This is a genomic window from Streptomyces sp. NPDC005722 (genome assembly GCF_040630935.1).
GTDB lineage: Bacteria > Actinomycetota > Actinomycetes > Streptomycetales > Streptomycetaceae > Actinacidiphila.
Map to the genome: position 1 here is coordinate 57,672 of NZ_JBEXYN010000019.1, position 107,038 is coordinate 164,709.

Annotated in this window: 59 protein-coding genes (1 of these 59 running past the window's edge); 30 read left to right on the top strand and 29 right to left on the bottom strand. The window is 73.0% G+C overall.

The window, feature by feature from the left end; translation table 11 throughout:
- Together ABZ479_RS22175 and ABZ479_RS22180 are read left to right on the top strand one after the other, a co-directional pair.
- Window positions 1-7,610, top strand: the end of a protein-coding gene (locus tag ABZ479_RS22175) for an SDR family NAD(P)-dependent oxidoreductase (protein WP_500463243.1). The gene continues 19,915 nt to the left of window position 1, outside the view; 7,610 of the gene's 27,525 nt are visible here — the last part of the coding sequence; its start codon lies off the left edge, out of view; the stop codon is at window positions 7,608-7,610.
- Between the two features lie 65 nt (window positions 7,611-7,675).
- Window positions 7,676-24,610 carry an SDR family NAD(P)-dependent oxidoreductase gene (locus ABZ479_RS22180; RefSeq protein ID WP_500463188.1) on the top strand — a complete coding sequence of 5,645 codons (16,935 nt, stop codon included), beginning with the start codon at window positions 7,676-7,678 and terminating at the stop codon, window positions 24,608-24,610.
- An 88-nt stretch (window positions 24,611-24,698) separates the two neighbouring features.
- On the opposite strand, the gene ABZ479_RS22185 is transcribed toward ABZ479_RS22180, so the two are convergent.
- From ABZ479_RS22185 to ABZ479_RS22195, 3 genes are all read right to left on the bottom strand, one after another.
- Window positions 24,699-25,718, bottom strand: a complete 1,020-nt coding sequence (locus ABZ479_RS22185; protein ID WP_500463189.1) for an ACP S-malonyltransferase — start codon at window positions 25,716-25,718, stop codon at window positions 24,699-24,701.
- A gap of 185 nt (window positions 25,719-25,903) precedes the next feature.
- Window positions 25,904-26,752: an ABC transporter permease gene (locus ABZ479_RS22190; RefSeq protein ID WP_500463190.1), complete on the bottom strand. Its 849-nt coding sequence runs from the start codon at window positions 26,750-26,752 to the stop codon at window positions 25,904-25,906.
- A complete protein-coding gene (locus tag ABZ479_RS22195; RefSeq protein ID WP_500463191.1) occupies window positions 26,749-27,756 on the bottom strand; it encodes an ABC transporter ATP-binding protein in 1,008 nt (335 codons plus the stop codon). Before ABZ479_RS22195 ends, ABZ479_RS22190 begins: the two co-directional genes overlap by 4 nt.
- A 452-nt stretch (window positions 27,757-28,208) precedes the next feature.
- Between ABZ479_RS22195 and ABZ479_RS22200 the strand changes: the two genes are divergently transcribed.
- The 4 genes from ABZ479_RS22200 to ABZ479_RS22215 all read left to right on the top strand — a co-directional run bounded on the left by ABZ479_RS22200 (window position 28,209) and on the right by ABZ479_RS22215 (window position 32,271).
- A complete protein-coding gene (locus tag ABZ479_RS22200; protein ID WP_500463192.1) occupies window positions 28,209-28,856 on the top strand; it encodes a sugar phosphate nucleotidyltransferase in 648 nt (215 codons plus the stop codon).
- Complete coding sequence (locus ABZ479_RS22205; protein ID WP_499601217.1) at window positions 28,853-29,536, top strand: thioesterase II family protein; 684 nt, start codon at window positions 28,853-28,855, stop codon at window positions 29,534-29,536. The genes ABZ479_RS22200 and ABZ479_RS22205 overlap by 4 nt, the downstream gene beginning before the upstream one ends.
- 217 nt (window positions 29,537-29,753) lie before the next feature.
- A complete protein-coding gene (locus ABZ479_RS22210; protein ID WP_500463193.1) occupies window positions 29,754-31,157 on the top strand; it encodes a class I adenylate-forming enzyme family protein in 1,404 nt (467 codons plus the stop codon).
- A gap of 58 nt (window positions 31,158-31,215) precedes the next feature.
- Window positions 31,216-32,271 carry a sulfotransferase gene (locus ABZ479_RS22215; RefSeq protein WP_500463194.1) on the top strand — a complete coding sequence of 352 codons (1,056 nt, stop codon included), beginning with the start codon at window positions 31,216-31,218 and terminating at the stop codon, window positions 32,269-32,271.
- Between the two features lie 39 nt (window positions 32,272-32,310).
- Here the strand turns inward: ABZ479_RS22215 and ABZ479_RS22220 are convergent, their stop codons facing one another.
- The 5 genes from ABZ479_RS22220 to ABZ479_RS22240 form a co-directional block, all read right to left on the bottom strand.
- Complete coding sequence (locus tag ABZ479_RS22220) at window positions 32,311-33,972, bottom strand: flavin monoamine oxidase family protein (protein WP_500463195.1); 1,662 nt, start codon at window positions 33,970-33,972, stop codon at window positions 32,311-32,313.
- 177 nt (window positions 33,973-34,149) lie between these two features.
- Window positions 34,150-34,872, bottom strand: a complete 723-nt coding sequence (locus ABZ479_RS22225; RefSeq protein WP_500463196.1) for a 4'-phosphopantetheinyl transferase family protein — start codon at window positions 34,870-34,872, stop codon at window positions 34,150-34,152.
- Window positions 34,869-35,819 carry a metallophosphoesterase family protein gene (locus tag ABZ479_RS22230; RefSeq protein WP_500463197.1) on the bottom strand — a complete coding sequence of 317 codons (951 nt, stop codon included), beginning with the start codon at window positions 35,817-35,819 and terminating at the stop codon, window positions 34,869-34,871. The genes ABZ479_RS22225 and ABZ479_RS22230 overlap by 4 nt, the downstream gene beginning before the upstream one ends.
- Window positions 35,800-38,694, bottom strand: coding sequence for a helix-turn-helix transcriptional regulator (locus ABZ479_RS22235; protein ID WP_500463198.1), 2,895 nt, complete (start codon window positions 38,692-38,694; stop codon window positions 35,800-35,802). The genes ABZ479_RS22230 and ABZ479_RS22235 overlap by 20 nt, the downstream gene beginning before the upstream one ends.
- Window positions 38,695-39,380: 686 nt before the next feature.
- Window positions 39,381-40,634, bottom strand: coding sequence for an MFS transporter (locus ABZ479_RS22240; RefSeq protein ID WP_500463199.1), 1,254 nt, complete (start codon window positions 40,632-40,634; stop codon window positions 39,381-39,383).
- Between the two features lie 562 nt (window positions 40,635-41,196).
- Here ABZ479_RS22240 and ABZ479_RS22245 point away from each other — a divergent pair.
- Complete coding sequence (locus tag ABZ479_RS22245; protein ID WP_500463200.1) at window positions 41,197-43,335, top strand: acyltransferase family protein; 2,139 nt, start codon at window positions 41,197-41,199, stop codon at window positions 43,333-43,335.
- A gap of 64 nt (window positions 43,336-43,399) precedes the next feature.
- Here ABZ479_RS22245 and pdxR read toward each other — a convergent pair whose 3' ends face one another.
- Window positions 43,400-44,833, bottom strand: coding sequence for a MocR-like pyridoxine biosynthesis transcription factor PdxR (pdxR, locus tag ABZ479_RS22250; RefSeq protein ID WP_500463201.1), 1,434 nt, complete (start codon window positions 44,831-44,833; stop codon window positions 43,400-43,402).
- Between the two features lie 47 nt (window positions 44,834-44,880).
- Between pdxR and ABZ479_RS22255 the strand changes: the two genes are divergently transcribed.
- The 3 genes from ABZ479_RS22255 (at window position 44,881) to ABZ479_RS22265 (ending at window position 49,764) form a co-directional block, all read left to right on the top strand.
- Window positions 44,881-46,110, top strand: a complete 1,230-nt coding sequence (locus ABZ479_RS22255) for an MFS transporter (RefSeq protein WP_500463202.1) — start codon at window positions 44,881-44,883, stop codon at window positions 46,108-46,110.
- A 543-nt stretch (window positions 46,111-46,653) separates the two neighbouring features.
- Window positions 46,654-48,606 carry a LamG-like jellyroll fold domain-containing protein gene (locus tag ABZ479_RS22260; RefSeq protein ID WP_500463203.1) on the top strand — a complete coding sequence of 651 codons (1,953 nt, stop codon included), beginning with the start codon at window positions 46,654-46,656 and terminating at the stop codon, window positions 48,604-48,606.
- 159 nt (window positions 48,607-48,765) lie between these two features.
- Window positions 48,766-49,764 (top strand): hypothetical protein, encoded by a 999-nt coding sequence (locus tag ABZ479_RS22265; protein WP_500463204.1) that lies wholly within the window; start codon window positions 48,766-48,768, stop codon window positions 49,762-49,764.
- A gap of 179 nt (window positions 49,765-49,943) precedes the next feature.
- On the opposite strand, the gene ABZ479_RS22270 is transcribed toward ABZ479_RS22265, so the two are convergent.
- Window positions 49,944-50,606, bottom strand: coding sequence for a DUF4097 family beta strand repeat-containing protein (locus tag ABZ479_RS22270; RefSeq protein ID WP_500463205.1), 663 nt, complete (start codon window positions 50,604-50,606; stop codon window positions 49,944-49,946).
- Window positions 50,607-50,843: 237 nt separating this feature from the next.
- Here ABZ479_RS22270 and ABZ479_RS22275 point away from each other — a divergent pair, with 237 nt between their 5' ends.
- On the top strand, window positions 50,844-51,596 hold the full coding sequence (locus ABZ479_RS22275) for a helix-turn-helix domain-containing protein (RefSeq protein ID WP_500463206.1): 753 nt from the start codon (window positions 50,844-50,846) through the stop codon (window positions 51,594-51,596).
- A gap of 66 nt (window positions 51,597-51,662) precedes the next feature.
- Here the strand turns inward: ABZ479_RS22275 and ABZ479_RS22280 are convergent, their stop codons facing one another.
- From ABZ479_RS22280 to ABZ479_RS22300, 5 genes are all read right to left on the bottom strand, one after another.
- On the bottom strand, window positions 51,663-51,995 hold the full coding sequence (locus ABZ479_RS22280) for a hypothetical protein (protein WP_500463207.1): 333 nt from the start codon (window positions 51,993-51,995) through the stop codon (window positions 51,663-51,665).
- A gap of 126 nt (window positions 51,996-52,121) precedes the next feature.
- Window positions 52,122-52,613 (bottom strand): FBP domain-containing protein, encoded by a 492-nt coding sequence (locus ABZ479_RS22285; RefSeq protein ID WP_500463208.1) that lies wholly within the window; start codon window positions 52,611-52,613, stop codon window positions 52,122-52,124.
- A gap of 139 nt (window positions 52,614-52,752) precedes the next feature.
- Entirely contained in the window at window positions 52,753-53,307 is a 555-nt protein-coding gene (locus ABZ479_RS22290) for a hypothetical protein (RefSeq protein ID WP_500463209.1), read from the bottom strand.
- A gap of 63 nt (window positions 53,308-53,370) precedes the next feature.
- Window positions 53,371-53,838 carry a GNAT family N-acetyltransferase gene (locus tag ABZ479_RS22295; protein ID WP_499601235.1) on the bottom strand — a complete coding sequence of 156 codons (468 nt, stop codon included), beginning with the start codon at window positions 53,836-53,838 and terminating at the stop codon, window positions 53,371-53,373.
- Between the two features lie 88 nt (window positions 53,839-53,926).
- Complete coding sequence (locus ABZ479_RS22300) at window positions 53,927-54,526, bottom strand: PadR family transcriptional regulator (protein ID WP_500463210.1); 600 nt, start codon at window positions 54,524-54,526, stop codon at window positions 53,927-53,929.
- 90 nt (window positions 54,527-54,616) lie between these two features.
- Here ABZ479_RS22300 and ABZ479_RS22305 point away from each other — a divergent pair, with 90 nt between their 5' ends.
- Both ABZ479_RS22305 and ABZ479_RS22310 read left to right on the top strand, forming a co-directional pair.
- Window positions 54,617-55,294 (top strand): ABC transporter ATP-binding protein, encoded by a 678-nt coding sequence (locus ABZ479_RS22305; protein WP_500463211.1) that lies wholly within the window; start codon window positions 54,617-54,619, stop codon window positions 55,292-55,294.
- Window positions 55,295-55,299: 5 nt separating this feature from the next.
- Complete coding sequence (locus tag ABZ479_RS22310; RefSeq protein ID WP_500463212.1) at window positions 55,300-58,095, top strand: ABC transporter permease; 2,796 nt, start codon at window positions 55,300-55,302, stop codon at window positions 58,093-58,095.
- 64 nt (window positions 58,096-58,159) lie between these two features.
- On the opposite strand, the gene ABZ479_RS22315 is transcribed toward ABZ479_RS22310, so the two are convergent.
- Window positions 58,160-62,368 (bottom strand): carboxypeptidase regulatory-like domain-containing protein, encoded by a 4,209-nt coding sequence (locus tag ABZ479_RS22315; protein WP_500463213.1) that lies wholly within the window; start codon window positions 62,366-62,368, stop codon window positions 58,160-58,162.
- 272 nt (window positions 62,369-62,640) lie between these two features.
- Between ABZ479_RS22315 and ABZ479_RS22320 the strand changes: the two genes are divergently transcribed.
- Window positions 62,641-62,982 (top strand): DUF5713 family protein, encoded by a 342-nt coding sequence (locus tag ABZ479_RS22320; RefSeq protein WP_500463214.1) that lies wholly within the window; start codon window positions 62,641-62,643, stop codon window positions 62,980-62,982.
- Between the two features lie 63 nt (window positions 62,983-63,045).
- Here the strand turns inward: ABZ479_RS22320 and ABZ479_RS22325 are convergent, their stop codons facing one another.
- Window positions 63,046-63,738 (bottom strand): class I SAM-dependent methyltransferase, encoded by a 693-nt coding sequence (locus ABZ479_RS22325; RefSeq protein WP_500463215.1) that lies wholly within the window; start codon window positions 63,736-63,738, stop codon window positions 63,046-63,048.
- A gap of 172 nt (window positions 63,739-63,910) precedes the next feature.
- Between ABZ479_RS22325 and ABZ479_RS22330 the strand changes: the two genes are divergently transcribed.
- The gene (locus ABZ479_RS22330) at window positions 63,911-64,528 is read left to right on the top strand and encodes a hypothetical protein (RefSeq protein WP_500463216.1); all 618 of its coding nucleotides are present in this window, start codon (window positions 63,911-63,913) and stop codon (window positions 64,526-64,528) included.
- Window positions 64,529-64,852: 324 nt separating this feature from the next.
- Complete coding sequence (locus ABZ479_RS22335; protein WP_500463217.1) at window positions 64,853-71,860, top strand: glycoside hydrolase domain-containing protein; 7,008 nt, start codon at window positions 64,853-64,855, stop codon at window positions 71,858-71,860.
- A 482-nt stretch (window positions 71,861-72,342) separates the two neighbouring features.
- Here the strand turns inward: ABZ479_RS22335 and ABZ479_RS22340 are convergent, their stop codons facing one another.
- Window positions 72,343-76,491 (bottom strand): Kelch repeat-containing protein, encoded by a 4,149-nt coding sequence (locus ABZ479_RS22340; RefSeq protein WP_500463244.1) that lies wholly within the window; start codon window positions 76,489-76,491, stop codon window positions 72,343-72,345.
- 741 nt (window positions 76,492-77,232) lie between these two features.
- Here ABZ479_RS22340 and ABZ479_RS22345 point away from each other — a divergent pair.
- Window positions 77,233-81,351: a carboxypeptidase regulatory-like domain-containing protein gene (locus ABZ479_RS22345; RefSeq protein ID WP_500463218.1), complete on the top strand. Its 4,119-nt coding sequence runs from the start codon at window positions 77,233-77,235 to the stop codon at window positions 81,349-81,351.
- 89 nt (window positions 81,352-81,440) lie between these two features.
- Here the strand turns inward: ABZ479_RS22345 and ABZ479_RS22350 are convergent, their stop codons facing one another.
- Window positions 81,441-82,655: an FAD-dependent oxidoreductase gene (locus ABZ479_RS22350; RefSeq protein WP_500463219.1), complete on the bottom strand. Its 1,215-nt coding sequence runs from the start codon at window positions 82,653-82,655 to the stop codon at window positions 81,441-81,443.
- Window positions 82,656-82,719: 64 nt separating this feature from the next.
- Between ABZ479_RS22350 and ABZ479_RS22355 the strand changes: the two genes are divergently transcribed.
- The gene (locus tag ABZ479_RS22355) at window positions 82,720-83,325 is read left to right on the top strand and encodes a PadR family transcriptional regulator (RefSeq protein WP_500463220.1); all 606 of its coding nucleotides are present in this window, start codon (window positions 82,720-82,722) and stop codon (window positions 83,323-83,325) included.
- Between the two features lie 36 nt (window positions 83,326-83,361).
- On the opposite strand, the gene ABZ479_RS22360 is transcribed toward ABZ479_RS22355, so the two are convergent.
- Complete coding sequence (locus ABZ479_RS22360; RefSeq protein ID WP_500463221.1) at window positions 83,362-84,006, bottom strand: dihydrofolate reductase family protein; 645 nt, start codon at window positions 84,004-84,006, stop codon at window positions 83,362-83,364.
- Window positions 84,007-84,349: 343 nt separating this feature from the next.
- On the opposite strand from ABZ479_RS22360, the gene ABZ479_RS22365 reads away from it, so the two are divergent.
- From ABZ479_RS22365 to ABZ479_RS22375, 3 genes are all read left to right on the top strand, one after another.
- Window positions 84,350-85,177, top strand: a complete 828-nt coding sequence (locus tag ABZ479_RS22365; RefSeq protein WP_500463222.1) for a universal stress protein — start codon at window positions 84,350-84,352, stop codon at window positions 85,175-85,177.
- A gap of 71 nt (window positions 85,178-85,248) precedes the next feature.
- Window positions 85,249-86,058 carry a universal stress protein gene (locus ABZ479_RS22370; protein WP_500463223.1) on the top strand — a complete coding sequence of 270 codons (810 nt, stop codon included), beginning with the start codon at window positions 85,249-85,251 and terminating at the stop codon, window positions 86,056-86,058.
- A 124-nt stretch (window positions 86,059-86,182) separates the two neighbouring features.
- The gene (locus ABZ479_RS22375) at window positions 86,183-86,416 is read left to right on the top strand and encodes a hypothetical protein (protein ID WP_500463224.1); all 234 of its coding nucleotides are present in this window, start codon (window positions 86,183-86,185) and stop codon (window positions 86,414-86,416) included.
- A 100-nt stretch (window positions 86,417-86,516) separates the two neighbouring features.
- On the opposite strand, the gene ABZ479_RS22380 is transcribed toward ABZ479_RS22375, so the two are convergent.
- From ABZ479_RS22380 to ABZ479_RS22395, 4 genes are all read right to left on the bottom strand, one after another.
- Complete coding sequence (locus ABZ479_RS22380; protein ID WP_500463225.1) at window positions 86,517-87,287, bottom strand: NUDIX hydrolase; 771 nt, start codon at window positions 87,285-87,287, stop codon at window positions 86,517-86,519.
- Window positions 87,288-87,358: 71 nt separating this feature from the next.
- Entirely contained in the window at window positions 87,359-90,028 is a 2,670-nt protein-coding gene (locus tag ABZ479_RS22385) for a CHAT domain-containing protein (protein ID WP_500463226.1), read from the bottom strand.
- A 72-nt stretch (window positions 90,029-90,100) separates the two neighbouring features.
- Window positions 90,101-91,651, bottom strand: a complete 1,551-nt coding sequence (locus ABZ479_RS22390; protein ID WP_500463227.1) for a CATRA conflict system CASPASE/TPR repeat-associated protein — start codon at window positions 91,649-91,651, stop codon at window positions 90,101-90,103.
- A gap of 34 nt (window positions 91,652-91,685) precedes the next feature.
- The gene (locus ABZ479_RS22395; protein WP_500463228.1) at window positions 91,686-92,033 is read right to left on the bottom strand and encodes a CATRA system-associated protein; all 348 of its coding nucleotides are present in this window, start codon (window positions 92,031-92,033) and stop codon (window positions 91,686-91,688) included.
- 264 nt (window positions 92,034-92,297) lie between these two features.
- On the opposite strand from ABZ479_RS22395, the gene ABZ479_RS22400 reads away from it, so the two are divergent.
- Both ABZ479_RS22400 and ABZ479_RS22405 read left to right on the top strand, forming a co-directional pair.
- A complete protein-coding gene (locus ABZ479_RS22400; RefSeq protein ID WP_500463229.1) occupies window positions 92,298-92,543 on the top strand; it encodes a plasmid mobilization protein in 246 nt (81 codons plus the stop codon).
- On the top strand, window positions 92,540-92,914 hold the full coding sequence (locus ABZ479_RS22405) for a fic family toxin-antitoxin system, toxin component (RefSeq protein ID WP_500463230.1): 375 nt from the start codon (window positions 92,540-92,542) through the stop codon (window positions 92,912-92,914). Before ABZ479_RS22400 ends, ABZ479_RS22405 begins: the two co-directional genes overlap by 4 nt.
- Before the next feature lie 123 nt (window positions 92,915-93,037).
- On the opposite strand, the gene ABZ479_RS22410 is transcribed toward ABZ479_RS22405, so the two are convergent.
- Both ABZ479_RS22410 and ABZ479_RS22415 read right to left on the bottom strand, forming a co-directional pair.
- A complete protein-coding gene (locus ABZ479_RS22410; protein ID WP_500463231.1) occupies window positions 93,038-94,141 on the bottom strand; it encodes a glycosyltransferase in 1,104 nt (367 codons plus the stop codon).
- A gap of 1 nt (window position 94,142) precedes the next feature.
- Window positions 94,143-94,745, bottom strand: coding sequence for a TetR/AcrR family transcriptional regulator (locus tag ABZ479_RS22415; protein ID WP_500463232.1), 603 nt, complete (start codon window positions 94,743-94,745; stop codon window positions 94,143-94,145).
- A gap of 249 nt (window positions 94,746-94,994) precedes the next feature.
- Here ABZ479_RS22415 and ABZ479_RS22420 point away from each other — a divergent pair, with 249 nt between their 5' ends.
- Both ABZ479_RS22420 and ABZ479_RS22425 read left to right on the top strand, forming a co-directional pair.
- Complete coding sequence (locus tag ABZ479_RS22420; RefSeq protein WP_499601262.1) at window positions 94,995-95,228, top strand: hypothetical protein; 234 nt, start codon at window positions 94,995-94,997, stop codon at window positions 95,226-95,228.
- A 92-nt stretch (window positions 95,229-95,320) separates the two neighbouring features.
- Window positions 95,321-95,806, top strand: a complete 486-nt coding sequence (locus ABZ479_RS22425; RefSeq protein WP_500463233.1) for a hypothetical protein — start codon at window positions 95,321-95,323, stop codon at window positions 95,804-95,806.
- Window positions 95,807-95,880: 74 nt separating this feature from the next.
- On the opposite strand, the gene ABZ479_RS22430 is transcribed toward ABZ479_RS22425, so the two are convergent.
- Entirely contained in the window at window positions 95,881-96,948 is a 1,068-nt protein-coding gene (locus ABZ479_RS22430) for a ferritin-like domain-containing protein (RefSeq protein WP_500463234.1), read from the bottom strand.
- A gap of 178 nt (window positions 96,949-97,126) precedes the next feature.
- On the bottom strand, window positions 97,127-97,996 hold the full coding sequence (locus ABZ479_RS22435; protein WP_500463235.1) for an LLM class F420-dependent oxidoreductase: 870 nt from the start codon (window positions 97,994-97,996) through the stop codon (window positions 97,127-97,129).
- A 174-nt stretch (window positions 97,997-98,170) separates the two neighbouring features.
- On the opposite strand from ABZ479_RS22435, the gene ABZ479_RS22440 reads away from it, so the two are divergent.
- The 4 genes from ABZ479_RS22440 to ABZ479_RS22455 all read left to right on the top strand — a co-directional run bounded on the left by ABZ479_RS22440 (window position 98,171) and on the right by ABZ479_RS22455 (window position 101,192).
- Complete coding sequence (locus tag ABZ479_RS22440) at window positions 98,171-98,704, top strand: GNAT family N-acetyltransferase (protein ID WP_500463236.1); 534 nt, start codon at window positions 98,171-98,173, stop codon at window positions 98,702-98,704.
- 141 nt (window positions 98,705-98,845) lie between these two features.
- Window positions 98,846-99,118 carry a DUF3253 domain-containing protein gene (locus ABZ479_RS22445; protein WP_499601268.1) on the top strand — a complete coding sequence of 91 codons (273 nt, stop codon included), beginning with the start codon at window positions 98,846-98,848 and terminating at the stop codon, window positions 99,116-99,118.
- Between the two features lie 120 nt (window positions 99,119-99,238).
- Entirely contained in the window at window positions 99,239-99,592 is a 354-nt protein-coding gene (locus tag ABZ479_RS22450; protein ID WP_500463237.1) for an antibiotic biosynthesis monooxygenase family protein, read from the top strand.
- A 127-nt stretch (window positions 99,593-99,719) separates the two neighbouring features.
- The gene (locus ABZ479_RS22455; protein WP_500463238.1) at window positions 99,720-101,192 is read left to right on the top strand and encodes a hypothetical protein; all 1,473 of its coding nucleotides are present in this window, start codon (window positions 99,720-99,722) and stop codon (window positions 101,190-101,192) included.
- A gap of 51 nt (window positions 101,193-101,243) precedes the next feature.
- On the opposite strand, the gene ABZ479_RS22460 is transcribed toward ABZ479_RS22455, so the two are convergent.
- On the bottom strand, window positions 101,244-101,774 hold the full coding sequence (locus tag ABZ479_RS22460) for a hypothetical protein (RefSeq protein WP_500463239.1): 531 nt from the start codon (window positions 101,772-101,774) through the stop codon (window positions 101,244-101,246).
- A 425-nt stretch (window positions 101,775-102,199) separates the two neighbouring features.
- Here ABZ479_RS22460 and ABZ479_RS22465 point away from each other — a divergent pair, with 425 nt between their 5' ends.
- Window positions 102,200-106,840 carry a family 78 glycoside hydrolase catalytic domain gene (locus ABZ479_RS22465; protein ID WP_500463240.1) on the top strand — a complete coding sequence of 1,547 codons (4,641 nt, stop codon included), beginning with the start codon at window positions 102,200-102,202 and terminating at the stop codon, window positions 106,838-106,840.
- Window positions 106,841-107,038 lie beyond the last annotated feature (198 nt).

Consider the following 107,038-nt stretch of genomic DNA (forward strand, 5'->3'; position numbering starts at 1 on the left):
AGGACGGGCCGTGGATGCGGCACGCAGCTGGTGTGCTGGCAGAGCGAGGCGCGGTGCCGGGCTTCGATCTGGCGGTGTGGCCGCCGGTCGGGGCTGAGCCGGTCGCGATTGACGGGCTGTACGAGGGCATGGCGGATGCCGGCTTCGGTTACGGGCCGGTGTTCCGCGGTCTGCGGTCGGTGTGGCGTCTCGGCGAGGACGTGTTCGCCGAGGTACGCCTCCCGGAGTCGGTGGAGGCCGAGGCGGCTGCCTTCGGGCTGCATCCGGCGCTGCTGGACGCGGCGCTTCACGCACTGGGCGTGAGCGGCACCGACAGCGCGGACGGTGAGGCGAAGCTGCCGTTCTCCTGGCAGGGCGTGACCGTGCACGCCGTCGGCGCGTCCGAGGTACGGGTGCGGTTGGCGAGTACGGGCCGTGATGTCGTCGCGCTGGAGCTGGCGGACGCCGAGGGCGCGCCGGTGGCGTCCGTGGCCGGTCTCGTGCTGCGGGCGTTCTCGCCGGAGCAGTTCGCCGGGCCGGGTGCCGGTCAGGGTGACGCGCTGTTCCGCGTCGAGTGGTCGCCGGTGCCGACCGGCGGTTCGGTCGAAGACTGGACGCTGGCGAGTGCCGGACTCCAGACCTTCGAGGCTGAGGGCGGCGCGGCTCCGGCGGTGCTGGTCGTGCCGTGTGTGGCCGACGAGCCGGTGCCGGACGTGGCCGGTGCGGTGCATGCGGAGACCGGCCGGGTGCTCGCGCTGGTGCAGGAGTGGCTGGGCGACGAGCGGTTCGCCGAGTCGCGTCTGGTGTTCCTGACCCGGGGCGCGGTGGCTGCTGCACCCGGCGACGAGGTCGCGGATCTGGTGCACGCCCCGGTGTGGGGCCTGATCCGTTCGGCGCAGTCGGAGAACCCGGGCCGGTTCGGCCTGATCGACCTCGACGGTGAGATCACCCCCGAGGTCGTCGCGGCGGCGTTGGCGACCGGTGAGCCGGAGATCGCCGTCCGGGACGGGGCGTTCCTGGCGCCTCGCCTGGCGCGGGCCGTCGCGGGACCCGACGTCGAACTCCCGGTGCTCGATGGCACGGTGCTGGTGACGGGTGCCAGTGGTGCGCTGGGCGGCTTGTTTGCGCGGCACCTGGTGTCCGAGTACGGGGTGCGGGATCTGCTGCTGGTGAGCCGCCGGGGTGAGGACGCTCCGGGTGCTGCGGAGCTGACGGCGGAGCTCACGGATCTGGGTGCGTCGGTGGCGTGGGCGGCGTGCGATGTGGCCGACCGGGACGCCCTGGCTGGGCTACTGGCGGAGCGTCCGTTGTCTGCGGTAGTCCACACCGCCGGTGTCCTCGACGACGGTGTCATCGCGTCCCTGGACCAGGAGCGCCTGTCTGCGGTCCTGCGTCCGAAGGTGGACGCGGCGTGGAACCTCCACCAGCTCACGCAGGACATGGACCTGTCGGCGTTCGTGCTGTTCTCCTCCGCCGCCGGTGTCTTCGGCGGCGCGGGCCAGGCGAACTACGCGGCGGCGAACGTCTTCCTGGACGCACTCGCAGCGCACCGCAGGTCGCAGGGCCTGGCCGCGACATCGCTGGCCTGGGGTCTGTGGGACGGCGGCATGGCCGGCGAGGTGGCGCGTTCCGGTCGGGGCGGCGTGGACGCCCTGACGGAGGACGAGGGCCTCGCCCTCTTCGACACCGCCAACGCCGCCCAGGCCCCGGTCCTCGTGCCCATGAAGCTCGACCTGGCCGCGCTCCGCGCCCAGGCGGGCAGCGGGATGCTGCCGCCGCTGCTGAGCGGACTGGTCCGCGTCCCCACTCGCCGCGCCGCGAAGGCCGGTTCGGCCGCGGCGGGCAAGCTCGCCCGGCGGCTCGCGGCACTGCCCCAGGACGAGCGGGCCGAGGCCGTACTCGATGTGGTGCGGGGTGAGGTGGCGGGTGTTCTGGGTCATGGTTCGGTCGACCAGGTGCCTGCGGATCGTGCCTTCAAGGAGTTGGGCTTCGATTCGCTGACCGCGGTGGAGTTGCGGAACCGGTTGGGTTCGGTGGCGGGTGTGCGGCTGCCGGCGACGCTGGTCTTCGACTACCCGACGGCCGGGGCCCTCGCGGAGTTCTTGCTGGGTGAGGTTCTGGGTCTGGTCGAGCCGGCCGGTGCCGCGTTGGTGCCGGTACGGGCCGGGGTGCTGGACGACGAGCCGATCGCGATCGTGGGCATGAGCTGCCGGTATCCGGGCGGGGTGGAGACCCCCGAGGATCTGTGGCGGCTGGTGCTGGGTGGCGGCGATGCCATCTCGCCGTTCCCGCAGGGTCGTGGCTGGGATCTGGACGCGCTGTTCGACCCGGACCCGGACGGCCGGGGCACCACCTACACCCAGTCGGGCGGCTTCCTGCACGACGCCGGCCGCTTCGACCCCGCGTTCTTCGGGATCTCGCCGCGTGAGGCCGTGGCGATGGACCCGCAGCAGCGGCTGCTGCTGGAGACCTCGTGGGAGGCGTTCGAGCGCGCGGGTATCGACCCGGCCGCCATGCGCGGCAGTCACACCGGTGTCTTCGCCGGTGTGATGTACCACGACTACTCGAGTCGTCTGACGGCTGTTCCCGAGGGCGTCGAGGGATATCTCGGCACCGGCAATTCCGGAAGCATCGCGTCGGGTCGTGTGTCGTACGCGTTCGGGCTCGAGGGCCCGGCGGTCACGGTCGACACGGCGTGCTCCTCCTCGCTGGTGGCGCTGCACTGGGCGATCCAGGCGCTGCGCAACGGTGAGTGCACGATGGCGCTCGCCGGTGGTGTGACGGTCATGGCGTCGCCCGGCACCTTCACCGAGTTCAGCCGTCAGCGCGGCCTGGCCCCCGACGGCCGCATCAAGTCCTTCGCTGCCGCGGCCGACGGCACCAGTTGGGCCGAGGGCGCGGGCATGCTGCTCGTGGAGCGGCTGTCGGACGCCCGCCGCAACGGCCACCCGGTCCTGGCGGTGGTCCGCGGTTCCGCGATCAACCAGGACGGTGCCAGCAACGGCCTCACCGCCCCCAACGGTCCCTCCCAGCAGCGTGTGATCCGGCAGGCCTTGGCCAATGCCCGGCTCACCGCCGCCGAGATCGACGCGGTCGAGGCGCACGGCACGGGCACGACGCTGGGCGACCCGATCGAGGCCCAGGCCCTCCTGGCCACCTACGGTCAGGAGCACGGCGACGAGCAGCCGCTGTGGCTCGGCTCCGTCAAGTCCAACATCGGCCACACGCAGGCCGCGGCAGGCGTGGCGGGCATCATCAAGATGATCATGGCGATGCGCCACGGCGTGCTGCCGCGGACGCTGCACGTGGACGAGCCGACCCCGCACGTCGACTGGTCCGAGGGCGCGGTCTCCCTCCTGACCGAGCAGACGGAGTGGCCGGAGACCGGCCGTCCGCGCCGCGCCGGCATCTCGTCCTTCGGCATCAGCGGCACCAACGCCCACACGATCATCGAGCAGGCTCCCGACGACCTCGCCCCGAGCCGCAGCGTTGCCGAGGCTCCCGCCGAGGACGACGGTTCCGTCCGCGCGTACGTGCTGTCGGCGAAGACCCCGGACGGCCTCCGCGACCAGGCGGCCCGCCTGCGGGCCCACCTGGAAGAGGCACCCGGCGTCGCCGCCGCCGACGTGGCGTACACCCTCGCCACCCGGCGCGCCGCCTTCGAGCACCGTGCGGCCGTCGTCGCCCCCGGCCGGGACGAGCTGCTGCGCGGCCTCGCGGCCGTGGAGGCCGACGGCCCGGCGGCCTCGGTGGTGCGGGGCACGGCGGGCGCCGGAAAGCTCGCCTTCCTCTTCACCGGCCAGGGCAGCCAGCGACTCGGCATGGGCCGGGAGCTCTACGACACCTACCCGGTGTTCGCCGACGCGCTCGACGCGGTCTGCGCGCACCTCGATGTGCCGCTGAAGGACGTCCTGTTCGGCGACGACAGCGACCTGCTGAACGAGACCGCCCGCACGCAGCCGGCCCTCTTCGCCGTCGAAGTGGCGCTCTACCGACTGGTCGAGTCGTGGGGCGTGAAGCCGGACTACCTCTCCGGGCACTCCATCGGCGAGATCGCCGCCGCCCACGTCGCCGGGGTGCTGTCCCTGGAGGACGCCAGCACGCTGGTCGAGGCGCGCGGCAGGCTGATGCAGGCACTGCCCACCGGCGGTGTGATGATCGCCCTCGAAGCGGCTGAGGACGAGGTCCTGCCGCTGCTGGACGAGCGGGTGAGCATCGCCGCGGTCAACGGTCCGCGGTCGGTGGTCATCGCGGGTGACGAGGATGCCGCGGTCGGCATTGCGGCGTCGTTCGAGGACCGCAAGTCGAAGCGCCTGACGGTCAGCCACGCCTTCCACTCCCCGCACATGGACGCCATGCTCGCGGACTTCCGCAAGGTCGCCGAGGGTCTGTCCTACGCCGCCCCGCGCATCCCGCTGGTCTCCAACCTCACGGGCGCCCTGGTCACCGACGAGGTGACGTCGCCCGACTTCTGGGTCCGCCACGTTCGTGAGGCCGTGCGCTTCCTGGACGGCGTCCGCGCCCTGGAGGCAGCGGGCGTCACCACGTACCTCGAACTCGGTCCCGACGGAGTCCTCTCCGCCATGGCCCAGGACTGCCTGACCGCCGAAGGCGCGGCCTTCGCCCCCGCCCTGCGCGGCGGCCGCCCCGAGGCCGAGACCGTCACCACCGCACTCGCCCAGGCCCACGCCAGCGGAGCGACCGTGGACTGGGAGGCGTACTTCGCGCGGACCGGTGGCCGGCTGGTCGAACTACCCACCTACGCCTTCCAGCGCGAGTGGTACTGGCTGGAGTCGGGCGGCCACTTCATCGGGGACGTCACCTCGGCCGGACTCGGTGCGGCGGACCACCCGCTGCTCGGCGCGGCGGTCGAGCTGCCGGACTCGGACGGTGTCCTCTTCACCGGGCGCCTGTCGCTGACCACGCACCCGTGGCTCGCGGACCACGCGGTCATGGGCTCGGTGCTCCTGCCGGGCACCGCCTTCGTCGAACTGGCGCTGCGCGCCGGCGAGCAGGTCGGCAGCGAGGTCCTGGACGACCTGACGTTGGAGGCGCCGCTGGTGCTGCCGGAGTCGGGCGGTGTGCAGCTGCGGCTCTCCGTCGCCGGCGCGGACGACGACGGCCGCCGGGCCGTGGCGCTCCACTCGCGCGGCGAGAACGCGCCCGCCGACGAGCCGTGGACGCGGCACGCCGGCGGTGTGCTCGCCCCCGCGGCGGCGGTCCCCGCCCCCGCTTCCGACCTGACGGCCTGGCCGCCGCCCGGCGCGGAGCCGGTCGCCATCGACGGGCTGTACGACGGCATGGCAGCCGCCGGATTCGACTACGGCCCCGTCTTCCAGGGCCTGCGCGCGGCCTGGAGGCAGGGTGACGAGGTCTTCGCCGAGGTGAGCCTCGACGAGAACGCGGCCGCGACGGCGGAGTGGTTCGGGCTGCACCCGGCCCTCCTCGACGCCACCCTGCACGCCGCCGGTCTCGGCGGACTCGTGGAGGACACCGGGCAGGGACGTCTGCCGTTCGCGTGGGGCGGAGTGCGCCTGCACGCCACCGGCGCGGCGGCGGTACGGGTCCGGCTGGCCCCGGCCGGCCGCGACACGGTGTCCCTGCACCTGGCCGACGCGACCGGGGCGCCCGTCGCCTCGGTGGAGTCGCTGGTGCTGCGGGCCGTCTCGCCCGAGCAGATCGGCGCCGCAGCGCGCGGCGGGCGCATGGAGTCGCTGTTCGAGGTCGACTGGACGGCGCTGCACCTCGCACCGGTGCCGGCCGCCCAGCAGCGCCCCATGGCACTGCTCACCGCCGACGGTTCCGGCCACGCGGGTCTCGACGCCGCAGGCGTCCGCTACGAGACGTGCGCGGGCCTGACCACGCTCGCCGGCGAGGGCGAGACCGTGCCGGAGGTCGTCATAGTGCCGGTGGCCGGCGCCGCGTCCGAGGACCTGCCGGGTGCGGCGCATGCCGAGACCGGGCGAGTGCTCGCACTGCTGCAGGAGTGGCTCGGCGACGAGCGGTTCGCCGATTCACGCCTGGCCTTCCTGACGCGGGGCGCGGTGGCCTCCGCCCCGGACGACGAGGTCGCGGACCTGGCACACGCCCCGGTGTGGGGCCTGGTGCGGTCGGCGCAGTCGGAGAACCCGGGCCGCTTCCTCCTGATCGACACCGACGACGCCGAAGCCTCCTACCAGGCGCTGCCCGCCGTGCTCGCCGCGGGCGAGCCGGAGGCCGCCGTGCGGGACGGCGCGGTCCGCGTGCCGCGCCTCGTCCGGGCGGTCGTGGCACCGGACGCCGAGCCGCTCGCCCTGGACGGCACGGTGCTGGTGACGGGTGCCAGTGGTGCGCTGGGCGGCTTGTTCGCCCGCCATCTGGTGACCGAGTACGGCGTACGGGACCTGCTCCTGGTCAGCCGCCGCGGCGAGGACGCCCCGGGCGCTGCGGACCTGACCGCCGAACTGGCCGGTCTGGGTGCGTCGGTGGCCTGGGCGGCGTGCGACGTGGCCGACCGGGACGGGCTGTCCGCGGTGCTGGAGGGCATCCCGGCCGAGCGTGCGCTGACAGCGGTGGTGCACACCGCCGGTGTCCTGGACGACGGCGTCATCGCGTCCCTCGACCAGGAGCGCCTGTCGGCGGTCCTGCGTCCGAAGGTGGACGCCGCGTGGAACCTCCACCAGCTCACCCGGGACCTCCACCTGTCGGCGTTCGTCCTGTTCTCCTCCGCCGCCGGTGTCTTCGGCGGCGCGGGCCAGGCGAACTACGCCGCCGCCAACTCCTTCCTCGACGCACTCGCCGCGCACCGCAGGGCCCACGGCCTTGCGGCGACGTCGCTGGCGTGGGGCCTGTGGGACGGCGGCATGGCAGGCGAGCTGGAGGCCGGCGAGGTGTCCCGCCTCGGACGCGGTGGCGTGAACGCCCTGTCCGAGCAGGAGGGCCTGGCCCTCTTCGACACCGCGGCCGCCTCAACGACCGCGGCCTTCGTACCCGTCAAGCTCGACCTCGGCGCCCTGCGCGCCCAGGTCACCGGCGGAGGCATGCTGCCGCCGCTGCTCAGCGGCCTGGTCCGCGTCCCCGGCCGGCGCGCGGCGGGTACCGCCGACGCCGGTGCGCAGGGAGGCGCCGCCCTTCGGGAGCGCCTGGCCGGCCTGTCGCAGGAGGGACGGGAGGAGGCGCTGCTGGAGCTGGTCCGCGGTCACGTCGCGGGCGTGCTCGGCTTCGCCGGTCCCGAAGCGGTCGACGGCGCACGGTCGTTCAGCGACGTCGGCTTCGACTCCCTCACCGCGGTCGAGCTCCGCAACCGCCTGGGCGCGGCGACGGGAGTGCGGCTGCCGGCCACGCTCGTCTTCGACTACCCGACCCCGAACGCCATCGTGGAGTTCCTGCGGGACGAGCTCTGGCAGGGCGGCGCCGCGGCGGTTCCCCCGCTGCTCGCCGAACTAGACCGCCTGGAGCGGACGCTCGTCGAGGCCGTACCGGACGACGACGGCCGGAACCGGATCACCGAGCGGCTGCAGGCCCTGCTGGCGGCCTGGAGCGCGGCCGGCGAGCCGGCGGGACCCGCCGGCGCCGACGTGGCCGAGACGCTGGAGACCGCCACCGATGACGACCTCTTCGACTTCATCGGCAAGGAATTCGGGATCTCCTGACGCGACGGCCCGGCCCGCCCACCCGACGACTCCGCCTTTCTGACTTCCGTACGAGGGATGCAAGCATGAACGAGGAAAAGCTTCGGTACTTCCTGAAGCGCGTGACGGCCGATCTCCACGAGACCCGCCGCCGCCTTCAAGAGGTCGAGTCGGCGGAGCCGGAACCGATCGCGATCGTCGGCATGAGCTGCCGGTTCCCTGGCGGCGTCGAGTCGCCCGAGGGCCTGTGGCGGCTCGTGTCGGAGGGCACCGACGCCATCTCCCCGTTCCCCACCGACCGGGGCTGGGACATGGAGCGGCTGTTCGACGCCGACCCCGACGGGCAGGGCACGAGCTACGTCCAGCAGGGCGGTTTCCTGCACGACGCGAACTGGTTCGACCCCGCCTTCTTCGGGATCTCGCCCCGCGAGGCCGCGGCCATGGATCCCCAGCAGCGGCTGCTGCTGGAGACCTCATGGGAGGCGTTCGAGCGGGCCGGCATCGACCCGGCGACCCTGCGCGGCAGCCGGACCGGTGTCTTCGCGGGCGTCATGTACCACGACTACGCGGCGCGGCTGCGGGCCATCCCCGAGGAGGCCGAGGGGTACCTCGTCACGGGCGCCTCCAGCAGCGTCGCCTCGGGCCGCGTGTCGTACACCTTCGGCCTGGAGGGACCGGCGCTCACCGTCGACACGGCCTGCTCCTCCTCCCTCGTCACCCTGCACCTCGCCATGCAGTCGCTGCGCAAGGGCGAGTGCTCCCTCGCCCTCGCCGGCGGCGCCACCGTGATGGCCACGCCCGGCACCTTCACCGAGTTCAGCAGGCAGCGCGGCCTGTCCTTCGACGGCCGCTGCAAGTCCTTCGCCGACGCGGCGGACGGCACCGGCTGGGCGGAGGGCGCCGGCATGCTGCTGGTCGAGCGCCTCTCGGACGCCCGGCGCAACGGCCACCCCGTACTGGCCGTCGTGCGCGGCTCCGCCGTCAACCAGGACGGCGCGAGCAACGGCCTCACCGCCCCCAACGGCCCGTCCCAGCAGCGGGTGATCCGCGCGGCCCTGGCCGACGCGCGCCTCACGCCCTCCGACGTCGACGTCGTCGAGGCGCACGGCACGGGCACCACCCTCGGCGACCCCATCGAGGCGCAGGCCCTCCTGGCCACCTACGGCAAGGAGCACAGCGACGAGCAGCCGCTCTGGCTGGGCTCCATCAAGTCGAACATCGGTCACACGCAGGCCGCCGCCGGCGTCGCCGGCATCATCAAGATGGTCATGGCGATCCGCAACGGCAGGCTCCCCAGGACCCTGCACGTCGACAAGCCCTCGACCAACGTCGACTGGTCGGCCGGCGCGGTCTCGCTGCTGGCCGACCCGGTCGCGTGGCCGGAGACCGGCCGCCCGCGCCGGGCCGCCGTGTCGTCGTTCGGTGTCAGCGGCACGAACGCGCACATCATCATCGAGGAAGCCCCCGCCCCTGCCCCCGTTCCCGACGCCCCGGAAACCGAGGACGAGGACGAGGGCGAGGGCGTGGCCGAGGCCGGCGACGAGGCGACCGCCGGCGAGGTGACTCCCGAGGCGGAACCGCTGCCCGCCCTGGTCGCGGCGACCCACGACCCGTCCACGCCGGACCCGTCGCACCCCCTGCCCTGGACCCTGACGGCCAAGACCGAGAGCGCGCTCCGCGGCCAGGCCGAACGCCTCCTCGCGCACCTGGACGCCGACCCCGGCCTGCGGCCCGTCGACGTCGGCCACTCCCTGGCCACCACCCGCGCCGCACACGCACGGCGCGCGGTCCTGGTCGGCCGCGAGCGTGCCGACCGCGTACGGGCCCTCACCGCTCTCGCGGCGGGCGAGCCGTCGTCCCACGTGGTCCAGGGAGCTGTCCTCGGTGGCAAGACGGTGTTCGTGTTCCCGGGTCAGGGTTCGCAGTGGGTGGGGATGGCGGGGGAGCTGCTGGACTCCTCGCCGGTGTTCGCTGCCCGGATAGGGGAGTGCGCTGACGCGTTGGAGCCGTTGACCGGCTGGTCGCTGGTGGATGTGCTGCGTGGTGTGGAGGGTGCTCCGTCGCTGGAGCGTGTGGACGTTGTGCAGCCTGCGTTGTTCGCGGTGATGGTGTCGCTGGCGGAGGTGTGGAAGGCGTCCGGGGTGCGTCCGGCGGCGGTGATCGGGCATTCGCAGGGTGAGATCGCCGCAGCCTGCGTGGCCGGGATCCTCTCGCTGGAGGATGCCGCCCGGGTGGTGGCTCTGCGCAGCCAGGCGATCGGCCGGGTGCTGGCGGGTCTGGGCGGGATGGTGTCCGTGGCGCTGCCCGCGGACGAGACGCGCGAGCGGATCGCTTCGTGGGGTGAGGAGCGGATCTCCGTTGCCGCGGTGAACGGTCCCTCCTCGGTCGTGGTCTCCGGCGAAGTACAGGCCCTGGACGAGCTGCTGGCCTCGTGCGAGGCGGACGGAGTGCGGGCGCGGCGGATCGCGGTGGACTACGCGTCGCACTCCGCGCAGGTCGACCTCCTCGAAGAAGAACTCGGGAAGCTTCTGACGCGGATCACCCCGGGTGAGGCGCAGGTGCCGTTCCTGTCGACGGTGACCGGCGAGTGGATGACCGGCCCGGAGTTGGACGGCGGCTATTGGTTCCGCAACCTGCGGCAGACCGTGGAGCTGGAGCAGGCGGTCCGGACGCTGCTGGAGCAGGGCTTCGGGGTCTTCGTCGAGTCCAGCCCCCACCCCGTTCTCACCGTCGGGCTGCAGGAGACCGTGGAGGACGCGGGCCGTGAGGCCGCGGTCCTGGGTTCGCTGCGCCGTAACGAAGGCGGTCTGGAGCGGTTCTGGCTGTCCCTGGGTGAGGCCTACGTCCACGGCGCGTCCGTGGACTGGCAGGCGGTGTTCGCCGGGACCGGCGCGCAGCGCGTCGACCTGCCCACCTACGCCTTCCAGCGCGAGCACTACTGGCTCGACGCCGGAACCAGCGGCTGGGACATGTCCTCGGCGGGCCTCCGTTCGGCCGACCACCCGCTCCTCGCGACGTCCGTGGTCCTCGCGGACGCCGACGGCCTGCTGCTCACCGGACGGCTGTCCCTCGACACACACCCGTGGCTCGCCGACCACGCCGTCTCCGGCACGGTCCTGCTCCCCGGCACCGCCTTCGTGGAACTGGCCGTGCGCGCCGGCGACCAGGTCGGCTGCGGCCTGGTCGAGGACGTCACCCTGGAAGCGCCGCTCGTGCTGCCCGAGGGCGACGGAGTCGAACTGCAGATCAGCGTCGGGTCGCCCGACGAGTCCGGCCGGCGGCAGGTCGCCTTCCACTCGCGCGCCGACCGCGCCGCCGACGACGAGCCGTGGGTGCGGCACGCCACCGCCGTCCTGGCGGAGCGGGCGGAGGAGCCGGCGTTCGAGTGGGCCGCCTGGCCCCCGGCCGGTGCCGAGCCCGTCGCCATCGACGGACTGTACGAGGCCCTGGCGGTGGCCGGGTTCGAGTACGGTCCGCTCTTCCAGGGACTGCGGGGCGTCTGGCGCCGGGGCGAGGACGTCTTCGCCGAGGTGACCCTCGGGGAAGAGGCGGAGCCGGGCGCCGAGCACTTCGGCCTCCACCCGGCACTCCTGGACGGCGCGTTGCACGCCATCGGCGTCGGCGGTCTCGTCGACGACGCCGGGCAGGGACGTCTGCCGTTCGCGTGGTCGGGCGTGACCGTGCACGCCATCGGGGCGTCCGAGCTGAGGGTGCGGCTCTCCCGCGCGGGCCGTGACACGGTGGCGCTGGAGGTGGCGGACGCCGAGGGCGCGCCGGTGGCGACCGTGCGCGGTCTCGCGCTGCGGACCTTCTCGCCCGAGCAGTTCGCCGGCCCGGGCACCGGGCAGGGCGACGCCCTCTTCCAGGTCCAGTGGTCGCCCCTCCCGTCCGGCGGTACGACGGTCGCCGCCGAGGACTGGACGACCCTCGGCCCCGAAGCGGCGTACGCCGACCTCGCCGCGCTGGGCGCGGCCCTCGCGGCGGACGGCACCGTCCCCTCGGCGGTGGTCGTGCCGTGCGTGACCGACGAGCCGGTGTGGGACGTGGCCGGTGCGGTGCACGCGGCGACCGGGCGCGTGCTCGGCCTCGTGCAGGAGTGGCTCGCCGACGAGCGCTTCGCCGGCTCGCGCCTGGTGTTCCGGACCCGGGGCGCCGTGGACGCCCTGCCGGACGAGGACGTGAAGGACCTGGTGCACGCCCCGGTGTGGGGCCTGATCCGGTCGGCGCAGTCGGAGAACCCCGGGCGCTTCGGCCTGGTCGACCTCGACGGTGCGGGCGACGCCGAGGCCGACGCGCGCGCACTGTCGTCGGCGCTCGCTTCCGGCGAACCGGAAGCCGCCGTGCGCGACGGTGTGGTGCGGGTGCCGAGGCTCACCCGGGCGGCGGTGGAGCCGGAGGGCGAGCTCCCGGTCCTCGAGGGCACGGTGCTGGTGACGGGTGCGAGCGGCCTGCTGGGCGGCTTGTTCGCGCGTCATCTGGTGTCCGCGTACGGGGTGCGGGATCTGCTGCTGGTGAGCCGTCGTGGTGAGGACGCGCCGGGCGCCGCGGAGCTGACGGCGGAGCTCACGGATCTGGGTGCGTCGGTGGCGTGGGCGGCGTGCGATGTGGCCGACCGCGATGCGCTGGCCGGGGTGCTGGCGGAGCGTCCGCTGTCGGCGGTGGTGCACACAGCTGGTGTGCTGGATGACGGCGTGATCGCGTCGCTGGACCAGGAGCGTCTGTCGGCGGTGCTGCGTCCGAAGGTGGACGCGGCGTGGAACCTGCACGAGCTCACGCAGGGCATGGATCTGTCGGCGTTCGTGCTGTTCTCGTCCGCTGCCGGTGTCTTCGGCGGCGCCGGCCAGGCGAACTACGCGGCGGCCAACTCCTTCCTGGACGCTCTTGCCGCGCACCGCAGGGCACAGGGTCTGGCGGCGACGTCGCTGGCCTGGGGTCTGTGGGACGGCGGTCTGGCGAGCGAGCTGGAGGCCGATGACGTCTCGCGCCTCGGACGCGGTGGCGTGAACGCCCTGTCCGAGCAGGAGGGTCTGGCTCTCTTCGATGCTGCCTGTGCCTCCGGCACCGCGCTCTTCGTGCCGGTGAAGCTGGACCTGGCCGCGCTCCGCGCCCAGGTGGCCGGCGGGGGCATGCTGCCGCCGCTGCTCAGTGGACTGGTGCGCATGCCTGCTCGGCGTGCCGCGCGGGCGGGTTCGGCCTCGGCGGGCAAGCTGGCCCGGGAGTTGGCCGCGCTGCCGGTGGCGGAGCGGGAGGCGTCCGTGCTGGAGCTGGTGCGTACGCAGGTGGCGGTGGTGCTCGGGTTCACGGGTCCGGAGGCAGTCGAGCCGGGGCGTGCCTTCAGCGAGGTGGGCTTCGACTCGCTGACGGCCGTCGAGCTGCGGAACCGGCTCGGCACGGCGACCGGTGTGCGGCTGCCCGCGACCCTCGTCTTCGACTACCCGACACCCACCGCCCTCGCCGGCTACCTGTGCGCTGAACTGCTCGGCCGGCAGGCCGCGGCGGCCGCGCCCACCGCGATCGCGGTGCGCGACGACGAGCCGATCGCGATCGTGGCGATGGCGTGCCGCTTCCCCGGTGGCGTCCAGACCCCCGAGGACCTGTGGGACCTGGTGTCGGAGGGCAGGGACGCCATCTCCGACATGCCGGACGACCGCGGCTGGAACGTCACGGACCTGTTCGACCCCGACTCCGACCGGCCGGGCACCAGCTACAGCATGAACGGTGCGTTCCTCTACGACGCGCACCACTTCGACCCGACGTTCTTCGGCATCTCCCCGCGTGAGGCCCTGGCGACCGACCCGCAGCAGCGGCTGCTGCTGGAGACCTCGTGGGAGGCGTTCGAGCGGGCCGGCATCGACCCGGCCTCGGTGCGCGGCAGCCGGACGGGCGTCTTCGCGGGCGTGATGTACAACGACTACGGGACGCTGCTGCACCGCGCGCCGGAAGGGCTCGAAGGCTACATCGGCACGGCGAGTTCGGGCAGCGTCGCCTCGGGCCGGGTGTCGTACACCTTCGGCCTGGAGGGCCCCGCGGTCACGGTCGACACGGCCTGCTCGTCCTCGCTGGTGTCACTGCACCTCGCCGCCCAGGCGCTGCGCAACGGCGAGTGCGATCTGGCGCTGGCGGGCGGTGTGACCGTGATGGCGACGCCGGGCACCTTCGTGGCGTTCAGCATCCAGCGCGGTCTGTCGGCCGACGGCCGCTGCAAGCCGTTCGCTGCGGCCGCCGACGGTACGGGCTGGGGTGAGGGCGTCGGCATGCTGCTCGTGGAGCGGCTGTCCGACGCGCGCCGCAACGGCCACCAGGTGCTGGCGGTGCTGCGCGGTTCGGCGGTCAACCAGGACGGCGCGAGCAACGGCTTGACGGCTCCCAACGGCCCGTCCCAGCAACGGGTGATCCGCGCCGCGCTCGCGAGTGCCCGCCTGTCGGCCGGCGAGATCGACGCGGTCGAGGCGCACGGCACGGGCACGACCCTGGGCGACCCGATCGAGGCGCAGGCGCTGCTGGCGACGTACGGCCAGGAGCACAGCGACGAGCAGCCGCTGTGGCTGGGCTCGGTGAAGTCCAACTTCGGCCACACGCAGGCCGCGGCCGGTGTCGCGGGTGTGATCAAGATGGTGATGGCGATGCGGCACGGTGTGCTGCCGCAGACGCTGCACGTGGACGAGCCGTCCCCGCACGTGGACTGGTCCGAGGGCGCGGTCTCGCTGCTGACGGAGCGCATGGCCTGGCCGGAGACCGGCCGCCCGCGTCGCGCCGCCGTGTCGTCGTTCGGCATCAGCGGCACCAACGCCCACACGATCATCGAGCAGGCCCCCGACGACCTCGCCCCGAGCGACAGCGTCGCCCTGGCTCCCGCCGAGGACGACGGCTCGGTGCTGCCGTACGTCCTGTCGGCGAAGACCCCGGACGGCCTCCGCGACCAGGCCGCCCGACTTCGGGCCCGCCTCGAAGCGGCGCCCGGCCTCGCCGCCGGCGACGTGGCCTACACGCTCGCCGCCAAGCGCGCGGCCTTCGACCACCGTGCGGCGGTCGTGGCCGCCGGCCGGGACGAACTGCTGCGCGGGCTGGCCGCCGTGGAGGCGGACGACGCGGCGGGGCCGGTGGTGCGGGGGACGGCGAGCGCCGGGAAGCTGGCGTTCCTGTTCACGGGGCAGGGCAGTCAGCGGCTGGGGATGGGCCGGGAGCTGTACGCCACGTACCCGGTGTTCGCGCAGGCGCTGGACGCGGTGTGCGCGCGGCTCGATGTGCCGTTGAAGGATGTGCTGTTCGGCGAGGACGCCGAGGCGCTGGACCGGACGGAGTTCGCGCAGCCGGCGTTGTTCGCGGTGGAGGTGGCGCTTTTCCGGCTGCTGGAGTCGTGGGGTGTGAAGCCGGACTTCGTGTCCGGTCACTCCATCGGCGAGGTCGCTGCCGCGCATGTCGCCGGGGTGCTGTCGCTGGAGGACGCGTGCACGCTGGTGGCGGCGCGCGGACGGCTGATGCAGGCGCTGCCTTCCGGTGGCGTGATGATCGCGCTGCAGGCGTCGGAGGACGAGGTCCTGCCGCTGCTGAACGAGCGGGTGAGCATCGCCGCCGTCAACGGCCCGCAGGCCGTGGTGATCGCGGGTGACGAGGACGCCGCGACGGCGATCGTGGAGTCCTTCGAGGACCGTAAGTCGAAGCGTCTGACGGTCAGTCACGCCTTCCACTCCCCGCACATGGACGGCATGCTCGACGCCTTCCGCGAGGTGGTGTCCGGGCTGTCGTTCGAGGCCCCACGCATCCCCGTGGTCTCCAACCTGACCGGCGACGTCGTCACCGACGAGATGGCCTCGCCCGAGTTCTGGGTGCGGCATGTCCGCGAAGCCGTGCGCTTCCTCGACGGAGTCCGTGCCCTGGAGGCCGCGGGCGTCACCACGTACGTGGAGGTCGGCCCGGACGGCGTGCTGTCGGCGATGGCGCAGGAGTGCGTCGACGCTGACACCGCGGCGTTCGTGCCTGCTCTTCGCTCCGCCCGCCCGGAGACCGAGACGGTGAACGGTGCCCTGGGCTTCGTGCAGGTGCGCGGTGGCCGGGTGGACTGGGAGGCGTACTTCGAGGGCGCGGGTGCGCGGCGGGTGGATCTGCCGACGTACGCGTTCCAGCGGGAGCGGTACTGGATCGACGTGCCGGTGTCGCAGGTGGGTGATGTGGCGTCGGCGGGTCTGCGCCGGGCCGAGCATCCGTTGCTGGGTGCGGCGGTGGAACTGCCCGATTCGGAGGGGTTGCTGTTCACGGGCCGGTTGTCGCTGGAGTCGCACCCGTGGCTGGCCGACCACGCCGTGTCGGGTGCCGTGTTGCTGCCGGGGACGGCGTTCGTGGAGCTGGCCCTGCACGCCGGTGGGCGGGCGGGTACCGGGCTGTTGGAGGAACTCACCCTGGAGGCGCCGCTCGTCCTGCCCGAACGCGGCGCGCTCCAGTTGCAGATCAGCGTCGGGGCTGCCGACGCGTCGGGACGACGGCCGGTCGCCTTCCACTCCCGCGCCGATCGTGCGGTGGACGAGGTGCCGTGGGTGCGGCATGCCTCCGGTGTGCTGGCCGTGGACGAGGCGGAGCCGGTGTTCGACCTGGCGGCATGGCCGCCGGCAGGGGCGGAACCGGTCGCCGTCGACGGACTGTACGAGGCCCTGGCCATGGCCGGGTTCGAGTACGGAGCGGTCTTTCAGGGCCTGCGGTCGGTCTGGCGTCTCGGTGACGACGTGTTCGCCGAGGTCGCGCTCGGGGACGAGACGGCGGCCGGGGCGGAGCGGTTCGGTCTGCATCCGGCGCTGCTCGACGCGGCCCTGCACGCCATCACCCTCGGCGGTCTCGTCGAGGACACGGGACAGGGACGTCTGCCGTTCTCGTGGTCGGGCGTGAGCGTGTATGCGGTGGGCGCGTCCGAGGTACGGGTGCGGCTGTCGCGTGCGGGCCGTGACGTGGTGGCGCTGGAGCTGGCGGACGCCGAGGGCGCGCCGGTGGCGTCGGTGCGGGGTCTGGCGCTGCGGGCGTTCTCGCCGGAGCAGTTCGCCGGGCCGGGTGCCAGGCAGGGTGACGCCTTGTTCCGGGTCGAGTGGTCGCCGGTGCCGGCCGGTGGCTCTGTCGACGACTGGATGGCGCTGGGGGACGGGTCCCAGGCGTTCGCGGATCTGGCGGCGCTGGGTGCGGCGGCCGCCGAGGGCGGTGCGGTTCCGGGGGTGCTGGTCGTGCCGTGTGCGGTCGACGAGTCGGTGCCGGATGTTGCCGGTGCGGTGCATGCGGAGACCGGGCGGGTGCTGGCGCTGGTGCAGGAGTGGCTGGGTGACGAGCGGTTCGCCGATTCGCGTCTGGTGTTCCTGACCCGGAGTGCGGTGGCTGCTGCACCCGGCGACGAGGTCGCGGATCTGGTGCACGCCCCGGTGTGGGGTCTGATCCGTTCGGCGCAGTCGGAGAACCCGGGCCGGTTCGGCCTGATCGACCTTGACGGTGAGATCACCCCGGAGTTCGTCGGGGCGGCGTTGGCCGCCGGTGAGCCGGAAGTCGCGGTCCGGGAGGGGGCGTTCCTGGCGCCGCGTCTGGCGCGGGCCGTCGTGGATCCCGACGCCGAGCCGCTTGCCCTGGACGGCACGGTGCTGGTGACGGGTGCCAGTGGTGCGCTGGGCGGCTTGTTCGCGCGTCACCTGGTGTCCGAGTACGGGGTGCGGGATCTGCTGCTGGTCAGCCGTCGCGGCGAGGACGCCCCGGGCGCCGTGGACCTGACCGCCGAACTGGCCGGTCTGGGTGCGTCGGTGGCCTGGGCGGCGTGCGACGTGGCCGACCGGGACGCGCTGGCTGGGGTGCTGGACGGCATCCCGGCGGAGCGTCCGCTGTCGGCGGTGGTGCACACCGCTGGTGTCCTGGACGACGGCGTGATCGCGTCCTTGGACCAGGAGCGCTTGTCGGCGGTGCTGCGTCCGAAGGTGGACGCGGCGTGGAACCTGCACGAGCTGACGCAGGACATGGACCTGTCGGCGTTCGTCCTGTTCTCCTCCGCCGCCGGTGTCTTCGGCGGTGCGGGTCAGGCGAACTACGCGGCGGCGAACGTCTTCCTGGACGCCCTTGCCGCGCACCGCAGGGCGCAGGGCCTGGCGGCGACGTCCCTGGCGTGGGGCCTGTGGGACGGCGGCATGGCCGGCGAGCTGGAGGCCGGAGAGGTGTCGCGGCTCGGGCGCGGTGGCGTGAACGCCCTGACGGAGGACGAGGGCCTGGCCCTCTTCGACACCGCGGCCGCCTCGCCGACGGCTGCGTTCGTTCCCATGAAGCTGGACCTGGCCGCGCTCCGCGCCCAGGTCGTCGGCGGCGGGATGCTGCCGCCGCTGCTCGGCGGGCTCGTCCGGATGCCCGCTCGGCGTGCCGCGCGGGCGGGTTCGGCCTCGGCGGGCAAGCTGGCCCGTCAGCTGGCCGCGCTGCCGGTGGCGGAGCGGGAGGCGTCCGTGCTGGAGCTGGTGCGTACGCAGGTGGCGGCGGTGCTCGGGTTCGCCGGTCCGGAGGCGGTCGAGCCGGGGCGTGCCTTCAGCGAGGTCGGGTTCGACTCGCTGACGGCCGTCGAGCTGCGGAACCGGCTCGGCACGGCGACCGGTGTGCGGCTGCCCGCGACCCTCGTCTTCGACTACCCCACCCCCGCTGTGCTGGCCGAGTACCTCTGCTCCGAGCTGCTGGGCGTACAGGAGCCGGTCGACGCGCCGGTGGCCGTCGCGGTACGTGACGACGAGCCGATCGCGATCGTGGCGATGGCGTGCCGCTTCCCCGGTGACGTGCGTACACCCGAGGACCTGTGGGACCTGGTGACGGAGGGCAGGGACGCCATCTCCGCGATGCCGGACGACCGCGGCTGGAACATCGCCGAGCTGTTCGACCCCGACTCCGACCGGCCGGGTACCAGCTACAGCATGAACGGCGGGTTCCTGCACGACGCGCACCACTTCGACCCGACGTTCTTCGGAATCTCGCCGCGTGAGGCGCTGGCCACCGACCCGCAGCAGCGGCTGCTGCTGGAGACCTCGTGGGAGGCGTTCGAGCGGGCCGGTATCGATCCGGCCTCGGTGCGCGGCAGCCGTACGGGTGTCTTCGCGGGCGTGATGTACAACGACTACGGGACGCTGCTGCAGCGCGCGCCGGAGGGGCTCGAGGGCTACCTGGGCACCGCAAGCACCGGCAGTGTCGTGTCCGGTCGCGTGTCCTACACCTTCGGCCTGGAGGGCCCCGCGGTCACGGTCGACACGGCCTGCTCCTCGTCCCTCGTCACCCTCCACCTCGCCGCCCAGGCGCTGCGCAACGGCGAGTGCGATCTGGCGCTGGCGGGCGGTGTGACCGTGATGGCGACGCCGGGCACCTTCGTGGCGTTCAGCATCCAGCGCGGTCTGTCGGCCGACGGCCGCTGCAAGCCGTTCGCGGCGGCCGCCGACGGCACCGCGTGGGGTGAGGGCGTCGGCATGCTGCTCGTGGAGCGGCTGTCCGACGCGCGCCGCAACGGCCACCAGGTGCTGGCCGTGCTGCGGGGCTCGGCGATCAACCAGGACGGTGCCAGCAACGGCCTGACGGCTCCCAACGGCCCGTCCCAGCAGCGGGTGATCCGGCAGGCCCTGGCCAATGCCCGGCTCACCGCCGCGGACGTGGACGTCGTGGAGGCGCACGGCACAGGTACGACGCTGGGCGACCCGATCGAGGCGCAGGCCCTGCTGGCGACCTACGGGCAGGAGCACAGCGACGAGCAGCCGCTGTGGCTCGGCTCGGTGAAGTCCAACTTCGGTCACACGCAGGCCGCGGCAGGCGTGGCGGGCATCATCAAGATGGTGATGGCGATGCGCCACGGCGTGCTGCCGCGGACGCTGCACGTGGACGAGCCGTCCCCGCACGTCGACTGGTCCGAGGGCGCCGTCTCGCTGCTGACCGAGCAGATGGACTGGCCGGAGACGGGCCGTCCGCGCCGGGCCGGCATCTCGTCCTTCGGCATCAGCGGCACCAACGCCCACACGATCATCGAGCAGGCCCCCGACGATCCGGCGCTGCTGAAGGGCGTGACGTCGCCCTCCGCGGAACGCGCAGAATCCGTTCTGCCCTACGTGCTGTCGGCGAAGTCCGCTGACGCGCTGCGCGATCAGGCGGCCCGCCTGCGGTCGCAGCTCGAGGACGCCCCGGAGACGGGGAGCGTCGACGTGGCCTACACGCTCGCCACCAAGCGCGCGGCCTTCGACCACCGTGCGGCGGTCGTGGCCGCCGGCCGGGACGAACTGCTGCGCGGCCTCGCGGCCGTGGAGTCCGACGGCCCGGCGGCCTCGGTGGTGCGGGGGACGGCAAGCACGGGAAAGCTCGCCTTCCTCTTCACGGGGCAGGGCAGCCAGCGGCTGGGGATGGGCCGGGAGCTGTACGCCACGTACCCGGTGTTCGCGCAGGCGCTGGACGCGGTATGCGCGCGGCTCGATGTGCCGTTGAAGGACGTGCTGTTCGGCGAGGACGCCGAGACGCTGGATCGCACGGAGTGGACCCAGCCGGCGCTGTTCGCGGTCGAGGTCGCGCTGTTCCGGCTGCTGGAGTCGTGGGGTGTGAAGCCGGACTTCGTGTCCGGTCACTCCATCGGTGAGATCGCCGCCGCGCATGTCGCCGGGGTGCTGTCGCTGGAGGACGCGTGCAGGCTGGTCGAGGCGCGCGGACGGCTGATGCAGGCGCTGCCTTCCGGTGGTGTGATGATCGCGCTGGAGGCGGCCGAGGACGAGGTCCTGCCGCTGTTGGACGAGCGCGTGAGCGTCGCGGCCGTCAACGGGCCCCAGGCCGTGGTCATCGCGGGTGACGAGGACACGGCCACGGCCGTTGTGGAGCTGTTCTCGGACCGCAGGTCGAAGCGCCTGGCGGTCAGCCACGCCTTCCACTCCCCGCACATGGACGGCATGCTCGACGCCTTCCGCGAGGTCGCCGAAGGCCTGACCTACGCCACCCCCCGGATCCCGGTCGTCTCCAACCTCACCGGCACCGTCGTCACCGACGAGATGGCCACGCCCGACTTCTGGGTCCGCCACGTCCGCGACGCCGTCCGCTTCCTCGACGGCATCCGCGCCCTGGAAGCCGCAGGCGTCACCACCTACCTCGAACTCGGCCCCGACGGCGTCCTGTCCGCCATGGCCCAGGACTGCCTGACCACCGAAGGCGCCGCCTTCACCCCCGTCCTGCGCTCCGCCCGCCCGGAAGCCGAGACGGTGAACGGTGCCCTGGGCTTCGTGCAGGTGCGCGGTGGCCGGGTGGACTGGGAGGCGTACTTCGCCGGCACCGGTGCCCGCCTGGTGGACGTCCCGACGTACGCGTTCCAGCAGGAGCGGTACTGGATCGATGTGCCGGTCGCGCAGGTGGGCGACGTGGCGTCGGCCGGTCTCGGGCGGGCGGATCACCCGCTACTGGGCGCGGCGGTCGAACTGCCGGACTCCGAGGGCCTGTTGTTCACCGGCCGGCTCTCGCTCGATGCCCACCCGTGGCTGGCCGACCACGCCGTCTCCGGTGCCGTGCTGCTGCCGGGGACCGCGTTCGTCGAGCTGGCCCTGCACGCCGGCGGTCGGGCGGGCACCGAGCTGCTGGAGGAACTCACCCTGGAGGCACCGCTCGTCCTGCCCGAACGCGGCGCGCTCCAGCTGCGGTTGTCGCTGGCGGAGCCGGACGCGGACGGCAGGCGCGCGCTGCACGTGCACTCGCGCCCCGAGGCCGCGAGCGGCGAGAGCGCCCAGGACGTGCCGTGGACCCGGCACGCGAGCGGTCTGCTCGGCACCGGGACCGCGGTGACCCCGCCGCAGGCGCAGGATCCGGCCCTCTGGCCGCCGGCCGGGGCCGAACCGCTGGACGTGACGGGACTGTACGACGGCTTCGCCGCCGTCGGGTTCGCGTACGGCCCGGCGTTCCGCAACCTGCGGGCGGCCTGGCGCCGCGGTGACGAGCTGTTCGCCGAACTGCTGCTACCCGAGGAGAGCTTGGCCCAGGCGGCGCAGTTCGGGGTGCACCCGGCGCTGCTGGACGCGGGGCTCCACGGCATCGTGCTGGGTTCGTTCCTCACCGCCGACGACGGGGAGGGGGGTGAGGAGGGCCCCCGGATGCGGCTGCCCTTCTCCTTCGGCGGCGTCGGCCTGCACGCCGTAGGCGCGGGCGCGCTGCGGGTGCGGCTCGCCCCCGCCGGCTCCGGCGCGGTGTCGCTGGCGGCCTTCGACGAGCGCGGCGAACCGGTCGTGTCGGTCGAATCGCTGCTGCTGAGGGAACTCGACCCCGCCCGGCTGCGGGCCGCGGCCGGCCCGGCGTTCCACGACTCCCTGTTCCGGATGGAGTGGCCCGCCGTGGCCGGCGCCGGGGCCCCAGACGGCGGGACCTGGGCCGTGGTCGGCACGGACGCGCTCGGCCTGGAGGCCGTGCTGCGGGCAGCGGGTGCGGCGGTCGACGTGTACGCGGACGTGGACGCGCTGGCCGGTGTGGTGGCGGCGGGCAAGCCGTCGCCGGACACCGTGCTGGTGTCGTACGCCCCGGCCGGCGACGGGAGCGCGGAGCGGGTCGCGGAGGAGGCCCGGCACGCGGCGCACTCCGCACTCGGGCTCGTGCAGGCGTGGTCGGCCGAGGAGTCGCTCGCCGCTTCGCGCCTCGCGTTCGTGACGCGCGGCGCGGTTGAGGCCCGGCCCGGCGAGGGCGTGCGGGACGTGGCCCGGGCGGCGGTGTGGGGCCTGGTGCGCTCGGCGCAGTCCGAGAACCCCGGCCGCTTCCTGCTGCTCGACCTCGACGCGGAGGACGACGGCGGCGACGCCCCGGCGAAGCTCGGCCCGCTCCTGGCGGCCGCCGCTGCCGCGCAGTCGGCCGGCGAGCAGCAACTCGCCGTCCGCGGGGGAGCGCTGCACGCCGCACGGATGGCGCGGGTGCCCGCGGCGCGACCCGTGAGCGACGAGCCGGGCGAGTCCGAGTCCGCCGAGGACGCCCTGGACGCGCGGTTCCCCGCGCTCGACCCGGACGGCACCGTCCTCATCACCGGCGGCACCGGTGTGCTGGGCGGCCTGCTGGCCCGGCACCTGGTCACCGAACGGGGCGTGCGGCACCTGCTGCTGACGAGCCGGCGCGGCCTCGACGCCGAGGGCGCCGCGGAGCTCGTGGCCGACCTCACCGCACTGGGAGCCGAGGCGACCGTCGCCGCCTGCGACGCGTCCGATCGGCAGGCCCTGGAGGCGCTGCTGGCGGGCGTCCCCGCCGAGCACCCGCTCACCGCGGTCGTCCACGCCGCGGGGCGTCTCGACGACGGCCTCGTGCCCTCGCTGACCCCCGAACGGATCGACACCGTCCTGCGTCCGAAGGTGGACGCGGCGCTGCACCTGCACGAGCTGACGCAGGACGCGGACCTCGCCGCGTTCGTGCTGTTCTCGTCGGTGGCGGGCACGCTCGGCAACCCCGGGCAGGCCAACTACGCGGCGGCGAACGCCTGTCTCGACGCCCTGGCGCAGCACCGGCGCGCGGCGGGGCTGCCCGCGGTGTCGCTGGCGTGGGGACTGTGGGAGACGCCCAGCGGGATGACCGGCGAGCTTACGGCCGCCGACATGCAGCGCTTGGCGCGCGCCGGACTGTCCCCGCTGACCTCCGAGGAGGGGCTGGCCCTGTTCGACACGGCCTGCGCCCTCGCCGCGACGGACGAGCGGACGGACACACCGGCGGACACACCGTCGGACGGGGCCGGCAACAACGGCGTCCTGGTCGCCATGCACCTGGACACCGCGCCGCTGCGGGCCCGGGCGGAGGCCGGCGGCCTGCCGGCGGTCTTCCGGGGCCTGGTGCGCGGTGGGCCGCGCAGGGCCGCCGGGCACAGTGCCGGTGAGGCGGCGGCGTCGGCCGCCGCGCGACGGCTCGCGGAGCTGCCCGGGCTGCCGGAGGAGGAGCAGGAGAAGGTGCTGCTCGACGTGGTGCGCGCCCAGGTGGCCGCCGTGCTCGCCTACCCCTCGCCCGACGCGGTGGGGGAGTCTCAGGAGTTCCTGGAGCTGGGTCTGGACTCGCTGACCGCCGTGGAGCTGCGCAACCAGCTGAACGCCGCGACGGGTCTGCGGCTGCCCCCCACGCTGCTCTTCGACTACCCGACCCCCGTCCTGGTCGCCGGACTGCTGCGCTCCGAGCTCGCCGGTGCGGCCGGCGGCGCGGCGTCGCCCGCCGCGGGTGACGCGGGGAACGCCGGGGTGGAGGGCGACGGCGGGGTGTTCGGCGCGATGCTCCAGGAAGCCGGCGCGCAGGGCACCTCGGGGCAGTTCATGGAGATGCTCATGCAGGCCTCGCGGTTCCGGCCCTCGTTCTCCTCGCCCGCGGAGTTGCGCAAGGCACCCGCCTTCGTGCGGCTCTCCCGGGGCGAGACGCGGCCCGGAGTGGTCTGCTTCCCCTCGATCCTGTCGATCTCCGGCCCGCACCAGTACGCCCGGTTCGCCTCGGCGTTCCGGGGGCGCCGGGACGTGTGGGCGATGGGCGTGCCGGGCTTCCTGCGGGGCGAGCAGCTGCCGACGAGCGTGGCGGCGGTCATCGACGCGCAGGCGGAGGCCGTCCTGCGGCACACCGACGGCGCGCCGGTCGTGCTGCTCGGCCACTCGTCGGGCGGCATGCTCGCCCACGCGGTCGCCGCGCGGCTGGAGGACCAGGGCGCACGCCCGGAGGCGGTCGTGCTGATCGACATCTACTCGCACGACGACGACGCGCTGGTGGGCCTGCAGCCCGGCCTCGGCCAGGGCATCGCCGAGCGCCAGGACAGCTACGTGCCCGTCGACGACACCCGACTGCTGGCCATGGGTGCCTACTTCCGGCTCTTCGCGGGCTGGAAGCCGACGGCCGTGACGTCGCCGACGCTGCTGGTGCGGGCCGGTGAGCGGTTCTTCGACTGGTTCCGGCCCACCGACGGCGACTGGCGTTCCTACTGGGACCTGCGGCACACCGCCGTGGACGTGGAGGGCGACCACTTCACCATGATGGAGCGGCACGCGGCGACGACCGCGCGGGCCGTCGAGGAGTGGCTGACCGACACGCTGTGACGGCGGCCGCCGGCCGGAACGACGGAGGGCCGGACCCCACCACCCCCGGTGGGGTCCGGCCCTCCGCCGTCGCTGCGGGCGTTCCACATCAGGCGCGTCGCGGGCGCTCCCGCTCCCGCTCCCGGGAGCGCTTCTTCGGCAGCCCCACCGTCACGACCTCGAAGGAGTCCTTGGTGAGGTCCAGCCGGTGGAAGAGGTTGTCGGGCCCGGTGACGCAGACCGTGCCGACACCGAGCCCCTGGAGGCCCGCCACCACGTTCGGCCAGTGGATCGGCCGGTCGAAGGTGTCCAGCATCATCGTGCGCAGCGCGGCGGCGTCCCGGACGACGGTCCCGTCCACGTCGTTGACCACGGGGAGTGCGGGGTCGGCGAGCTCGTACGCCCCGAACACCTCCGCCTCCGCCTTGCCGCGCAGCGCCGAGAAGGACGCGGCGTGGACGGCGGGCCGCATGGAGTACATGGAGTAGCCGCCCGCGGCGCTGATGAGGGCCTTCAGGCCGTCGAGTTCCTTCTCCTGCACCGACAGCATGTGGAAGCCCGCGTCGAGGCGCCCGGAGACGTCGTACCAGGCGCCGCGGTCGTCGAGGTCCGCGAGGATCGCGTCGAACGGCTCCTGCGGCACGCGGACGAAGCAGTGGGTGACGACGTCCTGGTAGGAGCCGGCGAAGTAGTCCTCCTCGCAGCGGGCGCACTCCTCGGTGAGCCGTACGACCTCGGCGAAGGAGAGCGAGCCGACGAAGGCGGCGGCCGCCTTCTGGCCGAAGCTCGGCCCGGCACACACGTCGGGGGAGACGCCCAGGGAGTCCACCGCCCGGTCCGCCATGGCCATCGAGGCGATCAGGAAGGCGATCTGCGAGTAGGCGGAGTAGTCGTCGTCCGCGGCACGGAAACGGTCGAACAGCGAGTAGCCGAGCGCTTCGTCGGCCTCGGCGAGCCGCTCACGCGCGTAGGGGTCCAGCAGCAGGAACTTGCCGATCTCGGGGAAGGACGAGGGCCCCATGCCGGGGAACACGATCGCCGTGCGGGTCCGGCCGGGGTCGTCGCCGGAATGCGGCGGACGGGCGGCGGCGCCGCTGTCGGTGTCGGGGGTCAGCTCGGAATTGCTCATGGTGTGGATGCCTTTGCCGCCGGCCGGTTGCCCGGTCATGGTCGCAGTACGTCGAGAGCGGTTCGGAAAGGGCCCCGTGCACCCGGTCGTGCGCGGGATGCGCGCGACCCGGTCCACGAGGCCCTGGGAAGTACGGAGGACGCGGAGGGGAGGGAGGAGCCGGGAACCCGGGACGCCGGGCGCCGTCAGTCCTGGGCCCTGCGCAGGAAGCCCGCGATGCCGATCGCCCCGAAGATCACGATCGCCCCGCCGAGCGCCAGCAGGTCCACCCACAGCGGGATCGAGGCCGGGCCCGCGGCCGGCAGCATCAGGTCCCGGATGCCCTCGCTGACGTACGTCAGCGGGTTGACCGTGCACAGCACCTGGAACCAGCGCATGTCGGAAAGGGCCCGCCACGGGAACTGGGTGCACCCGGTGAACATCAGCGGGGTCAGCGTCACGGCGAAGACCACGCTGATGTGCCGGGCCGGGGCGAGGGTGCCGATGGTCAGGCCCACCGTGCTGCCCGCGAGCGCGCCCATCAGGAGCACGCCCAGCGTCGGCAGGAAGGTGTCCAGGGGCCAGGAGACGTCGTCCAGGACGAGCAGGCCGATCGGGATCATCACGAGCGAGGCGATGACGCCGCGCAGTGCGCCGAAGACCAGCTTCTCCACGGCGACCAGGGTGGTCGGGATCGGGGCGAGGAGCCGGTCCTCGATCTCCTTGGTCCAGGAGAAGTCGATGACCAGCGGCAGCGCCGTGTTCTGCAGGCTGACCAGGAAGCTGTTGAGCGCCACGACGCCGGGCAGCAGGACCTGCTGGAACCCGCCCGCGGTGAAGCCCAGGTCGCCCAGCACCTTGCCGAACACGAAGAGGATGAACAGTGGCTCCACGAGCACCTGGGCCAGGAAGATGCCCAGTTCGCGGCCGGTGACGAAGACGTCCCGCCACAGGATGAAGAAGAACGTGCGGGTCGCCGTGCGCACGCCGGTGCGGGCGGGCCGCAGCTCCTCGGGGAAGCCGGCGACGGGGTCGGGGGCGGTGGTCGTGGTCATCGCAGCTCCCGGCCGGTCAGATCGATGAAGACGTCCTCGAGGGTGGCGGTGCCCACGCTCAGGTCCTTGATGTCGCAACTGGCGTCCGCCAGGGCGGTGATGACGGTCGGCAGTACCGAGCCGGACGGCGCGTCGCTGTAGAGGCGCAGGCGCACCAGGGCCTGCGCGTCGGCCTGCTCCTCGGTGTCCTCCTGCTGCACCACCTCCACCCGTTCGACGGTCTCGATCCCCTCCAGCAGGCGAACGACGCCCTCCGGGCCCGGCTGCGCCGGCTGCACGGTGAGGGTGAGCGCGGTGCTGCTCAGGCTCTTCAGCAGCGCCTGCGGGGTGTCGAGGGCGAGCAGCCGGCCGTGGTCGACGATGCCGACGCGGTCGCAGAGCTTGGCGGCCTCGTCCATGTCGTGGGTGGTGAGCACGGTGGTCACGCCCCGTGCGCTCAGCTCGGCGATGCGCTCGTGGATGAACAGGCGGGCCTGGGGGTCGAGCCCGGTGGACGGCTCGTCGAGGAAGAGCACGTCGGGGCGGTGCATCAGGGCGCGCGCGATCATCACCCGCTGCGCCTGGCCGCCGGACAGTTCGTCGCCGCGCGCCTTGCGGCGGTCGGCGAGCCCGACCCACTCCAGGCACTCGTCGGCGAGCCGGTTCCGCTCCGCGCGGCTCATGCCGTGGTAGCCGGCGTGGAAGACGAGGTTCTGGCGCAGGTTCAGGGACCGGTCCAGGTTGTTGCGCTGCGGTACGACGGCGAAGGCGCGGCGCGCCCGGGCCGGGTGGGCGGTCACGTCGACGCCCTGGACGAACGCCCGGCCCGAGGTGGGGGCGACCCGGGTCGTCAGGACGCCGATCGTCGTCGTCTTGCCCGCGCCGTTCGGTCCGAGAAAACCGAAGACCTCGCCCCGGCCCACCGAGAAACTCAAACCGTCCACCGCGGGACGGTCGCGCCCCGGGTATTTCTTGACCAGCCCGTCCACCACGACGGCGGAATCCGTGGTCTGATGTGATGTCATTGACGCCTACGAATCGTGCGGGACGCGGCAACGGCAGTCCGGGGATTCGCACGGGAATGTCGTGTGACCGGCCGCGCGTCGAGCGCCGACTGAATAGGGCATGGGTGTGGTGCGGATCCTGTCTAGCAGAAGGGGTTTCGCCGGATAACGATTTCTTGTCGGTCTAGGGGGGCGGCGGGGAATTCTAAGGGTGATTAGGGGGACGGTCGTTCGTTCCCGGCATCGCTTTTCGGGCCGCGTGGGCAAACATTGGGGAAAGACGTGTTGCGGCCCGGTCGGGAATCCCTCTAGCATCGCCGCATGATCGCGCCGAATTGCATCGCGGGAATTGAATTTCCGGCGGGTCGTGCTCGTGCGAGTTTTTCCGCGGCTTCCGGATCGCCGTCGCGGACGGTGCCCGGCGCGACCGTCGCCGCGGTCCTGCGCATGCTCCTCCCGGGCGGGGAGACCCCGTGAAGGCCCTCGTGGTGCCGGCGAACGGACCGGCCCTGCGGCACGCCCTGCGGGGGATCGCCGACGCGGGCGTCGTGGACGTGGGCGTCGTCGTGGCCGGCCCGGACGACGGCGTCAGGGCCGAGGCGGGGGACGGCTCCCGCTTCGGCGTCAGCATCACCTACCTGCCCGGGCACCAGGGGCGGGCGGGTGTGGCCGGCGCCGTCCGCAGTGCGCGCGAATGGCTGGCCGACGACGACTTCGTGCTGTGCGCGGGCGACGGGTTCCCGGCCGGCGGGATCGGCGCGCACCTGGAGGAGTTCCGGGTCCGGCGGCCCGCCGCGCAGATCGTGGCGGACCGGAACCCCGGCCCTCCCCCTTGGGAGGTGTACTTCTTCACCTCGGCCCTGCACACGGCCGTGGAGGCCGCCGAGCCCCAAGCCCAGCCCGCCGCCGGGCCCCAAGCCGGGCCCCGAGCCGACCCTCCCGCCGAGCCGGAGGCCCGGCCCCCCGCCGGGAGCGGGCCCGGACTGTCCGACGCCCTGCGGTGGCTGTACGACCGGGGACTCGGCGTCACCGCCTGCGTGGGCCCGGCCGACGAGCGCGGCGAACCGGTCGGCACGGGCTCCGCGCCCGGGGCGGCCGAGGCGGGAACCACCGGGGGATGAGCACCGAGGGCAGCAGCCACGCCCGCGCCGTAGCGGACGTCGCGCTCGACGACGTCGTGCTCATCCGGATCCAGCAGCCGGCGGTCCCGAGCAGGTACCGCCTGGTCTGCTTCCCCGACCTGCCCGACGCGGGGAACTCCTCGGTCTGCTACCTCGCCATGTCGGAACTGTTGCTGCCCACCGTCGAGTTGCTGATCGTCCAGTACCCGCTGCCGGCCGCCGCGGAGGCCGGGCCGGCCGGCAACTGCCCCGGCCTCGCCGACAAGATCTACGACGCGGTGCGCGACTGGACCGACCGCCCGCTGGCCCTGTTCGGACATGGTCTGGGCGCCGAACTCGCCTACGGGGTCGCCCAGCGGCTGGAACGGGAGACCGGCACCGTGCCGCTGACGCTCTTCGTGTCCGGCCGCCCGGGCCCCGGTCACCGCGGCTTCCTGGGCCCGCCCGCCCTGCGGTGCCGTGTCGTCGCCCTGACGGGGGACCACGACCCGCAGGCGCCGCTGCCGGGCGTACGGGCCTGGCGGCGCTGCACGGCCGGCCGGTTCGACCTGGAGGTCTTCCCCGGCGCGCCCGGCTACCTCGACTCGCACCGTCGCGAGGTCGTCAACCTCGTGCACGACCAGCTGATCTCGCTCCACGGACCGGAACCCGACCGCACGGCGCCGAAGCAGGGGCCCTAGGGGGCGGAACAGGGGTACCCCGCCCCGTCCCCTGGTCCCTAGCGTGAGGTGTGGAGAACCGCGTCCACCGGACGGGACCGACCGACCGCACCCCCGTCGTGCGGGCCCGCGCATCCCGTCCCCGCGATCCCCCTACGGGTCCGGACACGCCGTCGGCACCGCGCGGACCACGTCAGCACCGGCCACGTTCGGCCCAGAGGAAGGACAAGTGCGACCGATGACCGCGAAGATCTTCGCAGCAGACTCGGTACGACCCGTCGACGACTTCGAGCAGGACGCCGTCCGCGTCGCCGACGTGCTCAGGGAACACGGGATCGGCCCCGGCGACCGCGTCATGCTGAAGGCCGGGAACTCCGCGAGCTACGTCTGCGTGCTGTACGCGCTGATGGACGTCGGCGCGTCCATCGTCCTCGTCGACCAGCAGGAGCACGTCGAGGAGACCCGGCGGATCGCCCTGCGCACCGGCGTCAAGGTCACCATCGTCGACGACGAGACCCCCATCGACCAGGGCGCCGACCCCCTGTACCTGTACGAGCTGATGGTCGCCACGGCGGGCCTGCCGACCGTGCCGCGCACCCTGTCGTTCGAGACGTGGGGCGAACTGCCCGACGGCCTGATCATGTGGACCTCCGGCTCGACGGGCTCGCCCAAGGGCGTGGTCAAGTCCGGCGCGAAGTTCCTGCGCAACCTGCGGCGCAACGCCGAGCAGGTCGGCCACCGCCGCGACGACGTGCTGATGCCGCTGCTCCCCTTCGCCCACCAGTACGGGCTGTCGATGGTCCTCATCGCCTACCTGACCCGCTGCTCCCTGGTCATCGCCCCCTACCGGCGTCTGGACCGCGCCCTGCGCATGGGCCGCGACGCCGGCGTCACCGTCATCGACGCCACCCCCTCCAGCTACCGCAGCATCCTGAGCCTGGTGACGCGCAAGCCGGCGCTGCGCGAACACGTCGCCGGCGCCCGGATGTTCTGCGTCGGCGCGGCCCCGCTGGACGCGCCGCTGGTGGCCGGCTACGTCGAGGAGTTCGGCCTTCCGCTGCTGGACAGCTACGGCTCCACCGAGCTGGGCAACATCTCCTTCGCCACCCTCGACAACCCCGTCGCCTGCGGTCGCGCGATGGACGGCATCCGGCTGCGGATCGTCGACGAGGACGGCGCGCAGGTGCCCGCGGGCCGGCCCGGCGAGATCGAGGTCGACACCCCCGACGGGCTCGAGGGTCAGATAGCCGACGACGGCTCCGTCGTCCCCGCCCCCACCGGGTGGCAGCGCACCGGCGACCTCGGCCACCTCGACGAGGCCGGGAACCTGCACGTCCTGGGACGCAAGTTCGCCGTCCACCGGATGGGCTACACGCTCTACCCGGAGCTGATCGAGCGGAAGGCCTCGGCCGCCGGCTGCCCCACCCGGATCGTGCCGCTCCCCGACGAACTGCGCGGCTCCCAGCTGGTGTTCTTCGTCGAGGACGAGGAGCAGCGGGACGCCGGCTACTGGCGGGAGCGGCTGTGCTCGCTGCTGCCCGCGTTCGAACAGCCCAACCGGGTCGTCGTGCTAGAGCAGTTCCCGCTCAACCGCAACGGCAAGCCGGACAAGAAGCAACTCGCGCGGATGGCCGCCGAGTGACAAGGCGTCCGCCCCGCCGGGGGCGGCGCGCACGACCAGCACGTGAAAGGACGCCGGTGTGCTTCCCGAGCAGTTGACCTTCGTCGTCGGTACCGGGCGCTGCGGCTCGACGGCGCTGTCGGCGGTGGTGAACCTGCACCCCGGCGTCCTCAGCCTCAACGAGCTCTTCGCGAGCGTCACCGACCCCGGTGCGTTCGGCGAGGAGCCGTTGAGCGGAGCCGAGTTCTGGGGCTGCCTGGCCCGCCCGAACCCGGTCAGCGACAGCCTCGTCCGCAACGGCGCGCCGCCCCCGGAGTTCCTCTACCACCGCCAGCCGCAGAGGCGCTACTCCGCGGAGACGACGGGCATCCCCGCCATCAGCATGATGGTCCTCCCGCACCTCACCGACGATCCCGACGGGCTGCTGGACGAGCTGGAGCCCGAGGTCAGCGCCTGGCCCACGCGCCCCGCGCCGCTGCACTGGCAGGCGTTCTTCCGCACCCTCGCGGAGCGGTTCGGCACCACGGGCGCCGTCGTCGAACGCTCCGGGCTCTCCCTGGGCAGGGTCGAGGAGCTGCACGCGCTCTTCCCGCGGGCACGCTTCGTGCACCTGTACCGCAACGGCCCCGACTGCGCCCTGTCCATGAGCCGGCACATCGCCTTCCGGATGATCCCGATGATCGCGGAGATCATCGAGCGTTGCGGCGTGGACTCGCCCTACGAGCTGACCGCGGACCACTTCGCCCAGCTCCCGCCCGACCTCGCCCCCCTGCTGACCGGCACCTACGACCCGGCCCTGGTCATGGACCGGCCGATCCCGCTCACCGTCTTCGGCGAGATGTGGTCGCGCTGGATCGTCGACGGCGTACGGGCCCTGGACGGGCTCCCCGCCGGCACCCATACCTCGCTGTCCTACGAGCGCCTCCTGGAGCGCCCGCACGAGGAGCTGACCCGGCTGGCCGGGTTCATCGGCGCCGAGGCCGACCCCGGCTGGCTGGAGGACGCCGCCCGCCACCTCGACGGCGACGGCCGCCGCGGCTCCGCCCTCCGGCTCGGTCCGGCGGATCTGGAGGAGCTGCGCGCGTCCTGCGCGGAGGGCACCGCGGCGCTGGAGGACGCCGCCGGCCGGCCGTAGTCCGGCGTCCGGCGGCGACGTGTACGGGGGACCCGCGCCTCAGGCGTCGTAGGGCAGGTCCAGGGGCGCGAGGGCCTCGAAGAGGTCACCGGGCCCGGGATTGTCCGGGTGCGTGGTCCCCCCGAGGTGCTCCAGGACGCCCCACACGGCGTTCAGCGCCGTCGTGACCGCGCCCTCGGCGAAACCGGCCGTCCACGACACGTCGTCGCCGCACAGGAAGAAGCCGCGCTCCGCGGCGGGCAGGCCGCGCTGCATGAACTGGGTGAACAGCCGCCGCTGGTAGCGGTACTGGCCCGGCAGGTTCGCCTTGAACGCGCCCATGAAGTGCGGCTCGGTCTCCCACGTGATCGTCAGGGGGTCGCCGACGACGTGGGAACGGATGTCCAGCCCGGGGTAGACGAGGGCCAGCTTGTCCAGCAGGACGTCCAGCCGCTCGTGCGGGTCCAGCGTCGCCATCTTCAGGGAGTCGTCGTTCCACGTGTACGACAGGCACATCACCCCGGGGCGGTCCGGGCCGTCGTCGAAGAGGTAGACCCCGCGCGGCATGCGGTCCGTGAGGGTCATGCTCATCACCGGCTCGCCGGTGAGCGGGTCCCGGTCGTGCCAGAACGGGCGGTCGGTCAGCACGAACAGCTTGGAGGCGCCCATGTAGTGGGTGCGCTCCACCGCGGTCCACAGCGGCTGCGTCAGCAGCGCCGGGTCGCACTCCACGCGGTTCAGCAGCGTCCACAGGTGCGGGGTGAACACCACCGCGTCGAAGCGGTCCTCGCGCCCGGAGGCGTCGGTCACCCGGAAGCCGTCGCCGTCCCGGACGACCGAGCGCACCCGGGGCCGGACCGAACCGCCGTTCAGCGACATCAGGGACGTCCCCGCCGGCCAGTGCGCGCACCGCTCCGGCCGGTGCTCCCACAGGCCGTACGGCAGCCGCTGGGAACCGCCGGTGATGGCGACCTGGTTGTCGTCGGCCTCGGTGTAGATCACGCGCAGGATCTCCAGCAGCGAATTCGGGAAATCGGTGTCCCACCCGCCGGTGCCGAATCCCACCTGGCCGAAGATCTCCCGGTGCCGGAACGACTGGAACGCCGAACTCGTCGCGAGGAAACCGTAGAAGGACTGGTCGTCGAATTCCCGGACCAGCCGGTTCCACACCCGTTTCAGGGTCTCGGTGTCACGCCGCTGGACGGCGTCGCGCATCGTGGCGAGTTCGGCCCGCTCCTGCAGCGCCTTCTCCCACGCGGAGGCCACCTGCTGGTAGACGTCCGGGAGGTCGTCGGCGAGCTCCGCCCGGTGCCGTTCGCCCATGAGGTGGACGAGCGTGCTCGGCGTGCTCGCCGCCAGCGGATTGGGGAAGGGCGTGGTGCGCAGGCCCAGCAGGTCGACGTAGTGGAACAACGCGCGGGCGGAGAGCGGGAAGCGCATCGCCCCCATCTCCGCCACGCGGTCCGGCTGCCCGGGGAAGGGCACCGAACGCATCCGGCCGCCGATCTGCTCCGCCTCGTACACGACCGGGCGCAGGCCCAGCCGCATCAGCTCGTACGCGGCGGTCATGCCCGCCATGCCGCCGCCGACCACGGCCACCGGGGTCCCCAGGCGCTCCGGCGGCAGCGCGCCGAGCCCGGCCGGATGGCTCAGCCAGCCGTCGTAGGGGAACGGGAAGTCCGGCACGAGCATGCTGACGGGGGCCGGGCTGACTGACGTCATCGGGAATACCTCTCGGGCCGATTCCACAGCGCTTCCAGGAAACCGGAGACGATTCGAGCGGAGCCGGGAAATCACAGCGCGAACCGCTGCTCCCGCAGAACGGGAGGCCGCGGTCCGCGACTGCGCAGTCGCGCCGGTAATGCCACGCTATTTCGGCGGCCGACGGCGCTACAACCCCTATCCACCCTGGTAACGGACCGTATTCGGACGGCTTTCCGCCGCCGCCGTCGGGGCGGGAAAGGCGATGGCCGTGACGACGATCCCGCGGTCCGCCAGCCAGCGGCCGGAGAACCGCTCCACGAGCCGGCCGTCCGGAGCGCGCCGCGGGCGCAGGACGCGCGCCGTGAACGTGCCCTGCGGCCGGCCGGCCGCGCCGTCCTCACGGAAGGCGATGTCGGCGTCGTCGAAGTCCAGTTCGGTGCCGATCAGTGGGTACCACGTCTTGTAGACCGCCTCCTTCGCGCTGAACAGCAGCCGGTCCCGGCTCACCCGGGAGCGGGTGCCGCCCGCGCGCGCCCACGCCAGTTCGCCCGGCAGCGCGATCGACTCCAGCACACCGTCGGGCAGCGGCAGGTCGGGCTCGGCGTCGATGCCGATCATCGCCAGATCGGTGTCCCGGGCGAGCGCCGCGGCCCGGTAGCCCTCGCAGTGGGTCATGCTGCCGACGACCCCGGCCGGCCACCGCGGGACGTTGCGCACGCCGGGCAGCACGGGGGAGGGCGGCAGCCCGAGCTCCGCGAGGGCCCGCCGGGCGCACGCGCGCACCGTGGCGAACTCCTCGCGGCGCCGGTCCGGCGTGCGGGCCACGACCGCCGCCTCCTCGGGGTAGAGCGTCGCCGAGCCGTCGGGCCCGAAGGACTCGCTGGTGGCCGCCACCTCGGGCAGCAGTGCCTCGATCACGTCCGCGCCTCCCGCGCTCCGGGCCCGGCGGCCGCCTGCGGTTGCCGGGAGTCGGCGTACGGCAGGATCTGCCGCAGCAGCCCCTTGGGGTGGCCGCGGCGCCGCCACTCGCGCGGGTAGCCGATCGACACCTCCTCGAACCGGACCCCGTCGTACCAGGTGGTCCGCGGGATGTGCAGGTGCCCGTAGACCACGGCGGCGGTGGTGAACCTGCGGTGCCAGTCGGCGGTCAGCACGGTGCCGCACCACTGGGCGAACTCCGGGTGCCACAGCACCTGCGTGGGCTGGCGCACCAGCGGGAAGTGGTTGACCAGCACCAGCGGCACCGACGGGTCCTGCGCGGCCAGGCGCCGGCGGGTCTCCGCCACCCGGGCCCGGCACCAGTCGTCGCGGGTCCGGTACGGATCGGGGTGGAGCAGGTACTCGTCCGTGCACACCACGCCGGCCTCGTGCGCCCGGGCCAGGGACTCCTCCTTGGTCGAGGTGCCCGCCACCCGGAACGTGTAGTCGTAGAGCAGGAACAACGGCGCCACCCGGACCGGCCCGCCGGGACCCTCCCACAGCGGCCAGTCGTCCTCCGGGGTGAGGACGCCGAGCCCGCGGCACATCTCCACCAGGTAGCGGTAGCGCTCCTCGCCCCGCAACTGCACGGCGTCCTCGCGCGGCGTCCACAACTCGTGGTTGCCCGGCGCCCACACCACCTTCGCGAACCGCCCGGCCAGCAGGCTGAGGGCCCACGCGATGTCCTCGGTCAGCTCGCCGACGTCACCGGCCACGATCAGCCAGTCGTCCTCGTGGGAGGGCCGCAGCGACTCCGTGATCGGACGGTTGTCGGCCATGCCGACGTGCAGGTCGCTGACGGCGAGCAGCCGCGGCCCCGGAGGCGGTGTGCCTCCCGGCGCGGTGGGGGAGTGGAGCGCGGCGGGGTCAGGCGATATGGGCGACATCGAGGTCCAAACTGACGGGCAGGTCACGACGGTGAGAGATGTTGATCTTCCGGTAGACGCGGGTCAGGTGCTGCTCGACGGTGCTGACCGTGATGAAGAGCTTCGCCCCGATCTCCCGGTTGGTGTAGCCCTGCGCGGCCAGCGAGGCCACCCTGCGCTCCGCGTCCGTCAAGGCGGCCGCGGCCGCAGGCTGCGCCCGATCCGGCGCCTTCGGCGCGGCGGCCTGGCCGGGCTGCTCGGGCTGCAGGGAACGGCCCAGCTTCTGCGCGCCGCAGCCCTCGGCGATCCGCCACGCCCGGCGGGTGTGCAGCTTGCTCTGGACCGGGTCGCCCAACTGCTTGTGGGCCTGGCCCAGATCGGTCAGCGTGCGCGCCAGCTCGTACCAGTCGCCGACCGCCTGGAGGAGCGTGACCGACTCCGACAGCAGCCGCGGCCGCTCGCCGACGGGCCGGGCCGCCGCCAGCGCGCGCAGCGCGATCCCGCGCACCCGCGGTCCGGCGTCACCGGCGAGCTGCTCCCGTGCGAAGTGCTCCACCTGGTCCCGGCTGCCCAGGGCGAGCCAGGCCTCGGCGACCCCGACCCGCCAGGGTGCCAGCGTGGAGCGGTCCATCCGCCAGCGCCGCATCAGCCGGCCGCAGGTCGTGAAGTCCGTGAGGGCCGCGTGCGGCCGGCCCGTCTCCAGCTCGTGCCGGCCCCGCGCGTACAGGTACTCGATCCCGAAGCGGGTGGTGAACATCTCCTCGGGCACCGGGCGGCCCACCAGTTCGGCGGCCGCCTCGTGGTCGCCCATCGCGGTGCTCGCCTCGATCAGCACCGCCAGCGGGGCACCGATGCCCACGCCCCAGCAGTGCGGGGGCAGTTCCTCGAGGGCCTGCTCGGCCATCTGCCGCGCCTGCGCCAGGTGCCCGTGCCGCAGCGCCATCTGCGCCCGGAAGGCCCGCAGGATCGCCGTCGAACTCGCCGGCCAGCGGGCGGTGACCTCCGCCAGCAGCCGGTCGGCCCATTGCGTCGCGGTCCCCAACTGGTCGGCGTACACCAGGGCCAGCAGGCAGATGTGCACCGTCGGCTCGGTCTCCTCCGTCAACTGGAGGGTGGCGAGGATGCGGTCCGCGGTGTCGGAGAAGCGGACGTCCTCCTCGTCCGGCGACGTCCCGCCCCCGGCCGCACCGCCGGACAGCACGCCGTGCAGCGCGGCCGCCGCCGCGAGCCGGTTCTCCTCCGGCCGGGAGACCGGGACCTCCACCGCGTTCTCGTGCAGCGGCGCCAGCGCGGCGTCGACCCGCTCCAGGACCTCGGGGTAGGTGCTCGCCAGGATCGACCGCAACCACCGTACCTGCGCGGCGAGTTCGGAGTCGGGCCGCGAGGCCGCCGTCGTCATGTGCCGCATCGCCGTGACCGCGTCGTCCGCCCAGCCGTTCCACAGCAGGTCGGCCGCGAGCCGCAGCGCGTCGACCGGCTGCAACTGCCCGGCCCGGGCCGCCCCGGCCAGCGAACGCACCTGCCGCGGCCACGCGGAAGGGGTGACCCGCCAGATGATCCCGGCCAGGGCGATCCTCACCTGCGCGCGCTCGCGCTCGCTGCGGCAGCAGCCCTCTGCCATGCGCAGACAGCTCACCGCGAAGCCCACCCGCTGCGCCGCCATCGCCTCACGCGCGGCGTCCGCCAGCACCTGGGGCACCCACTCCTCGTCGGGCGGGCTCATGTCGTGCCCCAGCAACTGCTCGGCCACGAGCAGCGGGGGAGCGCCGTCCTCGTACAGCAGGCGGGCGGCGCGCCGGCGCAGCCGCGTCACGGCCTCGTCGTCCAGGCTCTCCGCGACCGCCGCCCGCACGCCGGGGTGCCGGAAGCAGCCGTCGTCCAGGACGCCCGCCTCGGCCAGCGCGGACACCACCTGCCGGACGGCGCGCTCCTCGACCTCCACCAGCCGGGCCAGCAGCGGCAGCGGTGCCTCGCCGCCGAGCAGGGCGATCCCCTGGGCGACCCGCAGGCCGTCGGCGCCGACGCGGTGCACGATCAGCAGCGCGCTGCGCAGGAACCGCTCGCCCGCGAGGAGCGGCCCGTCCGGGGTGCCGCCCTCGTCGGAAGGGGCCGACGGCCGTTCCTGGGCCTGGGAGAAGTGGTCCTCGACCAGGCCGTGGACGAGCAGCGGATTGCCACCGGTGGCCGCGTGCACGGAACGGGCCAGCCGGCCGGTGGGCGCGGCGCCGGCCGGGCGCTCGCCCGGCTCGCCCCCGTGGGCCCGGGCGGTCAGCAGCCGTTCCACCCCGGCGACGCCGAGCGGGCCGACCCGCACGTGCAACCCCCGTGTGGGGTGCAGCAGTTCCTCCAGCACCCCGGGGGGCGTCCGGCGTGCGTCGGCGCCGAGCGTCACGATCACCGACACGGCGCCCGCGCCCGTCGAGGGGAACCGGCGCAGCGCGTACGACAGGACGTGCAGCGACTGGGGATCGGCGTACTGGACGTCGTCCAGGGCGATCAGGACCGGCCCACGCGCGGACATCCTGCCCAGTTCGGCGTGGAAGCTCTGGAGGATCTCGGCCGCCACGGGTTCCCCGCCGGAGCCCGGATCGCCCGCCCGTGGCGCGCCGACGAGTAAAGGCGGCAGGGGGCCGTGGGCCGACTGCCGGGCGTCGCGCAGCAACTGCTCCATCACGCCGAACGGTATGGCGTGTTCCGCCGGCGAGCCGACGGCGGTGAGGAGCCTGTGCTCGGCGACCACGTGGTCCTCCAGGACGCGGTGGAGCAGTGCCGTCTTCCCGGACGCCACGGGCCCGCTGATCACCGCCGTCCGCCCTGACCCGAAGGCCGTGCCGGGGCTCTCACCGGAGGCGAAGGCGACAAGCCTTGCGATCTGCTCATTTCGTTCCACTAGCACGACGTGCAACCCTCCGCAATGCGATGTGAAATAGCGCCACGGTGGGCATGATTTCCGATGTCCGGCCACTTCGCGTGGTTCCGTGTACGGGATACCGGAAATGACGCTGCGGTAACATAGGGAAACTCGCAGATGCTCACAAGGCGCACTGACACCCCCCGGTCATTCCTTTTCGACCCCGTTCCGGACTGTATCAACGTCCCAGAGCCGACGCCGTCTCAATCTGTCGTCCGGGTATTGCCGCAGAGTGAGCAGCCGGTGGACGCCGGGTGGCGGGGACGATGTGTGTTGTCGCAGGTCACAGATGTGCGCCCGGGAAGGGGAGGGCGGTAACCTCAATAGAACCTCAAATGCGGAACGGGGTCTTCGAGAACGGGGTCCGGGAAGACCGTTCCGCGGCGCGGACCGACATAGGGGGGTCCTCGCGGAGAATAGGGGTGAGCGAAGACGGGGCGATTGGTGCGCCACGCGTCCCGAGGGGTCCCGAATTGATCCCCCCGTCGATCTCGCCGGACGGGTGGCGTGGAATGGCCCGCAAGAGGGCTGAGGTGCGCAATCCGCACCGGCCGGGCCTGAATGATCTTAACCGCGGCCCTTTGCGGAGTAATAGCGGGGCACCGGTGAGGAAGATCACGTTTGTCTGCCAGGCGCCGGGAGCCGGGTCCGTAGGTCCGGTCGCGCGCGGCTCAGCCGTACGTCGAGACGGGGGCGGACGCCTCCGCCGGGGCGCCGTCCCGCGGCCGGCGGAAGCAGAGGCCGGTCAGGCAGAGCAGCACGGCCCCCGCGAGGAACGGGGCCCGCGGCCCGATGCCGTCGTAGGCCAGCCCCGCCAGCAGGGTCCCCAGCGCACCAGCGCACATGGAGGTCATCTGGAAGGACATCGTCACCCGGCTCAACAGCCCTTCCGGGACCTGGGACTGACGCAGCGACACCGCGGTGGCGTTCCACACCAGGCCCACCGTGCCGTACACGGCGATCAGCGCCGTCGCCACCGTGAAGGACCGGGCCGAACCGATGCCGGCGCAGAGCACCGCGGTGGCCACCATGCCGATCCGCAGCACCCGGCGGGCCCCGATCCGGGCCTCGAGCCGGGGCGCGAGCGGCACTCCCGCGATGCCTCCCAGGGCGTAGGCCACCGTCAGCACCGCATATCCGGGGCCCTCAAGTCCCAGCGTCTGGCGGGCGTACAGCACCAGGACGGACATCAGGCCGACCACGACGAGGTTGCCCATGGCGGCCACCGCGCACAACTGCCGCAGCAATCGGTGCCTCCACAGCCAGATCAGCCCCTGCAGGGCGTCGTCCCGCAGCGATCGCCGCACCGGGGCGCCGTCCTCGGGAAGGGCCCGGGCGCGCCCCGCCACCAGCAGGATCAGCGCCGCCGAGCACGCGTACGACACGGCGTCGACGGTGAGCGGGAGCACCGGCGTGACGCCGAACAGGACCGCCCCGACCGGGGTGCCCAGCATGGTGCCGGCCAGCAGGGCACTGACCTGCAGGCGCGCGTTCGCCTTGGTCAGCCGTTCGGGCGGCACCAGCGCCGGCACGATGCCCGACCAGGCTCCGTTGAAGAGGGTCTGCCCACAGCCCAGGAGGAAGGCCACACCCGCCAGCACCGGTATGGACAGGCCGTCGACGAGGGTGAGGAGTGCCAGGCCCGCCATCACGACCGCACGGGTCACGTCGACCAGGCACAGGATGCGCCGGCGTTCGAACCTGTCCGACAGTGCGCCGGACACCAAGCCCACCAGCAGCCAGGGGAGTTGTCCCGCGAAGGCCACCAGGGCGACCTGCCGGGCGTCCTCCGTGAGGCCGGCGGTGAGCAGCGGGAGGGTGATCAGGCGCATGCCGTCGCCGATGCCGGAGATCGTCACCGAAGCCCACACGACGTAGAACGGGCGTGGCAGTCGGACGCGGCCGCCGGACGTGGGAGTGCTCATGGCTGGGTCGCAGTTCCTCGGAGCCGGAGGTGGACGGGTCGCGTGTCGGACTCGGCCGCAGCGCATCCGGAACGAGCGACATGCTGTTCGGGCGTGCCCAACGAACGGGGACATCAGGGGCGACGTCAGGTTGCCGGCGCGTTAATTCACGGGAGCGGCACCGCGAGCACGCCGCCAAGAGCGGTTGTCCGGCGGCGTCTTCGCCGACGCGACGGGCGCGCGGTCCCCGGTTGGGCGACGTCGTTCCGGCATCCGGACGACACCGGGGTGCACACCGGTGGCCGCCTGCGTCCGTCCCGACGGCGCCGCGTACGGTGCGGTGTGCGATCCGGCACCCCGCGAGGAGGCGGGGAAGGTCGTCGCCGCTCCCCGGGGTCTCGCGACGATGAACGGCCAGGCAATCGCAGGTGTGCGATCGGCGAAGAACGAACGAACGGAGGCGGAGGACCACAACCCTGCCCGGAGGTGGGAGGTCTTGGCCGGTGGCGTCGTACGGCTCGGCGTCCATCAGCAATGATCAAGGGAGAGTCCTGTGGTGCGAGCGTCGTGGCCTGCGGAGAGCGTGAGGCCTGCGCCGGAGTCCCCACCGCCGGCCAAGGGAGACGGCGAGGGTTCCGGTCCGGCCGGCGGGCCCCAGGACCATCCGCCCACCGGCGGACGGCTGCGCTCGGACATCCAGGGACTGCGCGCGCTCGCGGTGGTCATGGTGGTGCTCTCGCACGCCGGGGTCCGGCAGTTGGCCGGCGGCTACATCGGGGTCGACGTGTTCTTCGTGATCTCGGGCTTCCTCATCACCTCATTGCTGTCGCGCGAGCTGGCGCGGACCGGCCGCGTGTCGCTGCGGCGGTTCTACGCGCGCCGCGCGCTGCGACTGCTCCCCGCCTCCACCGCCGTGGGGCTCGTCACGCTCCTCGGGGCATGGCTGTTCCTGTCGAAGGTCCGGTTCAGCGAGTACGCCGGGGACGCGCTCAGCAGCGCCTTCTACGTGGTGAACCTCCGGCTGGCGAGCGCGGGCACCGACTACCTCACGGCGGACAGTCCGCCCTCGCCGTTCCAGCACTTCTGGTCCCTGGCGGTCGAAGAACAGTTCTACCTGCTCTGGCCGTTGCTGCTGTGGGCGAGCTGGTGGCTCGCCCGGCGGCGCACGGCGTTGCTGGCGGCGCCCCTCGCCGTGCTGTGCGTGGCCTCCTTCGTGCTGAACGTCTCGATCACCGACGGCTCGCCCTCCTGGGGGTACTTCGGCTCCCACACCCGCCTGTGGGAGCTGGGTACGGGCGCGCTGCTCGCCCTCTCCGCGAGCAGGCTGGAACGGCTGCCGGCCCGGACGGCCGCGGCCATGAGCTGGACCGGCCTGGTGTCGCTGCCGGCGGCGGCCCTGCTGTTCGACGACGACACGCCGTTCCCCGGGTGGTACGCCCTCGTGCCCGTGCTCGGCACCGCGCTGGTGCTGGCCGGCGGTTGCCCGCCCGCGCGGTCGGGCGCCGGATGGCTGCTGTCCCTGCGCCCGGTCACGTGGGTCGGCGGTCTCTCCTACAGCTGGTACCTGTGGCACTGGCCGGCGCTGGTGATCCTGCCGAGGGCGTTGAACAGGCCCCCGACCGTCAAGCTCGCACTGGTCTGCGCGGCGGTCGCGCTCCTGCTGGCCTGGGCGACGCTGCACCTGGTGGAGAACCCGGTGCGGTTCCACCGCGTGTTCCGCGGCCGTCCGGTACGGGCGCTGGGGCTCGGGGCCGGGCTGACGGCGTGCGCCGTCACGGCGGCACTGGTAGCGACGGCCTTCCCGCCGCCCATCGACTCGGGGGTGGCGGCGCCGCGGCTGAGGAGTGTGCTCACCGGGGCCGCCGACCCGCAGGCGCGCCTGGCCGAGCTGCTGTCGGAGCCGTCCCCGAGCCTCCCGGCCAACCTGCGGCCCGGACTCGGCCGGATCAAGTCGTCGTCGTCCGCGATCTACCGGGACGGCTGCCACATCGGCTACGAGAGCGAGGCGACTCCGCGGTGCGTCTACGGCGACCGGTCGGCGCCCAAGACCGTGGTGCTCTTCGGGGACTCGCACGCGGCCCAGTGGTTTCCGGCCCTCGACCGGCTGGCCCGCGAACACCACTGGAGGCTGGTCTCACTGACGAAGGCCTCGTGCAAGGTCGCGGACGTCACCACCGTCTACCACGGCAGGCCGTACACCTCCTGCGACCGGTGGCGCACCAGGGAACTGGCCCGGATCAGGTCCCTGCACCCCGCACTGGTCGTCGCCGCCTCCTCGGACACGGCCGACCTGGCCGGGCCGTCCGGCGACCCGCGCGTCCAGTGGACGGAGGGCTTCGAGCGGACCTACCGCGACCTGAGGACCTCGGGAGCCGAGGTGCTGGCCGTCGAGGACACCCCCTGGCCCGACGGCGACGCGGTCGAGTGCGCCGGGGACCATCCCCTGGAACTGCGGCGGTGCGCCTCCGAGATCGGGCGCACGGTCAGGGATCCCGACAAGAAGCGCGAGATCACCGAGGCGGCGGCGGCCACCGGCGTCACGGTCCTCGACCCGGCACCCTGGCTCTGCGGCGCGGGCAGGGTCTGCCCCGTCGTGGTGGACGACACCTTCGTCTACCGCGACGACAGCCACCTCAGCGAGTCCTACGCCGAGGCCATCGCCCCGGTACTGGACCACGCGATCGCCGGCCTCTACGGAGCCGACCTGAGCCGGCATCCGTGACCGGCCCCCGCTCCCGCCCCCGGGACCGGCACCGCGGCCGGTGACGGCCCCGGGCCCGCCGGCATCAGTCCGCGAGCAGCCCGCCGACGGCGGCGACGCCCTCGGTGATCGCGCGGCGGCCGGTGTTGCCGAAGCCGAGCACCAGGCGGGGCGGCCCGCCGGCCGTGTCCGGCGCCGCGTGGTGTCCGGCCATCCCGTAGAGGCCGACCCGCCGGGCCCGGGCCGCGGCCACCACCCGTTCCTCGTCGCGGCCCGGCCCGAGGTGGGCGACGGCGTGGAAACCGGCGGCCAGCCCGGTGAGCCGTACGCCGGGAGCGTGCGCGGCGAGTGCCTCGACCAGGGTGGCGCGCCGGGCGGCGTACTCGGCGCGCATGCGGCGCAGGTGGCGGTCGTAGCGCCCCGAGGTGATCAGGTGGGCCAGGGCGATCTGGTCGAGGGTGGGCGATCCGCGGTCGTCGGCGGCCTTGAACGCCACGACGGCGCCGAGGAGGGCCGGCGGGCAGAGCAGCCAGCCCAGCCGGAGCGCCGGTGCGAGGGACTTGCTGACGGTGCCGATGTTCAGCACCCGGTCGGGGGCGAGGCCCTGGAGGGAGCCGACGGGGTCGCGGTCGTAGCGGAACTCCGCGTCGTAGTCGTCCTCGATGACGAAGGCGTCCCGGCGCTGCGCCCAGTCGATGAGCGCACGCCGCCGCCCGGCGGTCATGACGACGCCGGTCGGCCACTGGTGTGCCGGGGTGACGAGGACCGCCCGCGCGGCGGTGGCCTCCAGGGCCCGTACGTCGACCCCGTCCTCGTCCACCCGCACCGGTACGGCCGTCATCCCGGCGTGCACGGCGGCCCGGGACGTCGCGGCGGGCGCGCCGGGATCCTCGTGGGCGAGGGTGGTCACACCGCGGGCGGCCAGCGCCCGCAGGGCCAGCGCGAGCCCCTGGGCGTAGCCGGTGCAGATGACGGTGCCGTCCGCGTCGGCGGCCGCGGCCCGTACCCGCCGCTGGTACCCGGCCACCACCTCGCGGGCCAGGGGCGCGCCGTGCGGGTCGCCGTAGTCGAGGGCGGCGGTCGGCAGGGTGCGGGCGGCCTCACGGACCGCCCACAGCCAGTCGGCGAGCGGGACGGAGGCGAGGTCGGGGACGCCCGAGCGGAAGTCGGCGACGAGCGGCGGCCCGTCCGGCCGTTCCCCGGACGGCGTCCGCCCGGGCGGCGCGGCGAACGCGGGTTGGGGGCAGGCGCGGGCGGCGACGGTGGTGGCGGCGCCGATGCGGCCGGTGAGGTAGCCCTCCGCCTGGAGCTGGGCGTAGCAGTCCTGGACCAGGCCGCGGGAGACGCCGGTGCGGCGGGCCAGTTCGCGGGAGGACGGAAGGCGTTCGCCGACCTGCAGACGGCCGGCCCGGATGGCGTCCCTGATCTGGCGTTCCAGCTGCGCGCGCAGCCCCTCGCCGCTGTTCCGGTCCACGGCGAGCAGCAGTTCGGGCGACAGACCGGACCACTCCAGCGGCATGGAATTGGAGCTTACCGGGGGACCGGTGGGCTTCTAGCGTCGATGCCATGACCACGCCACCCAGTACGCCGCCCGGCATCCCACCCCGTACCCCGCCCACCACCGCGGGCGACGGCACCGCCCCGCGCGTCCCGGCACCGGCCCCTTCGCCCGACCACCCCCCACTGGTGACCCGTCAGCTGCTGCTGCGCTTCTGGACGGTGGTCGGGGCCTCCGCGAGCTTCTTCCTGCTGCTGTCGGTGGTGCCGCTGTACGCCGAGCGCGGCGGCGGCGACGCGGGTCTGGCCACCGGCGCCCTGATGTTCGCCACCGTCGGCGGCGAACTGGCCACGCCCCGCCTGGTGGCCCGCTACGGCTACCGGACTGCGCTGGCCGCGGGCCTGGTCCTGCTCGGCGCGCCCGCACTGGTGCTCACCGCCGGGGACGGCATGGCCTGGATCGTTGCGATGTGCCTGCTCCGCGGGCTGGGCTTCGCCCTCACCGTCGTCGCCGGCGGCGCCTTGACGGCCTCGCTGATCCCGGCCGCCCGGCGCGGCGAGGGTCTGGCGCTGGCCGGGATCGTGTCGGGCGTGCCGTCCCTGGTGGGTCTGCCGCTCGGTGTCTGGCTGGCCGCGCACATCGGGTTCACGCCGGTGTGCGTGGCCGGTGGGCTGGCGGCGCTGGCCGCGGTCGTGGTGGTGCCGGGGCTCCCGGGACGGGAACCTTCCGCCGCCCGGGACGCGGGAGTGGGAGTGGTCGCAGGTCTGCGCGACGGTGCCCTGGCCCGGCCCACAGCGGTGTTCGCCACGACCGCGCTCGGCACGGGGATCCTCGTGACGTTCCTGCCGGTCGCCGTCCCCGCGTCGCTGTCCGCCCTGGTGACGATCGCGCTCTTCGCGCAGCCCGCGACGTCCACCGTGGCCCGCTGGTTCGCCGGCCGGTACGGCGACCGCCACGACCCCGCCCGCCTGGTGCTCCCGGGCCTGCTCGCGTCGGCCGCCGGTCTGCTGCTGACGGCGGCGACGGGCAGCCCGGCGGCCGTGCTCGCCGGGGTCACGCTGTTCGGCGCCGGCTTCGGGGTCGCGCAGAACGCGACGCTCACGCTGATGTACGCCCGGGTCCCGGAGTCCGGCTACGGCACGGTGAGCGCGCTGTGGAACGTGGCGTACGACGGCGGCATGGGGGTGGGAGCCCTCGCCTTCGGCGTGGCGGCGGCCCACACCGGCTACCCGGCCGCCTTCGCGCTCACCGCCGCCGTGATGCTCGTCGCCCTGGCCCCGGCCTTGCGCGACCGTTGAGGAGGGCGGCCCTCACCGAGCGCGGCCCACGGCCCGGGGCCAAGGAGGCGCGCCCCGTCCGTCGCCGTTTGCTCGCGGGGCTTCGCGTCGCTAAGCTCACCGATGTCAGTACTTGACGCGTCAAGCAATGAGCGCGGCGGGGTGTGCGAGCGGTCACCTGCCGCGGGCCGGTGATTCCGCACCGCCATTCCCGGAGATCCGCCGCGGGTAATTCCACACGCCTTTCCCGTCGTTGCGCCGTCCGTGTCGCTCGCCCCCTCAATGGGCCGCAATGCGCCCGAAATCGGGAAAGTGTGACGCCCTGCCGTGCAATCGGAACGTCCGCACAACCCATTCCGTCGATATTCCTGACGGCGGTCACGCACCCCGCCCGACCTGGTGACCAACCGTCATGACCCCACGTCACGGACTGGGATGGCGGGCTCGCATTCCGGTTCCCGTCAGGCACTGGATCTGTTTTCGTCATCTCCTGTCCGCCCGGGAAGCGACGCTCCTGACTAACGTCGTTGGTGTTTGAAACTATCGACCCCGGAAGGGCCCCCTATGTGCATTCACGATGACAACCCGTCGCACGAGCCGGACGGGCAGAGTCGGCGGGGGTTCCTCCGCAACGCCGCGCTGGCCGGTGCGGGGGCGGCGGCCGCGGGCGCCGGTGTGTCCGCGCTCGTCGGTACGCCCGCGTTCGCGGCGGACGCGAGCCGGAGCGGCAGGACCGGCAGTTGGAGCCCGGACCCGACCGCCCTCCAGTTCACCCTCGCCGTCATGCCGGACACCCAGTTCCTCTACTGGGGCAGCCAGGACAGCGTCAACCGGACGCCGCAGGAGGAGTCGTTCCGCTACATCATCGACAACAGCGGCGAGGGCACCGACAACATCGTCTTCATGGCGCACCTCGGTGACCTCACGCAGGACGCCGACGCGTCGTCCTTCGCCCAGGTCGACAAGGCGTTCGCCCTCCTGGACTCGCACGGCGCCGCCTACAGCGTGGTCGCCGGCAACCACGACGTGAGCGGTGACGACTCCCGCGGCGACACGCCGTACCTGCAGACCCTGGGGCCGCGGCGGTTCAAGCGCTCGAAGACGTTCGCCGGTTCGGACCCCACCGGCTACAACACCGCCCACGTCTTCAAGGCCGCGGGCCTCTCCTGGCTGGTGCTGGCCCTGGACTGGCGGACCACCGACCAGGGCTTCGCGTGGGCCAACGACGTCATCAAGGCCCACCCGAAGATGCCGGTGATCCTCACGGCGCACGACATCGTCTACTCGGACTACGACGACAACGTCTTCCCGTACGCGTCCGGCAACCCCGAGGACAACGCCGACCTCTCCGGCTACGGGCAGACGATCTGGGACAAGCTGATCAAGGACAACGACCAGATCTTCCTGACCCTCAACGGCCACTACTGGCCGTCCGGGCGCACGACCAGGAAGAACGCCGCCGGCAACGACGTGCACCTGCACATCACGAACTACCAGAACCGCTACTTCGGCGGCGGCGGCATGATCCGGCTGTACCACTTCGACCTGGCCCGCAACACCATCGACGTCGAGACCATCAACCCGTGGATCCTGGCCCAGGACCCGGAGTCCCGCAACAAGCTGGCGGCCGAGCACGCCCGGATCACCGGCGCGGTCGACGACTTCTCGGTGCCGATCGACTTCGAGGAGCGGTTCTCCAGCTTCATCCCGATCCCGGTCCGCCCCGCCCGCCCGGCGAGCAGGCAGCTGGTCAAGGGCACGCTGGCCTACTGGCGTTTCGACGGCCAGGGCGCGCCCGGCACCCCGCTCACCGCGGGCGACACGATCCGCGACCTGTCCGGCAAGGGCAACGACCTCACCGTGGTGACCGTGCCGGGCAGTGCCGCCGATGCGCTGACCTGGTCCGACGACCACCACCCCGACCAGCCCGCGCACGCCAGCCTGAAGTTCGCCGGCGGCAGGAACCCCGTCAACGGCTCCTACCTGACGACCGGGGCCAAGGCCCCGCTGAACGCCGAGACGTTCAGGTCCGGGTACACCTTCGAGACGTTCGTGCGGATGCCGCTCGACTGGGACGCCGGCAGGAACGGCAACGCGTCGATCCTCAGCCGCCGGGGCTCGGCCGGGGCCGCCGGCAAGCACGGCAAGAACACCGACGCGAACGAGCCCCTGGCCCAGTTCGCCATCACGAACAACGGCCGGGAGGCGCAGTTCAACCACTACCCGCTCAACAACACCTACCCGACGACCAACTGGGGTCACGGCATGGTGGAGCTGAAGTGGTGGCACGTGGCGGTCGTCAACGACGGCCGCTACACCCGGATGTACGTCGAAGGCGCGCCCGTCGCCGACAACCCGAAGCGCGTGTCGCAGGGCCTCACCACGCTCGGCCTGCCCTGGCTGGTCGGCGGCCACGAGTACGCCGGTGCCGTCGACGTCGTCTTCCACGGCAACGTCGGTGACATCCGCATCGTCAACCGCCCGCTGTCCGTGGACGAGTTCCTGACCGCGGAGTAGCCCGTCGCCCTTCCGCCCCCGGCCCACCCGCCGGAGGCGGAAGGGATCCCCGCGGGGGTGCCGGCCCCTCGGCGGAACCGTCCCGACGGGCCGCCGCGGGGCGTCCGGTCCGCGTCTGGCAGGATCACCGCGACGTGAACCGGGTCAGGGGAGGTCGAAGTGGGATTCTTCGGTAACAAAGACCGACGGAAGGGCGAACAGGAGGCGATCGATCATCTCGTCGAGCGTGTCCTGACGCTTCTGCGGCGACCCCCGGCCGAACGGGATGCAGGGCTGCGCGACTGCCTCGCCACAGCCGAGGTCCGGTTCGGCGATGAGCACCTCGTGACGGACTACGTGCTCTATGCCCTCTGTGTCCACCTCGAATCCGAAGGCCAATGGCCGGAGGCGGAAACGAGGGTGCTTCGTCTGCGTACCCGCCACGACACCCTGGAGATCTGGATCCTGCATGTCAGGATCTTGTCCCAGCAGGGCCGTCACGAAGAGGCGGCACGTGAACTCGACGAGCTGATCGAAGCCGCTTCGACGTCGCTGGACGAGTTCGGGGCACAAGTCCTGCTCTGTCGCGCGGTGCGTGGGAACGAGAGGTTCTGGCTGGGCCGGGTCGAGGAGAGCGAGCAGGAACTGCGCAGTGTCCTCGAGCGGAGCCGGCTCCTGCCGCCGCCCGCCGGGTTCGCCGCGCGCTGGTTGGCGACGGACCTGCTGTCCCACCTCCTGACGAGCACGGGACGCCCGGAAGAAGGACTGGCGATCGCGGAAGAAGCGTTGGGAATGGTGACCCGGTACGACGAAGGAGAACTGCGCTTGCGGTTCGGTCTGGAGCTGTGCTGTGCCCATGCCCTGAACCGTCTGGGGAGCCATGCCCAAGCGTTGGAGAGCGCGAGAAGTGCCTTTGCCGTGATCGCCGGGGCCGCGAGGTCGGCCACGCCCCCGTCTGTGGTGACCCTGCAGTCGGCGGAAGCCCTGTCGGGCATCCATGCCGCGGAGGCGCTGCTCGGGTTGGGGCGACGCGAGGAGGCCGCGCGGGAGGGCGGCAGCAGCATCGCCACCCTGAGGAGGATGCACGGCCCGCACTTCGGAATCGTCCGGCAGGCGGAGCGCAGCCTCGCCGACCTGCTGGATCTCACCGCAGGCGACGCTGACGCCGTGACCGCGTAGGGCTTCGACCGGGTCGAGGCGGTGGATGGTTCTCGCTGCGCCGACGTTCGGACGCGGGTGTACGGGGGGCACGACGGGGACGGAGAGCCGTCATGGCTGGGTTTGCGCGCCCCGGGGTCCCGCGTTCTGTGCGCGGGGCCCCGGGGGTGGCTGGGCCGGTCGGCGCCGGCGCCGTTCCCTCACGCGCTGCGGGCGGTGATGTCCCCGTACGGGGTGGTGGCGTGGATGTGGAGTTCGGTCGCGCCGTCGTTCTTCAGGGCGTTGCTGACGCGGCCGTGGCCCGTGCCGGCGTCCAGGGCGGCGGACACCCCGGAGGCGGCGGTGACCGTGATGTCGCCCATCTGGGTGCGGAGTTCGACCGTGCCGCGGACGGCCTCGGCGATCCGTATGTCGCCCCGCGCGGTGCTGATGTTCGCGGGGCCGGTGAGCCGGCCGACCTCGACGTCGCCGTCGACCGCGGTGAGACGGACGCCGGAGGCCTCGTCGATCTTGATCTGCCGGTACGCCCCGTCGAAGACGACGTCGCCGAGCCGGCCCACCCCGCGGAGCTCACTGCCGGAGGTCTTGCCCTCGACGCGCGATCCGGTGGGCAGTTGGACGGTGACCTCCAGGGCCCCGGAGGGGCCGAGGAGCCGGTTGCCGGAGGCGGTGCGGATCTGCAGGACGCCGTCGGAGTAGGTGACGGTGGTCTGCTCCGCGGTCCGGACGTCGCGGCTCTTGGCGGGGTCGGCCGGCAGGACCTCGACGACGGTGTCGGCGCGGTCGGCGGCGATGAACTGGACGCGTCCGGCCGGGATCTCCAGGACGGCGGAGATGGGGGCGGTGGTGTCGAACTTCTGCATCGTGCACTCCCGTGCTCGCTGTCGGTTTCTGACATGGGAAACGCTACGTTGCTTTCCAGTCGACGGCAACGTTCTTGTTGCGTCAAATCCCAATCATCGCAGGTGAGATGAGGGAATTTGTTGCAACGATCCTGAAGATAATGCAACGTCGGCCGCTTCGATCATTGCAATGGTCGGGAAGTGAACGCTATGGTGCGGGAATCGGGGACATCGCGTGCGATCACCAGGGAGATCACGATGCCGGGAGGCAGGCTCACCCAGCAGGAACGCCAGCAGATCGCGTCGGGGCTGGCCGACAGCCTTCCGTACGCCGAGATCGCCCGGCGCCTGGACCGTCCGACCTCGACGGTCACGCGCGAGGTGATGCGCAACGGCGGCCCCACCGCCTACCGCGCCGACCTCGCCCACCGGGCCACCGAGCGCCGCGCCCACCGCCGCAAGCCCGCGGCCGTCAGGGGGGCGCAGTCGGCCCCTCCGGCGCACGGACGTGATCCGGAGGCCGTGGCCGAGTACGAGGAGACGTTCACCACGGTCATGATGGCCACGGGTCTCAACAAGATGGGGGCCCGGGTGCTGACGTGCCTGTTCACCACCGACGCGGGCAGCCTGACCGCGGCCGAGCTCACCCAGCGGCTCCAGGTCAGTCCGGCGTCCATCTCCAAGGCGATCGCCTTCCTGGAGAGTCAGAGCCTCGTCCGCCGGGAACGGGACGAACGCCGCCGTGACCGCTACCTCGTCGACAACGAACTCTTCTACCAGGCGACCATCGCCAGCGCCCGGGCCAACGACCAGCTGGTGGCGACGGCGCGCCAGGGCGTGGCCGTCCTCGGCGCCGACACCCCGGCCGCCGCCCGCCTGGAGAACATCGCCCGCTTCCTCGACTTCATCAGCGAAAGCGTCACCCGCGCCGCCGAGCAGGCCCGCGCCGTCCTCCACACCAGGCCTGACGCGGCCTCACACGACGCGGCGCAGCCGGGCCGGGACGCGTGAGGGACCCGCGGCCACGGGGGTGGGCGTGGGCAGGAGAGCCCCGGGACCGGAACGGGGCGGGCGTCGTCAGCGCTGCTTGCGGATCACCTGGTAGCGGCGCTCCACGTCGGCCATGAACCATTCCGGCACCTCGCCCACGGCGCGCAGGTACCTGCGCTCCTCGGGGGAGAGGCCCTGCGCGGCGTCGTCCACGGCCAAGGTGTAGTCGGCCATTCTGTCCGACGCGTACTCGCGTCTGAGGTCACCGCCCGTCGTGGTCGCGCCGTCGTTCCTGCTGAACAGGACCGTGATCCACCCGAACACGCGCAGTCGGCCCGCCTTCTTGCGCAGCTCGTCGCGGACGACGAGCCAGCACAGGCGCTCGTCGGTCACGTTCGGCATCGCTCGTGCCTCCGCCATGCGCTCTCCCCTCCCCGCACGCGTTCACCTGATCCGCGTGGCGGCGGGAGCCTACCGGCCGGGGAGCCGCCGTGCCGCGCCATTTACCGCGCGCACGGCCTGACGTGCCGCAGGTCCCGACCCGTCTCAGGCGGCGACCTTCGCCAGGAACGCGGCGAGGTTCGCGACGGTCCGCTGGACCTTCTCCTCCAGAGTGAGGGTCTCGTGGAGCCGCGCGCCGATGCCCGCGACCTTCTTGCCCCGTACGTACAGCGGGCAGGCGAGGTCGCTGCACATGTAGGCGCCCACGGTGTTGCCCTGCTGCCCGGCCTTGCCGGCCCGCGGGGCGACCATGAGGGAGACGCCCCCGGAGTGGGTGGTCAGGCACATGGAGCACATGCTCAGCCGCGCCTGCCAGGAGGCCGTGTGCGACGAGCGCAGGACGACCGCCGTCGTGCGCCCGTCCAGCTCGGTGACGAGGTACGACCGGTCCGGGGCCTGGGGGTCGCGCCAGCCGAGGAAGTCCAGGTCGTCCCAGGGCTGCTCGGCCAGGTCGCGGGGCACGTGCAGGCGCTTCGCCTCGCCCTTGCTGCAGTTCACGAAGGCGCCGCGGATCTCCCGCTCGGTCAGTGGCTTCATGAACGGCAGGCTAGTTTGCCTAAAGGTATTAGGCAAATTATTAATGTGTGCAGCTACGGCGTGGGGGTGTGATGGTTCGGGGAGGCCCCCGCTCACCGGCCGGCTGCCCTGCCGGCAAGGGGTGCGATGGAGCGCCGGCTCAGCGGTAGTCCTCGGGGTGGCCCTGCATCCAGCGGTTGATCCGGTCGCGGGTCGCCACGAGGTCGTCCTGGTGCTCCTTGAGGTTCTCGAAGGAGGTGTCCGTGCCGAGGGTGCCGTGCAGTCGCGCCATCCACGCGAGCGGCTCGCGGAAGTGCCCGGGGCCCTGGGGGTCGGCCTTCATGGCCTCGTCGAGTCCGGCGAGTTCGTCGTGCACCCGGGTGAGGAAGTACGCGCACTCGCCCTGGGACGTGGTGGGCGTGCAGCCGGAGTGGTAGGTCGCCTGGAGGGTGGCGAAGGCGTCGCGCACCTTCTCCACCGGGACCTCCGGCTGCCCCGCCGAAGGGGACTCGGACCCTGCCGGTGCCGACTCGGAACCGGCCCCCGGAGCGGACGCCCCGGCCGGCTCCGAGGCGGACACGGGCGTACGGGTGCCGCCGGCCGTGCGGTCCGCGCCGTCGTCCGACGGCGCGGAACACGAGAGGAGGAGCGCCACGAGCGGGACGGCGAGCAGCGGGGCGGCGGGAAGGCGCCGAGCGGTGGGTTCCTTGATCATGGCAGGTACGACGTGGTGCGGGGCCGCACGGTTCCCCGCCGCCTCCGCAGATCCGCCGGTACCTCAGGCCTGCAGCGTGTAGCGGAAGACGCGGGTGTCCCGGACGAGGAAGCCGAGACGTTCGTACAGCCGGTTCGCCGCCTGACGTGAGGGCCGGGACGTGAGGTCCACCGTACGGGCTCCGGCGACGTCGGCCAGCCGGATCGCCTCCTCGGTGAGGGCGGCGCCGACGCCGTAGCCGCGGGCGGCCTCGTCGACCACCACGTCCTCGACCCAGGCGCGCATCCCGGTCGGCAGGGGGAACATCGCCAGCGTGAGCGTCCCGACGACGCGACCGTCGACACGCGCCACCAGCACCGTGTTCGCCTCGGCGGCCAGCAGCCTGCGCAGCGATTCACGGTCCGGCGGCGCCGCGCTGGCGGACAGTTGGGGGAGCAGGCGTGTGAACGCCTCGACCAGCTCGTCGTCCGCCTCGCGGACGACCTCTACCTCAACGCTCATGATCCGGTTCCTGTCCAGGTGTCTCGGCACCGGGTGGCGTCCGCGGTGCCCGGGGGAGCGGCCTGGCGCGGCCGCGGGCTCCAGTCTTCTCAGGAACCCGACGGCGGGCCATTCCTGCTCATCCACCCGTGGCCGGTGCCGTGGGCGCGTCCACGGCAGGGGGTTCCTCCGTCGCTTCGTGCGAGGGGACGCCGGGTCGCGCGAGCGCCGCCAGCCGGTCGGCGGCGGTGTCGACCAGTTGCAGGTCGGTCTTGGTGTGGGCGATGGCGGCGTCGATGAGGAGGGCGACGAGGGGGTCGTCGGTGTGGGTGCGGCGCAGGCGGGTGAGGGCGGCGAGTTCGGAGAGGTAGGTCTGCCGCTGGTTCGTCACGAGGGTGTCCAGGGCCTCGGGGCCGAGCGAGGCCGCGCCGAAGAGCTTGAGGAAGAGTTCGTCGCGGTATCCGCCGGTGCGGACCCAGGCCGACGTCGCCCAGCTGTCGAGCTCGTCGAGTCCCTGGTGGGTGAGGGTGTAACGGGTCTTGTCGGGGCGGTCGTTCTGCGTGACGTGCGAACGGGTGACGTGGCCGTCGCGGACCAGCCGTTCGAGGATCTGGTAGAGGTGCCCGATGTTGAGGCCGCCCCACTGCGGGCCGATCGCTTCCTCGAAACGGCCCTTGAGCTCGTAGCCGTGACTCGGTCCCTCGGCCAGCAGCGCGAGCACCGCGTGGTGCAGTGGCATTTTGCATCCCCTCTGTGTTGTGACAATGTACCCGTGCATTGCCGCAATGCAGGAGGGGTGGTCGGAACCATGGGCGTGACCTTGCGGGGCGTGACCCGCCGACATCCGGGGGTGGTGGCGCTGGACGGCATCGACCTGGAGATCGGGGACGGTGAATCGGTGGCCCTGACCGGCCCGTCCGGCGCCGGGAAGTCGACCGTCCTCCACCTGGTGGGCGGCATGGATCTGCCGGACTCCGGCACCGTCGAGGTCGACGGCACCGCCCTGGCACCGGGCGGGCTCGACGCCCACCGCCGCCGGATCGGCTTCGTCTTCCAGCGCTTCCACCTGCTGCCCGCCCTCACGGTGCTGGACAACGTGCTGGCGCCGGTGCTGCCCCGCCGGGTGGACTTCGACCGGCGCGCCCGCGGCATGGAACTGCTGGAGGCCGTGGGCCTGGAGCGGCGCGCCGGCGCGCTGCCCTCGGAGCTGTCGGGCGGTCAGCAGCAGCGCGTGGCCGTCGCCCGGGCGCTGGTCAACCGGCCCGGCCTGCTGCTGGCGGACGAGCCGACCGGAAACCTCGACAGCGCGACGGGCCGGGAGATCATCGACCTGCTGCTGTCCCTGACCGCGCAGTTCGGGATGACGCTGCTGGTCGCGACCCACGACGTGGAGGTGGCCGCCAGCTGCGACCGGATCCTGCGCCTGCGCGACGGGAAGGTCGTGGCCGACGAACGCGTCACGCCCGCGGCCGACGTCCTGGACCGGCTCGGAGGCCTGCGCCCGTGATCGCCATGATCTGGTCACAGCTGCGCCGGCACCGGGCCCGCGCGCTGGCCCTGGCAGCGGGCATCCTCGTGGCCGCCACCAGTTTCACCCTGCTCACCTCGACCGTGACCACCAGTCAGGCGCGGACCACCGAGACCGTGCGGAAGAACGCCCGCTCCGCGTACGACGTCCTGGTCCGCCCCCACGGCAGCCAGACCGCCCTCGAACGCGGCGACCAACTCGTCGGGGCCAACTTCCTGTCCGGGATCTTCGGCGGCATCGGCACGAGCCAGTACGAGCGGATCAAGGAGATGCCCGGGATCGAGGTCGCCGCGCCCGTCGCCAACGTCGGCTACCTGATGGTGCAGGGAACGCTGAAGGTGGACCTGTCGTCGTTCGTGGACGGCGAGGCGCAGGGCCAGATGCTGAGGATCCAGCCGACGCTGACCGCGGGGCTGGGCCGCTACCGTGCCGCCGACCAGTACCTGTACGTGAGCCGCAACCCGATCAAAGCGTCCGAGACGCTCTCGGACTCCACGTTCCCCGGCCTGCAGGAGGAACACGCCGATCACCGGACCTATCCGGTGTGCTGGTACTACAACTACAACAAGACCGATATTCACGTCGAACACACCGAGGACGGCGAATTCGGTCCGCTGCAACCCAACCTCATACGCGAGGACCGTCGCGAGAAGTCGCCCTTCGACCCCGACATGAACAGCTGGCTCACCTGCCGGTCGGCGGGGGGCAAGGCGGTCGCCGAGATCCCCGTCTCCTACCCGGTGCTGCTGTCGGCGGTGGATCCCGCCGCCGAGGACCGGCTGGTGGGCCTCGGGCACGCCGTCACCTCCGGCCGCATGCTCACCGAACGGGACAAGCCCGCATGGGGCCGCAAGGAGAACTGGTCCAACGAGTCCTACTGGACGATCCCGATGGTGCTCAGCGACCAGAGCCTGACCTCCGGGACCGTGGACGCCACCGTGGAACGCCTGGACACCGGCGACCCCACGGCCCTGCGCGGCAAGCTCGGCAGCCCCGCCGCCCACGACTTCGTCAACGACCTGCGCGGAACACCGGTCGGACGCGTCAGCGCCCAACTCGAGCAGGGCTTCCCCGGCACCTCCCTGTTCGCCCCGCAGGCCGACAGCTACTGGACGGTCGGCCCCGTCGACTACCGCCGCACCGGCGCGGACCTGGCGCCGCGCGCCCGCGCCGACCAGTCCCCGGAGCTGTGGCGCACCAACAGCGACCGCCAGTTCATCCAGCTCGTGCCCGAGGAGAACACCGGCGCCCAGTTCCGGGAGGTCGTCAGCCACCCCGGAACCGCCTGCTGGGGCACCCGTACCTGCGGGCACGAGGACTACGGAAGGACCCCGGTCCCCTACCTGAAGCCGGTCGGCCGCTACGACGCCACCGAACTCCCCGGATTCTCCACGCTGTCCGCCGTGCCGCTGGAGACCTACCGCTCGCCGCAGGTCACCGGCGCCGACGACGCCGGGCGGGCGGCCCTGCACGACCGGCCGCTGCGCCCGGACCGCAACCTCGGCGGCTACCTGGCCGCACCGCCCACCATGCTCACGTCCCTGGACGCGCTGCCCGTACTGACCGGGAGCCGCCGGCAGCCGAGCGTGCAGGACAAGGCCCCCATCAGCGCCATCCGGATCCGGGTCGCCGGCGTGACCGGCGTCGACGCGGCGTCACAGGCGCGGGTCAACGCCGTCGCGGGGCGCATCCGCACCGCGTACCCCGGCCTGCAGGTGGACATCACCATCGGCAGTTCGCCGGCGCCGCAGACCATCGCGCTGCCCGGCGTCCACGTGGTGGAGAACTGGACCGCCAAGGGCGTGGCGCTGCGCATCCTCAAGGCCGTCGACGCCAAGAGCGCGGTGCTGTTCGTGCTGGTCCTGATCGTCTGCGCGCTGTTCCTCGCGCAGGCCGCCCTGGCGTCGGTGCGTTCACGGCGCATCGAGATCGGCACCCTGCGCTGCCTGGGCTGGAGCCCGCCGGAGATCATGCGCCTCATCCTCGGTGAACTCCTCGTCATCGGCATGGGCGCGGGAGCCCTCGGCGCCGTGCTGGCCTACGTCCTGGGCGTGGTGCTGGGACTGCCCGACGCGGGGCGGAAGGCGGCGCTCGTGCTGCCCGTCGCGCTGTTGCTCGCGGTCGCCGCGGGGCTCTTCCCGGCCTGGCGCGCCACCCGGCTCAAGCCGCTGGACGCGATCACGCCCCCGGTGACCGCCACCGGACGGGCCGCGCCCGTCAGCTCCGTCCTCGGGCTCGCCGTGCGCAACCTGCTGCGCTTCCCCGGCCGTACCGTGCTCGGCGCGGCCGGACTCGCCCTGGCGGTGGCGGCCTTCACCGTCCTGCTCGCCCTCACCCTGGGCTTCCGCGGAGAGGTGGCCGGCTCCCTGCTGGGCAACGCGGTCGTCGCGCAGGCCCGGACCGCGGACTACCTGAGCGTCGCGCTGTCGCTGCTGCTGGGCGCCGCCGGAGCGGTCGACGTCCTGGTCCTGTCCATGCGCGAACGCGCCGCGGACCTGGCCGTGCTGCGGGCCACCGGCTGGACGACGCGTGAACTGGCCCGGCTCAGCTACTACGAGGGTGCCCTGCTCGCCGTGCTGGGCGGCCTGGCCGGAGCGGTCACCGGGCTGGCGGCGGTCCTCGCCATCGGGTGGGGCACGCTGGGCGGGCGTCTTCCGGCCGTCGGCGGCGCGGCACTGCTGGCCACCCTGGCCGCTGTGGTCCTGGTCTGCGCGGCCCTGGCCCTGCCGGTCCGCGCGCAGTCGCGCGTCGCGCCCGCGCGTCTGCTGGCCATGGGCTGACCACTGCCGCAGGCAGGCGCGGTGGGGCCGGTCCCGACTGACCGGCCCCACCGCGCCGTTGCGCCTAACGCCTGGTCAGGACCACATCCGCGGTGACGGCGTCACGACCGCCCGTCCGCACGGTGCGCTCGGCCGTCCGGTAGCCCTCGGCACCGACCCTCAGCGCGACGGTACGTCCGGCCTCCGGGAGCCACAGCTGGTAGGTGCCGTCGACGGCGGTGCTCAGCGTGTGCGCACCCGTCCCGGTCCCGACCCGCACCGTGGCCCCGGCCAGCGGCGTGCTGCCGCCGTGCCGCCCCGCGCCGCTGACGGTGCCGCTCAGGTGCGTCCACCCCGGCGGCGCCACCACGGTCATGGTGACGGGCACGGTGACGGATCCGTACGGCCCGTCGCTGTCGACGACCAGCCGCGCGCGGTGCACCCCCGCGTCGGCCGGGCCCATGCCCCGGGCGTCGACGGTGACCTTCAGTTCCGCCGTCCCGCCCGCGGCGACGGACGCGGAACCCGCCTTGCCCGCCAGCCACGCCACGTCCCCGTGGGGCGAGTCGTAGCCCGGCAGCTCCAGGGCGGAGCTCTGCATCACCCGGTCGGCGCTCAGGCCGCCCAGGACGGACCAGCCGGGTGCTCCGGCAGCCGCGTACAGCGGCTGCGGCAGGTTCGGCAGGGCGCTCCACGCGTCCGTGCCCGGATCGTAGGCGTACGCCTCGTTGGTCACCGCGGCGGCCCCGACCAGCACACCGCCGGCGGCCATGAGCCGGCCCGCCCCGACGGCCGTCGCGGCACCCCAGAAGTCCACCGGCGGATCGGCGATCGGGGTCCAGCGGCCCGCGGCACGGTCCAGGGCGTACCCGGCCGCCGTGGCGTGCGGAGGCTGCCCGTCGCCCTGGTGGACGCCGCCCGCGCAGTACAGCGTGCCCTCGACCGTCCCGCAGCTCTGCCAGGAGGTCGGCAGGGGGTAGGCCGGGCCCGCGGACCACGTGTCGCTCGCCGGGTCGTAGACCTGCACGTCGCGCGAGCCGCAGGTGAAGCTCGTGCAGCCGCCGACCACGTAGAGCCGGTCGCCCACCGCCGCCGCGGCGGAACTGCCGTACGCCTTGGGCGCGTCGGCGATCCGCGACCAGGTGTCGGTCGCCGGGTCGTAGACCTCGCCCCCGGCGATCGGCGCGCCCGCGCGGTTCTTGCCGCCGACGACGTACAGCTTGCCCCGGACGAATCCGTAGGCCGCGCCGGTGCGCTTGGTGACGGCCGGCGCGAGGTCCTTCCAGGCCGCCGTGGCCGGGTCGTAGGAGCGCAGGGCGGTGGTCCACTGGCCGTCGGGCGTCTGACCGAGACCGGCGTAGAGGACGCCGTCGTACGCGGCCGCGATGCCCCCGCTCATCGGCTGCGGGAGATCCGCGAGCGGCTGCCACGCCTGCCCGGCGGTCGCCCCGCCGGTCCGGCCCTCGGCCGCGACGGCGGTGGCCGTGGTGCCGAGCGGATCGGGGCTTGCCGCCGTCCGCTCCCTGACGGCACCGGCCGCACGCGGGGCGTCCGCGACGGCCTGCTCGCCGACGGCGAGTGAGGCGGGGGCGCCTCCGGTGTTGCGGACCTTCACGGTGACGGTCCTCTTCCCACCCCACGGAACGGTGACGCCGACCGAACCCGGGACGGCCTTCAGCCGGGACGGGCGGAGGGCGAAGTCCGCGGCGGTGACGGCGCCGGCCTTGACCGTCACGCCGGACGTCCGGGCCGGGTAGCCGAAGGCGGGCAGCCCGGCTGTGAACTCCTGACGGCCGGTGCGGGAGGAGAAGGCCCAGTACAGCCCGTCGCCGACGGCCGGGTCGTCCGGCGTGGCGATGCTGCGCCCGCCGTCCTGCGGGGCCCTGGCGGCCGAGACGGCCGCTCCGGCGATCCCGGCGCCGGTGTTGGCGTCCGTCACCCGGCCCGTCAGCAGACCGCCGGGCACCGTGACCAGCGAACGGGTGCCCACGGCGACGTTGTCCAGCTGCCAGATGCCGGTCAGCGAGCCCGCGAAGTGGAAGCGCAGCCGCACCGAGGGCTTTCCGGCGTAGTCCGTGAGCGGAACCGTCTGGTGGGAGGGGCCCTCCACGACGTCCGTGTGGTGCCAGAGGTTCTCCCAGTGGTCCCCGCCGTCGGTGCTCACGTCGATGTCGGCCGTCGGGTCGTTGAAGCGCCACAGACTGGGCAGCGCGGTGTCGAACTCCAGCGCCGGCCGGGTCTGCGCTGAGAAGTCGTAGGAGGGACTGATCAGTTCGGTGTCGACCTCGCCCCAGCCGAGGGCGTAGTCGTCGACCTGGGCGAAGCCGCCGTCACCACCGGTCTGGTTGCCGCGGGTCAGCGGGTCGTCGAAGCCCCAGCCCCCGGCGCCGGTGTGGTTGACGACGCTCCACCCGGCGGGCGTGGCGGCGGTGTCGAAGGACTGGAAGCCGCCCCCGTGGTAGTCGACGGCGTAACCGGGCGGGAGGGCACCGGAGCCGACCAGGGGGAGCGCCAGGTCCGCGGTCCGCGGGGACGAACCGAGCACGACCTGCGTCTCGGCCGGCCGGTAGCCGGGGTACAGGGCGGTGGCGCGCAGCGTGTACGCCTTGCCGCGTTCGAGGCGGACCGAGTAACGGCCGGTCACGGGATCGGTGTACACGGTGCCGGGGACGCCGTCGACGGTGAGCCGGGCGTAGACGCCCCACCCGTGTCCGCCGCCGTCCCGCACGGTGCCGGAGACCGTGGCGGTCGGCACCGCCGCGAGCGCGGCGTTGCGGGTCAGCTCCGCTCCGTCCGCGAGGGTGACGGTGCCCAGTTCCTTCCGGCCGTAGCCGAAGGCGTCGACCGTCAGCGCGTACGAGCCGGCGGGTGCCGCCAGCGACCAGCGGCCGTCCGCCGCGGTGCGTGCCGTGAGCGTGCCCAGCCGTACGGTCGCCCCGGACAGTGCCTTCCCGGTGGCCCGGTCGGTGACCTTGCCGCCCACCGTGCCGTGCGGGCCCGCCCGGAAGGCGTCCACGCCCTTCGGGGTGCCGAGGCCCGTCGGACCGTCGTAGCCGGGGCCCGCGACGCAGCTGTTCGCGGGATCGCACGGGGGCGCCGTGTCCGGGTCGCAGGGCGCGTCGTCGGAGCAGTGGGCGTTGCTGCCGGCGGTCACGTCGTTGAGGGCGTCCGGCGTGCGGTACGGGTACGCGGCCGGGTACGTGCCCGCGACGGGCGTCCCGGCCAGCGCGTACAGACCGGCGATGATCGGGGCGGAGGCGCTGGTGCCGCCGTACACGCCCCAGCCGCCCCCGGAGTAGGTGTTGTAGACCGCCACGCCGGTGTCGGGGTCGGCGACCGCGCTGACGTCCGCCACCGAACGCCGGTCGCATCCCGTGTCCGTCTGGAACGCCGGCTTCGGCTGGTACGCCGAGCACCCGGAGCCCGTGCCGCTCCACACCGTCTCCGTCCAGCCCCGCGCACCGGTGTCGCTCCTGTGGAGCGAGGTGCCGCCGACCGACGTCACGAACGGGGAGGAGGCCGGGTAGCTCAGGCCGTGGCCGTAGTCGCCGGAGGCGAACACCACCGCGGTCCCGGGGTGGTCGAAGTACGCGGCGTCCAGGGCGGCGAGGTCGGGTCCGTCGTAGTAGGCGCCGTAGGAGTTGGACACGTAACGCGCGCCCAGCGCCACCGCGGTGTTGACGGCGGCGCCCAGGTCGTCCGTGGCGGAGCTGTCGGCCTCGACCAGGAGGATGTGCGCCTTCGGCGCGACGGCCGAGACCATGTCCAGGTCCAGGGAGATCTCGCCGGCCCAGCCGTCGTTGGGCAGCGGGAGGTCGGTGCCCCCGCGCTGGTCGACCTTGCGGAAGCAGCCGTCGTCCGCCGCGCAGGGCGGCAGCCCGTACCGGGCCCGGTAGGCGGCGAGGTCCTGCTCGGCGTTGGGGTTGTCGTACGCGGCCACGACCGCGACGGTCGCCCCGGCGCCGCCGTCCTCGGGCAGGCCGTACGCCGAGCGCAGCTCCGCCGGGCCGAACCCCTCGGGCGCGGCGGCACGCGCGCCGGCTCCGCCCGCGCCCTGCGTCTGCCGCACCGCGAAGCAACCGAAGTGCCCGGGCTGCGGCGTGCCGCACAGCGACTCCGTCGCGGGCCCGGTGTCGTCGGCGACGGCCGGGCTCTGCTGCGGGACTTGGACGGCGAGAACCGCCAGCAGCAGGGCCGCGGCGGCGCCGGTGGCACGTTGCCACGGGGATCCCGTCGGCCGGGCGGGGACACTCCTCGGGAACCGGAGGAGGCGTGAGGGGCGGGGAACGGGCACAGGGCGACTCCGATGGAGGGCGGAGCGGACAGGACAGTACGCCGACGACGCGGCCGGACGACTTCACGGTTGCCGGAAGAAAGATCGCGTGCCCACGACAACCAGGTCAATGGGCGGACTTGGCGTCTTGGCGCCGTGTGTCGTATTCACGCCGCACCGCGCTCCGCGCCCTGCGGCAACCCCGTGGTCGGTGACCCGGGATCTCCCTACGGTGGTGCACCATGGAGCCGTGCGAGTCTTCGGCAACCCGGCGACGGCCCCCCGGAAGTGCCATGCCGATCACGAACCACCAGGTGTCCGGGTACGCGTTCTTGCGGCAGATGTATGACGACCCGTACTTCCCTGATCACGTGGTCGACCACGGGAAGGCGATCCTGCTGCGGCTGTGCGAGCAGATCGAGGCCGAGCAGCCGTCGGACATGGAGAGTTTGTACGCGCTCGCCCAGGCTGCGACGGAGGAGTTCAACCTGCTGGACAAGGAGTTCGTCGCGGCCGGGAGTGAGATCGAGACCGTCGCGCGTGAGTGGATCTGTGATGAGTTCTGCTTCGTCGCGTCGGCATACGGGTTCACAGAGGCGGATGCGGAGGAGTTGACCGCCGGTCGGGACTGGTGAACGAGGACGGGAAGGCTGGTCGACGCGGTCACCGCATGGCGGTGACCGGTGCGCGACCCCGGGTCAGGATCCGGCGGTCGCCGGACGCGGAGGGGCCGAAGCCGCGGGCTGCTCCGGCTTGCGGGCCATGAGACAGGCGCACGGTCTGTTCGCCCGGCCGCCCGGCTCCTGCTCCAGCCTCGCGGCGACGACGAGTCCGGCTTGCTCCATCAGGCCGATCACGCGGTTCAGGGGCAGGAGGTACGACTCGTAGGACACGGGATGGCCGTAGCCCTGGGTCGGCCGCAGCCGTTCGTCGCCGACGTAGTCTCCCCAGAGCAGGTGACCGCCGGGCGCGAGCGTGCGGTGGAACTCGGCGAACACCGCAGGCAGCCACTGCGGTGGCGTGTGGTGGGTGGAGTACCAGGCCAGGATGCCGCCGAGCTCGCCGTCCCCCGTCTCCAGCGCGGTCATCGAACCCTCGGTGAACCGCAGGTCCGGATACGCCTGCCGGGCCAGCCCGATCATCTTCGGCGACAGATCGACGCCGAAGGCGGACACTCCCAGCCCGGCGAGGTGCGCCGTGACGCGGCCGGGGCCGCATCCCAGGTCCGCTACCGGCCCGAGGCCGGCCGTCCGCACGAGTTTGGCGAACGCCGCCAGCATGCCGCGGGACAGCGGGTCCATGGCGGCCGGCGGCGGAATGCGTTCGACGTAATCGGCGGCGACCGTGTCGTACGACTCGCGGACGGCGCTCAGATAGGAGGGCTCAGCCATGCCGGCGACCCTAGACGAGCGGTCCGACAGGCGGCGTCACGACCGGCGGTTGGGCACGCCGGTCACTGCGCTACGTCGCGAGTGGCCGGAGCAGGCGCCCGAGGGCCGGGAAGACGGTCGGCCTCGGGGATAGCCGGATGCGCCCCGCTGGATCGCGGCCTACCCTCGCACGATGGCCGGCTTCGAGACCCATCGCCGACGTGTGCACGACGCGGATCTGCCGGTTCGCGCCCGCCACAACGCCCTGCGCACCTGCGTGGTGGGCTTCGCTCCGTACGGGTTTCGCGCGACGTACCACCACTTGTGCCGCAGCGCCCGGATCCCTGTCGTCCTGGAGGACGATCCGGCGGCACTGGTCCGTGCCGTGGAGGAGCTCCGGTCCGCACGCCGGCTCCGGCTCGCCGACGAGGCCGCCTACGTGACCCGCCGCCGGCGGGAGAAGGACCTCGGGCGACGTGTGCCACGGCCGGACGGCGGCTGGCGGGACCAACGACCGGGACCGGAAGGCTCTCTGGCCTTCTGCCCCGATTCCGAGTTCCACCCCTGCGAGCCCCTGCCGACCGTGGTGGGACGCGTCCTCGCCTCCGCGATCCCGCCCGGAACCGACAGCCCGCGATGCCGAGCCTGCGGCAGCGACGCGAAGACGTGCTCCTGGAAGAGCGGCCTCCACGTGTACCGTCTGTGCGCGCGATGCGGAGTGAGTCTCGGATCACGTCCTTCGGACGTCGACCGGCGCCGCCTCGCCGCCAGGTCCCTGCGATGGAAGGAACTGTGGAAGCGCGCGGCCTGACCGACGCGGGCCCGTGGCGCCCGGCGAAGTCCCGCGAAGCCTCGGGGAGTCCCGGGAAAGCCCGTCAGATGCGCGCCGGAAGCCGCGGAGAACACGGCTGTTATCCGGACATGGCACCCGGCACGCACCTTCTGTGCGATCTTTGTTCGCTTCCCGTATGCCTTCGGCGTATCTGATGATCGAAGGCCGTGAACGCGGCGGGGGTGTGAACCCGTGCGTCCACTGCCGTCTCGCTCTGGGTTGCACGCCCGGCGTCCCGGGCTGACAACGTTGTCTTCGGGTGGGCCGATCCGTGCGTGCGTACTGCGACGCTGGAGAGGTCACGTGTCCATCAGATCCCAAGTCCCCTTGCCCCGCGCGGTTCCACGCGGAACCGCCCCCCGTCGTGGCCGCCCCCTGCGCGCGACGGTCGCCGCGCTGCTGTCGGGCGCGCTCGGCCTCGCCGCACTCGCGGGCGGCGGCGCGGCCGCGGCCGTACCCCTCGCGACCTCGTCCGCGGGGTCCACGGGAAGCTCCGGAAGCGGGGGCACGGACTACACGAAGCTGGTCGACCCCTTCGTGGCGACCGCCGGCGACGACGGCAACGACCTGCCGGGCGCCCAGGCGCCCCACAGCCTCGCCAAGGTCAGCCCGCTGACCACGCCGAACCGCAACCACCCCGGGTACGACTACAACGAGGACCACATCGCCGGGTTCACCGCGACGAACCTCGACGGCGTCGGCGGCTCGGGCGGCGGCGGCGACCTGCTGGTCGTCCCGACCTCCGTGCGGTACGACAAGCGCCCCGCGCCCAGCACCTACGCGCACGCGTACAGCCACGACGACGAGACCGCGACGCCCGGCTACTACCAGGTGGGCCTCGGCGCCATCTCCGGAACCGGCTCCGCGGTGACGCAGGACCCCGGCACCATCAAGGCGGAGGTGACCGCGACCACGCGCACCGCGCTGGAGCGGTACAGCTTCCCCGCCGGTTCGGAGCCCGAGCTGGTCCTGGACCTCGCGAACAACTTCACCAGCCGCACCCGCTCGACCGTGCAGGCGACGACGCTCCCGGACGGGACCACCTCGCTCAGCGGGCTCATCGCGGGTTCGTTCAACGGCGCCTCGTACAAGCTGTACTACAACGCCACCACCAACGTGCCCGTGACCTCGCTCAAGAGCTGGGGCAACGACGGCAAGCTGAGCGACGCGACCGCGCAGGACGGCTCCGACACCGGCGTCGTCCTCGGGTTCGACACGTCCCACGGGAACGACGTCGAACTGCGCGTCACACTGTCGCCGATCAGCGCGGAGCAGGCCGCGACCGACCAGCGCAACGAGGTGGGCGACCTCACCTTCGACCAGGCGCGCGCGAGGACGAAGGCGGAGTGGAACAGCGCGCTCGGCGCCGTCGACGTCCGCGCCTCGGCGAAGTCCGACCCCGGGTCGACGCTCACCAAGGAGTTCTACACGCACCTGTACCGCATGTACGCGCTGCCGGTGAACGCCACGAGCACCACCGGCACGTACCGCGGCGCCGACGGCGCGGTGCACAAGACGAACGGCTTCACGTACTACGACGGCTGGTCGACCTGGGACGACTTCCGCAAGTACTCCGTCGAGTCGTACATCGACCCGGCCACCTACCGCGACATGATCCAGTCGCTGATCGAGCTGTTCGCCGACGCGCGCGCCTCCGGCAAGAGCCTCGGCAGCCTGACCCACTCGGTCCCGACCGTGCGCTGGGAGCGCTCGGCCGTGCTGGTCGCCGACGCGCTGTCGAAGGGCTACAAGAACTTCGACCGGCTCGACGAGGCGTACCCGGCGCTGCTGCAGTACAGCGGCTACTACACGGGTGCTCAGCTGCGGCAGGGCTACGTCACCGGTGACCCCGGCACGACCGTCCAGCGCGGCTACGACCAGTGGGCGCTGTCCGTCATCGCCGACGCGCTCGGCAAGGAGGACGACGCCAAGAAGCTGCGCGCCCAGTCGACGATGGCGATCGACAACCTCGTGAAGTCCGGCGCCTGGACCGCGACCGACGGCACCGAGGTCGGTCTGCTGACCCCGCGCGCCGCGAACGGCGACTGGCAGAGCGCCGACTACGAGAAGTTCGAGGCGGCCGGTCTCTACCAGGGCACGCTCTGGCAGTACCACTGGTACGACGCCTACGACATGGGCGGCCTGATCGAGGCGATGGGCGGCCAGAAGGCCGGCAAGGCCGCGGTCAAGCACATGTTCGGCGAGGACTCGGCCGTCGATGACGGCTCGACCATGCTGCACTCCAACGCGAACGAGATCGACCTGCAGGCCCCGTACCTCTTCAACTACGTCGGCGAGCCGAGCCTGACGCAGAAGTGGGTGCGCGCCATCTACACCGGTACGACCTGGAACCGCTACATCGCGACGGGCTCCACGAACGAGGCCCCCAGCTCCGGCGGCGAGTTCCGCCCGCCGGTCAAGACCCAGGTCTACAAGCTGTCCCCGAACGGCTTCCTGCCGACCATGGACAACGACGCCGGCACCATGTCGACCATGTTCGTCGGCGCCGCCCTGGGCCTGTTCCCGGTGACCGCCGGCTCCAGCCAGTTCCAGATCGGCAGCCCGTTCTTCGACTCCACGACGATCAGCTACGCCAACGGCTCCAAGTTCACGGTGAAGGCCGACGGCGTCTCGCCGGCCAACTACTACGTGCAGAACGCGACCCTGAACGGCAAGCGGTTCGACAACACGTGGCTGGACTACTCGCAGATCATCGCGGGCGGCACCCTGGACTTCACCATGGGCTCCAAGCCCTCCCAGTGGGGCGCCCACACCGAGCCCGCGTACTCGCTGGACACCGACTCGGGCGACACGGGTGACGGCGGCACGGGCAAGGGCGACACGGTCCTCACCGCCCGCCCGGCCACCGTCGGCACCTCCGCCGACGGCACCGTCGACGACAGCGTGAAGCTCACCCTGTCCGGGCCGGCGTCGTTCGCCGCCCACAAGGGAACCAGCCTCACCAGGACCGGCGCCGCGAGCGTGACCGGCCTGCCGAAGGGGGTCACGGCGGACCTGCGCGTCAGCGACTCGCGCACGGCGACGCTGTCGCTCACCGGCACCACGAAGGTCGACGCCCGCTTCGGCATCACCTTCAGCGACGCGGCCTTCGCCCACGGCGTGCGCGCCTCGACGGTGAAGGGCACCGGGATCTCCCCGACCGACCCGCTCGTGATCTCCGCCGCTGCCGTGCCCCGCAAGGCCCTCGCCGCACTCGTCGACCAGGCCTCCCTGGTCCGCAGCGCCAACTACTCCGACGGCTCCTGGAACCTGTTCCGGTCGGCGCTCGAACGCGCGCGGACCGTCCTCGCGGACAGCACCTCCGCGACGGGCACGATCATGGCCACGGACGACGCGCTGCACACCGCCATCGACTCGCTCACCATCGACGAGGGCGGCTACGCCGTCCTGCAGGCCGAGGCCCCCGACCAGATGGAGGGGCCGAACCTGGTGAAGGAGGCGTACTACTCCGACGGCGACCTCGGTGGCGTCACCGAGGGCGCGTGGGAGCGGTACGGCAAGCTGGACTTCGGCGGGGTCGCCCCGCGGAGCATCTCGGTCCGGTACGCGAACTCGCAGCCGGCGAACGCCAAGCCGAGCAGCGTCGACGTCCACGCCGGCGCGGCCGACGGCCCCGTCGTCGCCACCGTCCCGCTGCCCGGAACCGGCGGCTGGCAGTACTACACCACGGTGCAGGCCGCCGTCACCGACCCGGACGCCCTGCTGAACGCGAAGAGCGCCACGTTCGTGTTCCACGCCCCGTCCGGTCAGCAGTGGGTGTCGAACTTCGACTGGTACCAGTTCTCGCCGAACGGGGTCTCCACGTCCCCGACGACCACGCTCGCCACGCTGAGCGCGGCCAACAGCACCGCGACCGGCAACGGTTCGCTGCCGCTGAACCTCGCCAACGGCCTCTTCGAGAACGTGACGAACGGCGCGTGGGCGCAGTGGAAGGACACCAACCTCCGCAGCGGCGCCGACACCGTCACCGTCCGCTACGACAAGCCCCAGTCGCGGGCGGCGTCGGACTCGCACATCGAACTGCACCTCGGCGCGAAGGACGGCGCGAAGAGCGTCGACATCCCCCTCGACTACAGCGGTTCGGGCTGGGGAACCATCGCCACCACCAGCGTGCGGCTCGACCCGAACGTCTTCACCGGCGTCCAGGACGTGTACGCGGCCTTCGTCTCCAGCACGCAGACCTCCGCCCAGCCCTACGTCGGCAACGTCTACTCGCTGACCCTGACGCAGACCGCCGACGCCCCCGTGGGCTTCGACGCCACCGCGTGGCGTGCCAACAGCGGCGGCGGGCTCAAGAGCGAGCCCGTCGGCTGGACCGGCGCGGGCTCCGCCACCGACCTCGGCGGCACCTACAACGGCGCCTGGCTGAACTACGGCGACATCGACTTCGGGAACTCCCCGAAGAGCACCGTCACCATCACCTACGTCAACAACTCCGCCCGCTGCGGAACCGGTTCGGCCGTCCAGCTCTACCTGGACTCCTTCGACGCCGCCAACCCCGGCACGCCGTACGCGACCGTACCGCTGCCCGTCACCGGAGCCGCCTGGTCGTCCGGCGGGACGACGAGCGTGACGCTGCCCAAGGAGATCACCGGCACGCACACCGTCTACCTGCGGCTGACGACCACCCCGGACTCCTCGCACCCCTACGTCGCGAACCTGGGCCGGATCACCTTCAACCACGTCGAGACGCCCGTCGCCACCGACAAGTCCGCCCTGCGGAAGGCGATCGAGCAGTACGAGGGGCCGGCCGGCCACGCCGACCGCTACGAGGCGATCGACTTCGGGGTGTACGGGCGTGAACTCGCCGCGGCACGCACCCTGCTCGACGCCGACGACGCGGCCCAGCTCGAGGTCGACACCCAGACCCGAAGCCTCACCCTGGCCGCCAATCAGCTGATCCCTCTCCCGAGGCTGAAGCTGGAGGACCTGGTCACGACCGCGTCGGCCCTCGACAACGACCGCTACACGGACGCGTCGTGGAAGGCCTTCACCAAGGCGCTCGCCGACGCGAGGACCGCGATCGCCGACGCCGCGGCCACGGACCAGACGCTCACGGCGCGGTACGACACCCTGCGCCACGCCATGGCCGCGCTCACCACGAAGCCGCGGACGGTGCCCGCTGCGCCCGACGCCGTGTCGGCGACCTCGTCCGGCACGAGCGTGACCGTCGCCTGGTCCGAGCCCGAGGACACCGGCGGCTCACCGGTCACCGGTTACAGGATCTCGCTCAGCGACGGTCACCAGGTCGAGGTCCGCGACCCGGGCAGCCGCAGCACGACGTTCACCTGGCTGCGGGCCGGCAAGTCGTACACGGCGCGCGTCCGGGCGGTGAACCTCGTGGGCACCTCGCAGCAGAGCGCGGCGACGGCACCCGTGGTCACCGGCGGCGGCAAGCCGCAGAAGCCGGCCGTGACCGGTGTGGTCACCGACGGCAAGCAGGTCCGCGTGACCTGGCGCGCCGCCGGCGACGGCGGGTTCCCGGTCATCGGCTACACCGTGGCCCTCGACGACGGGACCACCGCCCACCTCCCGGCCACGACCGGCACGGCGCTGCTCACGGCCGCGGACAAGGCCAAGGCGCACACCGCCACCGTCACCGCGGTCACCCTCGCGGGAACCTCGGACGACCCGGCCGGAACCGCCACGACCGTCACGGCGACCCCGGCGGACGCCGCCGACCCGGCGTACGAGCCGTCGCCCTTCCCGGACGACACGCTGAACGCCACCTACACGTCGGACAAGTGGCCGGGCTCCGGCGACGGGACCGACTACTTCTACGGTCTGCTCAATGGCTTCGACGACCTCGGCTCCGACATCCTCGGCACCAACACCAAGGTGCCGGGCGGCACCCCGCCGACCGCCGAGAACGACCGGATCGCCGTGCGCATCAACAACGCGGCGACGCAGAAGGAGGTGGACCGGGCCGAGGTCGACGCGACCAACAGCTCCACCGTCACGATGGCCGACGGCCTCGGCTCCCGGCTCGGCCAGGTCTACCTGGACGCCCTGAACGGCGGCCGGCTGCCGAAGACCAGCGCGCTGTTCTCGCGCGTCACCAAGGGCCTCGACATGGGCGGAGCGGCGAAGGACCACTTCGGCTACAAGCGCCCCTACGTGCGGTTCGGCTTCGTCGGCGACGGCGGCGCCGTCTACGAGTCGCAGGACGGCTCCTACGGCAGCCTCACCACCAGCGGTTCGTACCCCAGCGGCCACACCTACGGCGGCTACGAGGCGGGGACCATCCTCGCCACGCTGCTGCCGGAGCTCGCGCCGTCGATCCTCGCCCGTACCTCCGAGTACGGCGACAACCGCATCGTCCTCGGGTTCCACTACCCGCTCGACGTCATGGGCGGCCGCATGGCCGCACAGGCCACCGTCGCGCACCGGTGGGCGGACCCCGACTTCGCGAAGCTGCTGACGCAGGCCCACACGGAGATGGAGAACGTGCTGCTCGCCAGTTGCGAGAAGGCGGGCTACGGGGACACGCTCGAGGCCTGCGAGGGCGACTCCTACGCCGGCCTGAGCACGGCGCAGCACGTCGACCTGTACACGCAGCGCCTGGACTACGGGTTCTCCCGGGTCGGGGAGGCGGGTCAGGCCCTGAAGGCGCCGTCCGACGCGGCGGCCCTGCTGACCACGGCCTTCCCCGGCCTGACCACCGAGCAGCGCACCCAGGTCCTCGAGCAGACCGCGACGGACTCCGGCTCCCCGCTGGACCTCACCGGCGACGGCGGGGCGAGCTGGGAGCGGATCAACCTGTCGGCGGCCATGGCGGCGAAGGTCGTCGTCGGCGCCGACGGGTCGGTCAAGGTGACGAACCACCCGGACGCCACCAAGGCCGCCGTCGCCGACGCCAAGGCGATCAAGGTCGGCGGCGTCGCGATCGACGGGTTCGACCCGGACGTGTCCACGTACGTCGTGGACTGGCCGAACAACGCGAAGACCCCGTCCGTCTCCGCCGTGCCGGCCCAGTCCGGCGCGCGGGTGAAGGTCACGGAGGGCAGTTCGGTCCTCTCGTCGGACGGCCACCGGTTCACCACCCGCACCATCAAGGTGACCTCGGCCGACGGCTCGTTCACCCGCACCTACACGGTCGGGTTCGAGCGCACGGACCGCGACCACCGGCCGATGGCGGCCGGCGGCGACGGCCGTGACGAGGACGACCGCCTCACCGCGGGACCGGGCCTGCCGGGCGGCGGTCACGACGGGACAGGCTCCGACGACGACGCCGGATTCTGGGCGACGGTCACGGAGTGGGCGACGCACACGTGGATTCCCTGGTCGTAGGGCACGCCACGACCGCCGGACCTGCCGCGCCCCGTGCGGGCGCGGCGGGATCCGGCTGACCCCCAGCAGGCGCCACACCGCCGAGGGCCCCTGCGGGTGAACGATTGCTGTTCACCCGCAGGGGCCCTCTTGCCGTCCCGTGCCGGGCTCAGAGCACGCCCACCAGCACGATGACCATGACCGGCAGCGTGATGAAGACGGTGCTGAGGGGGCCGGGCCGCGCGTCGGATGGCCGGGGCAGCGGCAGCGGCAGAGGATGTGGCCGGGCGCCGTGCTCGGGGATACGGCGCCCGGCCTGCCGACGGGACGAACCCGTCGCGGCTGTGTCGAGGGTCCCGCCCGGCCGTCGGGGCGGTGCCGCGGCGCGCCCAAGGGAGCGCGCCGATCGTCCGGTCGGACCACGGCGGCGGCCGCGTACGGCCTCCGGCCGGCGCGCGACGGAGGGGCGCGGGACCTTGGCGTCCCGCGCCCCCCCCGGCGCCCTACGCCCGTTTCAGGGTGACGTCGTGGGTGACGACGACTCCCTTCTTGAGCCGGACGGTGGCCACGGTCGGCCGGTACCCGTCCTTGGCCACGATGACGGTCAGCGGGTTGTCACGGGTGTCGAGCCACAGTCCGAAGGTGCCGTCGGGGCGCGTCGTCAGCGTGTACGAGGCGGCCCAGCCGTCGAGCTGCACGGTCGCGCCGGCCAGCGGGGCCGACCCTCCCGAGGCGGTCGCCCCGCGGATCGTCCCGCTGATGCCGCCCCAGGTCTTCGGCGGGTCGACGTGCAACGAGACGGGGATGTCGGGCAGGGCGTAGGGGGTGTCGCTGAACAACGCCAGCCGGGCCCCGTACACGCCGGGCTGTGCCACCTCCAGTGCCGTGGTGTCGAAGGTGAGCGTGAGCACCGTCTTCTGGCCGGGGGCCAGGGTGATCTTCTTGCTGGACTCGCCCAGCCAGCCGACCTCCGACAGCCCCGCCTGGTCGTAACCGGGCAGCAGCTCGACCGCCGTGGTGGGGGAGAGCTCGTACGCGTCGACGGTGCCGCCGACCTTGTAGAAGCCCGACGCGCCGCCGCTGCGGAACGTCGGGGTGTTGGCGTTGGGCAGCGCCTCCCAGGTGCCGGTCGCGGGGTCGAGGGCGAAGCCCTGGTTCGTCAGCAGACTGTCGTCGGTCACCCCGCTGGAGATCAGCAGCAGTCCGTTGGCCGCGGTGTGCGCCGCCCCCCACAGCGGGATCGGCATGTCGGGCAGGGCCGACCACTTGTCCGTGGCGGGGTTGTAGACGTACGCGGAGGACACGGCGACGGCGCCGCCGCTCTCCCCGCCGGCGCAGTAGATCCTGGTGCCGATGGCGGCGCAGGACTGCCAGGCGATGGGCTCCGGGTAGGGGGCGATCTCGGACCAGTCGTCGTCCCCGGGGTCGTAGACGGAGGCGTCGGTCGTGCCGCAACTGTCGGCCGCGCAGCCGCCGATCATGTACAGCCTGCCGTCGAGGACGGTGCTGCCCGATCCGGCGTACGCCCTGGGCGCCTTCGCGCCGCTGCTCCAGCGGTTGCTGACGGGGTCGTAGACGTCGAGGCCCGGGTCGATGCCGCCGGTGCTGCTGCCCCACCCGCCCGCGGCGTAGAACTTGCCGCCGATGAAGCCGTGCGCGGGTGCGCGGCGCGGGTGCGGGGACGAGGTGAGCCGGGTCCAGGCGCCCGTGTCGGGGGAGAGGCGGTACAGGTCCCCGGTGTCGTCCTCGCCGTCGTAGCCGTAGGCGGAGTAGACCTTGCCGTCGTAGGTGTCGACGGCGTTGTCCATGATGGCCGCGGGCAGGTCGGCGACGGGCTTCCAGGCGTCACCCGACGGTCCGGTCGCGCGCGTGGCCGGCGCGTGCCCGCCGCTGCGCGTGGTCCGTCCGTCGATCTGCGCGGTGTCGCGGCCGTCCGCACCGGGCGACGGCAGTCGGCGCAGGGCTGAACGCCGCAGGGGCGCGCCGTCCTCGGTGCCGCCGGAGCCCGCGCGTTCCGCAAGGGTCAGGGTCGCCGGGGCGCCTCCGGTGTTGCTGACGGTCAGCTGGTGGGTGGTGGTCCTGCCGAGGACGGCGGTCGCCTCGATCGGGTCCGTCGTCAGGGACAGCCGGCCCGCCTTGAGCTTCCAGGTCGAGGCGACGGCGGAGTCGGCGCGGGCGGTGACCGTCTTCGTCTGCCCGGTGTAGTGCGGTGTCTCGGCGGTGAGGGTGTGCTTGCCCAGCGGCGCGGTCAGGGTGAAGAAGCCGTCGCCGAGGTTGGGGTCGTCGGGTGTGGCGGCCGTGATCGCGCTCAGGGCCGGCCCGTCGCCGCCGGTGACGGTGGCGGACACCAGTCCCGCGCCGGTGTTGGCGTCGGTGACGGTTCCGGTGATGAGGCCGGCCGGGGTGGGCGTGAGGCCGCGATCGCCGATGAACACGTTGTCCAGGGCCCACCACAGGGCGTAGGAGGCGGTGTAGTGGAACCGCAGCCGCACGGACGGCTTGCCCGCGTACGCGGCCAGGGGGACGTCGAGGTGCTTCGGGCCGGCCGCGTCGGTGGTGAGGGAGCGGACGTTCTTCCAGGTCTCGCCGTCGTCGGTGCTGGCGTCGAGGTCGGCGGTCTGCCCGAAGAAGGGCATCAGGTCGGTGTCGAAGGCCAGTTCGGGAACGGTGAGGTCCGTGAAGTCGAACCGCGGACTGACGAGGCTGGAGTCCTGGGCGGCCGGGTAGCCGTAGTGGTCGCTGTCGACGATCGCGAAACCGCCGTCCCCGCCGGTGGTGTTGGACCGCCCTCCGGGGTCGTCGAACGCCCAGCCGCCCTCGGAGCCCTCGGCGTCGACGACCGACCAGCCCTCGGGGGCGGAGTCCGTCGCGGTGAACGCCTGGGTCGGGCCGGTCAGCTTCGGTGCGTAGGCGGGGGCGCCGGCCGACCAGACGTCGGCGGGCACCGGGACGTCGAGCTTCTGCGCGGCCGTGCCCGCGTCGAGGTGCCGGACGACCTCCTCGTAGCCGGGGACGGTGGCCGCGATCCGCAGGGTGTGCGCGCGGTTCTGGGGGAGCGTGAGGCTGTACGCCCCCGTCGCGGGGTCGCTCCACACCGGGCCGCCGGGCGAGCCGTCCACGGTGATCCTGGCGTAGAGCGGCCAGCCGTGGCCGGATCCGTCGGTGATCTTCCCCGTGACGGTGCGGCTGGGCACGGTGCGCAGCGCGAAGTCCTTCGTCAGGTCCGCCCCGTCGGCGATCGTGACGTCGGGTGCGGACCCGGTCGCGTAGCCGAAGGCCTCGACGTCGATGTCGTAGGTTCCGGCCGGCAGTGACAGGGTGTAGGCCCCCGAGGCGTCGGAGTGCACGACGACGTCACCGCCCGAGATCGCGGCCCCGGCCAGCGGCTCGCCCGTCGCGGAGTCCGTGACCTTCCCGGAGACCTCGCCGCGCGGCCCGCCGCGGAACGCGCCCAGGCCGCGGGGCGTGCCCAGCCCCGTCGGGCCGTCGTATCCCGCGCCCGCGGTGCACAGGTACGCGGGCTCGCACGTGCCGTTGGAGCCGCTGGTCACGTCGTTGAGGCCGCTGACGGCGGCGTAGGGGTAGGAGTTGGGGTAGCTGCCGGCCGCCGGGGTCCCGGCGGCGGCGTACACCCCCGCGATGATCGGTGTGGCCGCGCTGGTCCCTCCGTAGACCTGCCAGCCGCTCTGGCCGTAACTCTGGTAGACCGCCACGCCGGTGGCGGGGTCAGCGACGGCCGAGACGTCCGCGACGGTACGCCGCGGGCAGCCGGTGTCCTTCTGGAACGCCGGTTTGGCCTGGTAGGCGGAGCAGCCCGAGCCGGTGCCGCGGTCGCCGTTGCTCCAGACCGACTCCGACCATCCGCGGGGGGTGTTCGGGTCGCGGGCGAGGGAGGTCCCGCCGACGGAGGTGACGTAGGGGGACGCGGCGGGGTAGGGGACCCCGTAGTTCAGGTCGCCCGCGGCGACGACCATGGCGACGCCGGGGTGGTCGTAGTGCGGGTCGCTGGTCTCAGCGGGGTCCTCACCGCCCCCGGGGAGGCTGTCGTAGTAGGAGCCGTAGGAGTTGGAGACGACCTCGGCGCCGAGCGCGACGGCCTGGTCGACGGCTGCCCCGAGGTCCTCGCGGTCGGCGCTGTCGGCCTCGACGAGCAGGATGTGCGCGTTCGGGGCCACCGCGGAGACCATGTCGAGGTCGAGGGAGATCTCCCCGGCCCATTCGGGGTCGGGCTGCGGGAAGTCGGTGCCGCCGCGCTGGTCGACCTTGCGGAAGCAGCCGTTGTCCGTGGTGCAGGCCGGCAGGCCGTACTGCTCCCGGTACACGGCCAGGTCCTGCTCGGCGGTGGGGTCGTCGTACGCGGCGACCACGGCCACGGTCCGGCCGGTGCCGCCGCCTGACGGGAGGTCGTAGGCGCCGCGCAGGTCGGCGGCGCCGTAACCGGCGGGTCCCGAGGCCCGCCTGGCGGTGCCGAGGTCCGTGCGGCGCAGGGCGAAGCACACGAACTCGTCCTTCTCCGGGGCGGAGCAGGAGGGTTCCGCGGACAGCCCGTTGTCCCTGGCGGTGTCGGCGGTTTCCCGTGCCGCACCGGCCGGTGCCTGTGCGGTGGCCGGAGCCTGCGTCCCCAGCAGGGTGAGCAGCGACAGGCCCAGCACCGCCAGTCCGGCGGTGAGTCTGTGCCGTCCTGAGCGGGTGGGCTTTCTCGGTATCTGCACGTGCCTGTTCCCATCTGTCCGTTGACGCGCGACCAACCAGGCGGCCGGCGATCGAATGAATCCATTCACCGCGGGCGGCCCCATTAGACATCGCTTCTTCTCGCGAGGTGGCCCGTCCGACTGATCGCGCGGCGGGGCGGATGACGGGGAACGGAGAATTCCGGTCCGGCCGGATATGCGGGCGGCTCCGCGGGCGGATCAAACGTCGACGGGGATAAAATCCGGGCAATGTCCCGGCTGCGGCGCTGAATTCACCGGACGGAAACCGGGAAAGTCGGGGATGTCGGTGAATGGCGCGGCACATCGCGTCAAGGGGGCCGACCGGGCGCAAGCGGGGCGCGCGCGGTGCAGGGTGGCGCTGCCCGGGTGGAGCGCCGGGAATCGGGCGATGCGTGCGTCAACCACCGTCATGGCGCGGCCTGTCGTACATCACGCCATTCATCCGCGTCCCGTCTCCGGATTCCGGACGCATTCCCGTCGGGCGCACCGGAGAACGCGAAACTGCGGCCCTTTCCGGCCCTTTGCGGCGTTGACACGGATACAAGATCTCTCCGCTAATGGTCTCCCGGCGAGCGACCACCGGAGTTCGCCGCCGAACCCTCAGGTTCGGTGTTCCCGTGCTGATTTGGGAGTCGGACGTTGCGCGTACCACACATATCCCCTCCACCGCTGCGGCGAAGAATGTCCACCTGGCCGGCGGTGATCGTCACCGCCGCACTGGCCGTCCTGGGCGTCCAGACACCGTCCCAGGCCGCGGCGCCCTCCACCGCGACCGCCGCCACGACCGCCGCCACCGCCGAGGGCGGCGCGCCCTACGAGGCGGCGTGCGGCGCCGCCAAGAAGGGCGAGGCCACCTGCTACGCCCTGCGCCGCACCGATGTGAAGCCGTCCAAGGGCCTGCGGACCCAGGCAGCCCCGGGCGGGTTCGGCCCGGCCGATCTGCGCGCGGCCTACGACCTGCCGGCGGGCGGTGGCGCCGGGCAGACGATCGCCGTCGTGGACGCCTTCGACGACCCGACCGCCGAGGACGACATGGCGGTCTACCGGGAGCAGTACGGCCTGCCCGCCTGCACCACCGACAACGGCTGCTTCCGCAAGGTCGACCAGCGCGGCGGCACCGACTTCCCGCAGCCCGACCCCGACTGGGCCGGCGAGATCTCCCTCGACCTCGACATGGTCTCGGCCATAGCGCCGAACGCGCACATCCTGCTCGTCGAGGCCGACACCCCGGGCTTCGAGGACCTCGGCACGGCCGTGGACCAGGCCGTCGCGCTCGGCGCCAGGTTCGTGTCCAACTCCTACGGCACCGACTACCGCTTCGGCAGCGGTGAGGACCCCTACCAGACGGCGGTCCTGGACGCCCACTACGACCACCCCGGCGTCGCCATGGTCGCCTCCTCCGGCGACTACGGGTACGGCGTCTCCTACCCGGCCGCGTCGCCCCACGTGACCGCCGTGGGCGGCACCTCCCTGACCGCCGACAGCGGCACCGACCGCGGCTGGACCGAGACGGCCTGGGCCGGCGCGGGGTCGGGGTGCTCGCTCTACGAGCCCAAGCCCGCCTTCCAGAAGGACACCGGCTGCGCCAACCGCGCCGTCGCCGACGTCTCCGCGGTCGCCGACCCCGCGACCCCGGTCGCGGTCTACCAGACCTACGGTGGCGGCGGCTGGGCCCAGTTCGGCGGCACCAGCGCCGGCTCACCCATCATCGCCGCCGTCTACGCCAACGCCGGCACCCCGGTGGCGGGCACCTACCCCAACTCCTACCCCTACGCGGCGGACGCGGGGCTGCACGACGTCACCACCGGCGACAACGGCACCTGCACCCCGGCCTACCTCTGCACCGGCACCGCCGGATACGACGGCCCGACGGGCCTCGGCACCCCCGACGGCCTGCGGGCCTTCCGTACCGGCCCGCACGGCACGCTGTCCGGCACCGTCACCGACCAGGCCACCGGCAAGCCCCTCGCCGGCGCCACCGTCAGCGCCGGGACCGGCAACCTCACGCGTACCGCGTCCGACGGCCGCTACACCCTGGGCCTCCCCGTGGGCGGCTACGACATCACCGTCGACGCCTACGGCTACGCCAGTGGCGCCGCCGAGGACGTCGAGGTCACCGAGGACGGCTCCCTCACCCGGGACTTCGCACTGCAGCCCGTCCCCAGCCGGAGTGTCTCCGGCAAGGTCACCGACGGCTCCGGCCACGGCTGGCCGCTCTACGCCAGGATCACCGTGGACGGTGTCCCCGACGGCCCGGTGTGGACCGACCCGGCCACCGGCACCTTCACCCTCAGCCTTCCCGAGGGCCACGACTACACCCTCCACGCCGACGCGGCACTCCCCGGCTACACGACGGGGACCAGGAACCTCACCGTCACCGATGCTCCCCAGTCGCTCCGGCTGGCCCTGCGCGCCGACCCGTGGAAGGCCACCGCACCCGGCTACGCCGTGCACCTGGACGGCGCCACCGAGCACTTCACGTCCACCGACTCCGCCCCGCAGGGCTGGCGCGTCGTCAACGCCGACGGCAGCGAGGGCGGCTGGACCTTCGACGACCCCCAGGGACGCGGCAACCAGACCGGCGGCGACGGGGCCTTCGCCATCGCCGACAACCCCACGATCGGCTCGCCCCACGACACCCAGCTGATCAGCCCGGCCTACGACCTGACCGGCACCGCCGATCCCGAACTGGCCTTCGACGCCATGTACTGGGTGTCCGACGGCAAGGCGGTCTCGGTGGACGCCAGTTCCGACGACGGCGCCACATGGACGTCGCTGTGGACGGCGACGGCCGGCTTCGCGGACCACGCGAAGGTCGAGATCCCGCTCGACGGCCTCGCCGGCAAGCGGGACGTGCGGGTGCGGTTCCACTTCGTCACCGAGTTCGCCTGGTGGTGGGGCGTCGACGACGTGTTCGTCGGCGACCGCGGCTACACGGCCACCCCCGGCGGCCTGGTCACCGGTACCGTGACCGACGCCAACACCGGCGAGGGCCTGGCCGGAGCGGCCGTCACCGTCGCGGGTGAGCCGGGGGCGACCGCGACCACCGTCGCCACGCCGGAGGACCCGGCGCTCGGGGACGGGCTCTACCTCATGTTCTCGCCGGCCCTCGGCGAGCACGCCATCAGCGCCGCGAGGCCGCGGTACACGGAGCTGACCAAGACCGTCGGCATCGCCGCCGACAGCGCCGTCCGGGCCTCCTACAAGCTGAAGGCCGGGCAGTTGACGGTCACCCCGGACTCCGTCGGCGCGAGTCTGGGCTGGGGCACGTCCACCACACGCAACATGACGGTCAAGAACACCGGAGGCGCGCCCGTCACCGTCACCCTCGGCGAACGGGCCGGCGGCTTCCACGCCCAGGCACTCGGCGCCGGCGCACCCCGGCAGACGGTCAAGGGGACGTTCTCCCCGTACGCGAGCAAGAAGGGTCCGGCCGCCGCCGGCGCGCAGCACTCCGCCGCGCCGTCCGGTGACGCCTGGCAGACCGCGCCGAACCTCCCGGAGACCGTCCTCGGCAACGCGGTCGGCAGCCACGGCGGCAAGGTCTACTCCGCCTTCGGCTACACCGGCTTGGACGTCACCAACGCGATGTACGTCCTGGACCCCGTCGTCGGCACCTGGAGCCGGGCGGCCAGTGCGGCCGACCGCCGGGAGGCGCCCTCGGGCCAGTTCGTGGACGGCAGGTTCTACGCCGTCGGCGGTTGGCTCCCGGACAACACCACCGACCCCAAACTGGAGGTCTACGACCCCGTCACCGACCGCTGGAGCACCGGGGCGCCGGCGCCCGCGGCCTACGCCGGCCAGGGCAGCGCGTCCCTCGACGGAAAGTTCTACACGGTCGGCGGCTGCGACGACCGCTGCGGCACCGCCGAGGCGTACGCCTACGACCCCGACACCGACGCCTGGTCCCGGATCGCCGACTACCCCGAGAGGGTCGCCTGGGAGTCCTGCGGCGGCGTCAACGGCAAGCTGTACTGCGCCGGCGGCGACGCCGACTCCCTCGGCGAGAGCAAGCACGCCTACGTGTACGACCCGGCCGCCGACACCTGGACGGCCCTCCCCGACCTGCCCATCCCGCTGTGGAGTTCGTCCGCCACCGCGGCCAACGACCGGCTCGTGGTCTCCAGCGGCATCAGCCACGAGGCCCTCACCAACCAGGCCTTCGCCTACGACCCGCAGGCCGGCGCCTGGACGGCCCTGCCCAACGCGAACGTCGCCACCTACCGCGGCGGCGCCGCCCTCGGCCTCTACAAGATCGGCGGCGGAAGCGAGCCGTACACCCCGAGCAGCACCGTCGAGCTCCTGCCCGGCTACGACCAGGGCGGCACGACCGACGTCCCGTGGCTGAGCACGAGCACCCGGCACTTCACCCTGCAGCCCGGCGCGAGCACGACCGTCACCGTCACGCTGGACGCCTCGATGCCCGAGGTCACCCAGCCGGGCGACCTGACCGCGCAACTGGCACTGGACAACGACAGCCCGTACGGGATCCGGAAGGTCCCGGTGTCCCTGCACGTCGACCCGCCGAAGACCTGGGGCAAGATCACCGGAACCGTCCGGGGCGTCCAGAGCGACGGCACGAGCAGGCCGCTGGCCGGCGCCACCGTCGAGATCGGCAGCTGGGCGGCCGACTATTCCCTGAGGACGGCGGCCGACGGCACGTACTCCCTGTGGCTGGACACCCGCAACAACCCGCTGGACGTCATCGTCGCCAAGGACGGCTACCGGCCGGTGGCCACCACGGTGAAGCTCAAGAAGGGGGCGACCGTCACCGTCGACTTCACGCTGAAGAAGCAGTAACCGCCCGTCCGGCGGAAGGACGCGGGCCGGCCTTTTCGGGCCGGCCCGCGTTCCGTCCGAGTGCGACGGTCCCGTCCGCTCACGACCCGTCACACGACCGGGGCGTCGAAGTCGATCGGGTACCGGAACTGCCAGGCCTTCTTCTCGGGCTTGGCGAGCTTGAACATCGCCGGCAGCAGCGCGTCGCGGACCACCCGGCCGACGGGGCCGGCGGCCTTGCGGGCGTTGGTGCGGGCGGTGTCCTTGATGATCCGCTCCACCCGGGGCCGGCGCAGCTCCTCGTAGCGGGACAGCGCACGGGGCAGGGGCAGGTCGCGCAGGCAGCGGGCGAGTTCGACGGCGCTCTCCGCCGCGAGCGAGGCGCCCTGGCCGGAGCTGGACGAGGGAGCGTGGGCCGCGTCGCCGGTCAGGACCATCCGGCCGCGGCTCCAGCGCACCGAGCGCGGCATGTTCTCCGTGCTGCCCGCGAACAGCATCGTCTCCGGGTCGGTGGCCGCGAGCATCCTCGCGGCCGGGGTGGCGTCACCCTCGCACACCTCCGCCAGGTGCTTCAGCCAGTAGGCGCCGCCGCGCTCGCGCTGCTCGCCCACCGAGAGGGCCTGCGCCACCGGCAGGTTGACGAACCAGATGCCCGTGCCGTCGGCGAACACCTGCCAGGCGAAGAAGCACCGCTTGCCGAAGGCCATCTGCATGAAGCCGTCGGTGGGCGGGACGCCGGTGGCGGCGACCGTCGCGCCGAACCCGGCCGTGCCGGCGAACTCGGGCTCGGGCGCGGACGGGTCGATCAGCCGGCGGACCGTGGAGCGCAGGCCGTCCGCGCCGATCAGGACGTCGGCGGTGGCCGTGCCGCCGTCCTCGAAGCGCGCGGTGACACCGTCGGCGTCCTCGCTCGCGTCGACGATGCGCTTGCCGTAGACGGTGGTCACGTCGCGCTCCTTCGCCGCGTCCCGCAGGGTGCGGAACAGCTCGGCCCGGATCACGAAGCGTGTCGGGTCGATGCCGGGCAGCGTGCCGAACTCGGCCAGCTTCCTGCCGTTCCAGCTCCGCAGCACCATGCCGTTCATGTCGGTGCTGACCGCGCGGATCGCGTCGCCGACGCCGATCGCGTCGAACGCCTCGAATCCGTTGGGCGCCAGCCCCATGCCGCCGCCGACCCCGTCGGCGGGGCCTTCGTACGCCTCGAAGACCGTCGCCTCGATACCCGCCCGCCGGAGCGCCATCGCGGTGACGGGCCCGGCGATGCCGCCGCCGATGACCAGTGCGGAGCGGACCGTGCCGTTGGTCGTGCCAGTCGAGTTCGTCATGACGGAATAGTTGCACTGCAACTAGTTTCTAGTCAACTAGTTCGACTGTGGGTAGCATCGAACCATGAGCGCTGCCCCCCGGAGTTCCCCCCTCGCCCTGACCGTGCTGGCCCTGCTGCACTACAAGCCGCTGCACCCCTACGGCGTCCAGCGGCTGCTCAAGGAGTGGGGCAAGGACCAGGTCGTCAACGTCGGCCAGCGGGCCGGCCTGTACCGCACCATGGACCGCCTGCTCGCCGCCGGACTCATCGCCGTCCGCGAGACGGGCCGGGACGCGCTCTACCCGGAGCGCACGGTCTACGAGGTCACCGACGAGGGCAGCGCGACGGCGCACCGCTGGCTCGACGAGATGCTCTCCACGCCGAAGCAGGAGTTCCCCGAGTTCCCCGCCGCGCTGTCGCTGCTGATGATGCTGACCCCGCAGGCGCTGCGGGACGCGCTCGGCCGCCGCGCGCGGGCCCTGGAGACCGCCCTCGCACGGCACGACGCGGACCTCGCCCGCGAGGCGGAGAGCGGGCTGCCGCGCATCGCGACGCTCGAGCTGGGGTACGTGCGCGCGATGACGGCGGCCGAGCTGACCTGGGTCCGGGGCGTGCTGGCGGACTGCGCGGACGGACGCCTGGACTGGTCCCCCGAGGAACTGCTGGCCCACGCCGGCGACGACGGCTGACCGATCGCCCGGCCCGGCCGCCCGCGCGGGACGGCGTCAGCCCTCGCGCCGCACACCGCGGTCGGGCGCGCTCATGTCCCCCGTCCCCGGGGTGCCGCCGGCGAGCCCGTAGCGCAGGTACACGGTGCCCCTCGGACTGGCCACCGGCGGTTCGAGGAGCGTGACGTTGGTGGGCACCGCGCCGCCGTCGAAGACCTTCTTCCCGACGCCGAGCACGATCGGGTGCACCCACAGGTCGAGGCGGTCGAAGAGCTTCTCGCGCAGGAGGGTCTGCACCAGGTCCAGGCTCCCGACGACCTTCACGTGCTCGTGCCGGTCGCGGATCTCGCGCACCGCGCCGGCCAGGTCCGGGCCGAGCTGCGTGGACCCGGCCCAGGAGAGGTCCGGCCTGCCGCGCGAGGCCACGTACTTGGGGACGGCGTTGAAGAGTTCGGCGATGTGGCCGTCCTCGCCGCCCTTCTGGTGCGGCCAGTAGGCGGCGAAGATGTCGTACGTCCGCCGGCCGAGCAGGAGGGCGTCCGTGCCCTCGTAGGCGGCGCCGACCTGCGCCCCGGCGACCTCGTCCAGCAGGGGCGCCTGCCAGCCGCCGAACGGGAACCCCACCGGGTCCTCGTCGGGGCCGCCGGGCGCCTGCCCCACGAGGTCGAGGGTCGCGAACAGTTCGATGTGGATGAGGCCCACGGTCTTCTCCCGATGCGTCGCGTTCGTGTCGTCGCGTTCGTGTACGGGAGGTAGACCTGCGGGCACCCGCGGACTCATCGCCGCGACGGCGACCGCCCGCACCGGGCCCCGCGGCCGGCGAGGGCGCCCCGGGATGCGCCGCCGGCCGAGCCGGGGCAATCTGGCCGGGGGAAGGGGCACGTCGTGGTGAACGCCGTCCCCGGCCGTCCCCGGCCGGGAGGGGCTTCGGCCCCGGGCCGCCCCACGGGCCCTCCCAAGCCTTCCGGGGACCCTCGCGGAGCGTGACACCGCACGAGCGTGCACCGCGACCGACCTCGTGGATCCACGCGGGCAAGGAGTACCGGTGAGCAATGTCGTCGTGGCAGGAGTCGACGGTTCGGCGTCCAGCCTGGACGCGGTGGAGGAAGCCGCCCGGGAAGCCCTCCGGCGCCAGGCGGAACTGCGCGTCGTCCACGGGCTCTCGCTGCCTGCGATGCCCATGCACGTGCCGATGGACCCCGCACCGCTCGGCCCGCCCGAGGACAGCCTGCGGAAGGCCGCCGAACGCTTCGTCCGCGAAGCCGCGGAACACGCCAGGCGCACCGCGCCTCAAGTGGACGTCACCAGCGCCGTGATGAACGGCGACGCCCTGACGGTCCTCGAACTGCAGTCACGGACCGCGGACCTCGTGGTCGTCGGATCACGGGGCATGGGCGGCTTCATCGGGATGCTCCTGGGATCGACCGCGGTCTTCCTCACCGCGCACGGACAGTGCCCGGTCATGGTGGTCCGGGAACCCCCGGTCGTCTCCGGGCCGGTCCTGCTGGGCGTCGACGGCTCCACCGCCGGCGACAAGGCCGTCGACTTCGCCTTCGGCGAAGCCGTGCTGCGCGGGGCCGAGGTCGTCGCGCTGCACGCCGGCGCGGACCCGTCCCGTGCGGCGGACGAGGGCGCGGAGATGACGAGGGCACTCGCCCCCCACCGCGAGAAGCGCCCGAACGTCGCGGTGCGGCACGCGGTGGTGCACGAGGGCCCGCGGGAGGCGCTGATCGAGGCCAGCAGGACCGCGCAGTTGACGGTGGTCGGCGCGCGCGGCCGCGGCGGATTCGCCGGGCTGCTGATGGGTTCCGTGAGCCAGGCCCTCATGCAGCACGCGCACTCGCCCGTCGCGGTCGTCCGCGGCAAGGGGTGAACCGCCGGCGCGCACGGCGGTGACCCCGACCGCGGGAGCGCCCGGAGACCGAAGCGAAGGATGGAGGAGCCGTGGGCAGCCTGGTCGTCGTAGGAGTGGACGGCTCGACGTCGAGCGGCGCCGCGGTCGTGCAGGCCGCCCGCGAAGCCCACCGGCGCCGCGCGAAGCTCCGCGTGGTGCACGCCTTCACCTGGCCGGCCGGGCCCACGTACGCGCCACTGGACCCGTCGCCGCTCAACCGCATGGCGCACGACGCCGCCGAGCGCGCCCGCGGTGCCGCGCCCGGCACGGAGGTCACCGGCACGGTGATGCTCGGCGGTGCGGTGTCGGTGCTGACGGCCGAGTCCCGGGCCGCCGACCTGCTCGTCGTCGGCAGCCGGGGCACGGGCGGCTTCCTCGGCATGCTGCTGGGCTCCACCGCGGTGTCCGTGGCCGCCCACGCCGAGTGCCCCGTCATGGTGGTCCGCGAGGAGCCGCCGCACACCGGTCCCGTCGTGCTGGGTGTCGACGGCTCCCCGCACGGTGAGGACGCGATCGCGTTCGCCTTCGCCGAGGCGGCGCTGAGGGAGGCGGAGATCCTCGCGCTGCACGCGTGGCTGCCGGACTACGCCCCGCCCGGTACGGGCGTGGAGAGCGCGGAGCGTCTGCTGTCCCTGGCGCTCGCCGGCCACGGGGAGCGGTATCCCGATGTCACGGTCCGGCAGGAAGTGGGGAGCGGAGAGACCCGGGAGGTCCTGATCGAGGCGAGCAGGACCGCCCAGCTGACGGTCGTGGGGGCCAGGGGCCGCGGCGGCTTCACGGGACTGCTTCTCGGCTCGGTGAGCCAGGCGCTGCTGCACCACGCGCACGGCCCGGTCGCCGTCGTCCGCGGCAAGGCCTGATCGGGCGCCGGAACCGCACAGGATGTGGCAGTTGGGGTCACGCCGCGTGGCGGGCGGATAGATTGGTGGTCTGCTGCGACGGGTTGCCGGACGTGGGGTCCGGTGAAGTTGGGGGAGTCTGGTCATGGGGGAGGAGGAGCCCGGGTTCACCGAGCGCTGGCTCGAGACCGGCTCGGGGCCCGGTGCCGTGGTCCGGGCCCGCGTGACCCAGGTGAACCACGAGGCTCAGACGGCGTACCGGGCCTGGCTCGACCACGCCACCTCGTGCTCCACCTGCCAGGACGGCGCCGCCCGCCGGTGCACCGTCGTACAACCCCTCTGGGACGCCTACCAGGCGGCCGGCCACGCGGACTTCTGAACGGTCACCGGCGCGACGAACCGGCGCCCACCGGCGCTCACCGGCGAGCGGACGGGGAACAGGGGTCCATGTCCTCCGGCGCCCGGTGGACGGCGCCGCGTCAGGGGGCCGAGGGCAGCAACCCGCGGGCCGTGGCCAGACTCCAGGCCGCCAGGGTGTAGCCGTCGTGGATCTGCCCCTTGGCGAGCGCGGCGCGCATCTCGGCGGGGGTGAGGGCCCGGAAGGCGTCGATCCCCTCCTCGAGCGCGTCGGGGCCGGGGGTCTCCGGGAACGAGGACGAGGCGAGGCGGGCGAGGTACAACTGGTCGCGGCCGCTCTGCATGCCGGTGTCGGAGCTGAGCTCGCCGAGATGGATCATCTCGGTCACCTTCCCCCCGAGTTCCTCGAGCAGTTCGCGGCGTGCCGTGGTGGCGGACTCCTCGCCCGGCGCGCCGAAACCGCGGGGGATCTCCCAGTGCCAGTCCCGGTCGGCGTGCCGGAAGTGGTGCAGCAGGACGATCCTGCCGTCCTCCAGGACCGGCAGGACCGCGGCACCCCCGTCCACGCCCTCGGCGACGAAGCGGATGTAGGTGTTGACGCGCCCGGAGCGGAAACGCACGGCGTCGCGGATCATGCACACATAGGGGTCGCGGAAGACGACGCCGATGTCCGCGCAGTCCGCGGGGAAGCCGAACGCGGTGGCCACCTTCTCCACTTCCCGCGTCACATGGTCCTGTTCGGCGCGCTCCAGCAGGATCTCGTACGCGGTTCCCGGGGGGTTCACGAAGAGCTCCGGCCGCCGCTCCCGCAAGGCGTCGTACGCCCTCAGCCGTGCCTCCCTGCGCTCGCGCACCGGGTCGTCCGCGTGGTCCGCGTGGTCCGCCTGCGTCATGTGTCCCCTCGTCTCTTCCGGTTGGTGCCGATCTCGGACCCGGGCCGCGCCGCCGGCGAGGCCCGCGGTGGCTACAGGTACAGGGCCAGCGGGGTGTGCTGGATGCGGCCGGCCAGGTTCGGATAGTCGTCCAGCACGTCGACGTAGTGCTCGTGGAGGGCCCGGACGACGTCGAAGGGCGCACTGTCGGCGTCGCCCAGGGCACGTCTGCTCTTGCGCAGCAGAGCGCGTACGGTCTCCACCATCGCGATGTCCAGGACGTACCACAGGGGCAGGCACACGGCTCCGGCGCCGCTGATGATCAGCGAACGCATGAATCCCAGGACGTCGCCCCCGTCCGAGCGCATGCCCTGCCCCGCCACGCACGCTCCGAGCACGGACAGCTTGTTGCGCGGCAGGTTCACGCGCAGGGCGAGGTCGAACTGGGTCAGCACGTCCTGGTCGCCGAGGTGGAGCAGCGGGCCGGAGGCCTCCGGGCCGTCCAGGTAGGTGCCGTGCCCGGCGTACACGAAGAACTCCGGTTCCACCGCGGCGAGGGCGCCGAGCCCGTCCCAGTCGGCGCCGTGTGCGGGCCCGCCGTACTCCAGGCCCTCCGGCGGGTGCCCGGCCACCACGACGTGGTCGCGGTCCCAGCCCGTGCCGACCAGTTCACGTCCCGAGGCGTCGGAGTCGGTGGACAGCAGGGCCGCCAGGTCGTCGTCCCGTTCCACGAGCTGGCGCTTGAGCAGGTGGCGCCCCTGCGTGACGAAGGCGGCGACGCTGACGGAGTGGGAGAGCGGGACCCGCGCGGCGAGCGGCCGGGTGTCGCCGGGCCCCACCGCGACGTGCAGCGGTACGGCGAAGACGTGGTCGGTGGGGATCAGGGTGAGATGGGTCGTGGTGCCGCCGTCCTCGACGCGGTCCCACACGGGTGCGACGAGCAGGTCCCAGACACGGCGGCAGGTCGCCTCGGAGGGCCACGGCGCCTCGGGGTCGGAGACGTCGGCCCACACCAGCTCGGCCAGGCCCGCCACGCTCTCGTACGGGATGCCGGGCACCGTCGTCAGGCGCCCGTCCCGGCAGACCATGATGCCGAGGGAGTCGGACACCGCTCCGCCGCCGCCCGTCACGCCGTCGGGCGCCGCGTAGCGGAAGTAGCGGACCACGCACGAGCCCGGATGGTTGAGGGTGTACTGGACGAGGCGGTGCGCGATGTCCTCGTCGTGCGGGACGGACGCCAACGGGGCTTCCAGGAAACGCTCTTCGTACTCGCGCTCACGCTCGGCCAGCACCTCCCGGAGGGCCCGCGCCAGCTCCGGTGAGGCGGAGCGCAGACCGGCGCGCACCGCGGGCGCGGCTCCGCCGCCCTCGGCCGAGGGGGCTCCGGCGATGTGGCGCGCGGGCGGTCCGAGGGCGGAGGGGTGGGAGGAGCCGAGCAGGTCCAGCAGCTCACGGCCGGCGGACTCCTCGACCAGGGAGAGGATCCGTTCCTGGTCCGCCCGGCGGTCGTGCCCGCGGACGACGGCCTCCGCGGTGGCGTGCAGGAACGCCGGCCGCATGTGACGGTTGTACGTCCGCTTGTACGCGGGCAGGGCGATGGCCGACCGGACCGAACGCGCCAGCCCCAGCCGCCGCGTGAGGACGTCCTCGGGACGGCGGTCGGGCGGCAGGCCTTCGGCGGTCCGCTGGTACCCGCGGACGGTGTAGGCGTAGAAGTCGACGTCCAGCCCGGCGTGGTGCCCGTCCGCGGAGTCGTCCTGCTCGATCTCGTCCAGCAACTGCCGCAACTGCGCCAGGCCCTGGCTGCCGCCGCTGCGGAGCGCGAGATTCTGCCGGGCGATGGCCCTCCAGCGTTGCAACGGGAGGGTCAGCAGCTCCTCGAAGTGCTGCCGGGCGTTCTCCGGGTCGCACAGGGCCTGATTGGTGCGTGACTGGGCCACCCGGTAGACGTCGGCGAGGCGCTCGGAGATCGCCAGGGAGCGCGAGGTGACCTCCAGCGACCGTGCGGGCTGCCCGGCCTCCCGGAGCGCGATGGCGAGGTTGTGGAGCGCGTTGGAGTAGCCGCGGAGGAACTCCCGGTGGCGGGCGGGAGCGCCCGGCGTCGGAGGAGCGACGAGGTCGACACCGTGAAGGTGCGCCAGCTCCTCGATCTCCCCGAGGAGCACCTCGAGTTCCCCGGCGAACCCGGCCGTGGCGGAGCCTGTGCGGCCGTCCCGGTTCGCCTGCCCCTGCTCCTCGAACCGCGCCCGTTCGCGGTTGCTGCGCAGATCCGGCACGGCCCACCAGAGCCCGGCCTGCTCCGCGACGTCCAGCGCGGTGCCGAAGGAGATCCGGGCCGAGGTGAAGCTGCCCAGCCGGTACCGGATCCGGCCCTCCCCGTCGAACCACCGGGCGAGCGCGTAGGCGGCGAAGGGGTCGCCGGCCGGCAGCGCGCCGCGGAGGTGGAGGTCGTGCAGCAGCCGCGCGTCGTCGCGCGAGGCCTTGATCAGCTGCAGGCCGGTGAACAGCCGGTACGCCACGTCCGCGTGGACGATCTCGCACCAGTGGGCGCCCACCCGGCGCGCCGTCGCCCGGACGTCGTCGGGCCGGCCCTGATCGGGCCCGGCGGCCAGCCGCAGGAGGCGCAGGGCGTCGTCCTGCCGCATGGGGACGTCGAAGTCCACGTCGAAGCGCAGGATGACGTCCTCGACGTCGAGCTGTCCGATCAGCTCGAGGACGGCCGAGACGGGATCGTGCGGCGGTGGGCTCGTCGACTGGGACATGGTCTGTTCGGCTCCCGCTTCTGTGAGGACGGGCGGTGGTCGGCAGTCGGGGGCAAGGACGAGCCGGGGGAGTCAGCGGCGGCGGGCCGCCCGGTGGACCGCCGCGGTGACGGCCAGTCCCACGGCCGCGCACGCGCACAGCGTCACCACGGGCGGCAGCAGGGTGTGACCGAGCCGGAGGCGCCACACCGTCAGCGCCAGCCAGCACACCGAGGACCCGAGCAGGCCCGCGGCCGCCGAGTCGATCCAGCGGTAGGAGAGGGAGACCGCCGACACCGCGGCCTGCCTGAGTACGGCAAGCGGCAGCAGCAGCGCGACGGCCGCGAGGACGAGGATCGCCGGCAACTGGGCCGGTTTCGGGAGCGGAAGGTCGTAGTCGAGGGTCTGCACCACGGTCAGCGCGGTCAGCAGGGACCCCAGGGTCGACGTCTGCACCAGGCTCAACCGGTTCCGGTACTCGTTCAGCGCCCGGTCGGTGACGGCGGTGGCGGCGGCGCGCGCCGACTCGGCGCGTTCGCGGGCGGTCGACATGTACTCCACGTCGTCCTGGATCTCGGCGATCAGGGCCTCGGCGGCCGCCACGTCGCGCTCCGGCCAGGAGGTGCCGGCACCGACGCGCCGTGACGGGGGCGTGAACCGGCGCATGTTCGTGACCGCGAGGCCCACCGTGCGGGCCAGGTCCCGATGTTTGGTGAGGGACCAGAGCGTTCCCTGCGGCCCGAGCCGTGTCCGGTCCAGTTGGGCGGCCGCGGCCAGGACGTCCTTGAGGCTCACCGGATCGCCGGACGCGCTGGGCTGCAGCGCCCGCAGCAGGGCCTCGCTCTCCCGGTCGCTCGCTGCCAGGCGCTCGTGGAGGGATCTCCTGTTGGCGCGTTGGTAGACGCGGGCCTCGAAACCGGCCTTGGCGGCATGCATCAGGTACCGGGTCAGCGGCCGCATGCCGTACTCACCCGACACCGCCCAGGCCCACTCGTCCAGCGCCTCCTCGGCCCGCGCCGGAGCCAGCACGCAGAAGTCGCCCACCACCTGCGCCGGGTCGCCCCGGCCGGTGCGCCAGACGGAGAACCCGTGCTCGGTGACGTCGTGCCCGCGCCACCAGCTCTGCTCTCCGTCGCCGGACGCCGGTGCGTGCTGTCGGACCACTTGGGCCATGGACCGTTCCGAGCGGGATCTGCCTTCCCGGTACAGCGCGGTGAAGACGTGGAACTCGCCCAGGATCTGCTCCGGCGGGGGATCGGTGGCTCCTGCCCGGGCCACGGCCGCCGACCACTGGTTCAGCAGGGTGTTCCACTGTTCGGGGCCGGCGTCGGGGTCGTTCGGCGCCAGCAGGGCGACCAGTCCCACCACGTCGTGCTCGGCGAACAGCAACGCGGCGTGGACGCCGGGACCGTCCGTCCGCGTCCGCGCCCCGGCCAGGACGGTGTACGCCGCAACAGTGGCCGCACGACCGTCCAGCCTGAGACGCTCGTCCGTGGGCAGGCCGTCGATCGGGGCCGTCATGCCGAGCAGCCGGCAGGCGTCCCAGAGGCGCCGCAGGTACGCATGGGGAGAGGCCCCGCCCCACTCCGGCGCGGCCGGCGCGAAGCAGGTGATGATCAGCGACGGTTTGGCGAACCGGTGCACCAGGCGTCACCCCTTCCAGGAGGACGAAGGACGCTCAGTCGTCCGAGGGCGGCGTGCACCCCGCGTCGCCCTGTCCGTCCGTTCCGTCCAGGCGGAGGCAGAGTTCGCCGACCAGGGTGTTGCGTTGCTCGCGCAGCTCCGGCGAGATGGGGGTCTTCCGGGCGCCTGGCAGGGCCTTGGCGCGATGGCTGGACTGCAGCCCCTGCAGTTCGTCGAGGGCCTTGGCGACCGCCTCGTCGGATTCCGCGGCCTTCCCGGCCGTCAGGGCCGCGCTCAGATCCCGCAGCACCTCGTCCACCTTGAGCCATTTCTCGGCCGACAGGAACCAGTCGTCCAGAGCCCGAAGCCGTCGGGCGGCACGCCGCGTCGCGTCAGCATCCACCGGTAGCCCCCCGTTGCTGCTTCCCCGCATCCCTGACGGGAAGGGGAGCCCAGAATAGCGCCGCATCACCGGGCGCGCGGCCTGAATTCCCGTGTATGCAGGGGCTGTTCCCCGGATGTGGAAGCGAACGGGACCGCGGACGCGGCAGTGGTGTCAGGAGCATCGCGGGCGCGACGAAGTGGTGCCGCTCGACAAGCCGTCCAGGGCGGGAAAGGGGTCCGCCGATGCGGCGTAGCGACACGTACGGGCTGCTAAAGTGCCGGTATGAGCAGCCAGAGGCAGATCAACGTGAGGGTGGACGCGGAGACGGCCGCCGGCATCGAGGCGCGGGCCAAGGCCGCCGGAATGAGCGTGTCCGACTACGCCCGCCAGGTCCTGGCGGACGAGGCCAACGACCTCCGGCACCGGTTCCTGGGCGCGGGCGCGCACTTCGCGGACACCTGGGGCGACACCTTCGCGGAGGCGTTCGGTCACCCGAAGGCCGGTGAGGGTGCCGGGGCCGCGGCGTGATCGTCCACATCGACCGGGCGTGGCTGCTGGACCTCGCGCACCGGCACATGCCCGGAGACCCCGACATCACCGACTTCGGTTCCATGGCGGCCGCCGTGGGCAGGCACGCCGACAAGGTGATGGACACCCCCGTCTACACGGAGGCGCACCACCGCGCCGCCGCCCTCATGCACCAGCTGATCCGGGTGCCGGCGCTGGAGCACGCCAACGAGCTGTTCGCCGCGGTCGTCGCGGCGGCGTACCTGACGGCGAGCGGGGCGATCGTGACCGTGGGCGCGAAGGAGGCGGCGGAGCTGGCGGCGCGGATCGACCGGGACGCCCTGGACGTCAGGGCGGTCGCCGAGGTCGTCCGCGGATGGGTGGCGACCTAGGCGGTCCTCTCCGGCGGACGTGACGGACCCCGGCCCCGCGAGGGCCGGGGTCCTCCTGCTTCCTTCCCCTGCGCACCGAGCCCGGGGCATCGGCTGCCGCCGCGGTGCGCTCGGCGCAGGTGGTCAGGCGGGGGCCGCGGCGAGCGCGCCGATCCGGTCGGCCGCGGCCACGTCGCCGCCGTCGGCGCGGAGCCGCGCGCCGAGCCGGGCGGCGGCCTGCCGGTGGGGGCCGGAGCCGAGCAGTTCGGTGACGGCCTCGCGGATCCGCTCGGGAGCCGCGTCGCGCCGGAGGACCCTGGCGGCGCCATGTCCCTGGACCGCCTTCGCGATCATCGGCTGGTCGAGCATGGGGTGCATCGGCATGACCACCAGCGGCAGGTCGTGGGCGAGCGCCTGCATCGTGGTGCCGTGCCCGCCGTGACCGACGACCAGCGAGACCCCGGGCATCACCAGGGCGTGCGGGACGAAACGGTGGACCTCGGCGTTGTCCGGCGGGCGCAGCGTCGCGGGCTCGACGGCGTGGCCGGTCGCCACCACGGCGTGGACGGGCAGGCCGGCGACGGCGTCGAGGATCGCCTGGAGGGCGCGGGCCTGGGCGGGGTAGTGGATGGTGCTCAGGCTCACCAGGATGCGCTGCCCCTCGGAGGTCGCCGCGGGCACCGCCCGCCCCGCGAGCACCGGCCCCGTGTGGTGGACGTTGCGCGGCCTGGGCCGCCGCGCCGCCGGGTCGAGTTCCTCCAGGGCGGTGACCAGCACCGCCTCGGCGGACGACCACAGCCGCTTCGGGCGGTACCCCCGGGCGGCGGCCATCAGGCCCACCGGGCCGCGGCACCAGTTCCTGACCAGGTACTCGTAGAAGGTGTGGGCCAGCACGACGTGGCGCAGGCCCGTCTGCTGGGCGGCGCGCAGTGCGGGCAGGCTCATGCAGTCGATCACCGCGAGGTCGACCGGCTCGCGTGCCACGCTCGCCACCAGGTCGCGGGCGGGTCCGGCGTCGGTGAACATGCCGATGAAGGTCGCCGGGCTGTTGTCGACCGCCGTGGCCGACCAGGGCCGCGCCGAGGCGTAGGGCTCGAAGCGGAACCCGGCCGCCTCGATGGCCTTCCGCTGCCTGGGATGGCCCAGGAACCGGACGGTGTCACCGCGCCGGGTCAGTTCTGCGGCGATGCCGAGGGCCGGCGGCAGGTTGCCCCCGCCGTCCCAGGTGACGAAAAGGATCCGGGCCATCTCAACGTTCCTCCCCTGCGGTCCTCCCCAGGACCGCTCCGACCAGATGCTCGACCCGCCGCTGTGCCACGTCGCGGCGCAGTCCGCGGTCCCGGCACAGCAACTTCCATGTGTAGACGTCGGTGGCGACGACCAGCAGGTCGGTCGCCGTCTCGCGTGCGGAGGCCGTGAGCCCGGACAGTTGCGGTCCGAAGACCTCCTCCACCCAGACGCGGTGCATCCGGCGGCCCTCGTCGGTCACCGACCGCGCCCGCGGGTCGCCGAGTTCCTCGGCGAGCAACCGCAGCACCATCTCGCCGCGCCGCTCGTAGTGGTCGAAGAGCACCGCGACCGCCGTCGGCACGTCGCCGACCGGCGTGACGCGCTCGTCGCGCACCTCGTCGCGGACGTACGCGGCGACCGCGTCGAAGAGCCCGTCCCGGCTGCCGAAGTGCCGCAGCACGGTCCGGACGCTCACGCCCGCGCGCGCCGCCACGTCGGAGAGCACGATCTCCAGCGACTTGGTCTCGTTCGACAGGTCGAAGGCCGACCGCATGATCCGCAGTCGCGTCTGCGCCGTGGTCTGCGCCCGGGCCTTCATCTCATAGGTCCGTTTGTCGTCCATGCGGCTACCAGTGGACCACCGACCCCATTTGGTGTCAACGAACGTGACACCAAATCGAGGTTGCGGAGCGGTACCGGGACGCCTCGGTGCCCCCTCACGCCGCCGCGAACTGCCCGTACGGTGCGGGCCCGTGACGGTGCCCGGATGCCCGGGAGGATCGCGTGGCGTGGGCGGCGGCCCGATACATTGGGGTGTCCGTCGGTGGGGCCGGCCGGATGCGGGATCCGGCGAGGTTGGGGGAGTCTGGTCATGGGGGAGGAGGAACCCGGGTTCACCGAGCGCTGGCTGGAGACCGGCTCCGGGCCCGGTGCCGTGGTTCGGGCGCGTGTGAGCCGGGCGAACCAGGCGGCCCAGACGGCGTACCGGGCCTGGCTCGACCACGCGACCTCGTGCTCCACCTGCCAGGACGGCGCCGCCCGCCGGTGCACCGTCGTACAACCTCTCTGGAACGCCTACCAGGCGGCCCAGCAGGCGGCCTTGTGACTCCGACGTGGCACCGATGACGCACCGATGACGCCCCATGAGCTTCGGCGGAAGCCGGTGGTCATGGCGGCCCCGAGGGCTACGATGCCTCCATGTCCGAGCAGTTGTACGCCCGTAGGAGCCGCGGTTGCACGGTCGGGGACCTGGACTCCCGGCTGCGCACGGCGATACTGGCCACGGCCGAGACCGAACTGCTCGGCGACGTCGCGGCGGCCGCGACCGTCTGTGTGGAGACCCGCAGCGTGCCCCGGCGCCGTCCCGGCGTCCTCGCGCGCCTGACCGGGGGCGGCGCCCTGCGCGAGACGCTGACCGCCGCCGTGCTGCTGCCGAGGCACCTGCTGGTCTCGGTGACCGACACGAGCACGGGGACGACCACGGCACGTTCCGGGCGGCTGGCCGACATGACCCTCACCGAAGGCGATCAGCGACTGGCCGTCGACAGCGGGATGTCGGTGTTCACCCGCTGGTCGGACCGGTCCGAGGCCGAGTCCCTGCACGTCGCCCTCGGTGACGACCCCGCCGGTAGCTCGTTCAAGGACGCGCTGCGCGACGCCGTCCGGGCGGCGAAGAGCGGCTGAGCCGCCCCGCGCCGCCCGGACGGCGCGCCCCCGCCGCAGCCGGACCCGTCACGCGGCGGGCGGCGGGCGGGAACTCAGACGCGGTGCTCGGGTGCGACGTACTCGAAGGTCGGGCCGGCCGCCAGGCCGTCGTCGTCCTGCATGGCCATGAGCGCCTGCGCCTGCTGCTTGACCGCGTACATCGTGCCCACCGACATCCCCAGCATCGCCGGGTTGCCGTTGAAGGCCTCCTCGAGCAGGTGGAGCATCGTGCAGTACGTCTGGTTGAACGCCTCCTGCGCGGTGCGGATCGCGCTCCCCTCGGGGTGGTCCTCCAGCCGGGGGTTGGGCCGCAGGGGGCGGACGCCGGCCGGGTCGACCGTCACCGTCTCCCCCGTGGGGCCGGACTCGGGCGTGTCCCCGGGCCGGTACCGCCGGCCGAGCGCCAGTTCCCGGAACCGGTAGTAGTGGGAGACCGCCTTGGTCCCGGGGTGGAACAGGTCCACGTCCCCGTCCCAGACCCCGGCGCGTGCCGCGCCCTCGCCCTGCTCGACGATCTCCTCCAGCGCCGCGAGCGCCGAGTCGAGGCCGGTGACCGGGCTCAGGTGCCCGGCGGTGTGCGCGAACGGGCCGCCGGCGACCTGGCGGGCGGGGTCCCCGGTGAAGACCCGGTCCTCGCCGAGTTCGTCGCACAGCAGCCGCAGGCCCTTGCCGACCGCGTCGTAGAACTGGCCGATCGTCTCGTAGCCGTCGCCCTCGGCGGGGTCCCCCGGGCGCGCCGGCTGTTCCAGGCGGAGGAACATCGCCAGGGCCTCGTCCCCGAAGGGCAGCAGCGACAACTCGATGGACGGGTCGGCGTGGGGCATGGTCCGCGGATGTCCCGGCAGCAGGTGCGGCGCGTCCAGGCGGGGTTGTCCGCCGACGGCGTTGAGGAGGTTCGCCGCGAGGGCGAGGTGGATCATCTCCTCGACGAAGACGCCGCCGATCAACTGCGCGGCGTCCGGGTTCCGTCCGGGGTCGAGGGAGTACAAGGCCGTCAGGTAGGGCGGCAACGTGGCGTGTTCGAGTTCGATGGCCCACTGGAGGTGCTGACGGAGGTCGTCCAGCGTCGTGATGCCCGCCGACGAGGCGACTGCGGAAGGGGTGGACCGGTCCTGGATCATGGATGCGTGTGCTCACTTCGGTGTCTTGGGCGCACGGGAGCCCACCTTCGGCATGGGCGCCGGCGGTCGCGAGGTGCCCGCCGAAGTGCGCTCGCGACGAGGGTGGTTGCTCTCCGTGTGGTCACCTCCCTGACCGGGTCGGCCGCGCGTTTGTGACAACTGCCGTGTCGGCCCGGCGTCACCCTGCGTCGGGGATCCAGGTGCGGGCGAGTCGCGCGACCCACGCGGTGGCGGCGTCGGGGTCCGGCGGGGGCGCGCCGACGACGACGAGTTCCGAGACGCCCGCCGAGGCGAGGGCGGGCAGGTGTTCCGGCGTGCCGTCGCTCAACGCGACCGCGACGGTGAACTGGTCGAAGGCGCGGCCGTGGCGGGCGCACGCGTCGGCGAGGACGGCCGTGCGCGAGGGGACGTCGGCGGCGGGGACGTTGAAGCCGTACCAGCCGTCCGCGTGCGCCGCCGCGCGGCGCAGCGCGGTGTCGCTGTTGCCTCCGACGACGACCGGGAGCCGTGCCCCGCGCAGCGGCTTGGGGTTGACCCGGATCGCGTCGAACCGGGTGAACTCCCCGGTGAAGGTGGCCGGGTCCTCGGCCCACAGGGTGCGCATCGCGGCGAGGTACTCCTCGGCGCGCCGGCCGCGCGCGGCGAAGGGCACGTCGAGCGCGGCGAACTCCTCCGCCGACCAGCCGACCCCCACCCCCAGGGTGAAGCGTCCGGCCGAGAGCACGTCGAGTGTGGCGGCCTGCTTGGCGAGCGCCACCGGGTGGTGCTCCGGCAGCAGGAGCACCCCGGTGGCGAGCTCGATCCGGCTGGTAACAGCGGCGGCGTAGGTGAGGGCGAGCAGCGGGTCGAGCCAGTCCGCGTCCGCGGGCACGGCGATGCGTCCGTCGGGGGAGTACGGGTACCGGGAGGCGGGTGCGTCCACGAGCACCACGTGCTCGCCGCACCAGAGCCTGGCGAAACCGTGCGCCTCCGCCGTCGCGGCCACAGCGGCGACGACCTGCGGACGGGCACCGTCACCGATGCCGAGCGCGTGCAGCCCCACTCGCATCCGCCACCTCCTGGCGTCACCCTAGGCGGGAAGCGCGGACCCGCCCGGGTGACGCGGCAGGCCGCGCGGAGCCCGCCCGGTGCGTCACTCGGACGGTGCAGGCCACCGCGGGCGGCCGGGACGGGCCGCCGCACCGGTTACCCTTGCGGCCTCCACCTCCGACGGGAAGAGCCGATGACCGAGATCCAGACCCCCCGCCTGCTCCTGCGCCGCTGGCAGGACGACGATCTGGTCCCCATGGCCGAGATCAACGGCGACCCGCGGGTCATGCGCTGGGTCGGCGACGGCTCCGTGCGCGACCTGGAACACACGGCGGAGGCCATCGAGCGGTGGGAGGAGGAATGGGACGAGGAGGGCTTCGGGCTGTTCGCCGTCGAGTTGCTCGCCTCGGGGGAACTGGCCGGCTTCACCGGCCTCACGCTGCCCGCGTTCCTGCCCGAGGTGATGCCCGAGGTGTCCGTCTGCTGGCGGCTGGGAGCGCAGTTCTGGGGCCAGGGGTACGCCTCGGAGGCCGCACACGCCGCGATGGAGTTCGCGCTCCAGGACCGCGGCCTGGAACGCCTGGTCGCGGTCGCCCGGATCGGTGACGCCGCCTCGGAGAAGGTGATCCGCAAGCTCGGCATGGTGCCGGAGCACGACACCACGCATCCCACGTACGGCTTCCCGCTGCGCGTCCACACCATCGACCTCACCGAGTACGAGGCCTGAACCGGCGCGACCGCCCCTCGCCGGCGTCGGCGGGGGAGCCACCCTGCATGGCGACGCCCGGCACCACAAGACACGGTCTCTGTGCCTCGTGGGTGATCTGGGGGCTTTGTATGCCCAGGCGGAAGCTGCGACACTGGTCGTGTGTCCGGCGACGAGCGGCGAACAGGCCGGCGCCTGGAGCGAGCCATCCTGGAGCTGCTGGACGATCGCGCTCCGACCGCGTCGATCTGCCCTTCCGACGCGGCGAGGGCGGCGTACGAAGGCGATGACGACGGCTGGCGGGAGCTGATGGAAGCGGCCCGGCGCGCGGCCCGGCGGCTCGTGGCGGCCGGCGAGGTGGAGATCACGCAGGGAGGCCGTCCCGTCGAGCCGGACGAGGCCCGTGGCCCCATCCGCATCCGCCGCCCCCGCTGACGTACGGCGTCGCTTGGCGGACCGCGGAACGGCGGCCTCGAGGGGCGGCGTCAGGTCATCAGGCGGTAAAGAGATCCGACGGCCTGTCACAGGACCGAAGCGCCGCCGGTCACCGTGTGCATGAGTCACTCCCTGGAATCGAAGACCGGCGTCGACGGCCCGGTCACCGTCATCAAGAGCTACAGCGTGCCGTCGGACGAGGCCGACCACTTCGCCGAGGTGTACCAGGAGAACGCCCGGATCATGTCGGCCCAGCCCGGCTTCGTCCGCTCCCGTCTGCACCGCCCCCTGGCCGACGCCCCCGAGACGCGGTTCGTCCACGTCGCCGAGTGGGCCTCGGGCACCGCGCTCGACAAGGCGACCGGCAACCCCGAGTGGCATGCCTCGCTGCAGCGCATGTTCGACGATCCGGGCCTCCACATCACGTCAGAACCCGCGAGCTATCGCGTCGTTGTCGAACTGCACCCCTCCTGACGGCAGCGGCGAAGGGAGGGCCGCCGCTGTCGGCGGCGGCCCGAACCGGCGGGACGTGCCGGCGAGATCGCGTGCCGACCGCGGACCACCCCGCGTCGCGTCGGAGGCCGCCTGGCATCCTGGCCGCATGGATGCCGATGCCCTGACTCCGGTCCACCTCGGCGAGGTGATGGACGGCCTGGCGGTGAATCCCGCCTTGCCGGCTCCCATGATCCGGCGGCTGTTCGCCTGGCGGTGGGGCATGGGCAAGGTGGCGCGGCGTCCGGATCTCACCGAGGGCATGGTCGCCGAGATCGTGGCGACCGACGACGACCGGCTCCTGCACGGTCTGGCGCTGAACGACCGTCTGCCGGACCGGTTCCGCATCCGGCTGGCCGCCCATCGGGACAAGGGGGTGCGGTCCGCGCTCGTCGTCAACGTCGCGACCGCACCGAGGGAGATGCTGGAGCAGCTCATCGACGACCCCGCTCGACAGGTCCGCGAGGACCTGGCCAAGGGCCGCCACACACCGCCCGACCTCCGGGCCCGGCTCGCCGACGACCGCGACCCCGCGGTCCGCGCCGCGCTGGCGAGGCACTGGCCGGGGGCGCCGGAAGCGGTCCGCCGGATCCTGCTGACCGATCCCGAGGCCGAGGTCCGGGCCGCGGCCTGCTCGACCTACTTCGCGGATCATCCCCATCCCGTACCGCCGTCGGATCTGCTGCCGGCGTTGCTCGCGGACCCCGGGACCCGGGCGGGCGCGGTGGTTCACGCGGTTCTCGATCCGGACACCCTCCGGCGGCTCGCCGACGATCCGGACAGCGACGTGCGCGCCGAGCTCGCCCGGCACCCCGACCTGCCGCCTTCGGTCCGCGACGTCCTCGCCGTCGATCCGGCGCTGAACGTCCGGGTGAAGGTCTTCGCCCGGCCCGACACGCCCGAGCACGTGCGGGCGCGGATCCACGCCTCGGTCCACGAGGTGTCGCTTTCGCAGGCCGATCCGGGCCCCGACGCCGACGACGACGCGGTCCTGCGGTGGTTCCAGGACTCCTTCGCGCCGACGGAACTGCGGATCCTGCGGCTGCCATGGGTCACGGCCGACCCGCTGCCGTACGTCGACTCGCCCTACGTCGGCTTCCGCGTCTCGGCGGCCGCCGGCAAGGGCCTTCCCGCCGAAGCGGTGGCCCGGCTGCTCGACGACGAGGAGGAGATCGTCCGCCTCACCATGGCGGCCGCCGCCCCGCACCTGGTCGATCCCGCGACCGCCGAGAGCATCGAGCGCCGCTACCGCAGGCGGGACAAGTTCACGTTCTGGTGGGACGGGGCCGAGGTCCTGGCGTTCCCCCCGGAGGTGCTGCGGCGCTTCGCCACGGACCCCGAGCCCCGGCTCCGCTCCTTCGCGCCCCGCGATCCGGATCTGCCCGCGGAACTCGCCGGGAAGCTGGCCTCCGACACCGAACAGCGCGTCCGCAGCGCGGTCGCGGCCCACCGCAACCTTCCGCTCCCGTCCCTGTTCCGGCTCCTCGCCGACTCCTCGGGGCGCGTCGCGGAGGCCGCCGCTGCCTCGCCGTACCTGCCCGTCGAGCGCATGGAGTGGCTGCTCACCCGGGCGGGCCTGTAGCCGTCACGTCGGAGCCGGGCCGATCCGGGACGACCGGCCGGTGCCTCCCCGTCAGCGTGCCCGGCCCTTGGGGTGCTCCCCGAGGCTGACCGCCCGGTGGATGACCGCCGCCAGGTCGTGGATGTCCTCGGTGAAGGTGTCGACGTGGATCCGGCGTCCGCTGCGCAGGTGGATCCGGCACGTGGAGCCCATGCCCCGGGCTTCGGCGAGCGGCCGGTCGTCGCCGCCGGACGTGCTCACGTGCGCGACGTCCTCCCAGGGGATCACGGTGGCGGTGCCCGCCACCCGGTAGGTGAACCCGCGCTCGTGGATGTCGAAGCACTGTTCCCGGGTCCGGAACGCCTGCACCAGCCGCCAGGTCCCCAGGCCGAACCCGACCAGGCCGAGGCCGAGCAGGAGCCCCGCCAGTCCCGGTGCCCCCTCGGTGGTGCCCACCGACGCGATGGCGATCGGAAGCCCGATGGCCGTGCCCGCGGCCCCGACGAGCAGCCAGATGCCCGCCTGCCGCAGACGCCGTGCGCCGTCGGTACGGTGCTCGCGTACGAACCTCCCCAGTTGCCTGGCCGCTTCCGTACGTCTCATCGGGCCCCCTCCCGGGTCGTGGACACTTCAAACTAGGCTCACCCCTCCGAGCGATCCACCCCTACTGCCGGGTGTTGTCGGGACGGCCGGTTGACAGCCAACGGCACTGTCGCCGCGCTCGGTTGGGGTGGTGCCGGCGCAGCGGACGATTCCCGCTCCCGACATCCCCGGGCAGCCTCATCCGGAACACGGTCTTCGCCGTATCCGGCGGCCTGCCGGGAGCGCGGCAGGCCGGCTCGTGGGCCGGGCCGCCAAGGCACCGGGTCAACCCCCTCCACCACAGGACGCGATGGACCCGTCGGGTTAAACCGTTTCATTGATCTATCGAATCTGCGCGAGCAAGTCTGTCCAACTCGTTGCCAGAGTGGTGGGATGCCCTCCAGAGTGTCATTGAAGCGATTCATTACGCCTCTTGAGGAGCGCCCGTGCGTCAGCACATCGCCGCCGTGGTCGCTGCATCTGTCCTCGTCGTGGTGCCCACCACGACGGCGACGGCAGCGAGTCCACCCGCCGCCCCAGCCGCCGCTGCAACGAGCGTCAGCCATCTGACGGTCAACGCCCTTGACGAGCCGCTCGGCATCCCGTTGACAGCACCCACACTCGGCTGGCAGCTCGGTTCCGAACGCCGCGGCGTCACGCAACGGGCCTATGAGATACACGTCGCCTCTTCGGCCGGCCGCATCGACAGACCCGACGTCTGGGACAGCGGGAAGGTCACCTCACGCCAGTCGGTCGGCGTCCGCTACGGCGGCCCCGCGCTGCGGCCGCACACCGACTACGTCTGGTCCGTCCGGGTATGGGACGACCGGGGCACCGCCTCCCAGTGGAGCAAGCCCGCCACGTTCGGCACCGCTCTGGGCGGCCAGCCGTGGAGCGCCTCGTGGATCGGCGCCGACACACCGGCCCTCGGCGCCCGGTGGAAGGACTACACGGTCGAGTTCACCGCCTCCGGCATCAACGGGGCGCTCGGCGTCTACTTCCGCGGCCAGGACACCGAGAACGCCTACATGTGGCAGATCAGCGAGGCCGACGACGCGCTGCGCCCCCACGTGAAGCGCAACAGCGGCTACTCGGTCCTCAAGGCGACACCGTTCCCCGCCGGGTTCGACTTCGCCGCCGAGCACGACTACGCGATCGCCGTCGACGGCGACACGATCACCACCACCGTCGACGGCAAGCAGCTGGACCGGCGCACCGACACCACGTTCGGCGGCCCCGGCACGATGGGCTTCCGCACCAGCGGCGCGGAGCGCGGACTGGTCCGCGACGTCACGGTCACCAGCGCCGACGGCGCCGTCCTGGCCGACACCGCCTTCCCGGCGGGCGACCGCACCTTCGCGTCCGGCACCGTCACCGCCGAAGGCCTGCGTGTCGACAGCGAGGGCGGCGAGGCCTGGCTGCGCCGCGACGAGGCCGTCCCGCTGCTGCGCAAGGAGTTCGACCTCGGCGGCAAGAAGGTCGCCCGGGCCCGCGTCTACGCCTCCGCACGCGGCGTGTACGAACTGCGCCTCAACGGCGCACGGGTGGGCGACGCCGAACTCGCGCCCGGACTGACGGCGTACGACAAGCGCATCGACTACCAGACCTACGACGTGACCCGGCAGGTCCGCGCCGGCGCCAACGTGCTCGGCGCCGAGGTCGCACCGGGCTGGTACAGCGGCAAGGTCGCCATGTTCGGGACCGACGTCTACGGCAAGGACGACTCGGTGATCGCCGAGATGCTGGTCGAGTTCACCGACGGCACCAGCACCACTGTCCGGACCGACGGCACCTGGACCACCACCTCCGGTCCGACGCGGGAGGCCGACCTCCTCGACGGCGAGTCCTACGACGCCCGGGTGGCGCAGCAGGTCGCCGGCTGGGACAAGCCCGGTTACGACGACGCGGACTGGGCCACGGCGGACGTCCGCGACGAGCCCGTGAACGTGCTCGAACCGCAGACCGCGGTGGACGTACGGGTCACCCAGGAACTCAGGACCGCCAAGCGGATCGACTCGCCGACCCCGGGCACCTTCCTCTACGACCTCGGGCAGAACATGGTCGGCCACGTCCGCCTCACCCTCAAGGGCGAGCCCGGCCGTACGGTGACGATCCGTCACGGTGAGGTCCTCAACCCCGACGGGACGCTCTACACCGCGAACCTGCGCACCGCGAAGGCGACCGACCACTACACCTTCGCCGGCGACCGGCCGGAGACCTTCGAGCCCTCGTTCACCTTCCACGGCTTCCGCTACGTCGAGGTGTCCGGCGTCGACCAGGCCCCCGCGGCCAAGGACCTGGTCGGCGTCGTCGTCGGCACCGACGGCGACCTCACCAGCAGCCTCGACACCGACTCCGACCTGGTCGACCAGTTGCAGAGCAACATCGTCTGGGGCATGCGCGGCAACTTCCTGTCCATCCCCACGGACACCCCGGCGCGCGACGAGCGGATGGGCTGGACCGGCGACATCAACGTCTTCGCCCGCACCGCCGTGTACAACATGGACGCCCAGTCCTTCCTGACCAAGTGGCTGCAGGACCTGCGGGACACCCAGCGGCCCAACGGCTCGCTGCCCGGTGTCGCCCCCGTGGTCCCCGGACGCTTCGACGGCGGCTACGAGTCGGCCGGCTGGATGGACGCCGGCGTGCACGTGCCGTGGACGCTGTGGCAGGCCTACGGCGACACCGACGTCATCCGCGACAACTACGACATGATGAAGGCCTACGTCGACTTCCTCGACGCCGACTCCACCAACCACATCCGCTCCGCCGGCGGCTACCTCGACTGGCTCAACCTCGACGACGCGACCCCGGCCGACGTGCTCGACACCGCGTTCGTCGCCAAGAGCACCCTCGAGTTCGCCCAGATGGCGGCCGCCGTCGGACGGGACGACGACGCGGCCGCGTACCGGCAGCGCCACGAGGCGATCAGGTCGGCCTACCAGGCGGCGTTCATCGGCGCCGACGGCACCGTCAAGGGCGACAGCCAGACCTCGTACATCCTGACGCTCACCAACGACCTCGCCCCCGCCGACCGGCGCGACGCGATCGTCGCCAAGTTCGTCAAGACCCTCGAGCGCCGCGACTACCACCTGTCGACCGGCTTCCTCGGCGTCGACGGACTGCTGCCGGCGCTCACCGAGGCGGGCCGCACCGACATCGCCTACCGGCTGCTGCAGCACACGGACTACCCGTCCTGGGGCTACGAGATCGGCAAGGGCGCGACCACGGTCTGGGAGCGGTGGAACTCCATCAACCCCGACGGCACCTTCAACGACGTCGGCATGAACTCGTTCAACCACTACGCGTACGGCGCGGTCGGCGAGTGGATGTACCGCACTATGGCGGGCGTCTCGGCGGCGGAACCGGGCTACCGCAAGGTGCTCATCGCCCCCGAGCCCGGTGAGGGCGTCGACCACGTCGACTTCAGCCACGACACGCCGTACGGCACCGTGCGCAGCGCGTGGGACACGACGGGCGGGGCGATGAAGCTCGACGTCACCGTGCCGGCGAACACCACCGCCGAGGTGCGCATCCCGGCGGCGAACCGCTGGGCGGTCACCGAGGGCGGCAGGCCGATCGGCGACGTCGACGACGTGGCCTACGTCGAGCAGGCCGGCGGGGACGTGGTGCTGGAGGTCGGCTCGGGGCACTACGCGTTCGCGGTCGACCCGGTGCTCGGGGACCTGGGGGCGGCCCGGGCCCAGGCGGGGTCGTTCGCCGACGACGTCGACGCGCTGCAGGTGCGCGGTCTCGGCAAGATCGCCAAGGGGCACCTGCAGCTTCGCACCGTCCTGACGCGGAAGGAGCTCGACGCCGCGTGGCGCCTGCAGGCCCAGGGCGCGGACGAGCGGCTGACCGCCGCCGCGGTGCACCGTGCGCTCGCCGGCGTGGCCGACCTCGACCGGTGGACGCGGACGTACGCCGAGCAGGGCGCGATCGACAAGGCGGCGGCCACGAAGCTGCGTGACTCACTGGCCGGCATCGAGAAGGTCCTTTCGCGGGCGTCGTCGCGCCTGGTCGGCGCGGTGGCCGCGCTGGACGTGCCGGCCGGCGAGATCCTCCCGGGCGACGTCGTCCGCGTGAACGTGGCCGTGAAGAACACCGGCAAGCAGCCGCTGACCGGCGTCGATTCGACACTGCGGGCACCCAGCGGCTGGACGGTGAAGCCCGTGGGCCGGCACGCGACCACGACGGGCGCGGGCAGCACGCTCGAGCACGCCTACGACGTCACCGTCGCGAAGGACGCGCCGGCGTCCGTGGCCGACCTCACCGGCTCGGTGAGTTACCAGTACGCGGGAGGAACGGCGACGCTACCGGTGTCGGCGGGCCTGGTGATCGCCCCCGGCGTCGCCATCGGCCGGGTGTCCACCACGCCCGACCCGGCCGCCCCGGGCGAGCGGACCACCGTCCGCACCGTGCTGACCAACCGCACCGACGTCGCGCAGTCCGGCAAGCTCACGCTCGGCCTCCCGGACGGCTGGCCGACGCCGGACCCGGTCGGCTACCAGCTGGCCTCGGGGCAGGAGACGACGGTCGACACCGCGGTGACGGTGCCCCTCACCGTAGTCGAGGGCCCGGCCGCGGTCACCGCGGCGACCGGCTCGACGGCGGCGGAGCAGGCCACCGGCACGATCACGGTCTCCCTGCCCACCCCGCCCGCGCAGTCGGGCGACCACGTCGACCTCGGTGACGGGACGTCGGAGTCCGCCCACCGGCTCACGGCGTCGGAGCACTCGGGGACGAACACCGAGGCCGGGCTGACCCGGCGGTACACCCACTCCTCCTACCCGGGCGGCTGGTTCGAGTTCGACGCCGCCGTACCCACCACCGGCCGCTTCGTGGTCCGCGTCGTCGAGACCTTCGACGGCCCCCGGCGCAAGACCTACGACGTCCAGGCCGACGGCAAGGTGGTGCACAGCGTCGACCTGAGGCGGACCGAGGGCGGCCAGGGCACGATCACCCACCAGTTCGTGGTCGATCCCTCCGCCGACACGGCCGACGGCACCGTACGGCTCCGCTTCCAGGACACCGGCGCCGACTACGACCCCTCGATCGCCGACGTGTGGGTGATGCCGGCCGACTGACACCGCCCGTGAACGTGGTGTGCCCGGGTTCCCCGCGGTCGGGGGACCCGGGCACACGGCTCGCGGCACGGGTCTGGCGCCAGGAGGTGTGGCGCCGCCGCCTGAACCGGTCGCCGGTGCCGGGCCCGGGGCATCCCGGCGCGGACGCCGTCCAGGAAGCGTACGGCCTCACGGACGTGCCGGACCCAGAAGTCGGGC

Excerpts from the sequence above, each read along its gene's own strand:
- ABZ479_RS22440 (WP_500463236.1), top strand. The coding sequence starts at position 98,171 with ATGACCGAGATCCAGACCCCCCGCCTGCTCCTGCGCCGCTGGCAGGAC.
- ABZ479_RS22425 (WP_500463233.1), top strand. The coding sequence starts at position 95,321 with ATGTCCGAGCAGTTGTACGCCCGTAGGAGCCGCGGTTGCACGGTCGGG.
- ABZ479_RS22400 (WP_500463229.1), top strand. The coding sequence starts at position 92,298 with ATGAGCAGCCAGAGGCAGATCAACGTGAGGGTGGACGCGGAGACGGCC.
- ABZ479_RS22280 (WP_500463207.1), bottom strand. The coding sequence starts at position 51,995 with ATGGCGGAGGCACGAGCGATGCCGAACGTGACCGACGAGCGCCTGTGC.
- ABZ479_RS22380 (WP_500463225.1), bottom strand. The coding sequence starts at position 87,287 with ATGACGCAGGCGGACCACGCGGACCACGCGGACGACCCGGTGCGCGAG.
- ABZ479_RS22255 (WP_500463202.1), top strand. The coding sequence starts at position 44,881 with ATGACCACGCCACCCAGTACGCCGCCCGGCATCCCACCCCGTACCCCG.
- ABZ479_RS22410 (WP_500463231.1), bottom strand. The coding sequence starts at position 94,141 with ATGGCCCGGATCCTTTTCGTCACCTGGGACGGCGGGGGCAACCTGCCG.
- ABZ479_RS22355 (WP_500463220.1), top strand. The coding sequence starts at position 82,720 with ATGAGCGCTGCCCCCCGGAGTTCCCCCCTCGCCCTGACCGTGCTGGCC.
- ABZ479_RS22385 (WP_500463226.1), bottom strand. The coding sequence starts at position 90,028 with ATGTCCCAGTCGACGAGCCCACCGCCGCACGATCCCGTCTCGGCCGTC.
- ABZ479_RS22350 (WP_500463219.1), bottom strand. The coding sequence starts at position 82,655 with ATGACGAACTCGACTGGCACGACCAACGGCACGGTCCGCTCCGCACTG.
- ABZ479_RS22455 (WP_500463238.1), top strand. The coding sequence starts at position 99,720 with ATGGATGCCGATGCCCTGACTCCGGTCCACCTCGGCGAGGTGATGGAC.
- ABZ479_RS22180 (WP_500463188.1), top strand. The coding sequence starts at position 7,676 with ATGAACGAGGAAAAGCTTCGGTACTTCCTGAAGCGCGTGACGGCCGAT.
- ABZ479_RS22240 (WP_500463199.1), bottom strand. The coding sequence starts at position 40,634 with ATGAGCACTCCCACGTCCGGCGGCCGCGTCCGACTGCCACGCCCGTTC.
- ABZ479_RS22320 (WP_500463214.1), top strand. The coding sequence starts at position 62,641 with ATGCCGATCACGAACCACCAGGTGTCCGGGTACGCGTTCTTGCGGCAG.
- ABZ479_RS22190 (WP_500463190.1), bottom strand. The coding sequence starts at position 26,752 with ATGACCACGACCACCGCCCCCGACCCCGTCGCCGGCTTCCCCGAGGAG.
- ABZ479_RS22450 (WP_500463237.1), top strand. The coding sequence starts at position 99,239 with ATGAGTCACTCCCTGGAATCGAAGACCGGCGTCGACGGCCCGGTCACC.
- ABZ479_RS22375 (WP_500463224.1), top strand. The coding sequence starts at position 86,183 with ATGGGGGAGGAGGAGCCCGGGTTCACCGAGCGCTGGCTCGAGACCGGC.
- ABZ479_RS22345 (WP_500463218.1), top strand. The coding sequence starts at position 77,233 with ATGTCCACCTGGCCGGCGGTGATCGTCACCGCCGCACTGGCCGTCCTG.
- ABZ479_RS22290 (WP_500463209.1), bottom strand. The coding sequence starts at position 53,307 with ATGATCAAGGAACCCACCGCTCGGCGCCTTCCCGCCGCCCCGCTGCTC.
- ABZ479_RS22430 (WP_500463234.1), bottom strand. The coding sequence starts at position 96,948 with ATGATCCAGGACCGGTCCACCCCTTCCGCAGTCGCCTCGTCGGCGGGC.
- ABZ479_RS22300 (WP_500463210.1), bottom strand. The coding sequence starts at position 54,526 with ATGCCACTGCACCACGCGGTGCTCGCGCTGCTGGCCGAGGGACCGAGT.
- ABZ479_RS22185 (WP_500463189.1), bottom strand. The coding sequence starts at position 25,718 with ATGAGCAATTCCGAGCTGACCCCCGACACCGACAGCGGCGCCGCCGCC.
- pdxR (WP_500463201.1), bottom strand. The coding sequence starts at position 44,833 with ATGCCGCTGGAGTGGTCCGGTCTGTCGCCCGAACTGCTGCTCGCCGTG.
- ABZ479_RS22310 (WP_500463212.1), top strand. The coding sequence starts at position 55,300 with ATGATCTGGTCACAGCTGCGCCGGCACCGGGCCCGCGCGCTGGCCCTG.
- ABZ479_RS22420 (WP_499601262.1), top strand. The coding sequence starts at position 94,995 with ATGGGGGAGGAGGAACCCGGGTTCACCGAGCGCTGGCTGGAGACCGGC.
- ABZ479_RS22220 (WP_500463195.1), bottom strand. The coding sequence starts at position 33,972 with ATGACGTCAGTCAGCCCGGCCCCCGTCAGCATGCTCGTGCCGGACTTC.
- ABZ479_RS22330 (WP_500463216.1), top strand. The coding sequence starts at position 63,911 with ATGGCCGGCTTCGAGACCCATCGCCGACGTGTGCACGACGCGGATCTG.
- ABZ479_RS22285 (WP_500463208.1), bottom strand. The coding sequence starts at position 52,613 with ATGAAGCCACTGACCGAGCGGGAGATCCGCGGCGCCTTCGTGAACTGC.
- ABZ479_RS22230 (WP_500463197.1), bottom strand. The coding sequence starts at position 35,819 with ATGTCGCCCATATCGCCTGACCCCGCCGCGCTCCACTCCCCCACCGCG.
- ABZ479_RS22270 (WP_500463205.1), bottom strand. The coding sequence starts at position 50,606 with ATGCAGAAGTTCGACACCACCGCCCCCATCTCCGCCGTCCTGGAGATC.
- ABZ479_RS22435 (WP_500463235.1), bottom strand. The coding sequence starts at position 97,996 with ATGCGAGTGGGGCTGCACGCGCTCGGCATCGGTGACGGTGCCCGTCCG.
- ABZ479_RS22275 (WP_500463206.1), top strand. The coding sequence starts at position 50,844 with ATGCCGGGAGGCAGGCTCACCCAGCAGGAACGCCAGCAGATCGCGTCG.
- ABZ479_RS22460 (WP_500463239.1), bottom strand. The coding sequence starts at position 101,774 with ATGAGACGTACGGAAGCGGCCAGGCAACTGGGGAGGTTCGTACGCGAG.
- ABZ479_RS22325 (WP_500463215.1), bottom strand. The coding sequence starts at position 63,738 with ATGGCTGAGCCCTCCTATCTGAGCGCCGTCCGCGAGTCGTACGACACG.
- ABZ479_RS22210 (WP_500463193.1), top strand. The coding sequence starts at position 29,754 with ATGACCGCGAAGATCTTCGCAGCAGACTCGGTACGACCCGTCGACGAC.
- ABZ479_RS22260 (WP_500463203.1), top strand. The coding sequence starts at position 46,654 with ATGTGCATTCACGATGACAACCCGTCGCACGAGCCGGACGGGCAGAGT.
- ABZ479_RS22195 (WP_500463191.1), bottom strand. The coding sequence starts at position 27,756 with ATGACATCACATCAGACCACGGATTCCGCCGTCGTGGTGGACGGGCTG.
- ABZ479_RS22415 (WP_500463232.1), bottom strand. The coding sequence starts at position 94,745 with ATGGACGACAAACGGACCTATGAGATGAAGGCCCGGGCGCAGACCACG.
- ABZ479_RS22205 (WP_499601217.1), top strand. The coding sequence starts at position 28,853 with ATGAGCACCGAGGGCAGCAGCCACGCCCGCGCCGTAGCGGACGTCGCG.